The sequence below is a fragment of the Streptomyces sp. NBC_01244 genome (genome assembly GCF_035987325.1).
Lineage (GTDB): Bacteria > Actinomycetota > Actinomycetes > Streptomycetales > Streptomycetaceae > Streptomyces.
In genome coordinates this window covers 6,619,126-6,732,433 of sequence record NZ_CP108488.1, presented here as the reverse complement: position 1 = coordinate 6,732,433, position 113,308 = coordinate 6,619,126, and the positions used below count along the sequence as shown (strand labels likewise).

The window sequence follows — 113,308 nt, the reverse complement described above, 5'->3', positions numbered from 1 at the left end:
GCCCGGCCGGTCTCGCGGTCGCCGCAGACGACGTTGAAGACGCCCTTGGGCAGGATCGAACCGATGATCTCGGCCATCAGGATGGTGGAGGCCGGGGTGGTGTCCGAGGGCTTGAGGACCACGGTGTTGCCCGCGGCGATGGCCGGGGCGAACTTCCAGACGGCCATCATCATCGGGTAGTTCCACGGCGCGACCTGGGCGCAGACGCCGACCGGCTCGCGGCGGACGATGGAGGTCATGCCCTCCATGTACTCGCCGGCCGAGCGGCCCTCCAGCAGGCGCGCGGCGCCCGCGAAGAAGCGGATCTGGTCCACCATCGGCGGCAGCTCCTCGCTGGCCGTGAGGCCGAGCGGCTTGCCGGTGTTCTCCGATTCGGTGGCGACCAGCTCGTCCGCGCGGGCCTCGAAGGCGTCCGCGATCTTCAGCAGGGCCTTCTGGCGCTCGGAGGGGGTCGCGTCCCGCCACGCCGGGAAGGCGGCCGCGGCCGCGGCCATGGCGGCGTCCACGTCCGCCTGGCCGGAGAGGGGAGCGGTCGCGTACGCCTCGCCCGTGGCGGGGTTGACCACCTCGGTGGTCCGCCCGTCGGCGGCGTCCTTGAACTCCCCGCCGATGTAGTTGCGCAGACGACGCAGTTCGGTGGTCACTACAGCCACACTCCTGTGATCACATGTCCAATGGTTGAGACAGCTACCCAGCCTAGCCTCTCAGACGCCGTTTTCGACAGGCCCACACATCACGAACTACGGAATCAGTGAGATCTGACTCCCGAAACAACGAATTACATCGTTCTCGCCTTGCGGAACAGACGACTCCTCGTGCACAGTGAGGGCGTGGTCAGTCGAAGCGCAGATTCCAGGAACAGACAACCGTCCCCTTCGGTCGATGCTGTGTCCCTGGCGATCATCGAGCAACTGCAAGAGGACGGTCGCCGTCCCTACGCAGCGATCGGCAAGGCCGTCGGCCTGTCCGAAGCGGCGGTGCGCCAGCGAGTACAGAAGCTTCTCGACCAGGGCGTCATGCAGATCGTCGCCGTCACGGACCCGCTCACCGTGGGGCTGCGGCGCCAGGCGATGGTCGGCATCAACGTCGAGGGAGACCTCGACCCCGTGGCCGACGCACTGACCGCCATGGCCGAGTGCGAGTACGTGGTGATGACCGCGGGCTCGTTCGACCTGATGGTCGAAATCGTCTGCGAGGACGACGACCACTTGCTCGAAACGATCAACAAGAAGATCCGCGCGCTCCCCGGCGTGCGATCAACCGAAAGCTTCGTTTACCTGAAGCTGAAGAAGCAGACCTACATGTGGGGAACGCGATAGCCGTGAGCCAGGACCTCTCCAAGACCGCCTACGACCACCTGTGGATGCACTTCACCCGCATGTCGTCGTACGAGAACTCGCCCGTACCCACCATCGTGCGCGGCGAGGGCACCTACATCTTCGACGACAAGGGCAAGCGCTACCTCGACGGCCTCGCCGGCCTGTTCGTCGTCAACGCCGGTCACGGCCGCAAGGAACTGGCCGAGGTCGCCTACAAGCAGGCGCAGGAACTCGCGTTCTTCCCCATCTGGTCGTACGCGCACCCCAAGGCCGTCGAGCTCGCCGAGCGCCTCGCGCACTACGCCCCGGGCGACCTGAACAAGGTCTTCTTCACCACCGGTGGCGGCGAGGCCGTCGAGACCGCCTGGAAGCTCGCCAAGCAGTACTTCAAGCTGCAGGGCAAGCACACCAAGTACAAGGTCATCTCGCGTGCGGTCGCCTACCACGGCACCCCGCAGGGCGCCCTGTCCATCACCGGACTGCCGGCCCTCAAGGCCCCCTTCGAGCCGCTGGTCCCCGGCGCGCACAAGGTGGTCAACACCAACATCTACCGCGCCCCGATCTACGGCGACGACCCCGAGGCCTACGGCCGCTGGTGCGCCGACCAGATCGAGCAGGAGATCCTGTTCGAGGGCGCCGACACCGTCGCCGCCGTCTTCCTGGAGCCGGTGCAGAACGCCGGTGGCTGCTTCCCGCCGCCGCCCGGCTACTTCCAGCGCGTCCGCGAGATCTGCGACGAGTACGACGTCCTGCTCGTCTCCGACGAGACGATCTGCGCGTTCGGCCGTCTGGGCACGATGTTCGCCTGTGACAAGTTCGACTACATCCCGGACATGATCACCTGCGCGAAGGGCATGACCTCGGGCTACTCCCCGATCGGTGCCTGCATCATCTCGGACCGCCTCGCCGAGCCGTTCTACAAGGGTGACAACACCTTCCTGCACGGCTACACCTTCGGCGGACACCCCGTGTCCTCCGCGGTGGCGCTCGCCAACCTCGACATCTTCGACAAGGAAGGCCTCAACCAGCACGTGCTGGACAACGAGGACGCCTTCCGCTCGACGCTCGAGAAGCTGCACGACCTGCCGATCGTCGGCGACGTCCGCGGCAACGGCTACTTCTACGGCATCGAGCTCGTCAAGGACAAGGTCACCAAGGAGTCCTTCACGGACGAGGAGACGGAGCGCGTGCTCTACGGCTTCCTCTCCAAGGCTCTCTTCGAGAACGGCCTGTACTGCCGCGCCGACGACCGTGGCGACCCGGTCATCCAGCTGGCCCCGCCGCTGACCGCCGACCAGGGCACCTTCGACGAGATCGAGGGCATCCTGCGCCGCGTGCTCACCGAGGCCTGGACCAAGCTCTAACCAGCCGGCGTCCTCCGACCGTCCCGCAGGCGGCAAACTGCCGGACCACACGGCCCGGATCCCCCGTTCGAGTGAGAACGCGGGGGTCCGGGCCGTGTGCTGTCACCATCCAAGACGTTCATCTCTTTACATCTCATTGCGGCGCCAGTGACCAAGCGGGCTCCGCTTCGTTCCCCCGGACGGAGGTGTACGCCATGGTGGCTCCACGGGACGACGCTCCGCCGGACAACGACCGGCCGGACAATGCCCCGCCCCAGGACGATCTGCTCTGGGCACGGTCCCTTCACTACTCCCACAGCGGCTCGCCGGGCCTCATCGGGGTCTCGGTCGGCGTCCGCGCGGGAGAGATCCTCGCCGTGACCGGCCCCCGGGGCAGCGGCAAGAGCACACTGCTGCGCTGCCTGTCCGGACAGCTGCGACCCGAGCAGGGCGAGGTCTGGTTCAACAGCGTCCCCGTGCACACGATGGGGACCCTGGCCCGCGAGCGGCTGCGCCGCGACCGCTTCGGCTGGATCGGCCCCGAGCCGCAACTGCTGCCCGAGCTGCGGGTCTGGGAGAACGCCGCCCTGCCGCTGCTGATCGCGGGCGTGCCCCACCGCACGGCCAAGCGGACCGCCTGCGAATGGCTCGACCGCCTCGACATCGGCGCCTTCGCCCGCAAGCACCCCGGCGCCCTCAACCGGGCCGAGTCCCAGCGCGTCGCCCTGGCCCGCGCCCTCGCGCACCTGCCCGCCGTGATCTTCGCCGACGAGCCCACGGCCCCGCTGCACCGCGCCGAGCGCTCCCTGCTGCTGCGCACCCTCACCACGGCCGCCCGCTCCCACGGCATCACCGTGCTGCTGGCCACCCACGAGGAGGAGACCGCGGCCGTCGCCGACCGGCACTTCTCCCTGCTCGACGGCCGCCCCGCCGCAGCGGCGGCCGCGGCCGGGCTCTCCCCCACCTCCTTCCCCCAGCCCCCGGAGGACCAGGCCGCGTGCTCGCTCTCCGCCTAGCCCGCGGCTCCCGGCCGCTGGTCCAGTTGCGCCGGCTGCTCGTCGCAGCCGCCTCGGCCGGCAGCGGCTTCCTGCTGCTGTACGTGCTCGCGCAGGCCACGGCCCGGCCCGCCGGATCGTTCCCTCAGCTGCTGTGGGCCCTGGTCCCCCTCGCCGTCACCGTCCAGTTCGCCGTCGCCGTGGCCCGTACCGACCCCGCGACCCGGCCCCTGGAGGGGCTGGACGCCGCCGGGCTGGGACCCGTACGGCTCACCCTGGTCGCGACGATCTCCACCGCCGTGGCATGCACCCTCGGCAGCGCCGTGGCCCTGGCCGTCTTCCTTCACCTGCGCGGGGAGGTGACCGGGCTGCCCTTCGACGGAGCCGGAGCCGAGCTGCTCCACGCCGACCAGCCCCTGCCCGTGGCCGCCGCCCTCACCCTGCTGGCCCTGCTCCCGCTGGCCGCCTCGATCGCCACCGCCCTCGCCCTGCGCCCGCACCCCCGGCCCGCGCCGCAGACCGCACTGCCCTGGGGCATCGCCCTCACCGCCTGCGGACTCGCCGCGCTGGCCTACTCCGGCCCGGGCGGAGCCGGCCTGCCGACGGGCTGGGCGCTGACCGCGCTCGGACTCGCCCTCGCCGGTCCGGGCCTGGCCTACGCCTGCGGAGCGCTCGTCCAGGCCGTCCGCCCCGGCGCGCTCCGGCTGCTGGCCGGGCGCGCCCTCCAGGAGGAGGCCCCCCGTCTGGGCGCACCCCTCGGCGTCCTGTGCGCCGTCGGGGCCGGCGCCCTCAGCGCCGTGGCCCTGCGCGATCACGGCGGGCTCCAGGTCCCGCTCGGCCCGCTGACCGCGCCCGCCGCCGCCCTGGTGGCGCTGTGCGCGGCCGCCACCCTGCTCACCTCCGCGGTCGAAGTCCGCCAGGCCCGGGCCGCCACCCGCGAGACCCTGACCGGGCTCGGCGCCCCGGGCAAGGTCCTCCGTACGGCCGCGACCGTACGGGTCACCGCGCTGGTGGCGGTGTGCCTGCCGCTCAGCTGGGGTGTGTCACAGCTGACGTCACTGGCATTGACCCGCTGAGGCGGGCAGCCCTTAGGGTGGGCCGAATGGTCAACCCACACACCGAGACCGCGACCGAGATCGAGACCCTCGCCGAATTCGACCGGGTCGTCGCACGCGGCTCGCTCAGCGGGTACCGGATCCAGTCGGTCAACCTGCTGGAGCGGACCTTCGCCCTGCTCTCCGCCGACACCTCGGCCGCCGTCTTCCTGGGCTGCGCGATGGAACCGGACGCCTCGGTCAAGGTGCGCGCGGACGGCGCCCTGGTCTTCCCGCCCATCCCCGACCTCCCGTTCAATCCCTACCGGGGCCTGCTCTACACGGCCGAGGAGCTCTTCAGCGGGCTGTCCGCGGGCTACGAGGCCACCCCGGACGCCGAGGCCTACGCCTGGTTCCAGGAGACCAAGGCGGACGGCGACATCTACGCCTCGATGCTGCGCTCCATCCACGACGACGCCATCTCCGACGCCCTCGACGAACACCTCGAAGGCGCCCGCGTGGTCGGGGTGATGGGCGGCCACGCCATGGCCCGCGGCGGCGACGCGTACCGGGGCGCGGCCGAACTCGGCCGGACGCTGACCCGCTCCGGACTGACCGTGGCCACCGGGGGCGGCCCCGGCGCGATGGAGGCGGCCAACCTCGGCGCGTACCTGGCTCCGGCCCCCGACGAGGCCCTGCCCGAAGCCCTGCGGATGCTGGCCAAGGCCCCCTCCTTCACCCCGTCCGTCTCCGACTGGGCGCGCGCGGCCTTCGCCGTACGGGAACGCTGGCCGGCGGTCACGGGAGGCGACTCGGTGGGCATCCCGACCTGGTTCTACGGACACGAGCCGCCGAACCCCTTCGCCGGGCACATCGCGAAGTACTTCGCCAACGCCACCCGGGAGGACGGGCTGCTCGCCCGCTCCAACGCGGGCGTGGTGTTCCTGCCGGGCGCGGCGGGCACGGTCCAAGAGATATTCGACAACGCGACGCCCAACCACTACGAGTCGCGGGGCGAGCCGACCCCGATGATCCTCGTCGACCGCGCCCACTGGACCGAACGGCTGCCCGCCTGGCCGTTGCTCCAGGCACTGGCCCGCGGCCGCGCCATGGAGTCCCGGATCGCGCTGGTCGACTCGGTGACCGAGGTCCCGGCGGCCCTCGCCGCCATGAGCTGACCCGAACAACCTGCCCCGGGCAATCTGACCCGGGCAGGCAACTTCCCTCCCCTTTTCCACGTCTGGAAGAGGTACGCACTACGTAAAACCTGCCAGACGTGAACGGAGCCCTCGGGTGCTCATAGGCCTGCTGACCGCTATCGCGGCGTCCATCTGCTACGGCACGGGATCCGTCCTGCAAGCCGTGGGCTCACGGCGGGCGGCCCGGATGTCGCCCGCCGCCGCCGGGGTCACCCAGCACGGCGGACCGAACCTCACCTCCACGGCGAAGGCCGCGATGACCTGGGAGTTCATCGTCGGCACGATCCTGGACTTCGTGGGGTTCGGCCTGGGTGCCCTGGCCGCCCGCCTCCTGCCGCTCTTCCTCTCTCAGACCGTCATCAGCGCCAACCTGGTGATCACGGCCGTGCTGAGCGTGAAGATGCTCGGCATCCGGCTGACCCGCAAGGAATGGACCTCCATCGGGGTCGTCTGCGCGGCGCTGGTCCTGCTGGCGACGGCGGCGGGCCACGAGGGCGGCCACTACGCGCCGGCCGCCACGCACTGGTGGCTGCTGGCGGTGACCGTGCTGATCATCGTGGGCGGCACGCTGGCGGTACGTTTCCTCGGCGCCCGGGCCGCGATCCTGGCGGGCCTGCTGTCGGGTCTGGCGTTCGGCGCGCTGGGCGTCGGGGTCCGCATCCTGAACGGCGTGGAGCCGTTCTCGTTCCCCTCCCTCCTCTCCGACCCGGCCCTGTACGCCATCGTCCTGGCGGGGGTCGGCGGCATGTACCTGCACACCGTGGCACTCCAGATCGGCTCGGTGAACGGCGCCACCGCCGCCCTGGTGGTCGGTGAAACCGTGCTCCCCGGCGCGATCGGCGTGCTCTGGCTCGGCGACGCCTCCCGCCCCGGCATGGCCTGGCTGGCGGTCCTCGGCTTCGTCCTCGCGGTAACCGGCGCGGTGGCAGTCGCCTGGTACGGCAACCACGAGGGCGCCGACGGCAACGTCCCCGCCCCGGAACCGACTCCGGTCGGCTGATGGCTTTCCAGCCGTCCGGCGTTTGAGGACCGGGGTCTGGGGCGGAGCCCCAGGGGGTCCGGGCGCAGCCCGGTGGCATGTCCAGCCCCGCCGGCGTTTGAGGCCCGGGTCCGGGCAGCGCCCGGGGAACGGTGGAAGGGCGGGTAGGGGACTTCGCCCGTGCAGCGGCAAAGGTCACAGCGGGGACTTCGCCCGCGCAGCGGCAAAGGTCGCAGCGGGGACTTTGCCCCGCGCAGCGGCCTACTCCCCCGGCAGCACGACCACCTCGGCCGGGGCGAAGCCCACCGCGACCCGGTCCCCGACCCCCGGCGCCCCGGCCAGATCACACTCCGCCTCGAGCCCCGGCCCCACCTCGGGCCGAAGCAACAGCGCGACATGCGTCCCCCGGAAGGTCCGCGACACCACCTCGCAGCCCAGCCCCGCAGGCGACAGCACAACCCCTGCCGGCCGGATCAGCACCTGGCAGTCCCCCTCCGCGGCCCCCGCCGGAACGGCGACCTTCCCCCACGGAGTGGAGGCGACCCCACCCGACACCACCGCCGGGACGACGTTCTCGAACCCCAGGAACCGCGCCACGAACTCCGACGCCGGCCGCTGCCACACCTCCAGCGGGGTCCCCGCCTGCGCGATCCGCCCGTCCCGCATGACGACCACCCGGTCGGCCAGCGCGAACGCCTCGCCCTGGTCGTGCGTGACGGCCAGCACGGTCGTGCCCAGCCGTGCGAACAGCCCCTGCAACTCCACCACGAGCCGCTCCCGCAGCCCGCGGTCCAGCTGCCCGAGCGGCTCGTCCAGCATCAGCAGCCGCGGCGAAGGCGCCAGCGCCCGCGCCAGCGCGACCCGCTGCTGCTCTCCGCCGGACAGCGAGGCCACCGCCCGGCCCTGCGCCCCGGGGAGCCCGACCAGCTCCAGGAGCTCGGTGACGCGGGCCTCGGAGGACTCCTTCGAAGCACCCCGCATCCGCAGCCCGAAGGCGACGTTCCCGCCCACGTCCCGGTGCGGGAACAGCTGGTGGTCCTGGAACATCAGGCCGACCCCCCGCCGGTGTACGGGCACTGCGGCCTGATCGGCGCCGCCCAGGAGCACCCTCCCGTCGGCGACGGGCTGGAGCCCGGCCACCACCCGGAGCAGAGTGGACTTGCCGCTCCCGCTCGGCCCCAGCACGCACACGATCTCGTGCTCGGCCACCGCCAGGTCCACGGCGTCCACGACCGCGCGCTCACCGAAGCGGACCGACACCCCTTCCAGCTGAAGCAGGGTCATCAGAACTCTCCGGAGGTCTTGTCGGGTCGCAGCCGCTCCAGCAGGAGCAGGGACACCGCGCACGTCAGCATCAGGATCGTGCTCAGGGCCATCGCCTGCCCGTAGTTCATCTCCCCGGCCCGCCCCAGCAGCCGCGCCACGGCGACCGGCAGCGTCGGATGGTCGGGGCGCGCGATGAAGACGGTCGCCCCGAACTCCCCGAGGGACACGGCGAAGGCGAAGCCCGCCGCGATCAGCAGGGCCCGCCGCACCATCGGCAGGTCCACCTCCCGCCAGGCCCGCAGCGGCGAGGCGCCGAGCACGGCGGCGGCCTCCCGCAGCCGTGCGTCCACCGCGCGCAGCACCGGCAGCATGGTCCGTACGACGAAGGGAACGCCCACCAGCGCCTGCGCCAGCGGCACCAGGATCCACGAGGTCCGCAGGTCCAGCGGCGGCTCGTCGAGGGTGATGAGGAAGCCGAAGCCGACGGTCACGGCGGACACCCCCAGCGGGAGCATCAGCAGCGCGTCGAAGCCCCGTACGAAACGGCCCGCGCGCCGGGTCAGCGCCGCGGCCGCGAGCCCGCCGACGACGAGCGCGATGGCGGTGGCGGCGAGCGCGTACTGCAGGGAGTTCCAGATGGCCTCCAGCGGCGGCACCAGAAACGTTCCGCCGCCGGCGCCCACGTCCTGAAGCGCCCGGTAGAAGCCGAAGCCGTAGCCGCCGGGCGCGTCCAGCGAGCGCTCGACCAGCACGGCCAGCGGCGCCACGATCAGCAGCGCCACCGTCAGCAGCACCCCGCCGAGCAGGGCGCGCTGGGCCCAGCCGCGCGGCCGGTGCGTGGTCCGCCCCGGGTCGACGAGCCGCAGCGCGGTCTCCCGCTTGCGCACGGTCCAGGCGTGCACGGCGAGGATCGTCCCGATGGCCGCGAACTGCACCATCGTCAGCACGGCGGCCGTCGGCAGGTCCAGGAGCTGCGCGGTCTGCCGGTAGACCTCCACCTCCAGGGTGGAGTACGCGGGGCCGCCCAGGATCTGCACGACACCGAAGGAGGAGAAGGTGAACAGGAACACCATCAGCGAGGCGGCGGCCACCGCCGGGACCAGGGCGGGCAGCGTCACGCGCCGCCATGCGGCGAACCGCCCGGCCCCCAGCACCCGGGCGGCCTCCTCCTGGCGCGGGTCCAGCTGCGCCCACAGTCCGCCGACCGTGCGGATGACGACCGCGTAGTTGAAGAAGACGTGCGCGAGCAGGATCGCCCAGACGGTCGTGTCGAGGCGGATCCCCCACACCTCGTCCAGCAGACCGCCCCGCCCGACGAGCGCCAGGAACGCGGTGCCGACCACGACGGTCGGCAGGACGAACGGCACCGTCACGAGCGCCCGCAGCACTTGCTTGCCGGGGAACTCGAAGCGCGCGAAGACGTACGCGCCGGGGAGCGCGATCAGGAGCGTGAGCGCCGTGGACGCGAGCGCCTGCCAGGTGGTGAACCAGAGCACGTCGCCGATGTCGGGCCGGGCCAGCACCTCGCCGATCCGGCCGAACTGCCAGCCGGCGTCGGTCTTGAGCCCGCGCCCGACGATCGCGGCGACGGGGTACGCGAAGAACAGCCCGAAGAAGACGAGCGGCACGGCCATCAGACCGAGCCTGACGGCCGTGGCCCGCCCGCTCTCCTTCGGAACCTTGCTCACTCGTCCTACTTCACGACGAGCGTGGTCCACGCCTTGACCCACTGGTCGCGGTTCTTGGCGATGGCCTCCGGGGCGACCGCCTCGGGCTTCTCGATGACGACGCCGTGCTTGGTGAACAGCTCGGGCAGCGCCGCGTCCTTGGTCACCGGGTTCACGAACATCTGGAGCGGCATGTCCTCCTGGAACTTCTTGGAGATCAGGAAGTCCAGGAGCGCCTTGCCGCCCTCCTCGTTCTTCGCGCCCTTGAGCAGGCCCGCGAACTCGGTCTGCCGGAAGCAGGTGCCCGTGGCGACGCCCGTGGGGGCCTCGGCCGGCTGCGGCTCGCCGTAGAGCACCTCGACCGGCGGGCTGGAGGCGTAGGAGACGACCAGCGGCCGGTCGCCCTTGGCCTTCTTGCCGCCCGCCGAGCCGGAGAAGCGCTCGTTGTAGGCCTGCTCCCAGCCGTCGACGACCTCGACGCCGTTGGCCTTCAGCTTGCTCCAGTAGTCCTTCCAGCCCTCGTCGCCGTACTTGCCGACGGAGGCGAGGAGGAAGCCGAGGCCGGGCGAGGAGGTCGCGGCGTTCTCGGTGACCAGCAGGTTCTTGTACTCCGGCTTGATCAGGTCGTCCAGCGTCTGCGGCGGGGCGAGCTTCTTGTCCGCGAAGTAGGCCTTGTCGTAGTTGACGCAGATGTCGCCGGAGTCGACGGGGGTGACCCGGTGCTCCTTGTCGAGCACGAACTCGGGCTTCACGCCGGCCAGCCCCTTGGCCTCGTACGGCGTGAAGATGCCGTTGTCGAGGGCCCGGGAGAGGAGCGTGTTGTCCACGCCGAAGAAGACGTCGCCGCGCGGGGAGCCCTTGGTGAGGATCTCCTGGTTCAGGGCCGCGCCCGCGTCGCCCGACTTCAGGACCTTGACGGTGTAGCCGCTCTGCTGCTCGAACTCCTTGAGGACCGTGTCGGTCACGTTGAAGGAGTCGTGCGAGACGAGGGTGATCGTCTTGGGCTTCGGGGCGTCGCTCGCCCCGGCGGACTTGTCCTTGGCGTCGCCGCCGCCGCAGGCGCTGAGCGTGGTGACGCCGAGCGCGGCCACGAGCGCGATGCCCGTCATCTTCTTGGTGGTGCTCATTGGTGCATTCCTCCTGGGATGTCCAGGAGAAGACGCGGCCCCGCCCGGCGCTCTGTGGAGCGGACGCCGGGCAGGGCGCAACAGCTTGAGTGGTGACCGAACTTCCTACCCCGAATGACCGGGGCGAGGTTCAGAGGGTCTGCGGTGACGGTTACCGCACTCTCAGCGCTGTGGCGCTCCCCTGTCGGAATATGAAATTGGTTCGGCCACAGGGTACCCCGCGGCCGAAAGCAAACTTGACTGGCCGAAATCAGCGCTCCGAGGCGGCGAGCTGGCCGCACGCGCCGTCGATCTCCTGGCCACGGGTGTCGCGTACGGTCACGGGCACCCCGTGGCGGGCGATGGCCTCGACGAAGGCCTTCTCGTCCTCGGGCCGCGAGGCGGTCCACTTCGAGCCCGGAGTCGGGTTCAGCGGGATCAGGTTGACGTGCACGCGCTTGCCCTTGAGGAGCCTGCCGAGCAGGTCGCCGCGCCAGGCCTGGTCGTTGATGTCGCGGATCAGGGCGTACTCGATGGAGATCCGGCGGCCGGACTTCTCCGCGTACTCCCAGGCCGCGCCGAGCACCTCGCGGACGTTCCAGCGGGTGTTCACGGGGACCAGGGTGTCGCGCAGCTCGTCGTCCGGGGCGTGCAGGGAGACGGCGAGGCGGCACTTGAAGCCCTCGTCGGCGAAGCGGTGCATCGCCGGGACCAGGCCCACGGTGGAGACGGTGATCCCGCGCTGGGACAGGCCCAGGCCGTCGGGCTCCGGGTCGGTGAGGCGGCGGATGGCGCCGACCACGCGGTTGTAGTTGGCGAGCGGCTCGCCCATGCCCATGAAGACGATGTTCGACAGCCGGGCCGGCCCGCCGGGGACCTCGCCGTCGCGCAGGGCCCGCATGCCGTCGACGATCTGGTGCACGATCTCGGCCGTCGACAGGTTGCGGTCGAGACCGGCCTGTCCGGTGGCGCAGAACGGGCAGTTCATGCCGCAGCCGGCCTGCGAGGAGATGCACATGGTGACCCGGTCCGGGTAGCGCATCAGCACGGACTCGACGAGCGTGCCGTCGTGCAGCTTCCACAGGGTCTTGCGGGTGGTGTCGTCATCGCACGAGATGTGCCGCAGGACGTTCATCAGGTCCGGCAGCAGCTCCTGCTGGAGCTTCTCGCGGGACGCGGCGGGGATGTCGGTCCACTCGGCCGGGTCGTGCGCGTACCGGGCGAAGTAGTGCTGGGAGAGCTGCTTGGCCCGGAAGGGCTTCTCGCCGATCGCGGCGACCGCCTCCCGGCGCTCCTCGGGGGTGAGGTCGGCGAGGTGCCGGGGCGGCTTCTTCGCTCCACGAGGGGCGACGAAAGTGAGCTCTCCCGGGACTGGGCGGGCCATGGCAGGTACTCCTTGTAAGACGAAAGGCGCGCCGCAGAAGCAGCGCGCCTTCCAAGAGTAACCGCCCCGCCTGCACGGGCGCCTTTCCGCAGGTCAGCCCGTGCCCACGAAGGCCGCCAGCAGCAGCCAGACCACCGGGGCCGTGGGAAGCAGGGAGTCCAGCCGGTCCATGATGCCGCCGTGACCCGGCAGCAGGGTGCCCATGTCCTTGATCCCGAGATCCCGCTTGATCATGGATTCACCGAGGTCACCGAGGGTGGCACTGACCGCGACGGCGAAGCCGAGCACCAGTCCCTGCCACCAGACGCCTCCGTCGATCAGGAACTCCATGCACAGCGCGCCGGCCCCCATCGCGAAGGCCACCGCTCCGAAGAGCCCCTCACGGGTCTTTCCGGGGCTGATGCGCGGGGCGAGCTTGGTCTTCCCGAAGCGCCAGCCGACCGCGTAGGCCCCGGTGTCGCTGACCACGGTCAGGACCAGGAAGGTGACGACGCGCTGCGGCCCGTCGTCGGCGGGGAGCAGCATCGCGACGAACGTGGCCAGGAAGGGCACGTAGAACGCCGCGAAGACTCCGGCGGTGACGTCCTTGAGGTAGTCCTCGGGCGGCTCGGTCATCCGCCAGACCAGGACCGCGAGGGCGGTCAGCGCCATCGCCACCCAGGCGCCCTCGGCCCCGCGGAAGTATCCGGCGATGACCATCGCCGCACCGCCGATCGCGAGCGGGACCAGCGGGGCCTTGATGCCCTTCTTCTCCTGGAGACGGGAGGTGAGCTCCCACAGGCCGACGACGACCGCCACGACGACGACGCCGAGGAAGACCGCCTTGACGATGAACAGCGAGGCGAAGATCACCGCGCCGAGTCCCACTCCGACCCCTATGGCGGCACGCAGGTCCCGCCCGGCACGCTTCTTCTGAGGCGGGGGCGAGGCGTCCTGCGGTGCCGGCGAAGGCGGGGTCGGCGGGGGGCTGGGCATGGGCTCCTGCGGCGGCGTATCGGCGCGGAAGAGGGGGCCGCCGTCAGCGGCGGCCCCCCGATCGCGTGCTTCCCGGTCGTCGAAGTCACGGCCGGCGGCATCGGGCACGATGGGCATGGGCCGAGTGTGCGGGCCCACCAGCGCATCGTAGGCGGGACCCGCCGGAACCGGCTCCGGCTGCCAGGAAGTGTCGTTCATCAGACTTCGAGGAGCTCGGCTTCCTTGTGCTTCAGGAGCTCGTCCACCTGCGCGACGTACTTCGCGGTGGTGTCGTCGAGCTCCTTCTCGGCGCGGCGCACCTCGTCCTCGCCGGCTTCCTTGTCCTTGACGAGCTTGTCGAGGGCGTCCTTCGCCTTGCGGCGGATGGCGCGGATCGACACCTTGGAGTCCTCGGCCTTGGTGCGCGCGACCTTGATGTACTCCTTGCGGCGGTCCTGCGTCAGCTCGGGGAAGGTCACCCGGATGATGCTGCCGTCGTTGCTGGGGTTGACGCCCAGGTCGGAGTCGCGGATGGCCGTCTCGATGTTGCGCAGGGCGCTCTTGTCGAACGGGGTCACGATCGCCATGCGCGGCTCGGGGACCGAGAAGGAGGCGAGCTGGTTGATGGGCGTGATGGCGCCGTAGTACTCCGCCACGATCTTGTTGAACATCGCCGGGTGCGCACGACCGGTGCGAATCGCGGCGAAGTCTTCCTTGGCGACGACGACGGCCTTTTCCATCTTCTCCTCGGCCTCGAGGAGGATCTCTTCGGTCACCACGTGCTCCTGCATGTCAGAAATGGATGGTTCAGGCGGACGGGGGGCCTGCTCAGGCCCGGGTGCCCTGGTCGCTCACGAGCGTGCCGATCTTCTCACCCTTGACGGCCCGCGCGATATTGCCCTCGGCGAGCAGCTCGAAGACGAGGATCGGCAGCTTGTTGTCGCGGCACAGCGTGATGGCCGTGGCATCGGCGACCTTGAGGTCGCGCGACAGCACCTCGCTGTACTCCAGCGCGTCGAACTTCACCGCGTCCGGGTTCTTCTTCGGGTCGGAGTCGTAGACCCCGTCGACGCCGTTCTTGCCCATGAGCAGGGCTTCCGCGTCGATCTCCAGGGCGCGCTGGGCGGCCGTGGTGTCGGTGGAGAAGTAGGGCATGCCCATGCCGGCACCGAAGATGACCACGCGGCCCTTCTCCAGGTGGCGCACGGCGCGCAGCGGGATGTACGGCTCGGCGACCTGGCCCATGGTGATGGCCGTCTGGACGCGGGAGTCGATGCCTTCCTTCTCCAGGAAGTCCTGGAGGGCGAGGCAGTTCATGACCGTGCCGAGCATGCCCATGTAGTCGGACCGGGCCCGGTCCATGCCGCGCTGCTGGAGTTCGGCGCCGCGGAAGAAGTTGCCACCGCCGATCACGATCGCGATCTCCGCGCCGTCGCGGACCACCGCGGCGATCTCACGGGCGATGGCGTGGACTACGTCGGGGTCGACGCCGAGTCCTCCGCCACCGGAGAAGGCCTCGCCCGACAGCTTCAGCATGAAGCGGCGGCCCTTCTTGTCCTGGTCGCTCTTGTCGTCGGAAGCGGTGTGGGTGTCCACGCCCTGATTCATGGAGATCTCCTCGTGCACATACGAAGAAGGCCATTGCCGGTGGGTCCTCGCGGTTCCCTCTACGGCAATGGCCTCCTCGTCAGATCTGCGGTCGCCCTGCGCGAACGCGGGCGACTGCTTCAGACCCTACCGGGGTCCGGTGTCCGTCGCGTACGGACGGACTCAGATGCCGACCTTGATGCGCGAGAAGCGCACCAGGGTGACACCGGCCTCGTCCAGAACCTTCTGGACGGACTTCTTGGCGTCCAGGGCGTACGCCTGGCCGAGCAGCGTGTTGTCGCGGAAGAAGCCGTTGACACGACCCTCGACGATCTTCGGCAGCGCGGCTTCCGGCTTGCCCTCGGCGCGGGTGACCTCTTCGGCCACGCGACGCTCGGACTCGACGACGTCGGCGGGGACGTCTTCCTTGGAGAGCCACTTCGGCGCGAACGCGGCGATGTGCTGCGCGACGCCGCGGGCGACCTCGGCGTTGGGCTTGTCGAGCTCGACCAGGACGCCGATCTGGAACGGCAGGTCGGGCATCGTGCGGTGCATGTACGCCGAGACGTAACCGCCGGTGAACTGCGCGAAGCGGTCCAGGACGATCTTCTCGCCGAGGTTGGCGTTGGCCTCGTCCACGAACGCCTGGACGGTCTTGCCGGGCTCGATCTCGGACGCGAGGAGCGCCTCGATGTCGGCCGGGGAGGTCGCGGCGACGTGCTCGGCCAGCTGGTTGGTGACGGCCAGGAACTTGTCGCCCTTGGCGACGAAGTCCGTCTCGCACTTCAGCTCGACGATGACACCGGAGGTGTTGTCGTCGGCGATCACGGAGACGACTGCACCGTTCTCGGCAGAACGGCCTTCGCGCTTGGCGACGCCCTTCTGACCCTTGATACGGAGCGCCTCGACGGCCTTGTCGACGTCGCCGTCGGACTCGACCAGCGCGTTCTTGCAGTCCAGCATGCCGACGCCGGTGAGCTCGCGGAGCTTCTTGACGTCAGCGGCGGTGTAGTTCGCCATGAGTCTGTGATTCTCTCTCGAAGTCGTAGATCTACGGGTGAACGGCGGAGGAGGCGCGCTTTTGGCGCGGCTCCCCCGCCGTCATCGTCCGTGCTGTGAGTGCCCGGCGCATGAACGCCGGGCGCTCTCAGTGGGTCAGGCCTGCTCGGCGTCGGCGGCCGGAGCCTCGACGACGGCCTCGGCGACAACCTCGGCCTCGGCGGCCGGAGCAGCCTCCGCCTCGACGGCGGGGGCGTCGACAACGGCCTCGGCGGCCGGAGCGGCCTCGACCGTCTCGTCGGAGTCGGCCTTCTTCTCACCCTCGAGCAGGTCGCGCTCCCACTCGGCGAGCGGCTCGGCGGCGGCCTTCTCGCCCGGCTTCGAGTCGCCAGTGGCGGCACCGGAACGGGCGATGAGGCCCTCGGCGACGGCGTCGGCGATCACGCGGGTGAGCAGGGTGACGGAGCGGATCGCGTCGTCGTTGCCCGGGATCTTGTAGTCGACCTCGTCGGGGTCGCAGTTGGTGTCGAGGATCGCGACGACCGGGATGTGGAGCTTGCGCGCCTCACCGACGGCGATGTGCTCCTTCTTGGTGTCGACGATCCAGACGGCGCTGGGAACCTTCGACATCTCGCGGATACCACCGAGGGTCTTCTCCAGCTTGATCTTCTCGCGAGAGAGGACCAGGAGCTCCTTCTTGGTGAGACCCGAGGCGGCGACGTCCTCGAAGTCGATCGCCTCAAGCTCCTTCAGACGCTGAAGGCGCTTGTAGACGGTGGAGAAGTTGGTGAGCATGCCACCCAGCCACCGCTGGTTGACGTAGGGCATACCAACGCGCGTCGCCTGCTCGGCGATGGCCTCCTGGGCCTGCTTCTTGGTACCGACGAACATGATGGAACCGCCGTGGGCGACGGTCTCCTTCACGAACTCGTAGGCGCGGTCGATGTACGACAGCGACTGCAGCAGGTCGATGATGTAGATGCCGTTGCGCTCCGTGAAGATGAAGCGCTTCATCTTCGGGTTCCAACGGCGGGTCTGGTGACCGAAGTGGACGCCGCTTTCCAGCAGCTCCCGCATCGTTACGACGGCCATGGCCATCTCCTTGTTTTCTCGGTTTGGTTCCTGACGCCCCTGTCGCGCCCTGCCCCCGTGGAGGGGACCGAGAGACGCTGTCACCTGGCCCTGAGGGGCCGGTGCTGGGGCGTGCGAAGTCGACCCGGTGACCCGGATCGCCACAAGAAGTGTACGGGACCCGGTGGTATGCCGGGTGACGCGGTTGTCCACAGCGCCCCGCCCGTCCACAGGCCCGAACCGGACCGGCTCCGGAAACGGAACCATCCCCCCATGACGAAGCTGCTGCTCACCCTGCTCCTGGCCCTGGGCCTCACCCTGGCCCCACCTCCGACGGCACCGGGACCGCCCGGACCGCGAGGGCTGCCGGAACCACTGGTGCCACCGGGCCCGACCGGACGCCCGCTGCCCTCTCCCCTCACGGTGGTCCGCTGGTGGGACCCGCCCCCGACCCCGTACGCGGCGGGCCACCGCGGGGTGGACCTGGCGGCCCCGGTGGGCGCGGAGCTCCGCGCGATCGGTCCGGGCCATGTCCACTACGCCGGCCCGGTGGCCGGCCGCGGAGTCCTCTCGCTGACCCTCCCGAACGGCCTGCGCACGACCTACGAACCGGTCCGCCCCCTGGTGGCACAGGGCGCCGAGGTCGCGGCGGGCCAGGTGGTCGCCCTCCTCACGGACGGCCCCCACTGCCCCCGCCCCTGCCTCCACTGGGGCCTCCTCCACGCGAAGACCTACCTCAACCCCCTGACCCTCCTCCCCCGCCCAACCCCCCGCCTCCTACCCCTGACCCCTCAGCCGTCCGGCGTTTGAGGACCGGGGTCTGGGGCGGAGCCCCAGGGGGGTCCGGGCGCAGCCCGGTACCCCTTCCCAGCCCGTCCGGCGCTTGAGGACCGGGTCAGGGCAGAGCCATGGGAACGGAGGAAGGGCGGGTAGGGGACGGCCCCGCAGGGCACCCGACCCCGACACCGGCACGCCGCGACGGGACGGGGAACCGGGGCCCGGGCGGGCCAGACCCAGGGCTGGGCCACACACCGGGAACCAGGACGGGTCAGCCCCCGACGCCCCGCAGGGCCATGGCCACCGCCGCGTCCGTGACCACGACGGGATCTTCCCCGGCACCGGCCTCGATCCGCCGGACGGCGGCGTCCACCACACCCTGGAGCAGCATCGCGGCCAGCCTCGGCTCCGCCTGCCCCAGCGCGCCCAGCGCCTCCACGATCATCGCGATCAGGCTCCCGTGCGCCGCGCGGATCTTCTCGCGCGCCCCGGCGTCCAGCTCGCTCGCCGAGATCGCCACCACCGCCCGGTGCCGCTTGTCCCCCACCAGCCCCAGCTGGCAGCGCACATACGCCTCGATCTTCGCCTCCGGCGTCTCCGCCTCGGACATCGCCGCCTCGATCTCGGCCGCCCACACGGGAAAGTCCACCGCGCACAGCTCTTCGACGACGGCCGCGCGGGACCGGAAGTACTCGTACACGGAGGACCGGGCGAGGCCGGTCCGCTCGGCTAGGGCGGGGAAGGTCAGCGCTTCCGTCCCCCCTTCGGACAGCAGGGAACGCGCGGCGTCCAACAGGGCGCCGCGCTGCATCGACCGGTGCTCGGCCACGGAGGCCGCTCGAATCCTGGGCACGCGTCCACTCTACGGATGTACCGCAAGGCCGTCGCACGCTCTCGGCCTCCGGCCTCGCACTGCCGGGACCCGGTTCAGCGCCCGACGTCCGCCAGCTTCGCCCGCAGCTGCAGGACCGACTTGGTGTGGATCTGGCTGACGCGGCTCTCGGTGACCCCGAGGACGTTGCCGATCTCGGCGAGCGTGAGGCCCTCGTAGTAGTAGAGGGTCACCACCGTCTTCTCCCGCTCGGGCAGCGTGTTGATGGCCCGCGCCAGCAGCCGGCGCAACTCCCGGTCCTCCGCGACCTCCACCGGGTTGTCCGCGGCGGTGTCCTCCAGCGTGTCCATCAGGGAGAGGCGGTCGCCCTCCCCGCCCACGTGCAGCAGTTCTTCGAGGGCGACCACGTTGGCGAGCGACAACTGGCTGAAAACGGCGTGCAGATCCTCCACGCCGATGCCCATTTCCCCGGCGACCTCGTGCTCGGTCGGGGTGCGCCGCAGCTGGGCCTCCAGCGTGGCGTAGGCCCGTTCGACGGCGCGCGCCTTCTGCCGCACCGAGCGGGGGATCCAGTCCAGCGCCCGCAGCTCGTCGATCATCGCGCCGCGGATGCGGGTGATCGCGTACGTCTCGAACTTGATGGACCGTTCGATGTCGAACTTCTCGATGGCGTCGATCAGTCCGAAGACTCCGGAGGAGACGAAGTCGGCCTGTTCCACATTGGGCGGCAGGCCGACGCTGACGCGGCCCGCCACGTACTTCACGAGGGGCGAGTAGTGCAGGATCAGCTGCTCCCGCAGCCGCTCGTCACCCGAGTCCTTGTACGAGCGCCACAGCACCTCCAGGGACGAGGGCGCGGTGGACCGCTCGCTGCCGCGCGCAGCGGGGGGCACCGCAGCGCGGTCGGACCCTGAGGTGTGCTGGGGCATGCTTCGCCTTTGCCGGAGCCGGATTCCTTGGGAGCGTAGCGTGACGGAAGTGTCGCGGTGCGCGAAGAGTACGGGATCGCGCGGGCCCGCAAAGGCGCCCCGACTCGCGCGGGAGACCCGGGACCGGCGCCTGGCGCACGGTCCCGGCGGGTGCCGCCGGGAAGACCGCGTCTCTCATCGCCTTCACTCTTTCACCGGAACGCCCCAGGTCAACGACCGCCTCGCCGGGTGACTGCGCTTTATGCACCTCCTCTCGGCCGCTTCGGGGTCAACTGCCAGCCGTCGCCCTGCCGTTCGACGAACCCCAGAGAGTGAAGTTCGTACAGTCTGCCGATGACTTCATCGGTGCCGGTGCCCGCGGCGAGGGTCAGCTCCTCCAGGTCTGCGAGGCGCCCCGCCGGCAGGGCTTCGAGGACCCGGACCGCTTCGGGGCCCAGCAGGTCCCGGGCGATGACGGGGCCCCGCCGCTCGGGTGCCAGCTCTCCCATCCCTCCGACCAGCTCGATGACCTCCGCCGCGTCCGTGACCAGCGAGGCCTCTCCGCGCAGCAGTTCGTGCACGCCGGCCGAGAGACCGCTGGTGGCCGGGCCCGGGATGCCCATGGTGATCCTCCCCAGCGCCTGGGCCCGCCGGGCGGTGACCAGGGACCCGCTGCGGTGGGCCGCCTCCACGACGACCGTGCCCCGGGTCAGGGCGGCGATGACGCGGTTGCGCAGGACGAAACGGCTCGGCGTGGGATGGCTGCCGGGCGGCAGCTCGCCGAGGAGCAGTCCCTGGGCGGCGATCCGGCCGAGCAGGCCGGCGTGCCCGCGCGGGTAGGACACGTCCACCCCGCAGGCAAGCACGGCGGCCGTGGCTCCGCCGGCGGCCAGGGCGCCGCGGTGGGCGGCGCCGTCGATCCCGTAGGCGGCGCCCGAGACCAGCACCCACCCGCGCTCGGCGAGTTCACCGGCCAGGCTCTGGGCCATGTGCGCCCCGTACGGGGTGCACGCGCGGGCTCCGACCACCGCCACGGAGCGCAGGGCCCAGGCCCGCAGGCTGGGCCTGCCCCGCACCCACAGTCCGACGGGCCGGGCGTCCCCGAGGTCGTCCAGCTGACTCGGCCACTCCGGCGACCCGGGGCAGACGAACCGGCCCCCGGTCTCGGCGGCGGCCTCCAGGTCCCGCCGGGGGTCGGCCGACGCGGCCCGGCGGCGGTATCCGGCGAGCCGCTCGCCGCCGACCCCGGTCAGTACCCCGGGCTCCGGCGCGGGCCCGGTCAGCAGCCGTATCAGCCCGACGGCCCCGTACGCCCGCAGCCAGCGCCCGCCGTGCTCCTCCCCGGGCTCCAGGACCCGGGTGAGCGCGGCCCGCGCGAGTACCTCGGCCTCGGGCTCCGCCTCCTCCTGCGGGCCGGGTTCCGGGGCCGGCGCCGCGGCGGTCACGAGGCGGCGTCCAGGTGTGCGGTGGCTCCGCGGGCGATTCCTGTGCGCAGCTCGAGGGCGACCGCCACGTCCAGGGCGTCGGGGCGGTCCCGGCTCCTCAGGTCGGCCACCGTCCAGGCGACCCGGAGCACCCGGTCGAGCCCCCGCGCGGTCAGCAGGCCGCGCTCCAGGTCCCGCTCGGCCTGGGCCAGTGCTCCGGGGGCGGCCGGCCAGCGGGTCCGCAGCTCGTGGCCCGGGACCTCGGCGTTGAGCCGCCAGGGCGTGCCCTCGAGCCGGGCCGCCGCCCGGTCGCGGGCCTCCCGGACCCGCGCGGCCACCACCGCCGTGGCTTCGCCGCGGCCCCCTCGCCCCAGCAGATCGGAGCGGGTGACCGGCTCGACCTCCACGCGCAGGTCCACCCGGTCCAGCAGCGGCCCCGACAGCCGGGCCTGGTAGCGGCGGATCACCGAGGCCGGGCAGTCGCAGCCGGTCCCGTGCAGGGTGTGGCGCCCGCAGGGACAGGGGTTGGCGGCCAGCACCATCAGGAACCGGGCCGGCAGGCGTACCACCCCGGCGGCCCGGGCGATGACCACGTGTCCCGCTTCGAGGGGCTGCCTCAGGGCGTCCAGGGCCTTGGTGCTGAACTCCGCGGCTTCGTCCAGGAACAGCACCCCCCGGTGGGCCAGTGACACCGCTCCGGGCCTGGCCACACTGGCTCCGCCCCCGACGAGGGACTGCATGGTCGCCGAGTGGTGCGGGGCGCAGTACGGGGGCCGCGCGACGAGCGGTTCGCCCGGGGGCAGGATTCCCGCGACCGAGTGGACGGCCGTGACCTCCAGGGAGTCCCGTCGGGTGAGCGGGGGCATGATCCAGGGGATCCGCTCGGCCATCATCGTCTTGCCGGCGCCCGGCGGTCCGCTGAGGAAGAGGTGGTGGCCCCCGGCGGCCGCCACTTCCAGGGCCCGGCGTGCCGCGTGCTGTCCGGCGACGTCGGCGAGGTCGGGGAAGTCCCGCCCGTCGCCGTCGCGGGCCACGCCGGTGCCGATTCCTGCGCCGGGGACGACCAGCCCGGCGAGCATCGGGTCGGGGCGCCCGGACGGATCCGGTGGATCCTCCTCGGGGACCTCTCCCTCGGTGAGCACCGCGATCAGCTGCCGCAGGCTGCGTACCCCGAGCACCGAGACGTCCGGGACCAGCATGGCCTCGGCCGCGCACTGCTGGGGCACCACGACCTGCCGGTATCCGGCCTCGGCGGCGGCGAGCACCGCCGGGAGGATCCCGCGGACGGGACGCACCCGGCCGTCCAGCCCCAGCTCCCCGATGAGGACGAGATCGGCGATCACCTTCGGGTCGACCACCTCGGCGGCGCCCAGCACGGCGGCCGCCACGGCGAGGTCGAAGCCCGCGCCGCCCTTCGGGACGGACGCCGGGCTGAGGCCGACGGTGAGTTTCTTCTGCGGCCAGGCGGCGCCCGAGTTCACCACGGCCGCCCTGACCCGGTCCCGGCTCTCGACCAGGGTCTTGTCGGGCAGCCCCACCAGGGAGAAGGTGGCGACTCCGGGCTCCAGGTCGGCCTGGACCTCCACCACCACGCCGTCGACGCCCACGAGGGCGACCGAGCAGGCCCGTGCGAACCCCATCAGGCCGCCCCCCTGACGTGCTCCACGACGGGCCCGCCGCGCCGCGGCAGGAGGACACCGACGAGGTCGATGCGGACCCCGCCCGGGGGTGGTCCCCCGTGGTCGGCCAGCCAGCGCCCGGCGAGCCTGCGCAAGCGCTCGGCCTTGGCGGGCCGCAGCGCGGCCATGGGATGTTCGAACTCCCCCGCCCGCCGGGTCTTGACCTCGCACACGACGAGGGCGTCCCCGTCCCGGGCGACGATGTCGATCTCCCCGCCGCGACACCGCCAGTTCCGCGCGATCACGGTCATCCCGGCCTCGGTGAGCCGTCGCGTCGCGAGGTCCTCGCCGTACCGCCCCAATGCCTGCTGTGCCACGCCCTTCGCGTTCATCCGGCACCACCTCCGGCACCGACGATCCCGCGTCCCCGCCCACTGAGTGGATCTTGGTGGACAGCCGGGGCGATGTGGACAACCGCGTCACCCCGGCGAGGGAACCGGGCCGGAGATCAGCTGCCCGGAAGCTCGAGGTCGCTCTTGTTGAGCTCCTCGATGTTCACGTCCTTGAAGGTCAGCACCCGCACCTGCTTCACGAACCGAGCCGGTCTGTACATGTCCCAGACCCACGCGTCGGCCATCGAGACCTCGAAAAAGACCTCCCCCTGTACCGAGTGCACCTGCATCTCGTAGTCGTTGGTGAGGTAGAAACGGCGTTCGGTCTCGATCACATACTTGAACAGCCCGACGACGTCGCGGTACTCGCGATAGAGCTTCAGCTCCATCTCGGTCTCGTACTTCTCGAGGTCCTCGGCACTCATGGCATGTTCCCCTTCAGCCGTGCGTCCCCCTATTGTGCGCCAGGCCCGTGCGCCCCTAAACGATTTCCGGAGCCAGGTTCACGGGCGCACCCGGGGGACCGTCGTCGAGCAGCGTGCGGAGCAGCTCTGCGAGTCTGGTCGGGTACACCGTCTCATGGGCCGCAAGGAGTTCCTCGGAGGTCCACCACCTGGTGCCCGAGACGCTGCGGCGCTCCAGCTCGGTGAGGCCTCCCAGCACGGTCGCCGTCTGGCTGGTCCGGGCCAGGAAGTACCACTCGTCCTGCTCCCAGCGGCGCCCGTCGAAGGGGAACGAGCAGTAGCGGTGCCACAGCACCGGCCCCAGTTCCACGTCGGTGATCCCGGTCTCCTCCGCGAGCTCGCGGAGCGCGGCCTGCTCCCGGGTCTCGGCGCCTTCCAGGCCGCCGCCCGGGGTGAACCACCAGTCGTCCGCCGGATCTCCCGGCTCGAAGCCGTGCATCAGCAGGATCCGGTCCTCGGGGTCCAGCAGGATCACCCGCGCCACCTTGCGCGGCGCTCCCGGGCCTCCCGCACCACCCGGCCCGGAGCCTGCCCCCGGCCCCGCCGGCGCGTCAGCGGACATCGGCCCGCTCCTGCCTCCGCCCGCGCCCGAGAACCCGTACGACCGGCCCGTACGCGGCTCCGAGCAGCACCAGGGCCGCTCCGCCCACCACCGCGGCCACCTGGAGCAGCAGCGGCCCCGGCGTCGAGGTCCCGCCGGGCAGGGCGGCGTAAGCCTTGGGCCGCTCCAGCATCGCCATGTCGGGCCACGCGAGGGCGTCGACGCGGCCCGTCACCGCCGAGCGGGCCACCGTCCCCTGCCCGGCCTCCTCCAGGTGCGCCCGGGAGTCCAGCGAGGCTCCGCGCCGGTCGCCGAGCAGGAAGAGGTTGCCCTCCGGCACCGTCACCTCGAACGGCGTCCGGGAGGCGGACCCGCCCGGGGCGCCCGTCACGTCGAGCTTCTCCGCCTCGATGTACGGCTCGTCGAGCTCCTTGCCGTTGACGGTGAGCCGGCCGCCGTCACCGCAGCACTTGACCGTGTCCCCGCCAATGCCGACGACCCGCTTGACCATGGGCGAATCGCTCCACTGCCCGTCCTTGAAGATCACCACGTCCCCGCGGCGCACGTCCTCCCCGGCGATGCGCTGCGCCAGAACCCGGTCTCCGGGCTTCACGGTGGGCACCATCGAATCGGTGGGCACCGTGTACGGCTGGTACACGACGGCTGCCCACACGAAGCCACCCAGGAAGAGCACAAAGCCGATGGCCACGGCGACTCCCGACAGCATGCTGCCGAGAGCACCGCGGCCATCGCCGTCACCTGCTCGTATTGCTCGTGTTCCGCCCATTGCAAGCGCCCCCACACTCGGAGATCGTCGACCTGGGCGGCACCCTACCTGTCGGTACGCCCCGCGGTCAGCCTCCGCCTGCGCCACAGCACGACCGGCACCGCGCCGGCGAACCCGAGCGCGGCCGGGCCGAGCCCGACGGGCGCCAGCCCGGCGGCGTCCAGACCGAGCGCGGTGGCCTTGGTCTGCGTGCCGATGCCCGGCTGGTCGTAGGTGTCCGGAACCGGCAGGGTGGACCAGCGGGTGATCGGCCAGGCGACCACCACGGCGCGTCCGACGACATCGCTGACGGGCACGAAGCCCTGGGTGGGGTCCTGCTGGTGGTAGCGGGAGTCCTGCGAGTTCTGCCGGTGGTCGCCCATCACCCAGATCTTGCCCTTGGGCACGGTGAGCGGACCGAAGGGGAAGTCGTCGCACGGGGTGTTGCCCGGGAAGATGTACGGCTCGTCGAGCTCCTTGCCGTTGACGATGACCGGTCCCCCCTTCTTGCACTCGACCGTGTCGCCGCCGATGGCGATCGTCCTCTTGATCAGGTCCTTCTCCTCGGCGGACGGCATGAGGCCGATCCAGCTGAGGGCCTTCTGCGCGATGTTGGGGTCCGGGGTGGGCTCCCCGCTCAGCCAGTTCGACGGGTCGTGGAAGACCACGACCTCACCGCGCTCGGGCTCCGATCCGAACCACGGCGTCAGCTTGTCCACGAGCACCCGGTCACCGCGCTGCAGGGTGTTCTGCATCGAGTCCGAGGGGATCGAGAACGCCTGGACCAGGAAGGTCTTGATCAGCAGGGCGAGCAGCAGGGCGATGCCGACCAGGAGCGGCAGCTCCTTCCAGAACGAACGGTGCGGGCGTACCGCGGCGCCGTCCTTCGCGTCGTCGCCGTCGTTCTCGACGGCATCGGGCCCGGAGGAGTCGTTCGGCTCCTCGCCACCCTCGTCGCGTCCGGATCGTGCACCAACCGCCACGTCCCCCACATCCACTCCTCGTTCGGAAATCGACGCCCGGCCCTGATGAGGCACGGGCCCTCCCCTCCCCTAACGAGCGGGAGTTCCCGAAGGCGCGGGAGACCAAGGACACACTATGCGAACGAGGAGCCGCCCCGGCGCCTACGGGGCGCGCGGCGAGCACCGCGCGCCTGGTCGGGAACCATGCGGAAGGTGGCGGGCTGTTCCAGCCGGTGCCAGTGCCCGAAGGGCCAGGCGATCACCACGGCCTCGCCGACCACGTCCTTCTCGTCGATCGTGCCGTGGAAGGCCTCGTCGAGGTGGTAGCGGGAGTCGGCGGAGTTCGCCCGGTGGTCACCCATGACGAAGATCCGCCCGGCGGGCACCTGCACCTCGAAGCGGATCTCCGAGGGCACGTTCCCCGGGTTCACGTACGGCTCGTCGAGCGGCGATCCGTTGACGCTGACACGGCCCCGGGCGTCGCAGCACTTCACGCTGTCCCCGCCGACGCCGATGACCCGCTTGATCAGGTCCTGTTCGTTCGCCGAGGGCAGCAGGCCGATGAAGGTGAGGGTCTGCTTGATCTGCTTGATCCCCACCGGGTCCTCGGCGGGCTGGACGCTCTCGCCGCCCAGCCAGCCTCCCGGGTCCTTGAACACGACCACGTCCCCGCGCTCGACCTCGGAGCCGAACCACGGGGTGAGCTTGTCGACCAGGACCCGGTCGCCGATCCGGATCGTCTGCTCCATGGAGCCCGACGGGATGAAGAAGGCCTGGACGAGGAAGGTCTTGAGGATCAGCGCGATGCACAGCGCGACCACCACGAGCAGGGGCAGCTCCCCCGCCCGGCGGGTACGCCGTCTGCGCCGGACCCGGCGGGCGAGGCGGCGCCGCTCGGCCCGGCCGCCGGGCTCGTGGGGCTCGGCCGGCACGGCCTGCTCCGGCTCCGGGTCTTGGGCTGCGGCGGCGTCCTCGTCGCCGTATTCGTATGCGTACCCGTCCCGGTCGCCCCGCGGGCGACCGCGGCTACCCACGGCGACCGCCCACGGAACCGGCGTCACCCCAGCGCGTCACCGGCCAGCCGATCCAGTCGGCCCGCCCGATCACCTTCTCCACCGGCACCATCCCCCCGCCCGGCTCCCCCAGGTGGTCCCGGGAGTCCCGGGACTGGGAACGATGATCACCCATGACCCACAGGGTCCCCAGGGGCACGACGATGCGGAACGGCACCTTCGATCCCGAGTCGCCGGGGTAGAGGTACGGCTCGTCCAGCGGCACCCCGTTGACCTTGATCCGGCCGTTCTCGTCGCACACCACGTCGTCGCCGCCGACGCCCACGACCCGCTTCACGAAGTCGGAGTCCGCCGGCTCGGCCAGCCCGAGCGCCGAGGCCGCCCCGTGCAGGGCGTCGCCGATCGGATTTCCGTCCGGTGCCTCCCGTACGAAGGAGCCCGTGCCGTCGAAGACCACGACGTCCCCGCGCTCCGGCGCGCCGCCGAAACGGTACGCCAGCTTGTTGACCAGCACCCGGTCCCCGACGGCGAGCGTGGGCTCCATCGAGCGGCTCGGGATCAGGAAGGGTTGGAGCACGAAATTGCTGAACAGCAGCAGGAAGACGGTGCAGGCCACGCCGAGCAGCCCGGCGCGCCGCCAGGACAGCCAGCCGGCCGCGCCGGGGTCGGCGCCCGGGGCCACGCCGGGGTCGGAACCCGGGGCGGGCCCCGCTCCGGAAAGCACGAAACGCGACCTCCCCTCCCCCTCGTCGGGGGAAGAGTGGCCGCGCTGCGTGTGAGGTGCTTCGGTGTCCATCGGGGGCGAGCCTATCCGGCCTTCCCCTGAACTCCGGGAGCAGATCAGCGGTCGCGCTTCTCCTTGATCTTCGCGGCCTTGCCGCGGAGCTCACGGAGGAAGTACAGCTTGGCGCGACGCACGTCACCGCGGGTGACGAGCTCGATCTTCTCGAAGATCGGGGAGTGGACCGGGAAGGTACGCTCCACGCCGACGCTGAACGAGACCTTGCGGACCGTGAAGGTCTCGGAGACGCCCGAGCCCTGACGGCGGATGACGACACCCTTGAACTGCTGGATACGGGAGCGGTTGCCCTCGATCACGCGGACGTGAACGTTGACGGTGTCACCCGGGCGGAAGGCCGGGAGGTCCGAGCGCAGGGTGGCGGCGTTGACGCCATCGAGCAGGTGAGACATGTGATTCTTCTGCTTTCTTCGCATGACGCCACAGGTCGCCGATGCGGGGTTTCCGGAGAGAATTCGGGAGCTGCGGGACTCGGCGGACGACGGTCCCCCTGTGGCAGGGGCGTACGCGAGCACACAGCAGCCGCCTATTCTTCCACGGTCTGGGGCCTGCGCCAAAACCGGCCGTCCGGAGACGGCTTCCAGCCGAGGATGCTCAGCAGCTCGCGGTCCTTCTTGTCGAAGGCGGAGGCCTCGCAGCGCTCGATCAGATCCGGGCGGTTGGCCGCCGTACGGCGGAAGGCCTCGTCGCGGCGCCACCGGGCGATCTTGCCGTGGTGGCCGCTGACCAGCACGTCCGGGATCCCGTGGCCGCGCCACTCCGGGGGCTTGGTGTAGACGGGCCCCTCCAGCAGGTTGGCCATGTCCCCGGGTGCGAAGGAGTCGTCGCGGTGCGATTCGGCGTTGCCGAGCACTCCGGGCAGCAGCCGGGCCACGGCTTCCGTGACGACCAGGACGGCCGCCTCGCCGCCGGCCAGGACGTAGTCGCCGATGGACACCTCGTAGACCGGGAGCCGCGTGGCGTACTCGTCCATGACCCGGCGGTCGATGCCCTCGTACCGGGCCGGGGTGAAGATCAGCCAGGGGCGCTCGGAGAGTTCGACGGCGAGTTCCTGGGTGAACGGCCGGCCGCTGGGGGTGGGGACGACGATGACGGGCCCGTGCGCGCCCGCCTCGTAGCCGTCGGCCAGCGCCGCGTCCAGGGCCTCGCCCCAGGGCTCGGTCTTCATGACCATGCCGGGACCGCCGCCGTACGGGGTGTCGTCCACCGTGTTGTGCCGGTCGTACGTCCAGTCCCGCAGGTCGTGGACGTGTACGTCGAGCTGGCCGCGCGCCCGCGCCTTGCCGACCAGGGAGACGTTGAGCGGTTCCAGGTACTCGGGGAAGATCGTGACGACGTCGAGACGCATCAGGCGTCTTCCCCGTCTCCGGCCTTGACCTCGCCCTTGCCCTCGCCCTTGGCCGAGCCCTCGGCCTCGTCCTCGTCCTCGTCCCTGGTGGAGACGACGATCGCCTCGCGCTCGTCGATGAGACCGGGCGGCGGGGTGATGACGCAGCGCTGCTCGTCGAGGTCGATCTCGGCGACGATCTCCTCGACGAAGGGGATCATCACCTCGGTGCCGTCCGGCCGCTCGACGATGAACAGGTCCTGCGAGGGCAGGTGCGAGATCTCGGTGATCCGGCCGATCACGGTGCCGTCCTCGAGGACCACGTCGAGGTCCATCAGCTGGTGGTCGTAGTACTCGTCGTCCTCGGCCGGCAGCTCCGCCGGATCCACGTCGGCGATGAGCAGGATGTTGCGCAGCGCCTCGGCGCCGGTGCGGTCCTTGACCCCGGCGAAGCGCAGCATCAGCCTGCCGCTGTGCACCCGGCCCGTCTCGACCGTCAGCGGTCCCGCCGACGCCGGGTCGGTCCGGAGCACGGCGCCGGGTCCGAGCCGCAGCTCGGGCTCGTCGGTCCGCACCTCGACGGTGACCTCACCCTTGATCCCGTGGGCGCGGCCGATCCGCGCGACTACCAGCTCCACTGCATTTTCTCCTGTTCAGACGACGACGGGCCGGGGCGGGCACGTATGCCCTCCCCGGCCCGTGCCGGTGATTCAACTGCTCAGCGGACCTGGTCCACGTCGACGAGGTCGACGCGGATCCCCCGGCCGCCGATGGCGCCCACGACGGTACGCAGAGCACGTGCGGTGCGGCCGTTGCGGCCGATCACCTTGCCGAGGTCGTCGGGGTGGACCCGAACCTCCAGCACCTGCCCGCGGCGCAGGTTGCGCGAGGCGACCTGCACTTCGTCGGGGTTGTCCACGATGCCCTTCACGAGGTGCTCAAGAGCCTCCTCGAGCATGCTCAGGCCTCGGTCGACTCGGCGGTCTCGGCCTCAGCCTCGTCCGCCTTCTTGTCGGCCTTCTTCGCCTTCTGGGTAATGGCTTCGCCCTTGCCCTCGCCGATGCCCTCGAGGGCCTTGGCGAACTCGTCGAAGGAGCGACGCTTGTTCTCCTTCGTCGCCGGCTGCAGCAGCGGCGCGGGGGCCGGGAGGCCCTTGTGCGCCTGCCAGTCACCGGTGAGCTTCAGGATGGCGAGCACAGCCTCGGTGGGCTGGGCGCCAACGGACAGCCAGTACTGCGCACGCTCGGCGTTGACCTCGATGCGCGACGGGTTGTACGTCGGGTGGTAGATACCGATCTCTTCGATCGCGCGACCGTCCCGACGGGTACGGGCGTCGGCGACGACGATGCGGTAGTGCGGCTGGCGAATCTTGCCGAGGCGCTTGAGCTTGATCTTGACTGCCACTGGAGTGGTGTCTCCTGAACTTGACGTGGTTGGGCACATGAGATGCCACGTGGGGTTGCGGTACTCGGGTGCCCGATGGACGCGTCAGCCGGAGGAGAGAGGGGTCCTATGCGACTGTCGAGTACAGCTGTCCATTGTGCCACACGCCCGCGGCGCGCTCGGCCGGGAGGTCGCGGAGCTCACCCGTCGGGTCAGGAGGCCACCGCGATGGCCACTTCGGGGATGCGGAAGGGCTTCATACAGCCTCCGCACACGATCGGGGCCTGCGCCAGCACGGACGGGACCACGCGCACGTTGCGCCCGCAGTCGCAGACCGCCTTGACGCGGACGCCACCGCCGGAGGACCCGTGCCGGGCGGCCGGACCGCGGAAGCTGCGCTTGGTGTCGGCGGCCGTGGCGACCGTGTGGGCCTTCAGCGCGCGCTGGAGACGCTCCATGGTGGGGCGGTAGCGCTTCTTCGCCTCGGGATTGAGCGAGACCAGGGAGAAACCGCTGCTCGCGTGCGGCTCCTCGGTGTGGTCCAGCCCCATCTCCTCGGCGATCGCCAGGAACCTGCGGTTGTGGTAGCGGCCGGCCCGCGAAGTGTCACGCACTCCGCGTGCTGCGGCGATGCCGTGGACTGCCTCGTGCAGCAGTCGCTCGAAGGAGAGCTCGGCGCCGCAGGCGGACGAGGACTCTCCGATCAGGGACTCGGGCGCGGCAAGGTCAGGCAGCTCGGGGTGGTACCGCTGAATATCGGCCCACGCCTGCGCCAGCTCTGCGGCGAGAACAGGTGGTGTCGTGCTCACGTCGTGACAACGAGCCGGGGTGCCCCGGTGTTCCGATTCCGGGCCATTCCAAATTTTTTGCACGTACCAGTCAGTTCAGTCTCATGCGTCCCGACGAGGACGGGTGCGCATATCTCGGGATGAGTCGGTACGTAGTGACGACTACTCCCCGGCGCGCGGCAAGTGCCGCGCACCGGGGAGTGAGAGCCGTCAGCCGGACCGGCTAGTACGAGCGCGCGACGATCGCGATGTTGCCGGGGGCGTCGTCCGCCTGCGGAACCGACCCGTCCTCGGCGATCAGGCAGCGTACGGACACGGCCTGCTCGGCGAGCTTCGCCTCGCCCTCGGGGCCGAGGTCGGCCCACGGGATCCGCGCCCAGCCACCGGCGATGGCGGCCTCGGCGGCCTCCTCGATGGTCGAGACGTCGGACGTACGGGAGATGCGGCGCTCGCGGGACTCGCGCAGCAGCTGCTCCTGGTCCTCCTCGAGCACCTTGGGCAGCAGGGCGGCGAGGTCGGAGATCTGCACGGCCTCCTTGCCGCCCGGGATCCGGCGGGCCAGCATCGCGGTGCCGGCCTCCAGGTCGCGGGGGCCGATCTCGACGCGGACCGGTACGCCCTTGAGCTCCCAGTCCACGGCGCGGCGACCGAAGGGGGTGTCGACGCGGTCGTCGACGAACACCCGCAGGCCCGCGGCCTTGAGCTGGGCGCCCAGCTCACGGACCTTCGCCACGGCCTCGTCGCCCTTGATCGCCATGACGACGACCTGGACGTGCGCGAGGCGCGGCGGGACCCGCAGGCCGTTGTCGTCGCCGTGCGACATGATCAGGCCGCCGACCATGCGGGTGGAGACGCCCCACGAGGTCTGCCAGACGAGCTCCTGCTTGCCTTCCTTCGACAGGTACTGCGTGTTGAAGGCCTTGGCGAAGTTGGTGCCGAGCTCGTGGCTGGTGCCGAGCTGCAGGGCCTTGCCGTCGCCCATCATGCCCTCGAGGGTGAGGGTGTTGATGGCACCGGCGAAGCGCTCCTTGGCGGTCTTGCGGCCGAGCACGACGTCGATGCCGAGCACGTTGGTCATGAAGTCGCCGTACACGTCCGTGTGGATGCGGGCGGCGTAGTCGCGGGCGTCCTCGTACGTGACGTGGGCCGTGTGGCCCTCCTGCCAGAGGAACTCGCTCGTACGGAGGAACACGCGCGGGCGCATCTCCCAGCGGACCACGTTCGCCCACTGGTTGATCAGCAGCGGCAGGTCGCGGTAGCTCTGGACCCACTTGGAGAAGTACTCGTTGATGATCGTCTCGGAGGTGGGCCGGACCACGACCGGCTCGTCGAGCTCCTTGCCGCCGCCGTGCGTGACGATCGCCAGCTCGGGGGCGAAGCCCTCGACGTGCTCCGCTTCCCGCGTCAGGTACGACTGCGGGATGAACAGCGGGAAGTACGCGTTCTGGGCGCCCGCGTCCTTGATGCGCGCGTCCATCTCCTGCTGCATCCGCTCCCACAGGCCGTAGCCGTACGGCCGGATGACCATCGTGCCGCGGACCGGACCGTTGTCGGCCAGCTCGGCCTTGTTGATCAGATCCTGGTACCAGCGGGGAAAATCCTCCGCCTGGGGGGTGAGAACGGGTGCCTTTGCCATGGCGCGAATGGTACGGCGCCCGGAGTGCCGAACGTGAATCGGGTGTGAATCGGGTGGCGCGCTCCTCTGGACGCGGGGGCGAATCGGGAGTTCTCTGGCAACGGGGGCATGGGGGCGACACGGAATCAGGAGCGCTCTTTCGATGACACCGACGCCGACGGCGACGCTTGTCGCGCGGGACTGGGCGGAGATCCAGGAACGGATGCTGGTACCGCTGTACGAGGCGGTCTACGACCGGCTGGAGGTCGGGCCGGGCGACCGGCTGCTGGGCCTCGACTGCGGGGCCGGGCTGGCCCTTCTGCTTGCCTCGGGCCGGGGAGCCCTGGCCACGGGTGTGGAGACGGATCCGGCACGCCGGACGCTGGCCCGGGAGCGCCTCCTGGAGGTCCTCGCGGCCCCGCCGGCGCCCGCTGTGCCCTACGACGTGCTGCTGGCCTTCTCGCCCGCCCCGGGCGCCCTGGCCGCGGCCCTGCCGGCGCTGCGCCGCCCCGGCGGCGCGGTGGTGCTGGCCGACTGGGGTCCGGCGGAGCGGTGCACGGTGCCCTCCGTCCTGGGCGGCGGGCCGGCGGCGCGGGACCTGGACGCCATGGCGGCCGCGGCCGGCCTGGTGCCGGACGGGTCGGGGCGGGTGTTCTGCCCGTTCGGGTACGCCGACGTGGACAGCGCGGTGCGCGGGCTGCTGTCGACCGGGCTGTACGAGTGCTCCGACCCGGTCCAGGTGGAGAAGGAACTGGCGGAGGCACTTCACCCGTACGAACGGGGTGACGGGGCCGTCTGGCTGCCGAACATCTTCCGTTACGTCATCGCCCGTACGGCCTAACCCGCGCGATCGTCGCCGTGCGGGGCCGCGGACCGGCCCCGCACGGCGCTCACTTGTGCGGCGCCGACTTGTGGAGGCGGGGAATCCCCGCGGCGGCGTAGGCGGCCGCCTCGTCCAGGGTTTCGTTCGCCATCAGGGCGTCCGCGAGGGCGTCCAGCTTGTCGCGGTTCTCGCGCAGCAGGAGGCAGGCCTTCTCGTAGCACTCGTCGACGATCCGGCGCATCTCGTGGTCCACCGCGTCGAGGGTGGCGGGGGCCGCGGAGAGGCCGTAGGGGCTCTGTCCGTCCGAGGGGATGGCGGTGAGGCGGCCGATGCGCTCGCTCATGCCCCAGCGGCCGACCATGCCCCGGGCGATGTTGGTGACCTGTTCGAGGTCGTTCTCCGCGCCGGTGGTGATGATGTCGTAGACGGTGTGCTCGGCCGCCATGCCGCCCAGCGCTCCGATGATGCGGCCGCGCAAATACTCCTCCGTGTAGGCGTACCGGTCCGCCTCCGGCGTAGAGAGGGTGACGCCGAGCGCACGGCCGCGCGGGACGATGGTGATCTTGCGGACCGGGTCGGCGCCCGGCTGGAGCATGCCCAGCAAGGCGTGACCGCTCTCGTGGTACGCGGTGCGGCGGCGATCCTCCTCCGACATGACCAGCGGCCGTTCCGCGCCCAGCTGGACCTTTTCCAGTGCGTCGGAGAGGTCCGACTGAGTGACTTCCTTCTGCTGGCGCTTCACGGCGAGCAGGGCCGCCTCGTTGGCGAGGTTGGCCAGCTCTGCTCCGGTCATGCCCGGCGTCGTACGGGCCACTTGCGCGAGGTCGACGCCGTCGGCGAGCGGGATGTCCCTCGTGTGGATCCGGAGGATGGCTTCCCGGCCGCTCTTGTCGGGCGGGGAGACGACGACGGTGCGGTCGAAGCGGCCCGGCCGGGTGAGCGCCGGGTCCAGGACGTCTGCCCGGTTGGTCGCGGCGAGGACGACCACTCCTTCGGACCCGGAGAAGCCGTCCATCTCGGTGAGGATCTGGTTCAGGGTCTGCTCGCGCTCGTCGTGGCCGCCCATGGCCGCGCCGCCGCCGCGCACTCGCCCGATGGTGTCGATCTCGTCGATGAAGACGATGGCGGGGGCCACTTTGCGGGCCTCGGAGAAGAGTTCCCGCACCCGGGACGCGCCGACGCCGACGATCATCTCGATGAACTCGGAGGCGGAGGCGGAGAAGAACGGCACCCCGGCCTCACCCGCGAGGGCGCGGGCGAGCAGGGTCTTGCCGGTGCCGGGCGGGCCGGCGAGCAGGACGCCGCCGGGCATGCGGGCGCCCATCTTGCGGTACTCGTCCGGGTTCTTGAGGAAGTCCACGACGTCGTTGAGCTCGCCCTCGACCTCGTCGATGCCGGCCACGTCCTCGAAGGTCGTGCGCTTGGCGCCCTCCAGCTCGACCGGCTTGGGCGGCGTCTTGCGCCCGAGCCCGCCCATGCCGCCGCCCATCGCCGATCCCATCCGGCGGGCGATGACCACCCACAGGAGGACCAGCAGCAGCATCGGGGCCAGGGAGATCAGCAGGTTGGCCAGGAAGCTGCGCTGCACGACGACCGGGGAGGCGGTGACGACGACGTTCTGCTTGGTGAGGTTGGCCCACAGGTCGTCGTCGGCGAAGGCGGGCCGCTGGGAGACGAACTTCTTGTAGTTGCCCTTGTCCCCGTCCGGCTCGGGCTGTTCGGTTTTCAGCTCGCCCTGGATGGCGTCGCCCTTGGCGTAGATCTTCGAGACGTTGCCGTTCGCGACCTGCTTGCTGAACTCGGTGTACGAGATCGTCGGCTCGTCGCCCTCGTTGAAGAAGGAGAGCACCAGGTTGGTGATCAGGTAGACGATCAGGGCGGTGAGGATCAGGCCGCGCCAGCCGCCGGGCATCCGCTTCTTCGGCGGCGGGGCGGGGGGTGCGCCTTCGGAGCGCCAGGGCGTATCGGCCCGGTCGCGGGGCGGTACGGGGGTGGGGCTGGGCACGTGGCCTCCTTCTGCCGTCCTCCCGGCCGACCATAAGCGACAAACCGGACCGTCGCCCCCGGCGGCGGGCCACACGGCGAAGCCCCGGCCGGAGTGATCCGGCCGGGGCTCGCGTGGCTCCGTACGACTACGTCGCCGCTGCCTCGCTGCTACTTCATGAACTTCTTGAACTCGTCCGGAAGGTCGAAATCCTGTTCGGGCTGGGCCCCACCGGTGGGCAGGCCGAACGGGTTCCCGCCGGCGGCGGGCTCGATCGCCTCCGGACCCGCCTCGCGGCGCGCGGCGGCCGCGGCCTCTTCTTCCTTGCGCTTCATCGGGTTGCCGCTCTTGCGCTTGCCCTTGGCCTGCTTGACCTGCTTCTTCTGCCGGCCGGGGCCGCCGCCCATCCCGGGCATGCCGGGCATGCCCGGCATGCCGCCGCCCTGGGCCATGCGGGACATCATCTTGCGGGCCTCGAAGAACCGCTCGACGAGCGACTTGACGGCGCTGACCTCGGTGCCGGAGCCCTTGGCGATACGGGCGCGGCGCGAGCCGTTGATGAGGTGCGGGTCCTGGCGCTCGGCCGGGGTCATCGACTTGATGATCGCGGCGGTGCGGTCCACGTCGCGCTCGTCGATGTTGTTGATCTGGTCCTTGATCTGCCCCATGCCCGGGAGCATGCCGAGCAGCTTGGAGATGGAGCCCATCTTGCGGACCTGCTCCATCTGGGACAGGAAGTCGTCGAGCGTGAACTCCTTCGGGCCCTTCTGCAGCTTGGCCGCCATCTTCTCGGCTTCGGCCTGGCTGAAGGTCTTCTCGGCCTGCTCGATCAGGGTGAGCATGTCACCCATGTCGAGGATCCGGCCCGCCATGCGGTCCGGGTGGAAGGCGTCGAACTCGTCGAGCTTCTCGCCGTTCGAGGCGAAGATGATCTGCTTGCCGGTGACGTGCGCGATGGAGAGCGCGGCACCACCGCGGGCGTCGCCGTCGAGCTTCGAGAGCACGACGCCGTCGAAGCCGACGCCGTCGCGGAAGGCCTCGGCGGTGTTGACCGCGTCCTGGCCGATCATGGCGTCGACAACGAAGAGGATCTCGTCCGGGCTGACGGCGTCGCGGATGTCCGCGGCCTGCTGCATCAGTTCCTGGTCGATGCCGAGGCGGCCCGCGGTGTCGACGATGACCACGTCGTACTGCTTGGTGCGCGCGTACTCGATGGAGTCCTTGGCGACCTGGACCGGGTCACCGACGCCGTTGCCCGGCGCGGGGGCGTAGACGGCCACACCGGCCCGCTCGGCCACGACCGAGAGCTGGTTGACGGCGTTGGGGCGCTGGAGGTCGCAGGCGACGAGGAGCGGGGTGTGGCCCTGCCCCTTCAGCCACAGGCCGAGCTTTCCGGCGAGGGTGGTCTTACCGGCACCCTGGAGGCCGGCGAGCATGATCACCGTGGGCGCGGTCTTGGCGAAGCGCAGCCGCCGGGTCTCGCCGCCGAGGATGGAGACCAGCTCGTCGTTGACGATCTTGAGGACCTGCTGGCCCGGGTTCAGGGCCTTGGAGACCTCTTCGCCGCGGGCGCGCTCCTTGACGTTCGCGATGAAGGAGCGGACGACGGGGAGGGCGACGTCGGCCTCGAGGAGGGCGATACGGATTTCCCGCGCCGCAGCGTCGATGTCCTGCTCGGAGAGGCGGCCTTTGCCCCGGAGGGACTTGAAGGTCGCGCTGAGGCGGTCGGAAAGCGTATCGAACACGGTGGTCGCGATTCCTCGGGTCGGGGGCGTGTGGTCGTCCCCCAGGGTATCGGTCCCCGCCACCGGCCCGGCCCTGCGGGCGGCAATCCCCTACCCGCCCTTCCACCGTTCCCCGGGGCTCCGCCCCGGACCCCGCGCCTCAAACGCCGGCGAGGCTGGAAGATCCAGCCCGTCCGGCCTTTGAGGACACGTGCGCGGAGCGCGCGTCCGCCCGCTACGCCAGGGCCGCCTGGACCGAGCCCGCCAGGGCTGTCGCCGCCGACGCCGTCAGGGGTTTGCCGTCGGCGTCGACCACGTACACCGTGTCCACGGCATTCGCGCCGAGCGTGGACACGTGCGCACTGCGCACCCGCACCCCGGAGGACTCCAGCGCGCGCCCGATCCGGTGTAACAGACCGACCGCGTCGGGCGCCCGAACCTCCAGGACCGTGGCGAGGGAGGAGACCTCGGGCACCACCGTGACCCGGGGCGGCGGCGGTACCACCCCGCGCCGGCGCGGGTACGCCGCCTCGCGGTCCGCCAGCTTCGACGGGACGTCCAGCGAGCCGTCCAGGGCCCGCACCAGATCGGTGCGCAGCCGTGCGGCCTGCGGCAGGGAGCCGTACTCCGCGGCCACCCGCCAGCGCAGGACCAGTACCTCGCCCAGCCGGTCCGGGAGCTCCATCGAGCGCAGGTCGGCCGCCCGCACGGTGAGCCGGTGCAGTGCCAGGACGCCGGCCACCGAGGGCAGTACGCCCGGCTGGTCGGGGACGGCCACCACCAGTTCCACGCCGACCGCGTCCTCCTCCTGCCGGGCGTGCAGGGCCAGTACGGGCTCTCCGGTGCGCAGCGCCTCCACCGCCAGCCGCTCCTGCTCGGTGGTCGGGATCTCCAGTTCCGTCACGGCCGGGGCGGCGCCGCGCAGCACGGCGGCGACCCGGGCGACCAGGTCGGCCACGAGAGAGCCGCGCCACGCGCTCCACGCGGCCGGGCCGGTGGCCAGCGCGTCGGCCTCCGTCAGCGCGTGCAGGATCTCCAGCGTGCCGGGGGAACCGACCGCCTCGGCCACCGCCTTGACCGTCGCCGGGTCGTCCAGGTCCCGCCGCGTGGCGGTGTCGATCAGCAGCAGGTGGTGGCGTACGAGCACGCCCAGCACGGCGACGTCCTCCGCGTCGAAGCCCACCCGCACGGCCATGTCGCGCGCGATCGTCTCGCCGGCCACCGAGTGGTCGCCGGGCCAGCCCTTGCCGATGTCGTGCAGCAGGGCGGCCATCAGGAGGAGGTCGGGGCGGCCCACCCGGCGGGTCAGCTCGGAGGCCCGGACGGCCGTCTCGACGAGGTGCCGGTCCACGGTCCAGGTGTGCACCGGGTTGCGCTGCGGCCGGCACCGCACCCGCTCCCAGTCGGGCAGCAGCTTCGTGATGATCCCCTCGGCCTCCAGCGCCTCCCACACGGCCACCGTCGGCTCCCCCGCGCCCAGCAGGGTCAGCAGCTGCTCCCGGGCCTCGGCCGGCCACGGCACCGGCAGCGGCTTCGCCTGCGCCGCGAGCCTGCGTACGGCGTGCAGCGAGACGGGCAGTCCGGCCTGGGCGGCGGCCGCGCCGAAGCGCAGGGGCAGCACCGGGTCCCGGTCGGGCCGCGCGGCCAGGGCCAGTACGGCCTCGCCGTCGGACTCGACGACGCCTTCGGCGAGCGGCGCCCGCTCCGGTACGGAGCCGCGGGTGCCGAGCAGACCGCGGAGCCGGGGGCGGGCGGACCGCGCCCGGAGCACGCGCCCGACCTCGCGCCAGGTCACGTCACCGGCGTACGAGACCACCCGCGCGGCCTCGTACACCTCCCTGAGCAGGGCATCGGCGTCGAGCAGACCGAGCTGCGCCGCGACCGGGGTCTGTTCCTGGAGGGAGAGCCGGTCGGTGGCGCGGCCGGTCACCAGGTGCAGCGCGTCCCGGGCGTCGAGCAGCCGGCGCCGGGCTTCGGCGAGGCCCTCGCGCGGGGCGTCGGCCAGCCAGGAGGCGGCGACGGCCCGCAGCGCGGTGACGTCGCGCAGGCCGCCGCGGGCCTCCTTGAGGTCGGGTTCCAGCAGGAAGCGGAGCTCCCCGGCACGCTCGGCCCGCTCGCGGCACAGGGAGTGCAGCTGGGGCAGCCGTTTGGCGGCGTGGTTGCGCCAGTCCGCCAGGACGGAGGTGCGCAGTCCCGCGAGGAGCCCGGCGTCGCCCGCGACGGGCCGGGCGTCGAGCAGTCCGAGGTGCACCTTGAGGTCTTCGGCGGCGGTCTTGCGGGCTTCGCCGGGGGTGCGCACCGAGTGGTCGAGGGCGACCCCGAGGTCCCAGACGGGGTACCAGAGCCGGTCGGCCAGGGCGGCCAGTGCCCGCGGTTCGGCCTTGCCGTCGTGGAGCAGGACCAGGTCGAGGTCGCTGCGGGGGGAGAGTTCGGCGCGGCCGTAGCCACCGACGGCGACGAGGGCGGCGCCCCGCACGCCCGTCTCCTTCACCGCGGTGGCGAACAGCGCCTTCAGCCAGTCGTCGGTCAGGGACGCCAGGGCGGAACGCCGGGAAGGCCCGGACCGCGACTCCTCCTGGAGGAGTCGCAGCCGGGCCGCGGCGTACCCGCTGGGTCCCTGGTCGGCGGTGCTACCGCCGTCCGTGGTCTCTTCGACACTCGTCACCCAGGGGTTCCAATCGCCTAGAGCGCGTCAGCGCCGCGTTCACCGGTGCGGACCCGGATGACCGAGTCCACGGGGATGCTCCACACCTTGCCGTCGCCGATCTTGCCCGTCTGGGCGGCGTCGACGACGATCCGCATCACGTCTTCCGCGTCGCCGTCCTCGACGAGCACCTCTATGCGGATCTTCGGTACGAGGTCCACGGTGTACTCGGCACCCCGGTAGACCTCGGTGTGTCCGCGCTGGCGGCCGTAGCCGCTGGCCTCGGAGACGGTGAGTCCCTGGACTCCGAAGCGGTGCAGGGCTTCCTTGATCTCGTCGAGCCGGTGCGGCTTCACGATCGCGGTGATGAGCTTCATGCGTCAACCTTCTTGCTCGCGGCGGCAACAGGGGCGGGGGCGGCGGTGCTCCGGGAGGAGGAGCCGCCGCCGGCTCCGCTGAAGTCGTAGGCGGTCTCGGCGTGTTCGACCTGGTCGATGCCGGAGACCTCGTCGTCCTCGGGGACCCGCATCCCGATCGTCTTGTCGAGCAGGAAGGCGAGTACCGCGGACGCCACGAGAGAGTAGGCCAGGACGGAGAAGACTCCGATCGCCTGCTTGCCGAGCTGCTCCAGGCCGCCGCCGTAGAAGAGGCCGGCCGCGTCGGACTGGACCCCGCCGGTGGCGAAGAAACCGACGAGCAGGGAGCCGATGACACCGCCGACGAGGTGGACGCCGACCACGTCGAGGGAGTCGTCGTAGCCGAACTTGTACTTCAGGCCGACGGCCATGGCGCACACGACACCGGCGATGGCGCCGATGGCGATCGCGCCGAGCGGGGAGCAGGAGCCGCCGGAGGGGGTGATGGCGACGAGGCCCGCGACCGCGCCGGAGGCGGCGCCGAGGGTGGTGAAGGAGCCGTGGCGCAGCTTCTCGTAGCCGAGCCAGGCGAGCATGGCGGCGGCGGTGGCGACCTGGGTGTTGACGAACATGACCGCGCCGACGCCGTCGTCGTTGCCGAGCCAGGAGCCCGCGTTGAAGCCGAACCAGCCGAACCACAGCAGGCCGGCGCCGAGCATCACGAGCGGGAGGCTGTGCGGGCGCATCGGGTCCTTCTTGAACCCGACGCGCTTGCCGATGACCAGGATCACGCCGAGGGCCGCGGCGCCCGCGTTGATGTGGACGGCGGTGCCGCCGGCGAAGTCGATCACGCCGAGCTCGAAGAGCCAGCCGCCGGCGCCCCACACCCAGTGGGCGACGGGGAAGTAGACGATCGTGACCCAGAGGGTGATGAACAGGGCCCACGCGCCGAACTTGACGCGGTCGGCCAGCGCGCCGCTTATCAGCGCCGGGGTGATGATCGCGAACATCAGCTGGAAGACGGCGAAGACGTACACCGGGATGGTGTAGCCGTCCCACAGCTCGGTGATGCCGATGCCGCTGAGTCCCACGTAGTCGGAGGTCCAGCCGATGAGCGAGCCGGAGTCGGCGCCGAAGGCGAGGCTGAATCCGTAGAGGACCCAGAGGATCGTGACGATCCCGAGGCTGATGAAGCTCATCATCAGCATGTTGAGGCTGCTCTTGACGCGGACCATGCCTCCGTAGAAGAAGGCGAGTCCCGGGGTCATCAGCATGACCAGGGCGGAGCAGATGAGCATGAACCCGGTGTTCGCGGAAGACAGCGTGGGGGCGTCTGCCGCGAGGGTCGTGATGGCTGATGCCATCGGCGTCTCCTCGTCGTCGGTACGTTCGCGTGCGGGCGATCGTGAAAACCTGAGCGGCGCTGGTTCGTGAATCAGGCCTGAGGGTGTTCCGGCCCGGGGGCTGGCCGGTTATTGGCCCTGAGATTCGCGCAGGCCGGTTTCCGGCGGCGCCGCCAGGTGTTTCGCCCCGATGACGAAGGCGTCCGGCCTGTTACAGCCCGATGAACAGCCGCAACCATCAATTGAGCAACCACGACGGCGAGCAACCACGTCCGCGAGAGCGGCCGCGGTTTAGCGGCAAAGAACAGCCCGGCCGCGGCGATGACCCGGGGAACCTGGCTGGGGGAGCCTGATCGGGCTTCACGGGGTGACTGCCGCGGCCGGGGGCCTTGGGGCGGCCGGGTGGCCGTCAGACGGCCTCCGCGGCCTCGGGGAGGCGGGAGGCGAGGTGGTCGGTCAGCCGCACCACGTCCGCGACGTCGCCGTACTCACGCGCGGCGGTGTCGACGGTCTTGCGCAGCCGGGTGTTGACCCGTTCGGACCGCACCTTTCCCGCCACGTCGAGGGCGCGGCCGACGAGGACGGTGGCCTGCTCGGGCTCGCGCTGGAGCAGGTGCACGGTGGCCATGCCGATGAGGTTGAGGGCGTAGGAGCGCTGGTGTTCCTCGTCCTTCTCGAAGAGCTCGACGGCGCGCTCCATGACCGGTTCGGCGAGGGAGGCGTACATGGGGCTGCGGCCCGCGACGTAGGCCAGGTCCCGGTAGGAATGGGAGTTCTCGCCGTTGAGCTCGGCCTCGGAGAAGAACCGGATCCAGTCGGGCTCGGGCTCGGAGTCGAAGCCGACGTCGGAGAAGGTGTCCTCGGCCATCCGCACGGCCCGCTTGCAGCGGCTGGGCTGGCCCATGTTGGCGTAGGCGCGGGCCTCCATCGCATACAGCATGGCCTGGGTACGGGGACCCGCGCAGTCGCGGCTGCCGTACTGGGCCAGGTGGATGAGCTCCAGGGCGTCCTCGGGGCGGCCCAGGTGGATCATCTGGCGGCTCATGCTGGAGAGGATGTACGAGCCCAGGGGCTTGTCCCCGCCCTCCTTGGCCGCGTGCAGCGCGAGGACGAAGTACTTCTGCGCGGTGGGGTGCAGGCCGATGTCGTAGCTCATCCAGCCGGCGAGCTCGGCGAGTTCGGCGGCGACCTTGAAGAGCCGCTTCGTGACCGGGGCCGGGTGGTTCTCCTGGAGCAGGTCGGTGACCTCGTGGAGCTGGCCCACGACGGCCTTGCGGCGCAGTCCGCCGCCGCACTGGGCGTCCCACTGGCGGAACATCACGGTGGTGGCTTCGAGGAGGTCCACCTCGGGCTCGGAGAGCCGGGGCGGCCGGTGGCCGCTCAGGGCGCCCGCCGGCCCCGCCTCCCGGGGTCCCGGGTCGGCGGCCGGAACCGGTACGAGCCAGCGCTGCATGGGCTCGATGAGGGCGGGGCCGGCGGACAGGGCGAGCGAGGTCCCGAGGAAGCCGCGGCGGGCCAGCATCAGGTCGCTGCGGGAGAACTCGCCGAGCAGCTCGATGGTCTGCGGGCCGGCCCAGGGCAGGTCGACGCCGGACACGGAGGGGGTCTGGTGGGCGGTGCGCAGGCCGAGGTGCTCGATGGCGACGACGGAGCCGAAGCGCTCGGAGAACAGCTCGGACAGGATCCGCGGGACGGGCTCGCGGGGCTGTTCGCCGTCGAGCCAGCGGCGGACCCGCGAGGTGTCGGTGCTGATGTGGTGGGCGCCCATCTGGCGGGCGCGGCGGTTGACCTGGCGGGCGAGCTCGCCCTTGGACCAGCCGCTGCGGACGAACCAGGACGTCAGCTGCTCGTTGCGGACGGTGGCGTCCTGCGGGCAGTCCTGTGCGGCATCCCGCGCGGAGTCCCGGTCCGGCGTGCCGGCGGGCGACACGTCGGGCTCCGCACTCGTTCCGCTTGCGCCGTTGCCGCTCACTGGAACGCCCCCATCCGTCAGCCTCTTCAACACGAAACCCAGTCGGGAAACGGTCTTCACAGGTCCTTCACGCCATGCCTCCGGCATACCCGCGAACACGTCTTCTCTTCGCGCTTCGTGCACCGAAAGTAATCCTACGATCACCCCTTCGGCGAGGTCGATCCCGGAAACGCCACCATTCGCCACCCCTTCGAATGAACTCGCCACCCGCCAGGCGCGATTCACTTGACACGAAGGCGGAACCGATCGGTTGGACAGGAGTGCGCCGGGGCGCGCGCGGCGAGAAGTGCGCCGGGCATCCGGTCCGGCCTACGTCGTAACCACCGGCACGTCCGACCCGTTGGAGGGGGCATGGGCATGGGCTTCACGATCGGCGGCAGCCGCGGCACCAAGGAGTTCCGTTCCGGCGCTCGGCGCCGCGGCCGGACGTCGGAGTGCACGACGGTGGCGGAGTACACCGGACTCTGGGGCTGGGACGTGGTCCCCGGCGCCCGTGCCGCGGGGCCCGCCCGCGACTGCTCCTGCGGTCATACGAGTTGTGGTGCGCCGGGGGCGCATCCGCTGGCCCTCGCTCCGACCGTCCCGGCCGGCGCCACCCTCGACGAGGTCACCGAGACCTGGAGCGGGTACCCGGGAGCCGCGGTCCTGCTCCCCGTCGGCCGCTCCTTCGACGTCATCGAGGTCGCCGAGGAGGCCGGGCGGCGCGCGCTGGTCCGGCTGGAGCGGATGGGGCTGCCGCTCGGCCCGGTGACCGCGACCCCGGACGGCCGGGCCCAGTTCTTCGTCGCCCCGGGGGCGGCGGCCGAGCTGCCGCAGCTGCTGTACCGGATGGGCTGGGACGACGCCGGTCTCGATCTGCGCGCACTGGGCCAGGGCTCCTACGTCACCGCCCCGCCCTCGGACTTCGCGGGCCTCGGCCCGGTCGGCTGGATGCGCCCGCCGGCCCTGGACTCGGCCGGGGACCCCCCGCAGGCCCGCCTGCTGCTGGGCACCCTCGCCTACCTCTGCCACCGGCTGCGCCGCTCATAGCTCCTCGCACGGCTCCCCTCCCTGCTCCGCCCATGGCTCCGCACATGGCAGTGCCCCCGGGTCCTGGGGACCCGGGGGCACTGGCCGGCGTAGGAGCGTCGGGGGCGGTCAGTCGCCGATCAGGGCGTCGACGAAGGCCTCCGGCTCGAAGGGCGCCAGGTCGTCCGCACCCTCACCGAGGCCGATGAGCTTGACCGGGACGCCGAGCTCGCGCTGGACGGCGATGACGATGCCGCCCTTGGCGGTGCCGTCGAGCTTGGTCAGCACGATGCCGGTGATGTCCACGACCTCCGCGAAGACGCGGGCCTGGGTCAGGCCGTTCTGCCCGGTGGTGGCGTCCAGGACCAGCAGGATCTCGTCGAGCGGGCCGTGCTTCTCCACGACGCGCTTGACCTTGCCGAGCTCGTCCATCAGACCGGTCTTGGTGTGCAGACGGCCCGCCGTGTCGATGAGCACCACGTCGGCGCCCTCGGCGATGCCCTCCTTGACCGCGTCGTAGGCGATCGAGGCCGGGTCGCCGCCCTCGGGGCCGCGCACGGTGCGCGCCCCGACCCGGTCGCCCCAGGTCTGGAGCTGGTCGGCGGCGGCGGCGCGGAAGGTGTCCGCCGCACCGAGCACGACGCTGCGGCCGTCGGCGACGAGCACGCGGGCGAGCTTGCCGGTGGTGGTGGTCTTGCCGGTGCCGTTCACGCCGACGACCATGATCACGGCGGGGGTGTCCACGCCGCTCTCGGTCTTCACCGCGCGGTCGAAGTCGGTGCCGAGGAGCGTGACCAGCTCCTCCTTCAGCAGGGCGCGCAGATCGGCGGGGGTACGGGTGCCGAGCACCTTGACCCGCTCGCGGAGCCGGTCCACCAGCTCCTGGGTCGGCGCGACACCCACGTCGGCGATGAGGAGGGTCTCCTCGATCTCCTCCCAGGTGTCCTCGTCGAGGTGCTCGCGGGAGAGCAGCGTGAGCAGCCCCTTGCCGAGCGTGTTCTGCGACCGGGCGAGGCGGGCGCGCAGCCGGACCAGGCGGCCGGCGGTGGGCTCGGGCACCTCGATCTCGGGGGCGGGCGGGGCCTCGACGACCGGGTCCTCGACCGCGACCGGCGATTCGAGGGCGGCCTCCGCGTCGGGGAGGGCGACCTCCTCGATCGTGCGGCGCGGTTCTTCCGCCGTCGGTGCGGCGTCCTCCCCCACCTGCGGTTCGGCGGGCGGGGCAGTGATGGTCGGCGTGCTGGGCGGGGCCGTGGGGGGCAGCTGCTTCTTCTTGCGGCTGCTGACCACGAGCCCGCTGATCGCACCGACCGCGACCAGGGCGATGACTACGGCAAGGATGAGGATTTCCATAACGCGTCCAGTATCGGCCACGCGCACGCCGGGGCGGGGACCCTGGAGGTTCATACCAGGCCGTAAGCCTCTGTTTGTGGTTTTTGCGGCAAATCTACGATGATGAGCAGCCCCCCATCACGCCCCGCCTCCCCCACGGAGTACACGTATGCCTGCCGAGACCGCCGTCGAGTCGCGCGGCCTGGAGCCCGTCCCGGACGCCGAGCGCCGCGGCCGGGTCCGCGAGCTCGTCCCGACCTGGGTCGCCGCCAACATCAGCGTGCTGCTGCTGACCATGGGCGCCGGTCTCGTCATCTTCAACAAGCTGAACATCTGGCAGGTGCTCGTCGTCGCGATCGCCGCGCCCGTCGTCTCCTACGGGATCGTCGGACTCATATCCATCGCGGGCAAGCGCGGCGGAGCCCCCGGCATGGCGCTCTCCCGGGCCGTCTTCGGCCAGCGCGGCAACCTCTTCCCCGGCGCGCTGATCTGGGTCGCCCGCTGGGGCTGGGAGACCATCAACGCGGTCAGCGGCGCCTACGCCGTCCTGACCGTCCTCGACCTGGTCTTCGGGATCAAGAAGAACACCGCGCTGATCGTCGTCACCCTGCTCTTCTTCGTCGGCTGCACCTTCCTGGTCTCCGGCCTCGGCATCAACGCGCTGCGCGTCTGCTCCAAGTGGTCCACGTACCTCTTCGGCACCTTCAGCGTGCTGTTGCTGGGCTACCTGATCGCCGAGACCGACTGGTCCGCCGTCTTCGCCAAGCCCGCCGGCTCCACCGCGATGATGATCGCGGGCATCGGCACCATCGCGGCCGGCGGCATCAGCTGGGTCCCGTCCGGCCCGGACTTCACCCGCTACCTGCCCCGCACCGCCTCCGCGAGGGGCATGGTCGGCGCGACCATCGGCGGCGCGGCCGTCGTCGTGATCCCGATGGTGCTCATGGGCGCGGTGATGGCCGTCGCCACTCCCGACCTGGCCACCGCGCAGGACCCGGTGTCCTTCATCGGCGAACTGCTGCCGACCTGGATCGCGGTCCCGTACCTGCTGATCGCGCTCGTCGGCATGCTGCTCATCAACTCGATGTCCATGTACTCGGCGGGCTTCACCGCCCAGACCCTCGGCATCAAGGTCCCGCGCGCGGCGGCGGTCAGCGTCAACGCCGTCATCAGCCTGGTCTTCGGCTTCCTGCTGATGGTGGTCGCGACCAGCTTCTTCGGTTCGTTCATCTCCTTCCTGACCCTGCTGGCCGTGGCCTTCTCCGCGTGGATCGGCGTCTTCGGCGTGGACATGCTGCGCCGCACCACCTACGACGGGGCCGCACTGCTGGACACCACGCGCAGCAGCGCGTACTGGTACCGGGGCGGTTTCGCCTGGCAGGCCATGACCGCCTGGGGCCTGGCCCTGGTGGTGGGCCTGCTGTTCACGAAGGTCGACTGGTTCAGCGGCCCGCTGGCCACCACCTGGATCGGGCAGAACGGCCTGGGCTGGGTGGCGGGCATCGTCACCTCGGCCGTCCTGTACGCGGCCCTGCCGCGCACCCCGGCGGCGCCGCAGGCCGCGGAGGCCGTCCCGGAGGCCGCGGAGGCCGCGGCGCAGGAGCCGGCCCCCGCCGGATCCCTGTCCAACTGACGCCACGTCAGCTAACGTCCCCCTTCGCCCGCCCACCCACCTCCGGCGAAGGGGGACTTCTCCATGCCCATCACCGTGGCCCGGTTCAACCTCATCGACCCGAACGGCACCCCGGAAACCCTCTCCGCCCGCTACAAGGCCGCGCTGGAGATGGCGAAGTACGCGGACGACCGCGGGATCGACACCATCCAGACCGAGGAGCACCACGGCACCGACAACAACTGGCTGCCCTCCCCCTTCGCCTTCGCGGGCGCGGTCTTCGGCGCCACCCGCCGGATCGCGGTCACCGTCTCGGCGATCATCGGCCCGCTGTACGACCCCCTGAAGGTGGCCGAGGACATCGCCGTACTGGACCTGCTCAGCGGCGGCCGCCTCGTCACGGTGGCCGGCATCGGCTACCGGCCCGAGGAGTACGAGCAGCACGGCGTGGAGTGGGGCCGGCGCGGCAAGCTCCAGGACGAGCTGCTGGAGACCCTGCTGAAGGCGTGGACCGGCGAGCCGTTCGAGTTCCGCGGCCGTACCGTACGGGTCACCCCGCGGCCCTTCACCCAGCCGCACCCGCTGCTCCTGGTCGGCGGCAGCTCGGAGGCGGCGGCCCGCCGGGCGGCCCGCCTGGGGCTGCCGTTCTTCCCGAGCGCGCACCTGCCCGAGCTGGAGGCGTACTACAACGCGAAGCTCGCGGAGTACGGCACGGAGGGCTTCTGCATGATGCCGGCGGCCGAGACCCCGCTGCTGCACATCGCGGAGGACCCGGACCGGGCGTGGGACCAGTACGGCGAGCGCTTCCTGCACGAGGCCGGGATGTACGCCTCCTGGCAGTCCAAGGACATCCGCAGCGCGGTGCGGTCGGGCGCGACCACCGTGGCGGAGCTGCGCGCCGAGGGGGTGTACCGCATCCTGACCCCGGACGAGGCGGTCGCGTACGCCCGCGGCGCCGGCGAGGCGGGAAACCTGGTGCTGCACCCGCTGTGCGGCGGGATGCCCGTGGACGAGGGCTGGCGGAGCCTGCAGCTCCTGTGCGAACAGGTACTGCCCCGCCTCAAGGACTGAGACGGGGCAGCGGCGCCCGGAGGAGAGGGGCTGTCGGCGGGATGGTCAGCCCATCTCCTCCAACGCCTTGCCCTTGGTCTCCGGCACCCATTTGAGGATGAACGGGATCGAGAGCACGGCGAAGACCGCGTAGATGACGTACGCACCGGACAGGTTCCAGTCCGAGAGCGTCGGGAACGAGACGGTGATGACCCAGTTGGCGATCCACTGGGCGGCGGCCGCCACGCCGAGGGCCGCGGCGCGGATGCGGCCGGGGAACATCTCGCCGAGCAGGACCCAGACCACCACGCCCCAGGACAGGGCGAAGAAGAGCACGAAGCAGTTGGCCGCGATGAGGGCCACGAGACCCTGGGCGTGCGGCAGGGCGATGTCGCCGCCGCTGGTGTCCTTGTACGAGAAGGCCCAGGCGGCGAGCGCGAGGGAGATCGCCATGCCCACGGACCCGATGAGCGCGAGGGGTTTGCGGCCGATGCGGTCCACGAAGACCATCGCGATCACCGTACCGACGATGTTCACGACCGAGGTCTCGAAGGAGTACAGGAACGAGGAGCTCGGGTCGATGCCGACCGACTGCCACAGCGAGGAGCTGTAGTAGAAGATCACGTTGATGCCGACGAGTTGCTGGAAGACGGAGAGGCCGATGCCGATCCAGACGATCGGCAGGAAGCCGAAACCGCCGCCGAGGAGGTCCTTGAAGGTGGACTTATGCTCCGAGTGGATGGCGCTGTCGATCTCGCGGACGCGGGCGTCGGCGTCGATGCCCTCGCCCTCGACCTCCCGCAGGACCGTCTTGGCCTTCTCCATGCGGCCGACCGATACGAGGAAGCGCGGGGACTCGGGGATGGCGAAGGAGAGCAGGCCGTAGAGCACGGCCGGAACCACCATGACGCCCAGCATCCACTGCCAGGCCTCCAGGCCGCCGATCTTGCCGCGCTGGTCGCCGTCGGCGAGGTTCAGGATGCCCCAGTTGACCAGCTGCGAGATGGCGATGCCGATGACGATGGCGGCCTGCTGGAAGGAGGCGAGCCTGCCCCGGTAGGCGGGCGGGGAGACCTCCGCGATGTAGGCGGGGCCGATCACCGAGGCCATGCCGATGCCGAAGCCGCCGATGACGCGCCAAACGGCCAGGTCCCAGAGGGCGAAGGGCAGGGCCGAGCCGATGGCGCTCGCGGTGAAGAGGACGGCGGCGATCTGCATGCAGCGGATCCGGCCGATCCGGTCGGCGATGCGGCCCGCGGTGGCCGCGCCGAGGGCGCAGCCGATCAGAGCGGCGGCGATCACCTGGGCGAGGGTCGCCGAGCCGACGTCGAAGCGGTCGCGGATGGCCTCGACGGCGCCGTTGATGACGGAGCTGTCGTAACCGAAGAGGAACCCGCCCATCGCGGCGGCCGCGGTGATGAAGATGACGTGCCCGAGGTGGTCGGGCTGCGACACGTGGCCGCCGCCCGGATCCTGGGGCCGCGTCGTGCTGCTGCTCAAGGTGCGCTCCTGCGTGCCGGCTGCGGTGACGGGCTGAGGGTGTGATCCCTCCCAGTGGCGCACAGGTCAAGATCGCGCACCATCCGGAAGGGCCATCGGTGGCGCGCCTGCCCCGGACGGGCCCGGCCACACCCCGCCCGGCCTCATCCGGACCCGCCTGACCTCATCCGACCCCGCCCGGACGCCCCGTCACACCCGGCCCCGCCCGGCCTCTTCCGGCCGTCCCGCCGCACCTGGCCCGCCCGACCTCTTCCGGCCGCCCCGCCGCACCCGCGCCGCCCCGCCGCACCCGGCCGTCCCGTCACCGCAGCCGCTGGCTGATGACCTTCGATACCCCGTCGCCCTGCATCGAGACCCCGTAGAGCGCGTCGGCGACCTCCATGGTCCGCTTCTGGTGCGTGATCACGATCAGCTGCGAGCTCTCCTGCAGCTCCTCCATGATCCGGATCAGCCGCTGGAGGTTGGTGTCGTCGAGCGCGGCCTCGACCTCGTCCATCACGTAGAACGGGCTGGGCCGCGCCTTGAAGATGGAGACCAGCAGCGCCACAGCGGTCAGCGAGCGCTCGCCGCCCGAGAGCAGCGACAGCCGCTTGACCTTCTTGCCCGGCGGCCGGGCCTCGACATCCACGCCCGTGGTGAGCATGTTGTCCGGATCCGTCAGGATCAGCCGGCCCTCGCCGCCGGGGAACAGCCGCGAGAACACCCCCTCGAACTGGCGGGCCGTATCCCGGTAGGCCTCCGTGAAGACCTGCTCGACCCGCTCGTCGACCTCCTTCACGACCTGCAGGAGGTCGGCTCTGGTCTTACGCAGGTCCTCCAGCTGCTCGCTGAGGAACTTGTGCCGCTCCTCCAGCGCCGCGAACTCCTCGAGCGCCAGCGGATTGACCTTGCCGAGCTGCTGGTAGGCCCGCTCGGCCGCCTTCAGCCGCTTCTCCTGCCGCGCGCGTACGAAGGGCTCCGGCCCGGCCTCCCCCTCCCCGGCGTCCCGGTCCTCCCCGTCCGCGGACGGGCTCGGCGGCACCGGCTGGTCGGGCCCGTACTCGGCGACGAGCCCCTGGGCCGCCATCCCGAACTCCTCCAGCGCACGGCTCTCCACCTGCTCGATCCGCATGCGCTTCTCGGCGCCGAGCACCTCGCCCCGGTGCACGGAGTCCGTCAGCTTGTCGAGCTCGCCCTTCAGGCCGCGGCCCAGGCCCCGGGCCTCGTCGAGCTCGCGCTCCCGCACGCCCTTCGCGTACTCGGCCGACGTGCGCTCCCCGACGGCGCGGGTCAGCGACACCTCGATGTGCGCGAGCAGCTGGCGGGCTCCGGCGGCGACGGCCGCGGCCACCTGCGCCTCGTACCGCAGCCGTTCCCGGCGGCGCTCGGCCCTGGCACGGGCCTCCCGCTCGGCCCTGGCCCCGCGGTCGAGGGAATCGGCCCGGCCCGCGAGCCCCTTCACCCGCTCCTCGTGGGTCCTGAGCTGCAGCCGGGCCTCCATCTCGGTCTGCCGCGCGTTCGCCCCGTCGGCCGCGAGCCGGTCCCTGCACGAGGTGTCCGGCTCCTCCTCCGCGGGCATGTCTTCGGCGACAGCGAGCCGTTCCGCGCACTCCTCCACGTCGGCCAGCGCCTGCTCCAGCGCGTCCTGCGCCGTGGCCGCGGCCACGGCGGCACGCTCGGCTTCGCCCAGCGCCCCCTTCGCCTGCCCTGCGAGCCGCCCGAGCTGCTGCGCGACCCCGGCCCGGGCCCGCTCGGCGGCCCGCCGGAGCTCCCCGAGCTCCTCGACCCGGGCCCCGGCCGCCACCCGGCGCGCATCGGCGGCCGCCTTCTCACCCGCCAGCACCAGACACCGGCCGTCCAGCCGGGCCAGCTCCGCGGCCGCCTCGTCGACGGCGGCCCGCACCTCGATCAGGCTCGGCACCCCGGCGGACCCGCCGTGCGCGAGGTGCGCCCCGAGCACGTCCCCCTCGGCGGTCACTGCCAGCAGCTCGGGTCGCGCGGCCACCAGCGCCTCGGCCTCATCGAGCCCCTCGACCACCACGAAGTCCCGCAACACCCAGGCCACGGCCCGCACCACCTCGGCCTCCCCCTGCACGAGCCCCGCAGCGGGCACCATCTCCCCCACCCGCACCGACCCCACGGAACCCGGCCCCGCCGACACCGGCGCCACGGCACCCGGCGCACCCGGGCTCGCCGACACCGGACCCGGCACACTCGGCCTCGCCGGCGTTTGAGGCGCGGGGTCCGGGGCGGAGCCCCGGTTCCGGGAAGGGGCGGGGTGGGGGAAAGCCGCCCCGGCCCCGACCCCACCGGCCGAACCTGCCGAATCGGCCCCGGAAACCTGCTCCCGACCCCCGGAGCCAACACCGCTTCCCGGCCCCGAGCCCCGGGCCGAGTCCAAGGCCTGGGTCTGGGTCTGGGTCTGGGTCTGGGCCTGGGCCTGGCCCGGGACCCCGATGCCCGCCGGACCTCCGGAGGCGACCGCCCCCGGAGCGACGAGGAACGCGGCCCTCCCCGCCTCCCCGTCCCGCAGGTACCGGATCGCCCCGGCCGCCGCCGCCGTCGAGGTGACGGCCACCGCGTCCGCCGCCGCGCCCAGCGCCGCCGCCACAGCGACCTCGTACCCCGGGGTCACGGACAGCCGCTGCGCCGCCGGCCCCAGCAGTCCCTCCAGCCGCGCGGCGAGCAGTTCCGCCGTACCGTCCTTGCGGCGCAGCCCCATCGCCAGGGCATCCCGTCGCGCCGACACCGCCGCCCTCGAACGCTCCGCCGCCGCCAACGCGTCCCGGGTCTCCCCGAGTCCGGCTTCCGCCGCCGCCAGCTCGGCCCGTGCCGCCTCGTACTCCCCCGACGCGGAAGCCGAAGCAGAAGCGGATCCCGGAGCGGGAGCCGCCCCCGGGGACTCCTCCCCGACCTCCTCCGCCAGCGCCTCGTACTCCTCGCGCGCCTCCTCCGCCCGCGCCCGCGCCGCGTCCCGCGCCAGCACCAGCCGGTCGATCTCCGCCTGGGCCGCGCCCGCGCGGGAGCGGGCCGCGCCGAGCCGGCCCGTCAGCCGCGCCAGCGCCTCGCGCCGGTCGGCGATGGCCCGCGCCACGTCCCGCAGCCGCCGTTCCTCGTCGGCCAGCGAGCGCTCCAGGTCGGCCCGGTGGGCGACCGTGTCCTCCAGTGCCCGCGCGGCCGCCTCCAGCGCCGCCGTCAGCTCCGCCTCCTGCTCGCGGATCCGCGCGGCCTCCTTCTCCATCTCCTCCGGGTCCCGGCCCCGCCGCTCCTCCTCTGCCGGAGCCGAGGAGGAGGTGACCCGGGCGTCCGCCAGCGACACCGTCCCGCGGACGCGTTCGGCGAGCTGCGACAGCTCGTACCAGGTCTGCTGTGCCCGCTGGAGCCGCGGCGCGAGTTCGCGTACGGCCTCCTCCAGTTCGGATTCCCGCCGCACCGCCGCCGCGAGCTGTGCCTCGGCCGCCTCCTTGCGCTCCTTCAGGGCCGCCTCGTCCGCGATCTCCGCGTCGAGCGCGCCCTTGAGCGTCACGAGGTCGTCGGCGAGCAGCCGCAGTCGCGCGTCCCGCAGGTCCGCCTGGATCACGGCCGCCCGCCGGGCCACGGCCGCCTGCCGGCCCAGGGGCTTCAGCTGCCGCTGCAGCTCGTTGCCCAGGTCCTGCACGCGCGCGAGGTTGGCCTGCATCGCGTCCAGCTTCCGCAGCGCCTTCTCCTTGCGCTTGCGGTGCTTGAGCACCCCGGCCGCCTCCTCGATGAAGGCGCGGCGGCCCATCGGGTCGGCGTGCAGTACGGAGTCCAGCTGGCCCTGTCCGACGATGACGTGCATCTCGCGGCCGATGCCGGAGTCGGAGAGCAGTTCCTGGATGTCGAGGAGGCGGCAGGTGTCGCCGTTGATCTGGTACTCGCTGCTACCGCCGCGGAACATGATCCGCGTGATGGTGACCTCGGCGTACTCGATGGGCAGCGCGCCGTCGGAGTTGTCGATGGTGAGCGAGACCTCGGCGCGGCCGAGCGGAGGGCGTCCGGTCGTGCCGGCGAAGATGACGTCTTCCATCTTCCCGCCGCGCAGGGACTTGGCCCCTTGTTCGCCCATGACCCAGGAGAGCGCGTCCACCACATTGGACTTGCCGGAGCCGTTGGGGCCCACGACACAGGTGATGCCAGGCTCGAAGCGCAGGGTGGTTGCGGAGGCGAATGATTTGAAGCCACGCAGGGTCAGGGACTTGAGGTGCACGCCGCCGGACTCTACCTTTCACGTTCGGTTTCGCCCATGAAGGTGCAGGGCAGATCAGACGTTAAAGGAATGGGCCCCCCACCTGGCGCAACGCCGCCCGGCGGCCTTGTCCGAGGTGGGAAAGGCGGAAGGAAAGCAGAGAAGGGAAGAGCGGAAAGAAAGAAGGGACGCCGAAGCGTCCCTTGCAGATCATGCGGTTCTGTTGATCGAGCGACGAGGGAGCGCGGATCAGGTGAGCGCAGGCTCCGCCTGGGGTACGTCGAGGTCGATGCTGTCAAGCAACGAGTCTCCGTGCTGTGCGGCGGCCGCGTTCAGAGCGTCGTTTTCGGACTGGATTCGTCCGAGCTCGGACTCGAGGTCCTGGACGCGCTGCTGAAGCCGTCGCATCTCGGCGAGGAGTCGCGGGTCGGAACCGCCGACGTAACCGAGAAGCGCCTTTGCCATGATGGATGGTCCTCCACACTGAGTGACCGACCGAAGCGGTGTGGGTCGTGAGGGAATCGCACCCGCGGATGTCCGGCAGCGACTGTCAGTCACTGCATCGATCTTTCGCTGACACTGTGTACTGCCAGCACTGCCAAACAGCTCAGGATGCGCGGGGCTTCCAGCGTCTCACCAAAAAGTTTGACGGTCAACACGATCACGCCCCGTATCGGCGGGCATCCCGGCCCCCGCAAGGGGCGTGGAGATCATCCTCGTCTCCGAGCCTTCCACGGATCCACCGCGTCGGCAACGCGTCGGCGACGAATGCGCAGTTCCGACCGCATGCGGACCATCCGGCGATCTGTTCAGTGCATGATCAGTCGATCGCTCACCGGATCGCGAACCCGTCGTAGCCGCCGCGCGGCGTGCCCCAGATCTCTGTCACTCCGTCCACGTTCCCGGGCGTGTCGGCGCCGTGCAGCCATGCCAGGAGCCGGTGGCAATTCTCACGTTGACCTTCTGCCACCACCTGTACTCGCCCGTCGTCCAGGTTGAGCGCGAAGCCGGTCAGTCCGCCGATCTCCATGGCGTTGGCCCTGGTGAACCAGCGGAAGCCCACTCCCTGTACACGGCCGCGCACCCAGGCGGTCATCCGCACATCTTCATTCATGCGTGAACGCTAACCGGGCAAACAATTCCGGGTCACCTCACCCCCTGTCGCCATGGCGTACAGTCGCGCAGCAATGAGCTCACCCATTTGGGTGAGTAAAGGTTGATCTTGAACTGCTGAACCCGAACCTCAGGAAGGTGAGCCGCGATGGGACGCCACCGACTCCACGCCGCGCCGCGCCCCGGCGGCAAGCGCCGCGCCGCCCTGCGAGGCGGCCTGCTCGGCGCATCCGTGGCCGTCGCCCTCGGCACGGCGGCCGTCACCACGGGCGTCGTCCCGGTCGGCTCCTCCTTCCCCTACGTAGGGGTCACGGCCGCCGGCTCCGACGCGAAGACCGCGGAGGCCGAGGCCCAGGCCTCGCCGAGCCCCGAGAGCGCGCTGGAGCAGCAGGGCGGCCTCGCCAACCTCTCCGGCCGGGCCTCAGCGGGAGCGAGCACCCGCCCCTCTTCTTCCTCCCCCACCCCTTCCGCCTCTCCGTCCCCGTCGGCCAGCCCTTCCCCTTCCCCTTCCCCGTCCCCCTCCACGGAGCCGGCGAAGACCCCGCAGGCGAGCCCCACCCCGACCCCGGTGAAGCCGAAGCCTTCCGCACCGAAGACTTCCGCCCCCGCGGCCCCGGCGGTCCCGCCCACCTCGGCCGGCCACTCCGCAGAGGAGACGGCCGTACTCACCCTGGTGAACCAGGAGCGCGCACAGGCCGGCTGCGGTCCGGTCCGGGCGAACCCGCCGCTGGCGGGGCTGGCCGGAGCGTTCAGCAAGGACATGGCCGTCCGGGGCTTCTTCGACCACACGGACCCCGACGGCAACACCCCGTGGGACCGCGCCACCAAGGCCGGCATATCGGGGATGGGCGGCGAGAACATCGCCCGCGGCCAGGGCGACGCGGCGGCCGTGATGCGGGGCTGGATGAACAGCCCGGGCCACAAGGCCAACATCCTCAACTGCGAGTTCCGCACCCTGGGCGTCGGCATGTACAACGCCGCCGGCGGCCCCTGGTGGACCCAGGACTTCGGCTTCTGACAGCGGAAACGGGCGGGGGCACGGTCGCGCGCGGCGGATATCGCTGCGCCCGACCGTGCCCCCGCCCGTTTCTCCGTACCGTGCCCCTGCCGGGCGGGCAGCGCCCGGCGCCCGGGCCGTACGTCAGACCCGTCGGGTCCGTCGAGCCCGCCGGACCCGTCAGATGGACGCCAGGGCGGCGCGGCCGGCGAGCAGGACACGGGTCTGCTGGGTGACGCGGCCGCCGAGGTGCTCGGCGGTGGCGATGTCGGCCTTGTGGACGAACTCGGGACCCTGGTCACCGTTGGACTGGGCGGCGGCGCCGTCGAAGAAGCCCAGGCGGTTGATGTCGTTCTCGGAACCGGTGCTGGAGTTCCAGCCCGGCTTCAGGCCCAGGTTCACCCAGCTCATGCCGTGCTGCGAGGCCAGGGTCTGGAAGTAGTCGAGGGTGTTGCCCTTGTCGCCGGACTTGGAGCCGGAATTGGTGAAGCCCGCGGCGACCTTGTCCTGCCAGCCGCCCGCGAACCAGATCTTCGAGGTGGCCTCGGCGAAGACGTGGAAGGCGCCGGAGGCGGTGCCCATGTAGGTCGGAGCGCCGAAGACGATCGCGTCGGACGCGGTCAGGAGCTCCCACTGCGCGTCGTCGATCTCGTCGACCTTGATCAGGTGCACGGTCGCACCGGCGTCGAGGGCGCCGGCCTTGACGGCCTCGGCGATCACGGCGGTGTGGCCGTAGCCGGAGTGGTAGGCGATCGAGACGACAGGGGTGTAAGCGGCTGCAGACAAGGCGGGTCTCCCTCGGAAAACACCGTGGTGGGTACGGCGTTGCGCGGCGTGGCAACTACCCCGAGGAAAGCACTAACTTTTCGAAAGCGCAAGCTGGATGGCTGGCGCTGCGCAGTAGTAGGCTGAAATCATGCAGACTCCAGGGTGTGGCGAGGCCGGGGACGACGGCGCGCCCGAACAGGCCTCCGATGCCTTCGATGTGTTCGCTCGCGCGTGCCCGTCTCGCGAAACGCTGGAGCACGTCACGGGTCGCTGGGGCAGCCTCACGGTCGGTGCCCTGTCCAAGGGGCCGTGCCGTTTCAACGAGCTGCGCCGCCGCGTGGACGGCATAAGCGAGAAGATGCTCTCCCAGACCCTGCACGCGCTGGAGCGCGACGGCATCGTCAACCGGGAGGCCCAGCCGACCAACCCGCCCCGCGTCGACTACGAGCTGACCCCGTTCGGCGCCGAGGTCGCGCAGCGCGTGGACGCGCTCATCGGGCTGCTGGAGGGCAGCATGCCCGCGGTGCTCTCGTCCAGGTCCGCCTACGACGCCACGCGCGAAGGCCGCTGGCAGCGCGGGCAGAAGTAGCTCGACCGGTTCATCCAGGGCCGACGCCGCATCGGAGTGCCGCAGCGCCGGCAGGGCTCGTCCTCCCGCCCGTAGGCGTCGAGGGACCGGTCGAAGTAGCCGGACTCGCCGTTGACGTTGACGTAGAGGCTGTCGAAACTGGTGCCGCCGACGGCGAGGGCCTCGTTCATGACGTCACGGACATGGCCGAGGAGTTCCGTGCTCCGGGGGCGCGTGAGCGTGGCCGTGGGGCGCTCGTAGTGCAGCTTGGCGCGCCAGAGCGACTCGTCCGCGTAGATGTTGCCGACCCCGCTGATCAGCGACTGGTCGAGCAGCGCCCGCTTCACCGTGGTGCGCTTGGCACGCAGCGCCAGATGGTAGGCCGCCTCGTCGAACAGCGGGTCCAGCGGGTCCCGCGCGATGTGCGCGATGACGTCGGGCAGCCCGTCCCGGCTGTCGGGGACGCAGGGGTGCAGCGAGAGTCCGCCGAAGGTCCGCTGGTCGACGAAGCGCAGCTCGGTCCCGGCGTCGTCCCCGAACCGCACCCGGATGCGCAGGTGCTTCTCGTCGGGGGCCCCCTCGGGCTGCACGAGGAGCTGCCCGCTCATCCCGAGGTGCCCGAGGACGGAGTGCTCGCGCTCCTCCAGCGGCAGCCACAGGTACTTGCCGCGCCGCTGCGGCACCCCGAAGGTCTCCCCCGTGAGCCGCGCCGCGAAATCGGCGCCGCCGCCCTCGTGCCGGCGTACGGCGCGCGGATGCAGCACCTCGACGGCCGTGACGGTCCGCCCGGCCACCCAGCGTTCCAGCCCGCGCCGCACCACTTCGACCTCGGGCAGCTCGGGCACGGTGTTCCTCCGGAGGGTTCGGATCGGGCTCTCTCCCGCGAGCGTACCGACTTGCCCGCGGGGCCCGTCCCCCTCCCCGCCCTTCGCCCCGCCCCCAAGCTCTGCCCGGACCCGCGCCTCCAAGGCTCGCGCCCGGAAACGGGTCCGCCCCGCCTCCTGCCGGAGCAGGTGGCGGGGCGGGGAGTTCCCGGAAGAACGGATCAGGCTTCGGGCGCCGGGTCGGCGGGGGTCGTCGCCCCGTCGGCCTCGGCCGGAGCCGGAGCCTCGGTCCCGGCCGGAGCCTGGACCTCGGCCGGAGCGGCGCCGGACTCGGAGCCCGCCGCGGTACTGATACCGCGCCACGCGGACTCGGCCGCCTGCTGTTCCGCTTCCTTCTTGCTGCGTCCGACACCGGAGCCGTAGGAGATGCCACCGACGCGCGCGGCGGCGGTGAAGGTCTTCTCATGGTCCGGGCCGGTCTCGGTGACCAGGTATTCGGGAACGCCCAGTCCCTCGGCCGCCGTGAGCTCCTGGAGACTGGTCTTCCAGTCCAGGCCGGCACCGAGGTTCGAGGACTTCTCGATGAGCGGGTCGAAGAGCCGGTGAACCAGCTCCGAGGCCGCGTCGAGGCCCTGGTCGAGGTAGACCGCGCCGATCACCGCTTCAAGGGTGTCGGCGAGGATGGAGGCCTTGTCCCGGCCACCCGTGCCCTCTTCGCCCCGGCCGAGCCGGATGAAGGAGCCGAGTTGGAGGCCGCGGCTGACCTCCGCCAGTGCACGCGAGTTGACTACCGCGGCCCGCAGTTTGGCCAGTTGGCCTTCCGGCAGGTCGGGGTGGGTCGTGTACAGCGTGTCCGTGACCACCAGGCCCAGCACGGAGTCCCCGAGGAACTCCAGGCGTTCGTTGGTGGGCAGACCGCCGTTCTCGTACGCGTACGAGCGGTGGGTCAGCGCACGCACCAGAAGGGCGGACTCGAGTCGATACCCGAGCCGCCCTTCCAGAAGCACGTGGGACGAGGCCGCGTTGTTACTGACTGCCTGCTTCTCAGCGTTGGACAGCTCAGACATTGCGCCTCTCACCAGCCGCTCAGACCTCGAGGACCTGGCGCTTGTTGTAGGTGCCGCAGCTCGGGCACGCAATGTGCTGGAGCTTCGGCTCCTGGCAACGCTCACACGAAACCAGGGTGGGGACCGCAGCCTTCCACTGCGACCGGCGGTGGCGCGTGTTGCTGCGCGACATCTTCCGCTTCGGAACAGCCACGGCTACTTCTCCTGCTTCTCGGCGGCGCTCTGAACTCCGTCGGAGGCAGTGCCGCTCATATTGTCCTTCTCGACGCCCTGATCGGTGACGAGTCCCTGCAGTGCCGCCCAACGGATGTCGACGGCGTCATGGTGGTGGTCCGGGTCGTCGTTCAGGCTGAGCCCGCAATCGGGGCACAGTCCGAGACAGTCCTCCCGGCACACCGGCTGCAGTGGCAGTGCGAGCACCACCACATCGCGCAGCACGGATTCGAGGTCGAACAAACCGTCCTCGAGAAAGAGCGTGTCCTCGTCGTCCTCGGCGTCGTCGGCCGGCTCCGCCTTGGAGCGGATCCGGTCGTCGGCGTCAGGGTACGAGAACATCTCCTGGAAGTCCGCCTTGAGCTCACACTCGACGGCCTCCAGACACCTTACGCATTCCCCGGTTGCCGAGCCACGGGCGGTGCCTGTGACAAGCACCCCTTCCATGACCGACTCCAGACGGAGCTTGAGGTTCAGCCGGCTGCCTTCCGGCACTCCGATGACACCGGCGAGACCGAGGTCCGCCGGTGCCGCGATCTCGCGGGACAGCCGCAGCATGGCACCAGGACGCCGACCCAGCTCGTGCGTGTCGAACACGAGGGGGTTGCGGTGGTCGAGGTGGGTGTTCAGGGCTGTTCCCGCTTTCACAAAATCACTGGAGACTGCTGAAGATCAAGATTTCCGCCACTCAAGGGCAGCATGGATCGCGGTGCATACGCGCGACCGAAGAGCCAGGATACCCGCCGCTTCGCCCTGAGCCCAATCCAGGTGCGGAAGCGAACTCAGCGGCCCTGTTCGTACTGGCGCAGCTGGTCCAGGTTGATCATGCTCGTGTCGAAGAAGCTGGTCTCGTCGAGCGCCGCCTGCTGGTCCTGGGTCCCCTGCTGCGGCTGCTGGTAGCCGCCGTACGGGTCGGGCTGCTGCTCGTAGGAGACCGCGTACGGGTCCGGCTGCCGGCCCTGCTGCTGGTAGCCCGCGTACGGGTCCTGGTAGGCATAGGCGTCCTGCTGGACGGGCTGCTGGTAGGAGTACGCGTCGTACACCGGCTCCGGCTGGGCCTGCGCGGGGATCAGCGGCGCCTGCGGCTCGGCCAGCCCGGCCAGGAAGTCCGCGTCGCTCGAGGAGCGCGACTGCTGGTGCCCCGCCGCGTCCTGGGCGGCCATGTGCGCGCCGAGGTCGTCGGTGGCCACGCGGCCCAGCAGCTTCTGCCGGCCCCGGCCGACGGCCTCCAGGGTCTTGGAGAGCACCGCTTCGAAGGTCGCCAGCTTGGTGTCCACGTACGCGTCCGCCTGCTGCCGCTGCGTCTCGGGGTCGTGGCTGCGCTCGGGCGCTTCGGCGTCGGGGTATCCCTGCTCGTCGAGCCCGGCACCCCGGCCGAGCAGCTTCTCGCGGCCCCGGTCCACCGAGCCGATGGTCTTGGTGAGCACGACCTCGAAGTTCGCGAGCTTGCTGTCGACGTAGTCGTCGGCCTCGGCCTTGACCTCGTCCGCCTCCCGACGGGCCTCCGCCAGGATCCGGTCCGCCTCGTCCTGGGAGCGCCGCGCGACCTCGGTGTCGGAGATCAGCGAACCGCGCTGGGCGTGCGCCGACTCGATGATCCGGTCGGCCTCGCGGCGGGCCTCCTCGACCATCTGCTCCCGGCCGCCGATGAGCTCCTGGGCCTGTGCGAGCGAACCCGGCAGGGCGCCCCGCACCTCTTCGAGGAGGGCGAGCAGCTCGGCGCGGTTGATCACGCACGAGGCCGACATGGGCATGGACCGGGCGCTGCCGACGGCCGCGACGATCTCGTCGAGCTTCTTCTGCACGTCCATGGGTGCTCGCACTCTCTCGGCCCCGGGCGGTTCCCGAGACGGACGGGACGACTGTAAGGCCACCGGCCCGGGAGCCGACACCGGCTGACTCCGAGTCAGGGCGCCGGCGGCCGCGGTCAGCGCCGGGGCAGGCGCTCCAGCAGCGCCGCGTGCACGTGTGCGGGCAGCAGGTGGGCCACGTCGCCACCCCAGGCCGCCACTTCCTTGACCAGGGAGGAGGACAGGAAGCTGTAGGTGGGGTTGGTCGGGACGAAGAGCGTCTCGACGCCCGACAGGCCCATGTTCATCTGGGCCATCTGCAGCTCGTAGTCGAAGTCGCTGACGGCGCGCAGACCCTTGACGATGGCCGGGATCTCGCGCTGCTTGCAGAAGTCGACGAGGAGCCCGTGGAAGGACTCGACCACGATGTTGCCGTAGCCGGCGGTCGCCTCGCGGATCAGCTCGATCCGCTCTTCGACGGTGAAGAGGCCCTGCTTGGACTGGTTGATCATCACGGCGACGTGGACCACGTCGTAGAGCCGCGAGGCCCTGCCGATGATGTCGAGGTGTCCGTTGGTGATGGGGTCGAACGACCCCGGACAGACGGCGCGGCGCAACTGCATTCCCTCGTTCCCGGGTGCGGGCTTCATGACTCTTCGCTGATGGAGGCGGCGCGACCGTACCAAAGGGTGCCCTCGCCGTACTTCCTGGAGCGCAGCGGCTCGAAGCCGTCCGGCCACGGGAAGGCTCCGCTGCGGGTCCTGCGCTCCACGGTGACGAGCGCGTCGTCGGTGAGCCAGCCATTGGACCGGAGTGTGAGGAGGATCTCGCACAGGTCGGCGTGCTCCACCTCGTACGGCGGGTCCAGGAAGACCATGTCGTACGGGTCCCCGTGCGCGGCGCCGGCCGCGATCTGCTCGGCCTTGCCGGACCGGAATTCGGCGCCGGGCAGGCCCACGGACGCGATGTTGTCCTTGATCGCCTTGGCGGCCTTGGCGTCGGGCTCGACCAGCAGCGCGTGGTCCGCGCCGCGGGAGAGCGCCTCCAGGCCGACGGCGCCGGAACCGGCGTAGAGGTCGAGGACGCGGGCCCCCTCGACTCCGTGCAGCGACTCCCAGGTGGAGAAGAGGCCTTCGCGCATCCGGTCCGAGGTGGGGCGGGTGCCGGTGCCGGGCGGTACGGCGAGGCGTCGCCCGCCGGCGGTTCCGGCGATCACGCGGGTCATCTGGGGTCCTTCGGTGAGCGGGGCGGAGGGTGGTGCAGGCCTTCAACGATAGGTCGTGCCCGTCACCCCTTCTCCAGGTACTGCTCCCGCTCGCTGTCCAGGAGCGCGTCCAGGGCGGTCCGAAGGCCCGGCAGCTGCGTGAGCTCGGGGTCCGCGGCGACCACGCGGGTGGCCTCCTCCCGGGCCTGGGTGATGACCTCCTCGTCCTCGATGACCGCGAGCATCCGCAGCGAGGAGCGCACGCCGGACTGGGCCTGCCCGAGCACGTCGCCCTCGCGGCGCTGCTCCAGGTCGATGCGGGAGAGCTCGAAGCCGTCCAGGGTGGCGGCGACTGCCGCGAGCCGGGCGCGGGCGGGGCTGGCCTCGTGCATCTCGCTGACCAGCAGGCACAGTCCGGGGGCGGAGCCGCGGCCGACGCGGCCGCGGAGCTGGTGGAGCTGGGAGACACCGAAGCGGTCCGCGTCCATGATCACCATGACGGTGGAGTTCGGGACGTTCACGCCGACCTCGATGACGGTGGTGGCGACCAGGACCTTGACCTCGCCCGCGGTGAAACGGCGCATGACGTCGTCCTTGTCGGCGGGGTCCATCCGCCCGTGCAGCACCTCGACGGACAGTCCGGCGAGGGGGCCGCGCGTGAGCTGCTCGGCGATCTCCAGCACCGCGAGCGGGGGCCTCTTGTCGCCGTCCTCCTCGGCCGCCGCCTTCTTCTTGGCCGCGGCCGACTTGGCTCCCTTGGCGCCCTTGCCGTTCTCGTCCTCCCCGTCGCCGATGCGCGGGCAGACCACGTACGCCTGGTGGCCGTTCTCCACTTCCTCGCGGACCCGCTCCCAGGCCCGGGCCAGGAAGTGCGGCTTGTCCTTGGCGGGCACCACGTGGGTGGCGATCGGGGAGCGGCCGGCGGGGAGCTGGTCCAGTACGGAGGTCTCCAGATCGCCGAAGACGGTCATGGCGACCGTGCGCGGGATCGGGGTGGCGGTCATGACGAGCAGGTGCGGGGGCTGCTTGCCCTTGGAGCGCAGGGCGTCGCGCTGTTCCACGCCGAAGCGGTGCTGTTCGTCGACGACGACCAGGCCGAGGTCGTGGAACTGCACCTTGTCCTCGATCAGCGCGTGCGTGCCGATCACGAGCCCGGCCTCGCCGGTGACCAGGTCGAGCAGTGCCCGGCGGCGGGCGGGCACCCCCATCGAACCGGTGAGCAGGACGACCTTGGTCCCCCGGTCGGAGCCGCCGAGCATGCCCCCCTCGGCGAGCTCGCCCATCATCTCGGTGATGGACCGGTGGTGCTGCTGCGCGAGCACCTCGGTGGGGGCGAGCATGGCGGCCTGCCCGCCGGAGTCGACGACGGCGAGCATGGCCCGCAGGGCGACCATCGTGTTGTGCGTGACGGTGAAGTTGTCGGTCACGTAGGCACGGCTCGGATGCTCGACGCTGATGCACTGGACAGGCTTGGCGCCAACGTGCTCCACCGCCCTGATACCGCGCCGGAAGGTGTGGTACTTCGGACTCGGTCGCATGTGTGCTGCCTTGCGCGACAGCCTGAACGGCTCGAACTCCTCAGGCAGGGCGACTGAGACGTTGAAGGCCGCCTCTGTGGGCAGCACCCGGGCACGTCCGCCGAGAGACCGCACGAGCCAGGCCACGTCCTGCGCCAGTCGGCGCGAGGCGGAGCAGAACGAAATGTTCATGCCGTCCGCGCGAAGCGTCCCGTCCGTGTCCAAGAGCCCTTGAAGGACCGCCAGGCGTTCCTTGACCGGTGCATTCTTGTAGACGTCCGGGACGAACGCGTGGTGGGCGGTCAGACCCCACAGCCCGAGGTCTCGAACTGCCTGGATGACGGGATTCCGCCGGGCGCCGCCCTCCGGCCCGCACATCCGGATCGTGTAGTCGCAACGGGAACCGGGAACGACAGCCACCTCGCAGTCCGGCGCCACCTCCGCCTTGACCGCGTCCAGGATCTCCGCGTCCGTGGTGGACAGCCGCAGGTCGTGCCGGAAGGACCCGTCACCGATGAGTACACCCATCAGGTACGGATCAAGTGGTCGGCCGTCGCCGCTCGCGAGGTCCACGGGTGCGGCTACCGGCAGGTACCACTTGGAAGATCCATTGGCCTCGTGCAGGTCCGACCGGATCTCCCTCGTGGTCATGACCTTGGGTTCCTGGCCCCGGTGCCATCCACAGCTGGTGCCGACGATCCACAAGTGTTCGTCGTCGCACTCGACCGCGCTGCCGTCCGAGAGCACCACACGCCACACCTCGCGCTCCCCCTGCGGGAAGACGCCCCCGACGACGGCGATCTCGCCGGTCGGCACCACCACCTCGTCCCCGACTTCGATCATGCCCATCGGCCGGAACCCCATGGGTGTCAGGACTTGGGCGTCGAGCGGCTGAGCCTTGCCCGAGCCCACTTCGCCCTGGAGGAGGCGGTGCATGGGGTGGTCGGTGGCGAGGTCGTCGAAGATCTCCTTCGAGACGGTCCGCTGGCCTTCGGTGAGGGTGAAGGGGAGCTTGGCGTCGAAGGACTCGAGGAGGCCGCCGGGGGTGGGGCGGCGGGGTACGGCCGGGAGCTGGGAGTCGGCGTGCCGGCGGCGGGCCAGCGCGACCTGGAGGACGAAGGCCTCGTCCCACTTGAGGCGGCCGCGGGCGTCCTCGATGTCGGCCTTGGTGACCGGACGGTGGATCTTCAGCAGGGCCTCGGTGAGCGGGACCAGTCCACGGTCCTCGCGCAGGGCGGGTGGCAGCGGGTCCACGACCTCCTGGGCCCTGGGGAGCACCGCGTCCACGCACTTGGCGATCTTCCAGGACTCCAGCTTCGCGCAGGCCGGGTAGATCGGGATGAGCTGGCTCGCGAAGGCGGCGGCCGCGTCCCGGTCGGAGGCGTCCTCGCCGAGCGGCTCGTAGGCGGGGTGGGCGAGCTGGAGCTTGTGGTTGAACATCCCGACCTTGCCCGCGAACATCGCGCGGCTGCCGGGCAGCAGTTCCTTGTGCGGTTTGTGGACGCCCGACCCGAAGAAGACGAGCTGGAGCCGTCCGCTGCCGTCGGTGATGGTGACTTCGAGGCGCTTTCCACCGCCCCGGCTGCCCTGGTACGTCAGCAGGCGGGCGTCGGCGACCTGGGCGACCACCGTGACGTGCTCGTCGATCTGGTCGGCGAGTTCGGCCAGCGAGGTCAGCTCGCCGCGCTCCGCGTACCGCCGGGGGTAGTGGTGGAGCAGGTCCAGGGCCGTGTGCAGGCCGAGCTGCTCGGCCAGCACCTTCGCGGTGGCGGGGCCGAGGGTCTTCTTGAGGTCTTCGTCGAGCGCGGGCACGTGTTCCATTGCACACCATCGCGCTGACAACCCGGCTATTCCACCCCGATGAGCAGCGGCGCGGACCAGCGGCCGCCCTGGTAGGTGACGGTGTCGACGGCGAGGTGGCCGTGCTGGACGTACGCCTCCAGCCGTCCGGCGAGTTCCTCGGGCGCGCCGGGGCCCAGGACCAGGGTGACGAGTTCGCCGCCGGATCCGAGCATGCGGGCCAGGACGGCCTCGGCGGTCTCGGCCAGGCCCGTGCCGATGACGGCCACGTCGCCGTCGATGAGCCCGAGCACGTCGCCGGCCTGGCAGATGCCGGCCGAGGTGAAGGACTGCCGTTCGGCGACGGCGAGTTCGCCGTAGCGGGTGGCTCCGGCGGCCGCCGTCATGGCGACCACGTCCTCGTCGAAGGTGCCGTCCGGGTCGTGCACGGCGAGCGCGGCCAGGCCCTGGACCTCGGAGCGGGTGGGGATCACGGCGACCCGTACGCCTTCGGCGCGCGCCTGCTGGGCGGCGGCTGCCGCGACCGCCCGCAGTTCGGCGCCGTTCGGGAGCAGGACGACCTCGCGGGCGTGCGCCTCGCGGATGGCGTCGGCCAGTTCGGCGGCGGCCGGCGGTTCTCCGGGCCGGGCGAGCACCGTGGTGGCGCCCGCCTCTCCGCACAGCCCGGCCAGCCCCTCGCCCTGGACCACGGCGACGACCGCGCGCTGGGAGCGTTCGCCGCGGGCGCGGCGGCGTTCGTCGCCGAAGTGCGTGATGCGGATCCGGTACGGCCGCCCGGCGACCACCGCGGCCTCCACGGCCGCGCCGGGGTCGTCGACGTGGACGTGGACGTTCCACAGCCCGTCTCCGCCGACCACCACGAGGGAGTCCCCGAGGCCGTCGAGCCGGGTGCGCAGCCGGTCGACCTCGGTCTCGGCGGCCTCCAGCAGGTAGATCACCTCGTAGGCGGGCCCGCCGTGTTCCTCGGCGCAGGGCTCCTGCGGCGTCGGTACGGGCACGGCCCGGCCGCGCACCGGTTCGGGGGCCGGCTCCCGCCCGGACAGCGCCTGCCACAGGGCCCCGAGTACGGCGACCAGTCCGCAGCCCCCGGCGTCGACCACCCCGGCCCGCCCGAGCACGGCCAGTTGCCCCGGGGTTTCGGCGAGGGCCGCGCGGGCTCCGTCGTAGGCGGCCTCTGCCACGTCGGCAGCGGTCTCGGCGGCCCGGGCGGCGGTCTCGGCGGCCCGGGCGGCGGCGGTGGCGACGGTGAGCATGGTGCCCTCCACCGGGTGCGCGACGGCCCGGTACGCCTCCTCGGCGGCCCGGGTCAGCGCCTGCGCGAGGAGCCGCGCGGGATCGCGTCCGGCGGGCTCGTCGCCGAGTACGTCGGCCACTCCGCGCAGCAGTTGCGCGAGGATCGTCCCGGAGTTGCCCCGGGCGCCTATCAGGGCGCCGTGCGCGAAGGCCCGTACGGCCTCGGGGAGGGAGGTCGCGGCTGTGCCGTCCGTCACTCCGGCGAGGAGGTCCCCGAGCTCGCGGTCGGCCGATTCGGCGGTCAGGTAGAGGTTGGTGCCGGTGTCCGCGTCGGCGACGGGATAGACGTTGATCGCGTCGATGTCCTCGCGGGCCCGGCCCAGTGCGGCCAGGGACAGCGAGCTCCAGGTGCGTACCGCTTCGGCGTTCAGGGGGTACGGCTGAGGCTGGTGCGCCACCGGGCGTTCCTCCTTGTGCGGGCCAGGGTTCACCGCAGGGTAACGAAGGACTGCCGGGCGGGCGGGACCCCGGGGCGGGGGCGGCCGTGGACATGGTAGTTTTCTTGGACCGAGGCAGTCGTTGTATGCTGCTCCGGTTGCCCGATGAGAGTCGGGCCATTCCCCCCGGCAAACCACTTCAGATCCCTGATACCGGTGCGCCGGGATTCACTGTAAGTGCATCTGAAGTCTTTGGAGTGACCTGTGGCTGCCAACTGCGACGTTTGCGCCAAGGGGCCGAGCTTCGGCAACAGCATTTCCCACTCGCACCGCCGCACCTCGCGTCGCTGGAACCCGAACATCCAGCGTGTCCGTGCCGTGGTCAATGGGACGCCGAAGCGCCTCAACGCCTGCACCTCGTGCATCAAGGCCGGCAAGGTCTCGCGCTGACGCCTTCCGTCGTAGCGCAGCCCTTTCCGGTTGCTGAGAAGGCCGGTCCACCTGGTGGACCGGCCTCTTGCTTTGCCTGATCGAACATGATCAAACCTGTAGGGCCTGCTCCGCTCCGTGAACCCACGGGGTGGAGCAGGCCCTACAGGCGTTTCGGCACGGCCGTTGCGGCAGAGCGTTCCGGCACGGGCGCTTCAGCGCCACCGCCACGCGTGGTCCACCGGTCCGATGCCCGCGCCCAGGGCGAACCCCGCGGCGATGGCGCCGGTGACGTACTCCTTGGCCTCGGTGACGGCCTCCGGGACGGTCCGGCCCTTGGCCAGGCCCGCCGCGATCGCGCTGGCGAGCGTGCAGCCGGTGCCGTGGGTGTGCCGGTTGTCGTGGCGGGGGGCCCGCAGCCAGCGTTCGTCGGAGCCGTCCGTCAGGAGGTCCACGGCCTCGTTCCCGTGGGCGGCGAGGTGGCCGCCCTTGATCAGCGCCCACGCGGGCCCGTACGCGAGGACCGCGTCGGCGGCACGGCGCATGTCGTCCTCGGTCTCCACGACGACCCCGGTGAGCTGGGTCACCTCGTCCAGGTTCGGCGTGGCCACGGTGGCCCGGGGAAGCAGTTCTCCCCGTACGGCGTCCAGCGCGGTGGCGGCGAGGAGCGCGTCCCCGTGCTTGGAGACGCCGACCGGGTCCACGACGGCCGGGGCGGCGGTGGCGGCGAGCAGCTCGGCCACGGTCTCCACGAGGGCGGCGGAGGACAGCATGCCGGTCTTCACGGCCTGGACGCCGATATCGTCCACCACGGCCCTGTACTGGCCCTTCACGGCCTCCGCGGGCAGCTCCCAGACGCCTTTGACGCCCAGCGAGTTCTGCGCGGTCACAGCGGTCACCACGCTCATGCCGTGGACCCCGAGCGCCAGCATCGTCTTGAGGTCGGCCTGGATGCCCGCGCCGCCGCCGGAGTCGGATCCGGCGACGGTCAGGCACAGCGGCGGATGCCGGCGGGACGGTCGGGTCCCGCTCATCGCGGGGTGTCCTCCGCGGCCGTGTCCCCGCCGAAGTGGTCCCAGCCGCCGGTGGAGGCCCAGGGGGCTCCGTCGACGGTCACCTGGGGCAGCGCGGAGCGGTTCTGGACCTCGCCGATGACCTTCCAGCGGGCCGGGAGCTTCACGTCCGGCGGGAAGGTGGCGACGATCGCGTGGTCCTCTCCCCCGGTGAGGACCCACTGGAGGGGGTCCACGCCGACGGCCTGCCCGATGTCGTGCATCTGCGTCGGGATGTCGACGGCCGCCGAGCGCAGGTCGATCCGTACCTTGCTGGCCTCGGCGATGTGCCCGAGGTCCGCGATCAGTCCGTCGCTGACGTCGGTCATGGCGGTGGCGCCGAGTCCGGCGGCCGCGGGGCCCGCGTGGTACGGCGGCTCGGGGCGCCGGTGGGCCTCGACGAAGGCGCGCGGCGAGCGGAAGCCGCGGGAGAGCACCGCGAAGCCGGCCGCGGACCAGCCGAGCCAGCCGGTCACGGCCACGACGTCGCCGGGCTGGGCGCCGGAGCGCAGCACGGGTTCGTGGTTGCGCAGGTCGCCCAGTGCGGTGATGGCCACGGTGATGATGTCGCCGCGCACCACGTCGCCGCCGACCACGGCCGCGCCGGCGACCTGGCATTCGTCGCGGATGCCGTCCATCAGCTCGGTGGGCCAGGTGGCCGGCAGCTCGGCCGGGACGACGAGGCCGAGGAGCAGTGCCGTCGGCACCGCGCCCATGGCGGCGATGTCGGCGAGGTTCTGCGCGGCGGCCTTGCGGCCGACGTCGTAGGCCGTGGACCAGTCGCGCCGGAAGTGCCTGCCCTCCAGCAGGATGTCCGTGCTCGCCACGACCCGCCGGTCGGGGGCCGACACCACCGCGGCGTCGTCGCCCGGGCCGACCCGGACCGCCGGGGTGGTGGTGAGCCGTGAGGTGAGCTCCCGAATGAGCCCGAACTCCCCCAGCTCGCCCACAGTGCCCTTCATCGCTGTGCCCCTTCTTGCCCAGTCCGCTTGCGGTCGCGAGCCGTCACAGCTCTGGGTACCGTCAACAGATACGTCAACTTCTGCTCTCCGTACGCCCCGCTCCGCACGCCGCCGGACCCGCGGGTCTCCCCGCGGCGCTCGGCGACGCGGTACCGTGGCGTCCCTTCTTCCCCGGGCCCACCCGTCATCCCCGGGCCCACCCGAAGGGTAGGGGAAATGATCCTCGTGGCCGCCCTGGAGGTTCCGTGGTACAGGCGTACATCCTCATCCAGACCGAGGTGGGCAAGGCGTCGTTCGTCGCCGAGTCCATCGCGCAGATCGCGGGGGTGATCCAGGCCGAGGACGTGACGGGCCCGTACGACGTGATCGTGCGCGCCCAGGCCGACACCGTGGACGAGCTCGGCCGCATGGTCGTGGCCAAGGTCCAGCAGGTGGAGGGGATCACCCGCACCTTGACCTGCCCGGTCGTCCATCTGTAGCCCCCGTCTACTCTTGGCCGGTGATGTCACGACACCGCCGGCCCTTCTCTCTGCTCGCCGCACTGACCGCGTGGGCCGCCGCCTCGGCGGCCCTCGCGGGCTGTTCCCCGGGTGACGCGGAGGCCCGGGTGGATCCGCCGCCCGCACCGCCCGCCGATGTCGCGGGCTACTGTGCGGCGCTCCACGAGGAACTCCCCGACACGGTGGCCGGTCTGGCCGCGAATCCGGCGCTGCCCGCTTCCGACCTGACCGCCGCGTGGGGCGGTTCGGCGATCGTACTGCGGTGCGGTATCGCCAAACCCCCGAAGATGGCGGATCCGGAGCAGGACGGCGTCTGGGTCTACGACGTCCCCTGGCTCCTGGAGAAGCTGGACGACGGCGGTTTCCGGTTCACCACCGGGCTGCGGCTGGCGTACACGGAGGTCCTGGTCGACAAGGAGCATGCCACGGATGCGGGGATGCTGGTGGGTCTGTCCGCGGCGATCGCGAAGACGGTCCCCAAGGGCATCTCCTCGTACTGAGCCCCACGGCAAAAGGTCCGCCCGCCGACAGTGCGGCGGGCGGTCCTCGCGAAGGTGCGCCGGCTGGCGGCCCGGGGGCTAGCGCAGTCCGGTGGAGCGGCGCAGGGCGGCCTGGATCAGGCGGTCCACCAGCTCCGGGTACTCGATGCCCGACTCCTGCCACATGCGCGGGTACATGGAGATCGGCGTGAAGCCCGGCATGGTGTTGATCTCGTTGATGACGAAGGTGCCGTCCTCGGTGAGGAAGAAGTCGGCGCGCACCAGGCCCTCGCAGGAGGCGGCGTCGAAGGCCTCGATCGCGAGCTTCTGGACTTCGGCGGTCTGCTCCGGGGTGAGCGGGGCGGGTACGAGTCCGGAGGCGGAGTCGATGTACTTGGCCTCGAAGTCGTAGAAGTCGTGGCTGGAGACCGGCGGGATCTCGGCGGGCACGCTCGCGCGCGGACCGTCCTCGAACTCCAGGACCCCGCACTCGATCTCGCGGCCGCGCAGCAGCGCCTCCACGATGATCTTCGGGTCGTGACGGCGGGCCTCGCGGATCGCGGCGTCCAGCCCGGAGGGCTCGTCGACCTTGGTGATGCCGATCGAGGACCCGGCGCGGGCGGGCTTGATGAACAGCGGCCAGCCGTGCTCGCCGGCGAAGTCCGCGATGCGGGCGAGGGCGCCCTCGCGGTCGTTCTCCCACTCGCGGGGGCGGATGGTCACGTACGGGCCGACGCGCAGCCCGAAGGACGTGAAGACCCGCTTCATGTAGTCCTTGTCCTGGCCGACGGCCGAGGCGAGGACGCCCGAGCCGACGTACGGGATGCCGGAGAGCTCCAGGAGGCCCTGGAGGGTGCCGTCCTCGCCGTACGGGCCGTGCAGGACGGGGAAGACCACGTCGACCTCGCCCAGCGCCTTGGGGACGGCGCCCGGCTCGGTGTAGACGACCTCGCGGCTGGCCGGGTCCACGGAGAGCACGACGGCGCCGTCCTCGGATTCGGCGAGCTGCCCCACGTTGGGGAGCTCGCCGCCGGAGATGGCCATCCGGGCGGGCTCGTCGGCGGTCAGCGCCCACCGACCGTCCGTGGTGATGCCGATGGGCAGCACCTCGTACTTGGAGCGGTCGATGGAGCGCAGGACGGCGCCCGCGGTGACGACCGAGATGGCGTGTTCCGAGCTGCGGCCGCCGAACACGACGGCCACGCGGGGCTTGCGGCCCTGCTGCTCAGGGGTCTGGGGGAGGTTCTCGCTGCTCATATCGCCACGAGGGTACCCGCTCATGCGTCCGGAAAGCAGTCAGCGCCGTTCCGGTTTGGCGCTGCGCCCCATGAGTTCCTTGAGTGCGACCAGGGTGGGCTTGCCGTGGTGGACGATGTCGACGACCGTGTCGGTGATCGGCATGTCCACTCCGTGGCGGCGCGCCAGATCGGCCACGGACTGGCAGGACTTGACGCCCTCGGCGGTCTGCTTGGTGACCGCGATGGTCTCCTCGAGGGTCATCCCGCGGCCGAGGTTGGTGCCGAAGGTGTGGTTCCGGGAGAGCGGCGAGGAGCAGGTGGCGACGAGGTCGCCGAGGCCCGCGAGGCCGGAGAAGGTGAGCGGGTCGGCGCCCATCGCCAGGCCCAGACGGGTGGCTTCGGCGAGGCCGCGGGTGATGAGCGAGCCCTTGGTGTTGTCGCCGAGGCCCATGCCGTCCGCGATGCCCACGGCGAGGCCGATGACGTTCTTGACGGCGCCGCCGAGCTCGCAGCCGATGACGTCGGTGCTCGTGTACGGGCGGAAGTACGGGGTGTGGCAGGCGGCCTGGAGGCGCTGGGCGACGGCTTCGTCGACGCAGGCGACCACGGAGGCGGCGGGCTGCCGGGCGGCGATCTCACGGGCCAGGTTGGGGCCGGTGACGACGGCGACGCGGTGGGCGGGGACCTTGGCCACCTCTTCGATGACCTCGCTCATCCGCTTGGCGGTGCCGAGTTCGACGCCCTTCATCAGGGAGACGAGCACGGTCTCGGGGGCCAGCAGCGGGGCCCAGGAGGCGAGGTTGCCGCGCAGGGTCTGCGAGGGGACCGCGAGGACCGTGAAGTCGGCGCCGGCCGCGGCCTCGGCCGGGTCGTCGGTGGCGCGGATGTTCGCGGGGAGCTCGATGTCGGGGAAATAGTCCGGGTTGGTCCGGCCGCTGTTGATGGCGTCGACGAGCTCGCGCCGGCGGCCCCACAGGACCACCTCGCAGCCGGCGTCGGCGAGGACCATGGCGAAGGCCGTGCCCCAGGAGCCGGTTCCGAATACGGCTGCCTTCACGGGACGTGTCACTTGTTGCCCTCCCCTGCGGCCTTGCGCCGCTGCTGAGCCCTGGCGTTGCGATGGTCGTACGGCTTCGGGGGCGCGCTCTCGCCCCGCAGTTCCTCCAGCAGCCCGGTGATGGCCGCCATGATGACCTCGGTGACCTCCCTGAGCACGTCCGGGGTGGGTTCCCGGTCGTAGTACGCGGAGAGGTCCACGGGGGGCCCGGCGAGGACCTGGAGGGTTTTGCGCGGGAACAAGCTGACCTTGTTCTCCTTGGCGTAGGGCGGCATCGCGAGGTTCGCGCCCCACTGGGCCACCGGAATGACGGGGGCCCTGGTCATCAGCGCCACGCGGGCGGCGCCGGTCTTGCCGGCCATCGGCCACACGTCCGGGTCCCGGGTGAGGGTGCCCTCCGGGTAAAAGGCCACGCATTCGCCGCGCTCGATCGCGTCCACGGCGGCCCGGAATGCGTCCAGGGCGTTGGTGGACTCCCGGTAGACGGGGATCTGGCCGGAGCCGCGCAGGATCGCTCCGACAATCGGGACCTCGAAGAGGGCCGCCTTGCCGAGCAATCGGGGCACCCGGCCGGTGTTGTACTGGAAGTGCGCGTAGGACAGCGGGTCCAGATACGAGTTGTGATTGACGGCGGTGATAAATCCGCCCTCGGTCGGAATGTTGTCCATTCCCCGCCAGTCCCGCTTGAAGAGCACTACCAGCGGCGGTTTCGCGATGGCCGCCGCAAGGCGGTACCAGAAGCCGATTCTGCGGCGGGACACTCGGACACCTTCCTCTAGGACCGGTGCGCGGCTTGGGCACCCCGGGGACGGACAAGTGTGGCCCCGGGTCCGGTCTCTGTCGAGAACACCGTACGCCCCGGACACCCGGACCAGACCCCGGGTCGCCCGGCATGAGGTGACAATGGGGCTCCGCATGACCCGGCCATGACCCGCACATGGTCTGAGCGGCGCGCGAGCGTGCCGGAGGGAAGGGGTCCGTCACGAACGCCGTCTGGAGTCTGGTGGTCCCGCTGAAGCCGCTGGCGGTGGCCAAGAGCCGCCTCGCGGCGGCCGTGGGAGCGTCCCGGCCGGGGCTCGCCCTGGCGTTCGCGCTGGACACCGTCGCGGGGGCGCTGGACTGCTCGGCGGTCGCGGATGTGGTGGTCGTCACGGACGATCCGGCGGCCGGGGCGGAACTGGCGCGGCTGGGGGCCCGGATCGTGCCGGACTCCCCGGCGGCCGGTCTCAACGCGGCACTGGCCCACGGGGCGCGGGAGATAAGGGCGGGCAGACCGGGGGCGGCGGTGGCCGCCATGAACGCGGATCTGCCGGCGCTGCGGCCACCCGAATTGCTACGCGTGCTCGAAACCGCTTCGGCATTTCCCCGGGCATTTCTGGCGGATGCGGCGGGAATCGGGACGACCCTGCTTTCCGCTGCTCCGGACGTGGAATTGGCACCCTCGTTCGGCGGCCCCTCACGGGCCCGGCATTCGGCCTCGGGAGCGGTGGAAATGGCCCTCTCCGGCGTCGAGAGCATCCGCCGAGACGTGGACACGGGGGCGGATCTGCGCAGGGCCCTGACCCTCGGTGTGGGGCGCCATACGGCCCGATACAGTGCCCGTATGCAGGCGACCGCGTACACGTACGACTCCCAGACCCGCAGCGGCAGTGTGCTGCTGGACGACGGCACCCCGGTGCCCTTCGAGGCCCCCGCGTTCGACGCGGGCGGCCTGCGGCTGCTGCGTCCCGGACAGCGGGTCCGGATCGAGACGGACGGCGAGGGCACGGGCCTGCGGATCACCCTGGTCACCTTGCAGACCTTCTGACGCACCGCCCGACGCACCGCGGGCCGGCTTCCCCGCCGTGGGGAAACCGGCCCGGCGTGTGTGACTCGTTGCCCTACTTGGTCTTGCGGGCGGTGGTCTTCTTCGCGGTGGCCTTGCGCGTCGCCGTCTTCTTGGCGGGCGCCTTCGTCGCAGCGGTGGCCTTCTTGGCCGCCGGGGCGGTCTTCTTCGCGGTGGCGGTGGTCTTCTTCGCCGTCGCCGCGGCCTTCTTGACCGTGGCCTTCTTGGCCGCGGGGGCGGCCTTCTTCGCCACGGCGGTCTTGGCGACCGTCTTCTTGGCGGTGGCGGTGACCTTCTTGGCCGTGGCCTTCTTCGCGACCGTGGTCTTGGCTGCGGCAGCGGCCTTCTTGGCGGGTGCGGCCTTCTTCGCGGCGGCCTTCTTGACCGTCGCCGAAGCGCCACCGGTGAGGCTGCCCTTGGGCGCCTTCTTCACCGATACCTCGCCGCCCTTGGGCAGCTTCTTGGTGCCGCTGACCAGGTCCTTGAAGCCCTGGCCCGCACGGAAGCGGGGAACAGAGGTCTTCTTGACCCGGACGCGCTCACCCGTCTGGGGGTTGCGGGCGTAACGGGCCGGGCGGTCGACCTTCTCGAACGAGCCGAAGCCCGTGACCGAGACCCGGTCGCCCGCGACGGTCGCGCGGACGATGGCGTCCAGTACCGCGTCGACGGCGTCCGCGGCCTGCTGACGGCCGCCCAGCTTGTCGGCAATCGCTTCTACGAGCTGCGCCTTGTTCAACGTCTTCCCCTTCGGAGACTTCGCCAGAACGAATGTGTTCAAGCTTATTTCGCACGTTAGGCGGATATATACCGCAAATCAAACACGAAACGGGCTTATCACCCTAGTGCCGCAACGTTGTAGGCCGTTACGGAGTTCCTTCGCATCAGTCGCCTTCAGGGAATCGACCCTCGTCGAGGTCCTTCATCAACCTGTCCAGGCGCCTTGCCGCGTCGGCGAGATCATGCTTCGCCACGGCGGTGACGACCAACAGCTTCCGGGACAGCGCCATCCTTACGCCCTCCGGGACTTGCAGTGTGCGCACCCTTGTGTGTGCTTCTTTCAATCGGTCGGCGACAAGTCCGTAGAGCTCAAGTTGACTGTCGCGTTCCATGCACAGATTGTGCCATCTGGGGCGAGTTGTCGCCTCACGGGGCCTCAACACACGACTGTGCCCCCTGCCGGATGGCAGGGGGCACAGTGTTGCCTATGTGATCACCCTAAGGCGAATAAGCGCTGATCAGGCTGGAATCACGCCTGAATCGTGCGGGGCTTGAAGCTCGGCCGAACGCTTTCGTAGGTGGCGATGTCCGCTTCGTTCTGAAGGGTGAGCGAGATGTCGTCCAGCCCCTCCAGGAGCCGCCAGCGAGCGTTGTCGTCGAGTTCGAACTCCGCGACGACGCCCTCGGCTCGGACCTGGCGGTCGACCAGGTCGACCGTGATCTCGGCGGTGGGGTCGGCCTCGGTCAGCTTCCACAGCCGCTCGACGGTCTCCTGCGGCAGGACCACGGTCAGCAGACCGTTCTTCAGCGAGTTGCCGCGGAAGATGTCGGCGAAGCGGGAGGAGATGACCGTCTTGAAGCCGAAGTTCTGCAGGGCCCAGACGGCGTGCTCGCGCGAGGAACCGGTGCCGAAGTCGGGACCGGCGACCAGGACGGTCGCACCGGCGCGCTCGGGGCGGTTGGTGATGAACTCCGGGTCCTTGCGCCAGGCCTCGAAGAGCCCGTCCTCGAAACCGTCGCGGGTGATCTTCTTCAGCCAGTGGGCCGGGATGATCTGGTCGGTGTCGACGTTGCTGCGGCGCAGCGGGACGGCCCGGCCGGTGTGGGTGGTGAAGGCTTCCATCGTTCTCAGACTCCTGCGGGCGCGGTAGCGGCGGACGACCCGGCCAGGTCGGCGGGCGAGGCCAAGTGGCCCAGTACCGCGGTGGCGGCGGCCACCTGCGGGGACACCAGGTGGGTGCGCCCGCCCTTGCCCTGACGGCCCTCGAAGTTGCGGTTGGAGGTGGACGCGGAGCGCTCACCGGGGGCCAGTTGGTCGGGGTTCATGCCCAGACACATCGAGCAGCCCGCGTGCCGCCATTCGGCGCCGGCCTCCTTGAAGACCTTGTCCAGGCCCTCCGACACTGCCTGCAGGGCGACGCGGACCGAGCCCGGGACGACCAGCATCCGTACGCCCTCGGCGACTTTGCGGCCCTCGATGATCCCGGCGACGGCACGCAGGTCCTCGATGCGGCCGTTGGTGCAGGAACCTACGAAGACGGTGTCGACCTTGATGTCGCGCAGCGCCTGTCCGGCGGTCAACCCCATGTACTCCAGGGCCTTTTCGGCGGCGTTGCGCTCCGAAGCGTCCTCGTACGAAGCAGGGTCGGGGACGTTGGCCGACAGGGGTGCGCCCTGGCCGGGGTTGGTGCCCCAGGTGACGAACGGCGACAGCGTGGTGCCGTCGATGACGACCTCGGCGTCGAAGACGGCGTCGTCGTCGGTGCGCAGGGTCTTCCAGTACGCGACCGCCGCGTCCCAGTCCTCGCCCGCGGGGGCGTGGTCGCGGCCCTGGAGGTAGTCGAAGGTGGTCTGGTCGGGGGCGATCATGCCCGCGCGGGCGCCGGCCTCGATCGACATGTTGCAGATGGTCATGCGGGCTTCCATCGACAGGTTCTCGACGGCCTCGCCGCGGTACTCCAGGATGTAGCCCTGGCCGCCGCCGGTGCCGATCTTGGCGATGATCGCCAGGATCAGGTCCTTGGCGGTGACGCCCTCGGCCAGCGCGCCGGTGACGGTGATCGCCATCGTCTTGGGGCGGGCCAGCGGCAGCGTCTGGGTCGCCAGCACGTGCTCGACCTGGCTGGTGCCGATGCCGAACGCCAGCGCGCCGAAGGCGCCGTGCGTGGAGGTGTGCGAGTCACCACAGACCACGGTGGTGCCCGGCTGGGTCAGACCCAGCTGCGGTCCCACGACGTGGACGACACCCTGCTCGACGTCGCCCAGCGAGTGCAGGCGCACGCCGAACTCGGCGCAGTTCGACCGCAGCGTCTCGAGCTGGGCCCGGGAGACCGGGTCCGCGATCGGCTTGTCGATGTCGATGGTGGGGGTGTTGTGGTCCTCGGTCGCGATGGTGAGGTCCAGGCGCCGGACCTTGCGGCCGGCCTGCCGCAGACCCTCGAAGGCCTGGGGGCTGGTCACCTCGTGCAGCAGGTGCAGATCGATGAAGAGGAGATCGGGCTCGCCCTCGGCGCGCCGGACGACATGGTCGTCCCAGACCTTCTCCGCGAGTGTCCTACCCATCGCTTTCCCTCCGGCCGGCCGGTTGTGCCGGCGCTTGATAGAGATCTCGTGCGCCTGATCGTCCGTACCCCACGTCCCGGACGACGGCTCGGACCCAGTGGTTCGTGGACCCGCACATACAGACTCGCTGGTTCTTGGAAAAATTGAACTTGCGTTTCACAGTGTGAGACGCGAATATCGTTTCATGGACAACTCTAGCGGCGTCGGCGTTCTCGACAAGGCAGCTCTGGTATTGAGCGCACTGGAGTCCGGTCCGGCCACCCTCGCCGGGCTGGTCGCGGCGACAGGGCTCGCACGACCCACGGCACATCGCCTTGCCGTGGCTTTGGAACACCACCGGATGGTGGCGAGGGACATGCAGGGCCGGTTCATCCTCGGACCGCGGCTGGCGGAGCTCGCCGCCGCGGCCGGCGAGGACCGCCTGCTGGCCACGGCCGGACCGGTGCTCACCCACCTCCGGGACGTTACGGGCGAGAGCGCGCAGCTCTACCGGCGTCAGGGCGACATGCGCATCTGCGTGGCGGCCGCCGAGCGGCTGTCGGGCCTGCGGGACACCGTCCCGGTGGGCTCCACGCTCCCGATGAAGGCCGGCTCGGCCGCGCAGATCCTGATGGCCTGGGAGGAGCCCGAGCGGCTCCACCGCGGCCTGCAGGGCGCGCGCTTCACGGCGACGGCGCTCTCGGGCGTACGGCGTCGCGGCTGGGCGCAGTCGATCGGCGAGCGGGAGCCCGGCGTGGCCTCCGTCTCGGCGCCGGTGCGCGGCCCCTCGAACCGCGTGGTGGCCTCCGTATCGGTCTCCGGGCCTATCGAGCGCCTGACCCGCCACCCGGGGCGCATGCACGCCCAGGCCGTCATCGACGCGGCCGCCCGGCTGACCGAGGCCCTGCGCCGCTCCAGCTGAGCACCAGCACCTCCCGCTCGCAGACCTCCACCACCAACCACCCCCGGGCCCGGGGGCGCGTGAGACGCCGCACACGTCCACACACGCGCCGCCGGGCCCGTACTTCTTCCTTCTCGACCCTGCCCGGAAACGACGAAGAGGCCCTCCGCGATGAACGCGGAGGGCCTCTTCTGTGCGTACCCCCGACCGGATTCGAACCGGCGCTACCGCCTTGAGAGGGCGGCGTGCTAGGCCGCTACACAACGGGGGCTAGCTGTTACTGCTGTACTGCGCTGGGCTACCAGGACTCGAACCTAGAATAAGAGAACCAGAAACTCTCGTGTTGCCAATTACACTATAGCCCACAGGTCTAGACCAGCTAGACACCGTACCCCCGACCGGATTCGAACCGGCGCTACCGCCTTGAGAGGGCGGCGTGCTAGGCCGCTACACAACGGGGGCCCTAGCGATCCTGCATCAAAAAATCCGGGTGCGACCCTGGAAATCTCACGGGAAGGATCTGTACCCCCGACCGGATTCGAACCGGCGCTACCGCCTTGAGAGGGCGGCGTGCTAGGCCGCTACACAACGGGGGCAAGCACTGCGTTACTACTGAACTGCGCTGGGCTACCAGGACTCGAACCTAGAATAAGAGAACCAGAAACTCTCGTGTTGCCAATTACACTATAGCCCACCAAAACGCAAGACCCTGAGGGACTTTCGTTCGGTTAGCGTCTCCGGCCCGGCCTTTCGGCCCGAGCGGGCGGCGCAGAAAGAACATTACCGGATGGCTGACCGTGCTCCAAAACGGGTATCCCCGGCCAGCACCTGCGGGAGCCGGTCGAGTCCGGCGATCCGGTGCACACCCTCGGGCCCGGGGCCCCGCGATCCGTCGCGGTCGAGCCACACGGCGGTCAGCCCGGCGTCACGGGCGCCGCGCGCGTCGATCTCCGGCTGGTCCCCCACGTAGACCACTTCCCCCGGCTCCAGCCCCATCTCGGCGCACGCGGCGAGGAAGGCGCCGGCCTCGGGCTTGCTGACGCCGAGCTCCACGGCGCACACCAGGACCTCGAAACGGTCGCGCAGGCCGAGGTGGCGCAGCTTGGGGTCCTGGTTGACCACGGAGGAGTTGGAGAGCACCCCGTGCCGGTAGCCGCCGGCCAGGACGTCCAGTACGGGCACCACGTCGGGGAAGAGCTCCCAGGCGGCCGTGTAGTGCGCCACGTACCGCCCGAACCAGTCGTCGGCCTGCGCGTCGCTCATCGCGGGCTCCCCGAGGAACTCCCGCACCCGGTCACGGCGCTGGCCCTGGAAGGTGCCCTCCCCCGCCGCGAACCGCTCCCAGTGCCGGTCGGTGATCCGCCGCCACAGCGCGAGCGCCTCGCGCGGAGCCCCGTACCGCTCCGCGAGCCCCTCGGCGACCAGGTGCGCCGCGAGCCCGGCCCGGTCGGCCCCGGTGTAGTCGAAAAGGGTGTCGTCGATGTCCCACAGCACCGCACGGATCGCCATACGGCCGACCCTACGCGGAACGCCTCAGGGGCGGCAGCCGTTCGCTGATGTAGCGGTCGGCCGCCGCCCCTGAGGGAGGTGCGGGGTGGTGCTTACGCGGCGTTGAGCTTCGCCAGGGTCGCGTCGATGCGGGACAGGGAGCGGTCCTTGCCCAGGATCTCCAGGGACTCGAAGAGCGGGAGACCGATCGTGCGGCCGGTGACGGCGACGCGGACCGGGGCCTGGGCCTTGCCGAGCTTGAGGCCGTGGGCCTCGCCGGCGGTGAGGACCGCCTGCTTGAGCGACTCGGGGTCCGACCAGTCGGCGGCTGCGAGGTTCTCGCGGGCCGTGGTGAGCAGGGCCGCCGGGTCGCCCTTCATGGCCTTGTCCCACGAGGCCTGGTCCTCTACCGGCTCCTTGAGGAACAGGAAGTCGACGTTGGCCGTGATGTCGGACAGGACCGTGACGCGCGTCTGGGCGTGGGGCGCGATGCGCTCCCAGGCGGCGGCGTCGAAGTCCTCGGGCGCCCAGTTGGCGTGCGGGGCCTGCAGCCACGGGGCGCAGGCGTCCGCGAAGGCCTTCGGGTCCAGCAGGCGGATGTGGTCCGCGTTGATGGACTCGGCCTTCTTGAGGTCGAAGCGCGCCGGGTTGGCGTTGACGTCCGGGATGTCGAACTTCTCCACCATCTCCTCGATCGAGAAGATGTCCTGGTCCTTGGAGAAGGACCAGCCGAGCAGCGAGAGGTAGTTCAGCAGGCCCTCGGGGAGGAAGCCGCGCTCGCGGTACAGGTTGAGCGAGGCCTCGGGGTCCCGCTTGGAGAGCTTCTTGTTGCCCTCGCCCATCACGTACGGCAGGTGGCCGAAGGCCGGGACGGCCTTGGCGATGCCGAGCTCGATCAGGGCCCCGTAGAGCGCGATCTGGCGCGGGGTGGAGGACAGCAGGTCCTCGCCGCGCAGGACGTGGGTGATCTCCATCAGCGCGTCGTCGACCGGGTTGACGAGCGTGTAGAGGGGGGCGCCGTTGGCCCGGACGATGCCGAAGTCCGGCACGTTGTCGGGGGTGAAGGTCAGCTCGCCGCGGACCAGGTCCGTGAAGGTGATCGGCCCGTCGGGCATCCGGAAGCGGACGATCGAGGTGCGGCCCTCGGCCTCGTACGCGGCCTTCCGCTCCGCGGAGAGGTCGCGGCACTGACCGTCGTAGCCGGAGGGCTTGCCGGCGGCGCGGGCCGCGTCGCGGCGGGCGTCCAGCTCCTCGGTGGTGCAGTAGCAGTGGTAGGCGTAGCCGCCGTCCTGGAGCTTCTGCGCGACGTCCTTGTAGATGTCCATGCGCTCGGACTGGCGGTACGGGGCGTGCGGGCCGCCGACCTCGGGGCCCTCGTCCCAGGTGAAGCCGAGCCAGCGCAGCGAGTCGAGCAGCTGGCCGTAGGACTCCTCGGAGTCGCGGGCCGCGTCGGTGTCCTCGATGCGGAAGACGAACGTACCGCCGTGGTGGCGGGCGAACGCCCAGTTGAAGAGGGCCGTGCGGACCAGACCCACGTGGGGGTTGCCGGTCGGGGACGGACAGAAACGTACGCGGGGGGTCGCGTTAGCCACGCTTGATCACCTTGTTGGTGAGAGTGCCGATGCCTTCGATGGTGACGGCGACCTCGTCGCCGACGTTCAGGGGGCCGACTCCGGCCGGGGTCCCCGTGAGGATGACGTCGCCCGGGAGCAGCGTCATGGCCTCGGTGATGTGCACGATCAGGTCCTCGATGGAGCGGACCATCTGGCTGGTGCGGCCGAGCTGGCGCTGTTCGCCGTTGACGGTGCACTGGATGGTCAGGTCGCTCGGGTCCAGATCGGTCTCGATCCACGGGCCGAGGGGGCAGGAGCTGTCGAAGCCCTTGGCGCGGGCCCACTGCTTCTCGCGCTGCTGGACGTCGCGCGCGGTGACGTCGTTGGCGCAGGTGTAGCCGAGGATGACGTCCTTGACGCGCTCGCGCGGGACCTCGCGGCACATGCGGCCGATGACCACGGCGAGCTCCGCCTCGTGGTGGAGGTCCTGGGAGAAGGACGGGTACGCGATCGGGTCGCCCGGGCCGACCACCGAGGTGGAGGGCTTGAAGAAGGTGATGGGGGCTTCCGGACGGCCTTCGCTGTCAAAGATGGCATTGCCCAGCTCCGCCGCGTGCTCCGCGTAGTTGCGGCCGATGGCCACGACCTTGTTCGGGAGCACGGGCGGCAGCAGCCGGACCTTGCTCAGCGGGACCTTCGTGCCCGAGAGCTCGAAGTCCGCGAACGGGATGCCCTTGATGATGTCGAGGACGAGCTCACCTTCGGCGCCGGGGGCAGTGCTGCCCTCGACCGCGCCGAACGCGACATTGCCGTCGATCGAGAACCTGGCGATGCGCACGTGTTGCGTCTGCCCCTCTGTATTTCCGCTGGCTGGAGTCTGCGGACTCCAGGCTAACGCGGTGGGGGCCGACGCTTCGCGCGGCTTTCTGCCGGGGCGGGGCTGATCCGGCCCTGACCCGCCGGGCACCCCTTACTGCGCGGCGGCGACCGGCGCTTCCATGAGGATGGTGCGGCGCGGGTTCGCGGTCTGGCCCGGCAGCTCGACGGTGTGCTCCGGGACCGGCACGGCCTGCAGCTCCTCGGCGTCCTTGAGGTGCGCGAGGGTGGTGCGGCGCGGGTTGGCTATGTTGCGGAACATCATCGTCGTCTTCATCGGAGTGCGAAGCCCTCGGCTCACTAGGTCGGATGGTGGCGGCAGGTGCCGCCGGGATGCCTTCGGAGTGCCACTTGTCGCTCGCGGCAGCCCTGTAAAGCTCAAGGCTAAACATCTGAATCCCCCGTCGAACCGGGAAGTAATGGCCACGGCTATGTGAGTTTGCTCACCAGCGGCCAGGCATTACGGTCATAACGGGCAGCCAACCCTGCCCCATAAAACGGGACATTGCGCCACTGAATGCGTCATTCCGCTCCTGATCATCGCGACTGGGACAGCTTGCCAGGCGCGAGGTTTGGGCGGCGTAAGTCCGATTGCGTATGAATTGGCACGCACGACGGGTAGTGCACGCGTCACCAGGCGTGACCGACCGTCCAGGCCGGGACTCGCACCTTGTTGGAGATCCGCCTCTGTGCTGGAATTCGCGGGACCGCCGCGGGAATCAGCCGGCGCGCAGGTGGCGCGAGACAGCGCCGAGCGCGGCGGCAACGGAGAGGGAGACGCGCCGGTCACCGACGACCACCATGGGGCGCATTGCCCCACGACTCGACACCGTCCCACCGGTCGCCCGGCGGGACGCCTGGTCCAGAGGTTGCGACGCTAGTGCAGGGACGATTCAAGAGGGATGACAAGGGGTCTCCCCAGGCCCGTCAGGGCCGTGGGGAAGCCGCGCCGGAGCAGGACCCGCGCGGCGGGACCGACCGTGGCTCCTCGCCCCAGCACGCCCAGAACCGCGGGCCGGCTGTCGAGAGCGCAGGCCCCGACGGCTCCGCCACGGTGAAGCCCAAGGGCCGCGCCAAGTCCAAGGGCGGTGCCAAGGCCGACGACGAGTCGGGCAGCCGCGACGTCGCGATACCCCAGACCCCTCGTGGGTCCGGTTCCCGCCTCGCCATGCAGAACTGGCGCATCAGTACGCGACTGGTGTCGCTGCTGACCCTGCCGGTCGTCGCCGCCACCACCCTCGGTGGCTTCCGCATCAACGACTCGCTCAACGACATCGCGCAGCTGGAACACATGCAGCTGCTGACGACGATGACCCGGCAGGCCACCAACCTGGCCGCCATGCTCCAGGCCGAGCGTGACAACTCCGCCGGTCCGCTGTCGGTCGACAAGTCGGGCAAGCCCAGCACCCTCGTCAAGGGTGTCCGCGACTCCACGGACTCCGCCGTCAGGGCCTTCGCCGCCGCGACCGACAAGGTCGACGTCGCCGAAGGCAACGACGAGACGCTCAGGTCGATCCGCAACAACATCCTGCAGATCGCACACGGGCTCAACAACCTCGAAGAGATCCGCAAGAGCGCGTACCAGAACGGCGCCCAGCAGACCGTCACCGAGTACAACGCGCTGGTCGTCTCGCTGCTCTCGCTCTCGCAGGAGATGGCGCAGGCCACCTCGAACCCCGAGATGATCAAGCGCACCCGCGCCCTGGCCGCGTTCTCCTCCGCCAAGGAGTACGCCTCCATCCAGCGCGCGATCATCGCCGCCGCGCTCCCCGCCGACCCCACGCAGCCCGGCAGCCTCAGCGAGAACGACCGGCTCTACGCCCGCTCCGCGCAGAACAGCGAAGAGCAGGCGCAGAAGACCTTCGAACTCGCCTACCAGGGCAAGCCCGAGGAACTCCTCGCCTCGCTCGGCGACGGCAACCAGGAAATCGGCAATGCCGACGGCTACGCGCGCCGCGTCCTCGGGAACAAGGACCAGTTCGCCAAGGAGAAGAACCGGTCCTGGATGGACTGGTACGACGCGGACGACGTGAAGCTCCAGGCCATGAAGGTCATCGAGCTCACCCTGCTCGAGGACATGGAGCAGAAGGCCCGCGAGCTCAAGAACGAGTCGCAGCGCGACGCGCTCATCAACGGTGCGCTGATCCTCCTCGTCCTCGGCGTCTCCCTCGTCGGCGCCTTCGTCATGGCCCGCTCGATGATCCGCTCCCTGCGCCGCCTCCAGGACACCGCGACCCGCGTCGCCCAGGACCGGCTGCCCGAGCTCGTCAAGCAGCTGTCCGAGTCCGACCCGCAGGACGTGGACACGACGGTGGAGTCCGTCGGTCTGCACACCCGCGACGAGATCGGCCAGGTGGCCGCGGCCTTCGACGACGTGCACCGCGAGGCCGTCCGCCTCGCCGCCGAGCAGGCCCTCCTGCGAGGCAACGTCAACGCGATGTTCACCAACCTCTCGCGCCGTTCGCAGGGCCTCATCCAGCGCCAGCTCTCGCTCATCTCCGAGCTGGAGTCGCGCGAGGCCGACCCGGACCAGCTCTCCTCGCTCTTCAAGCTCGACCACCTCGCGACCCGCATGCGCCGTAACGGCGAAAACCTCCTCGTCCTCGCGGGCGAGGAGCCGGGCCGCCGATGGACCCGCCCCGTCCCGCTCGTCGACGTGCTCCGCGCCGCGGCGTCCGAGGTGGAGCAGTACGAGCGCATCGAACTCTCGTCGGTGCCCGGCACCGACGTCGCCGGCCGCGTCGTCAACGACCTCGTGCACCTGCTCGCCGAGCTGCTGGAGAACGCCACCTCGTTCTCCTCCCCGCAGACCAAGGTCAAGGTCACCGGGCACGCGCTGCCCGACGGCCGCGTGCTCGTCGAGATCCACGACACCGGCATCGGCCTCTCCCCCGAGGACCTCGCCGCGATCAACGAGCGGCTCGCGTCGCCGCCGACCGTGGACGTCTCCGTCTCCCGCCGCATGGGCCTGTTCGTGGTCGGCCGCCTGTCCCTGCGACACGGCATCCGCATCCAGCTCCGCCCCTCCGACTCGGGCGGTACGACGGCCCTCGTCATGCTGCCGGTGGACGTCGCCCAGGGCGGCAAGAAGCCTGCCCCGATGCCCGGCCAGGGCGGTCAGGGTTCCCCCGGCGCCCCCGGTCAGGGCGGTCCCGGCGGCCAGGCGCAGGGCTCGATCCCCGCTCCCGGCGCGCGTCCCCCCGTGGGCGCCGCCCCGCAGCGCGGCCAGGTTTCCGCCGGCAGCCAGCGCGCGGCCCTGCCGGGCCGCGACGGCGGCCCCGGCGGTCAGCCCCAGGGCCCCGGCCCGCAGGGCGGACGGCCCCCGCAGCAGCAGGGCCCCGGCGGCCAGACCCAGAGCGCCTTCGGCTCGGGTGCTCCGCTGCCCGGCCGCGGTCCGGTCTCCGGTCCCGGCGGCCCGGGCGGCTTCGGCGGTCCGCAGGCCCGTCCGGTCGGCGCCCCCACGGCGTCCGGTCCCGGCGGCTTCCCGCAGGGCAACGGCTTCGAGCGCCCGCAGCAGCCCCAGCAGGGTCAGCAGGGTCAGCAGGGTCAGCAGCAGTACCAGCCGCAGGCTCCGCAGCAGCAGGGTCAGCAGGGTCAGCAGCCGACCGGTGGCCCGGCCGGCCGCGGCCCCCGGCCGCAGCTTCCGCCGCGCGGTGGCGCACCCCGTCCGGAGCTCCCGGGCGCCGGCGGCGGACCCGCCGCGATGCCCCAGACCACCAGTTGGGGCGCCGGCCAGCGCGGGCACGACGTACCGCGCGGCCACGACGAGCTGTCGGGCCCCGGTTCCACGTCCGAGTTCCCCCGCCCCGACTTCAACGCCCCGGCCCCACAGGCCGGCGGCAACGGCGGCCAGGCCGGCCATGAGAACGGCGCCACGGGCCAGTTCGCCCGTCCCGACCTCGGCGACCCGGCCTCCACCGGCCAGTTCGCCCGCCAGGACTTCGGCGACCCGGCCTCCACGGGGCAGTTCGCCCGCCAGGACTTCCAGGCCCAGCGGCCCGGCGGACCCGGTGTCGGCGGCTACGCCCAGCCCGGCCAGGCCCCGCAGCCCCAGGGCAACTACGCCCCCGTACCGACTCCGCGCGCCGAGGCTCCCCGGCTGCCGCAGGCCCCCCGTCCGGAGGCGCTGCCCCCGGCCGGTCCCGGCACCGGCGAAGGCCGCAGCCCGATCTTCGACACGCTGGAGTCGAACTGGTTCCGCCAGGAGGGCGCTCAGGCCCCGGCGGCGGTACCCCAGCAGCCGGCGCAGCAGTCCGCTCCGGCGGCTCCGGTGGCTCCGGCTCCGGCCGCCCCGCAGCGCCCGCAGCCGCCCCAGCTGCCGCAGCGCGCCCAGGAGCAGGCTCCGGCCGAGTCCGCACAGACGGCCACCGGCGCCGTGCCGACCGTGAGCTGGCGCTCCTCGCCGAACGACGAGCTGATGCGGCAGGCCGAGCGCGTGCGCCAGCCCGCCGCCGGCGGTATCACCACGTCGGGTCTGCCCCGCCGGGTCCCGCGGGCGAACCTCGTGGCCGGCACCGCGCAGCAGCAGGCCGAAGCACAGGCCGGCCCCCAGGTTTCGCGATCCCCGGACGACGTCCGCGGGCGTCTCACCAACCTCCGACGCGGTATCCAGCAGGGTCGGCAGGCCGGCACAACCGGCCCGGCCACCGGCAGCTACCACATCGACCCCACTTACCAGCAGGAGCGATAGTTGAGTTCGATGAGCCAGGCGGCACAGAACCTGAACTGGTTGATCACGAACTTCGTGGACAACACCCCCGGGGTGTCCCACACCGTGGTGGTCTCCGCCGACGGCCTCCTTCTGGCTATGTCCGAAGGCTTCCCCCGCGACCGGGCCGACCAGCTCGCCGCGGTGGCCTCCGGGCTGACCTCCCTCACCGCGGGCGCGTCCCGCATCTTCGAGGGCGGCGCCGTCAACCAGACGGTGGTGGAAATGGACCGCGGATTCCTCTTCCTGATGTCCGTCTCCGACGGATCCTCGCTGGCCGTACTGGCGCACCCCGAGTGCGACATCGGCCTGGTGGGTTACGAGATGGCCCTCCTCGTGGACCGCGCCGGCAGTGTCCTCACCCCGGACCTGCGCGCGGAACTGCAGGGAAGCCTGCTCATCTGACTGCCGCTCTCCCGGCCGGACGGTACTGCCGGCCGGGGGACCGGGGCCGCGGCCCCGGAACCAAGTACCACCGCCAGGCCGTCATACCGTCCCCCCACCGGCCGCCCCGTCAGACGGCACGCTGACCTTTGCTGTCCAGCCCGGAGGATCAATGACCCCGCCCCCCGCCTATTCCGATCAGTACGGAGACTCGTACTCGGAAGGCGACCAGCCGCTGGTTCGTCCGTACGCGATGACCGGTGGCCGGACCCGACCGCGCTACCAGCTCGCCATCGAGGCCCTGGTCAGCACCACGGCCGATCCGATGCACCTGTCCGGGCTGCTCCCGGAGCACCAGCGCATCTGCACCCTGTGCCGTGAGGTCAAGTCGGTCGCGGAGGTCTCCGCGCTGCTGAACATGCCGCTCGGCGTCGCCCGGATCCTCGTCGCCGACCTGGCGGAGGCCGGCATGGTGGCCATCCACCAGCCGGGCAATGGAGAGGCCGGCGGAACGCCGGATGTAACGCTGCTCGAGAGGGTTCTCAGTGGACTTCGCAAGCTCTAACGGCGGAGCGGCTCCTCGCTCCACCACCTCCGCGAAGATCGTGGTGGCGGGTGGCTTCGGCGTGGGCAAGACCACGTTCGTGGGCGCCGTCTCCGAGATCAACCCGCTGCGCACCGAGGCCGTGATGACGTCCGCGAGCGCGGGCATCGACGACCTGACCCACACCGGGGACAAGACGACCACCACGGTCGCCATGGACTTCGGCCGCATCACCCTGGACCAGGACCTGATCCTGTACCTCTTCGGTACCCCCGGTCAGGACCGCTTCTGGTTCATGTGGGACGACCTCGTGCGCGGCGCGATCGGGGCGATCGTCCTGGTCGACACGCGGCGCCTGGCAGACTGTTTCCCGGCCGTCGACTACTTCGAGAACAGCGGCCTGCCGTTCGTCGTGGCGCTCAACGGCTTCGAGGGGCACCAGCCCTACACCCCGGAGGAAGTCCGCGAGGCCCTGCAGATCGGCCCGGACGCCCCCATCATCACCACCGACGCCCGCCACCGCGCGGACGCCAAGAGCGCGCTCATCACGCTCGTCGAGCACGCTCTGATGGCGCGGCTCAAGTAGGAGCTCCACGCAACGAGGTCTTCACCGGCTGGTTTTGGGGGGCGGGCTGTGTCATGCGACACGGCCCGCCCCCTTCGTTCATAACGTTTCGACAGAGAATTGCCGGTAGTTGGCGACACGGTGCGTTCGGCCGGTGTCACTGCGCTCACAACCGGCCCCGTTTTTGCCGCAGGACGCTCTTTATGTCCGATTTATGTGGGGCATAAGGCTCTAGGAATGGCCGATTTCAACTGTTTGGAACACGGCCGTTAACCGTGCTGGAATTCAACGAACTAGCTAGTAGCACCGCCGAGAGGTTGTTGGTCGAGTGAGGCGAAGCAACTCGAGCCCCGCGGATGAACCCGCGCGCGGCAACTTCACCCCGCCGCCGCGCGCGGCCGCGTCATCCTTTGACGTACCCGTGGAACCAGCCGTGAGCAGCGGCAGCACCAGCAGGTTCTCGCCCCGCAACTGGCGTGTGCCGACCCGTCTGAACGCCATCCTGCTCGTCCCGGTCCTCGTCGGACTGGTCATGGGCGGCTTCCAGGTGAAGGGGTCCATCGACACCTGGGACGAGGCCAAGGACGCCGAGAAGACCGCCGTCATCGTCCAGGCCGCCGCCGAGTACGGCCAGGCGCTCCTGAACGAGCGCGACCTGACGGCCGAGGCCCTGCTCAAGGGCCAGCGCGATTCCGAGCCCGTCCTGAAGGCGTACTCCGCCACCGACGCGGCCAAGGCCAAGTTCGCCCAGGTCGCGAAGGACCTGCCCGAGGGCCAGGGTCTGGAACGCCGCCTGGAGCTCTTCCGGCAGGAGGAGCCGAAGCTGGAGCAGGTCCGCAAGACGGCCTACCTGTCGCAGCTGGAGACGCCGAAGAAGGCCCTGCCCAGGGCGATGGGCCCGATCCCGACCGAAGAGGGGTACGTGCTGGTCCAGCACTACCTCATGCAGTTCTCCAACGAGCTGGGCCTCGGCACCGGCAACGTGACCTCGTACGGCCGCATGGTCTACGCGCTGGAACTGTCCAAGGCCGCGAACTCGCTGCAGCGCTCCGTGGGCACGCACCTGCTGGTACGGCCGAGCGAGAACGAGGACATCCGCAAGGCCCAGCTCGTCGCCTTCTCCTCGTACGCGTACCTCGAAGAGATCGCCATCGGCGAGTACGTCGCCGCCGGTACCGACGAGGACGTCGCGCGCCTCAAGGACATCATGGGCGCGAAGTCCGCGGAGGGCGCCAAGAAGCTCGTCGACGCCAAGCAGGCGGCCGAGCAGGCGGGCACCGTCTTCCGCGCCCCGCCGGTGGTCAACAACTCGGCGCTCACCGGCATGACCGAGGCGATAGCCAGCGGCGCGAAGCCGTCCGCCCTCGCCCTCGGCGGCACCACCCCGGCGGCCTGGCAGGCCGCCGCGACCGCCAAGTTCGACGGCTACAACCAGCTCGAGAAGGAACTCCTCGACAAGGCCCTCAAGGACGCCGGAACCGTCTCCGACGAGGCCCGCAACGACGCCATCCTGACCGGCGCCATCGTGGTCGTGGCCCTGCTCGCCGCCTTCATCCTGGCCGGCATGATGGCCCGCCAGATGGGCCGCGCGATGCGCCAGCTGCGCAACGGCGCCTTCGACGTCGCCGAGCAGCGCCTGCCGATGCTCGTCGACCAGCTGTCGCGGACCGACCCGGGCAAGGTCGACACCCGGGTGGTGCCGATCCCGATCGACTCCCAGGACGAGATCGGCGAGGTCGCCCGCGCCTTCGACCAGATCCACCGCGAGGCCGTCCGGCTCGCCGCCGAGCAGGCCCTCCTGCGGGGCAACGTCAACGCGATCTTCACGAACCTCTCCATGCGCAACCAGTCGCTGATCGAGGGCCAGCTGACGCTGATCACCGAGCTGGAGAACAACGAGGCCGACCCGGACCAGCTGGAGAACCTCTTCCGCCTGGACCACCTGGCCACCCGCATGCGCCGCAACGGCGAGAACCTCCTCATCCTCGCGGGCGAGGAGCCGGGCCGCCGCTGGGACCAGCCGGTCCCCCTCGTCGACGTCCTGCGCGCCGCCTCCTCCGAGGTCGAGCAGTACGAGCGCGTCGAGCTGTCGGGCGTCTCGGAGGCCGAGATCCACGGCCAGGCCGTGACCGACCTCGTGCACCTGCTCGCCGAGCTGCTGGAGAACGCCACCACCTTCTCCTCCCCGCAGACCAAGGTCCGGGTCAACGCGACGCGTCTGCCCGACGGCCGGGTGATGGTCGAGATCCACGACAAGGGAATCGGCCTGACGGCCGAGGACTTCGCGGACATCAACCACAAGCTGGCCAACCCGCCGACCGTGGACGCCGCGATCTCGCAGCGCATGGGTCTGTTCGTGGTCGGCCGGCTGGCCGACCGGCACGGCATCCGCGTCCAGCTGCGCCCCTCGGGCGAAGCGGCCGGCACCACCTCGCTGGTCATGCTCCCCGACGCCATCACCCACGGTGGCGGTGGCGAGGAGATCCCGGCGGACGACTTCACGGTCTCCCAGATGATCCCGCGCCAGCAGTCCCAGCAGCCCGCCGCGCTGCGCACGGCCGCCGAGCTCGGCTTCGACGACTCCCGCTACGAGGTCCACCGGGCCGACCAGCCGGGGTACGAAGAGCCCGCCGCCGACCCGGTCGGCCGGTCCCTGGGTCGTGAGGAGCGCCGGGCCGCGCTGGAGGCGCAGGTCGGCTACCCGCAGGCGCAGCCCCAGTCGCAGTACGACGAGCCCGCGGCGGACTATCCGGAACCTCAGCCGGAGCATGCGTACCAGCCGTACCAGGGCTACGAGCAGCAGCCGGCGCAGGGCTACGACCTCGGTTACGAATCCGCTCAGGCCGGGCAGGGATACGACGCGTACACCCAGCAGGAGTACGCGTATCCGGAACCGGAGTACACGGATCAGCGACAGGAAGTCCCGGCCTACGACGGCGGGTACGATTCCCCTTCCACCGCGGCGGAGTGGCCCCAGCAGAACACCTACGCGGGCTCCTACCAGCAGGATTACGGGACCGAATCGGAATCACCGGCCGCTCCCGAACCGGCCCAGGAGCGCGTAGGCTTCGACCGTCCGGGCACCACTGCCGACGCCGGCCACCAGGTGACCGGGGCGGGCCTGCCGCGACGCGGCAGCCAGCCGCAGCAGCGGCCGGGACAGCAGGAAACGGAGTCCTCCGGATCCCTCTTCGAGCAGCGGCCGCAGCGTCAGCAGCAGCCCGCGGCACCGGAGCGGGCCACCGGGGAAACGGAAGGCCCCGCCGACTGGCGCTCGAACAACGACGAGCGCTGGCAGCAGGCCTCCAAGCTCCGTGAGCCGAAGGCGGGCGGGGTCACCCCGTCCGGTCTCCCTCGGCGGGTGCCCAAGGCCAACCTGGTCGAGGGCGCCGCGGAGACGACTCCGCAGGGCGGCCCCCAGGTCTCCCGGGCCCCGGAGGACGTCCGTGGCAGGTTGAGCAACCTGCGACGCGGTGTCGAGCAGGGCCGCAACGCGGGATCCGAGCAGTCAAGTAACAGCTATGACCAGGAGCGTTAGTGTGAGCGCGATGAGCCAGGCGGCGCAAAACCTGAACTGGTTGATCACCAACTTCGTGGACAACACCCCAGGGGTGTCTCACACGGTGGTGGTATCCGCCGACGGCCTCCTTCTGGCTATGTCCGAAGGCTTCCCCCGCGACCGGGCCGACCAGCTCGCCGCGGTGGCCTCCGGGCTGACCTCCCTCACCGCGGGTGCCTCGCGCATCTTCGAGGGCGGCGCCGTCAACCAGACCGTTGTGGAGATGGACCGGGGATTCCTCTTCCTCATGTCCGTCTCCGACGGATCGTCGCTCGCGGTGCTCGCACACCCCGAGTGCGACATCGGCCTCGTGGGTTACGAGATGGCCCTTCTCGTGGACCGCGCCGGCAGTGTCCTCACCCCGGACCTGCGCGCGGAACTGCAGGGCGGGCTTCTCAACTAGCAGACAGGCAGTGCGTTTCGCGCCACTGCACCATAGGGTGCGGTGGCGCGGTTCCACAGGGAGTACTGCGTACTTGGAGTCGGAGGAGGAAACGTGACAACACCCGGAGGACATCCCTATGGCGGCGCGCAGCAGCCGCAGGGTGGGCACGACCAGAACCGCTTCAACTTTCCCTCCGCTCCCAGCAACCGGCCCGGCCCGGAGCACGACCCGGCGTCCGGGCAGCCGTATCAGCGGCAGCCCTACCAGCAGCAGCCGCCGCAGTACGGCCGGCCGCAGCAGCCCGGCCAGCCCTACCGGTCCCCGCAGCAGCCTCCGCGCGGCGGGCGCCCGCAGGCTCCGCAGGCGCACAACCCGCTGGTGCGCCCGTACGCGATGACCGGTGGCCGGACCCGGCCGCGCTACCAGCTCGCCATCGAGGCACTGGTCAGCACCACGGCCGATCCCGCGCGTCTGCAAGGGCAGTTGCCCGAGCACCAGCGCATCTGCATCCTGTGCCAGGAGATCAAATCCGTCGCGGAGATCTCGGCACTTCTCTCCATTCCTCTTGGCGTAGCCCGGATCCTCGTCGCCGACCTGGCAGAGGCCGGCCTCGTAGCCATCCACCAGCCCGGCGGCGACGAGTCCGCCGGCGGCCAGCCAGATGTGACACTGCTCGAAAGGGTGCTCAGTGGACTTCGCAAGCTCTAACGGCGGAGCGGCTCCTCGCTCCACCACCTCCGCGAAGATCGTGGTGGCGGGTGGCTTCGGCGTGGGCAAGACCACGTTCGTGGGCGCCGTCTCCGAGATCAACCCCCTGCGCACCGAGGCCGTCATGACGAGCGCCTCCGCCGGCATCGACGACCTGACCCACACCGGGGACAAGACGACCACCACGGTCGCCATGGACTTCGGCCGCATCACCCTGGACCAGGACCTGATCCTGTACCTCTTCGGTACCCCCGGTCAGGACCGCTTCTGGTTCATGTGGGACGACCTCGTGCGCGGCGCCATCGGCGCCGTGGTGCTCGTCGACACCCGCCGTCTCGCCGACTGCTTCCCCGCCGTCGACTACTTCGAGAACAGCGGCCTGCCCTTCGTCATCGCCCTCAACGGCTTCGACGGGCACCAGCCCTACACCCCGGAGGAAGTCCGCGAGGCCCTGCAGATCGGCCCGGACGCCCCCATCATCACCACCGACGCCCGCCACCGCGCGGACGCCAAGAGCGCGCTCATCACCCTGGTCGAGCACGCCCTCATGGCCCGCCTGCGGTAGCCGTCCCCGGCCTCACACGCCCGGTCGTACGTGAAAGCCCCCCGCACTCCGAGGAGTGCGGGGGGCTTTCACGTGGTGCCTGCGGGTCTTCGCGTACTAGCCCTGCCAGCTGCGGGGGCCGCGGAAGCCGGGGGTGCGTTCCAGGCGGCGCCAGCCGGCCTGGGAGCGGGCGGTCGCGGTGGTGGTGTCTTCGGGGGTGGCCGCGGCGCGGGCGAGGAGGATCGCGGTGATCGCGGCCAGCTCCTCGGGCTCGGCGTTGCCCTTCTCGACCTTCAGCAGGGTTGCGGTGACGTTGCTCATCGGTGGCGGTTCTCCTTCGGGGTCTACTGGGGCGGGTTGCCGTGCTTGCGCGAGGGCAGGTCCGCGTGCTTGTTGCGGAGCATCGCGAGGGCCGCGACGAGGACCTCGCGGGTTTCCGCGGGGTCGATGACGTCGTCGACGAGGCCGCGCTCGGCCGCGTAATAGGGGTGCATCAGCTCGGCCTTGTACTCCTTGACCATGCGCGCACGCATCGCCTCGGGGTCCTCGGCGTCGGCGATCTGCTTGCGGAAGATGACGTTGGCCGCGCCCTCGGCGCCCATCACCGCGATCTCGTTGGTGGGCCAGGCGTAGGTGAGGTCGGCGCCGATGGACTGGGAGTCCATGACGATGTACGCGCCGCCGTAGGCCTTGCGCAGGATCAGCGAGATCCGCGGAACGGTCGCGTTGCAGTACGCGTACAGCAGCTTCGCGCCGTGGCGGATGATCCCGCCGTGCTCCTGGTCGACACCCGGCAAGAAGCCCGGCACGTCCAGCAGGGTGATGATGGGGATGTTGAAGGCGTCGCAGAGCTGGACGAAACGCGCCGCCTTCTCCGAGGCGTGGATGTCCAGGACACCGGCGAGGTGGCCGGGCTGGTTGGCGACGATGCCCACGACCTGGCCGTCCATCCGCGCGAGCGCGCAGATGATGTTGCGGGCCCAGCGCTCGTGGATCTCCAGGACGTCGCCCTCGTCGACGAGTTCCTCGATGACCTTGAGCATGTCGTACGGGCGGTTCCCGTCGGCGGGGACCAGGTCCAGCAGGACCTCCGAGCGGCGGTCGGCCGGGTCCGCGGTCTCGTGGACCGGGGGGTTCTCGCGGTTGTTGGAGGGCAGCATCGTGATGAGGTAGCGGACCTCGGAGATGCAGGTCTCCTCGTCGTCGTACGCGAAGTGCGCCACGCCCGAGGTCTCGGCGTGCACGTCCGCGCCACCGAGGCCGTTCTGGGTGATCTCCTCACCGGTCACCGCACGGACCACGTCCGGACCGGTGATGAACATCTGCGAGGTCTCCCGGACCATGAACACGAAGTCCGTCAACGCCGGGGAGTAGGCGGCGCCGCCCGCGCACGGCCCCAGCATCACCGAGATCTGCGGGATGACACCCGAAGCCTTCGTATTGCGCTGGAAGATCCCGCCGTACCCGGCGAGCGCCGAGACACCCTCCTGGATACGGGCGCCGGCACCGTCGTTGAGGGACACCAGCGGGGCACCGGCCGCGATGGCCATGTCCATGATCTTGTGGATCTTCGTCGCGTGGGCCTCGCCCAGCGCCCCGCCGAAGATCCGGAAATCGTGCGCGTACACGAAGACCGTACGGCCCTCGACCGTGCCCCAACCGGTGATGACACCATCGGTGTAAGGCTTCTTCGCCTCCAGACCGAACCCGGTCGCCCGGTGCCGGCGCAGCTGCTCGACCTCCTTGAAGGAACCCTCATCGAGCAGCAACGCGATCCGCTCACGCGCGGTCAGCTTGCCCTTGGCATGCTGCGCCTCGGTCGCCCGGTCACTCGGGCCACGCCGCGCCTGCTCACGCAAGTCATGCAGCTCGGCCACGCGGCCGCGAGCGTCCGTCGGCTCGCTCGGAATCTGGTCCACAACGGTCATGTAATGACCTTACGAAGCCGGACCGGAAAAACCCTCCGTCGAATCCACACAGTGTCGGGTGTCTTCCGCTGTCCGTCCCGGACAGAACCACCGGGGGTGCAGCCGAGCCCACCAGGCAGGACCTTGGTCCTTTGTTGGTTTCTCACAAAACTCCCGCCAAGCCGCCCCGAGGCGCCGCTGAGCCACACACAGGAGTCAAGAGGTTGAAATTTGAACGGAATGGGTCTAGCGTCGTTGTTGTTGAAAGTTCAACGAGCGCCGCCATCGAGCGGCACCCCCCACCAAGGAGTAGTCATGGGTCTCTTCAACCGCCGCACGCAGGACACCGCCACCACGACCGCCGTCGCCACCCTCGACGTGGACCCGGCCCTCGCCGCGCTCACCGGTGACTACGTCATCGACGCCTCCCACAGCAGCATCGGCTTCACCGTCCGCCACGCGATGGTCACCAACGTGCGCGGCACCTTCGCCGACCACGAGGGCGCCCTGCACCTGGACGGCGCCGACCCGTCCCGCTCCACCGCCTCCATCGACGTGAAGATCGCCTCCGTCGACACCGGCATCGGCGACCGCGACGGCCACCTGCGTTCCGGCGACTTCTTCGACGCCGAGACCTTCCCGCTGATGACCTTCCGCTCCACCGAGGCGCAGCAGCTCGGCGGCGACAAGTACCGCGTCACCGGCGAGCTGACCATCAAGGACGTCACGCGCCCGCTCGCCATCGACCTGGAGTTCGGCGGCGCGGCCACCGACGTCTACGGCAACGAGCGGGTCGGGTTCGAGGGCTCGGCCGAGATCCTGCGCTCCGACTGGGGCCTGACCTGGAACGCGGCGCTGGAGACCGGCGGCGTGATGGTCAGCGACAAGGTGAAGCTGACCTTCGACATCTCGGCGATCAAGCAGGCGTGAGCCCCGTCGCGAGCCGCGGGGCCGGGGGCGGCTAGAAGTCGCCCCCGCCGAACCCGCCTCCGCCGTCGAAGCCCCCTCCGCCGCCGAAGTCCCCGCCGCCGAAGTCGGACGGGTTGAAGTCGGCCCCGGACACGTCACCCCCGTCGAAGCCCCCGCCGCCTCCGTCGAATCCGTTTCCGCCGCCGAAGTCGGAGGCGTAGGCCGGACTGGACATCATCGATCCGAGCATCGTGCCCATGAGCAGGCCGGGCAGGATGCCGCCGCCGAAGTAGCCGCCGGCCCAGGGACCGTACGCCGGGCCGGCGTCGTAGTAGGGGCGCGGACCGTGCTCGGTGTCGACGGTGCGGACCGCCGGGTCCTGGCCGTCGCGCAGCCGGACGGCGTCCGCCGCGCAGACCGGGACCGTACGGGCGGCCCCGCCCGCCGGGGCCCAGGCCGCGTCCTCGGCGCTCGGCCCGTGGCGCGGGTCGAAGAAGCAGGGTGCGCGGCGCTCGGGCAGCGGACGGCCCTGCCGGCGCGCGTCGAGGCGGGCCAGTGCGAACCGGCCGTCCTCCAGGGCCTGGGTGACCCCCTTGACCTCCTCCGGGTGCTGCACGGAGGCCATGATCTGCTTGGCCTTCTCGTACGAGTCGAGGCCCTGCTCGTAATCCGTGCGCATGGCGTCGTCGGCGCCGGCCTCACCGGGGTGGAAGTCGAGGCGCTCCAGCTCCTCGCCGAAGGCCGTGATGTCCTCGTCTACGACCACGCTCAGCCGGGCGATGGACTCGCGCCGGAGCTCTTCCTTCTTCTTGCGGTTGCGCTTGACCAGCGCGTACGCCCCGCCACCACCGACCGCGGCCACCACACCGAGCCCGATCAGGGCGCCCACCGGGGCCCCGCTGTCGGTGCTCGCGGTGCCCCAGGAGGCCGGGGCCTTGCCCTTGGCCTGGGCGAGGGCCTGGTCCACGAAGTTGTTGAGCTCGGTGCTCGCGGTCGCGTCGGCGGGTCCGCCCGCCTTGACGGCGTCGACCAGGTTGCGGACCGCGTTGCTCGGCATGACGGCCCGGTCGGCGCCGGCGTTGAAGCCGTCCCCGAGCCGGATCGCGTAGAGCCCGGTGATGCCGGTCTCGGTACGGACCGTCTTGAGCACGCTGGCGGCGGGGAACTCGGGGGTGGCCGGCAGCACGGCCACGAACACCGGCTTCCCGGCATCCTTGATCTTCTTCGCGAGCGCGTCCGCCTGCGCGGGCGGCAGCTGGGCCTCGGCGCGGGGGTCCACGTAGACCGGGCCCTTCTTGAGGGCCTCCGCCACGGTGGTGGTCCCGTCGGCCGCCGACGCCTGCGGGGCGACCAGCAGTGCGGTCGCGGACAGCGCCAGCAGCAGAGCGGCCAGCAGCGATCCAAAAGGTACGGATATAAGCCTGGTCCTCATATCCATGACGCTACCCGAACGGGTGCAATCTTGTGTGAGTAGGACATAAGGCCCACCAGGCCACCTGTCGCAGCCCTCCGTCGCACCCCTCCGTGGCACCCCTTCGTCGCACTCGCCGTCTCACCCTGCCGGAGCACGGCGAGACGGCGGCCGCGGACTGCGCGGACTACTCCGCCGGCTCCACGCCCGCGTGCAGGAGGCCGTAGGTGAAGGCGTCTTCCAGGGCCTGCCAGGAGGCCGCGATGACGTTCGGGGCGACGCCGACCGTGTTCCACTCGCGGGCGCCGTCCGTCGTGGTGACCAGGACCCGGGTCGTGGAGGACGTGCCGTGTGCGCCCTCCAGGATGCGGACCTTGTAGTCGGTCAGCTCGAACTTCGCGAGCTGGGGGTAGAAGCGCTCCAGGGCGACGCGCAGTGCGCGGTCGAGTGCGTTGACCGGGCCGTTGCCCTCCGCCGTCGCGACGATCCGCTCGCCCTTGGCCCACAGCTTCACCGTGGCCTCGTTGGCGTGCGTGCCGTCGGGGCGGTCCTCGACGATGGCCCGCCAGGACTCGATGCGGAAGTACTTGCGCGCCCGGCCCTCGGCCTCGGCGCGCAGCAGCAGCTCGAAGGAGGCGTCGGCGGCCTCGTAGGTGTAGCCCTGGAGCTCGCGCTCCTTGACCCGCTCCACCACCCGGGAGACCAGCGCACGGTCCCCGCCGAGGTCGACGCCGAGCTCCTTGCCCTTGAGCTCGATGGAGGCCCGGCCGGCCATGTCGGAGACGAGCATCCGCATGGTGTTGCCGACGCGCGCGGGGTCGATGTGCTGGTACAGGTCCGGGTCGACCTTGATGGCCGAGGCGTGCAGGCCCGCCTTGTGCGCGAAGGCGGAGACGCCGACGTAGGGCTGGTGCGTGGAGGGGGTGAGGTTGACGACCTCGGCGATGGCGTGCGAGATCCGGGTCATCTCGGCCAGGGCGCCCGCCGGGAGGACCGTACGGCCGTACTTGATCTCCAGCGCGGCGACGACCGGGAAGAGGTTGGCGTTGCCGACCCGCTCGCCGTAGCCGTTCGCGGTGCACTGCACGTGCGTGGCGCCCGCGTCCACGGCGGCCAGCGTGTTGGCGACGGCGCAGCCGGTGTCGTCCTGGGCGTGGATGCCCAGGCGTGCGCCGGTGTCGGCCAGTACGGTCGCCACGGTCGCGGTGATCTGCGCGGGCAGCATGCCGCCGTTGGTGTCGCAGAGGACCACGACGTCGGCGCCCGCCTCGTGCGCGGCCCGTACGACGGACTTCGCGTACTCGGCGTTGGCCCGGTAGCCGTCGAAGAAGTGCTCGCAGTCGACGAAGACCCGGCGGCCCTGGGAGACCAGGTGGGCGACGGTGTCGCGGACCATCTCCAGGTTCTCGTCGAGGGTGGTGCGCAGGGCGAGCTCGACGTGCCGGTCGTGGGACTTGGCGACCAGGGTGATCACCGGGGCGCCGGATTCCAGCAGGGCGCGGACCTGCGGGTCGGTGGCGGCCGAGCCGCCCGCCCGGCGGGTCGCGCCGAAGGCGACGAGCTGGGCGTGCTTGAAGTCGATCTCCGCGCGGGCACGGGAGAAGAACTCCGTGTCGCGGGGGTTGGCGCCGGGCCAGCCGCCCTCGATGAACCCCACCCCGAAGTCGTCCAGGTGCCGGGCGATCGTCAGCTTGTCCGCGACCGTGAGGTTGATGCCCTCACGCTGGGCACCGTCGCGCAGGGTCGTGTCGAAGACGTGGAACCCGTCATCGGGGCCGGGGCCCGAAGCCGGCGCAGTCGGCTCGGTGGCCTCTGTCGTCGTCATGCTGATCTGACTCCTGTCGGATGGGTGGTTCCGGATGCCCGCCCTCGGGCAGGCCGACGCCACTGCCCCCATCATCGCGCGCTGCCCGATTCCGGTCTGTTCGGGCCGGAAAACGAAAAAACCTCTCGCGGGTGCGAGAGGTCTGCGCGCGGGTCTGGGGCACGGTGGCCGCCTCCGCGAAGTTCTTCCGCGGCTCAGCGGCCACTGGGGACCGGCGCGCTGCTGTCCATAATCATGAGCTGAGCAGGCACGTCGGCAGTCTGCCATACCGCATGCCGCGCATGGACGGACATCTCAGCATGCGGGCACTCCCGTCCGATGGGCGGAGGGACGCGGCGGGGCGGCCCGCTCAGGCGCCGGCCCCCGGGGTCAGCGCCTCGCTGAGGAACTCGCCGACGTGGTCGAGGATGTCGCCCCGGTCTATCCCGGGCAGGCCGACGGCGACCTGGATGCTGAACCCGTCGAGCAGGGCTCGCAGCCGGGCCGCGAAGCGGTCCGGGTCGACCGGGCGGAACTCTCCGCGCGAGATGCCCTCGGCGAGCAGGGCGACCAGATCGCGGTGCCAGGCGCCCTCGATGGCCCCCTGGCGCTCCCGCTCCCCCGGTCCCGCGTTCTGCGAGCGGTTCCAGACCTCCAGCCACAGCGTCCAGTGCGGATCCCGGGCGCCCTCGGGCACGTACAGGTCCACGTAGGCCTGCAGGCGTTCGCGCGCCGGGCCGCGGCGGGACAGCAGGGCGCGGCGCCGGGTGCCGAGCGCCGCCTCGCTCCACTCCAGGGTCTGCAGCAGGAGCTCGTCCTTGGTGCGGAAGTAGTAGAGGAGGTGGCCGCTGCTCATGCCGACCTGGCGGCCCAGGCCGGCCATGGTCAGACCGTCCAGGCCGCGTTCGGCGATGGTGGCCATGGCGGCGACCAGTACGTCCTCGCGCGGCGGCGCGTTCTTGCGCGCGGCACGTACCTCACCCGCCACCATGGCCCACTCCTCGTCCCGGCCGCCCTCTCGGGTCAGACCTTCGGCTGCTGCTGGGTGATGCAGTGGATACCGCCACCCCCGGCGAAAATCGTACGTGCGTCGACGAGCGTCACGGTCCGCTCGGGGAACAGACCGCGGAAGATCTCCGCCGCCTCCTCGTCGCGCGGGTCGTCGAAGGCGCACAGGACCACGCCGCCGTTGCACAGGTAGTGGTTGATGTAGGAGTAGTCGACCCACTCCCCGTCCTCTTCCAGTACGGTCGGCGCCGGGATCTCCACGACCTGGAGCTGCCGCCCCCGGGCGTCGGTGGACGCGCGCAGGATGGCGGCGATGGTCTTGCCGCGCTCGTGGTCCGGGTGGGCCGGGTCGGGCTGGCTGTGGACCATGACCACGCCGGGGCGGGCGAAGGCGGCGACGATGTCCACGTGGCCCTGGGTGCCGTAGGTGCCGTAGTCGCCCGCCAGGCCGTACGGGAGCCAGATCGCCTTGGTGGTGCCCAGGTGGGCGTGGATCTCGGCCTCGACCTGCTCGCGGGTCCAGTCGGGGTTGCGGCCCTTGCCGAGCTGCACGGTGTCGGTGAGGAGCACGGTGCCCTCGCCGTCCACGTGGATGGCGCCGCCCTCGTTGACCAGTGCGGTGCTGTAGGTGCGGGTCCCGACGAGGCCGGAGATCTCGCGGGCGATCTTCGAGTCGTGGTCCCAGCGGGCCCACTCCTGGGCGCCCCAGCCGTTGAAGGTCCAGTCGACGGCCGCCAGCTCGCCGGCCTCGTTGGTGACGAAGGTCGGGCCGATGTCGCGCATCCAGGCGTCGTCGAGCTCGCGCTCGACCAGCTCGATGTCATCGCCCACGACGGCGCGGGCGCTCTCCCCGTCACCGGGCGAAACGACCAGGGTCACCGGCTCGTACGAGCGCACCGCGCGGGCCACGGCGCCCCAGGCCTCGCGGGCTTCGGCGAGCTCCTGCTCGTTGGTGAAGGTGGGGTTGGGGCTGGGCCAGGCCATCCAGGTGCGCTCGTGGGGCGTCCACTCGGCGGGCATCCGGAATCCGGCGTTCACGGGCGTGGTGTCGGTCATGGCAGGGAGGTCCTTAGGGGCTGTGCTGACGTGCAGACTGTGCTGATCTAAAGGAAGTACAGGCGGTTGAGGGAGACCGATTCGGCGGCTTCGGAGCGCAGCGGTTCCCCGTCGAGGGAGACGAGTCCGCTGCGCGCGTCCACATCGACCGCGCCCACCCGGGAGTTGAGGAGCAGGTTCCCGGGGCCGATGCCCCGGGTGCCGCGGACGGCGACCCGGCGCCTGCGGGTCAGCATCTCGTCGCTGCCCAGCGCCGCCGCGGCGGCCGAGACGAAGGCGACGGAGATATCGGCCGCGGTGGCCCCGTACGAGCCGAACTGCGGGCCGAGGACCAGCGGTTCGCAGGTGTCGGTGGCGGCGTTGGGGTCGCCGGTGACCCCGTAGGCCGGGAAGCCGGACTTGAGGACCAGCTGCGGCTTGGCTCCGAAGAACTGGGGGCGCCACAGCACGATGTCGGCGAGCTTGCCGACCTCGATGGAGCCGATCTCGTGGGCCAGGCCGTGGGCGATGGCCGGGTTGATGGTCAGCTTGGCCATGTAGCGCAGTACGCGGGCGTTGTCGTCGCCCTCGCCGTCGCCGTCCAGCGGTCCCAGCTCGCCCTTCATCTTCGCGGCCATGGCGAAGGTGCGGCGGATGGTCTCGCCCGCGCGGCCCATTCCCTGGGCGTCGGAGGAGGTGATCCCGATCGCGCCGAGGTCGTGCAGGACGTCCTCGGCCCCCATCGTGCCCGCGCGGATCCGGTCGCGGGCCATGGCGGCGTCGCCGGGGAGGTCCGGCTTGAGGTCGTGGACGGAGACGATCATCCCGTAGTGCTCGGCGACCGCGTCCCGGCCGAAGGGCAGGGTCGGGTTGGTGGAGGAGCCGATGACGTTCGGGACGCCGGCCATCTTCAGGACGTTGGGGACGTGACCGCCGCCGCAGCCCTCGATGTGGAAGGCGTGGATGGTCCGGCCGTCCAGCACCCGCAGGGTGTCCTCGACGGAGAGGCACTCGTTGAGGCCGTCGCTGTGCAGGGCGACCTGGACGTCGTGCTCCTCCGCCACGCGCAGGGCGGTGTCCAGGGCGCGGGTGTGCGCGCCCATGTCCTCGTGGACCTTGAACCCGGAGGCCCCGCCTTCGGCCAGGGCCTCGATCAGCGGGGCCGGGTCCGAGGAGGAACCGCGGGCCAGGAAGCCGATGTTGACGGGCCAGGCGTCGAAGGCGTTGAAGGCGTGCTTCAGCGCCCAGGGCGAGTTGACCCCGACGCCCCAGACCGGGCCGAACTCCTGGCCGATGATCGTGGTGACGCCCGCGGCGAGCGAGGCCTCCATGATGCGCGGGGAGAGCAGGTGCACGTGGGTGTCGACGGCTCCGGCGGTGGCGATCATGCCCTCGCCGGAGACGATGCTCGTCCCCGTGCCGACCACGACCTCGACCCCGTCAAGGGTGTCGGGGTTGCCGGCCCTGCCGATCGCGTGGATGCGGCCCTCGCGGATGCCGATGGAGACCTTGCGGATGCCGAGGACGGCGTCGATGACCAGCACGTTGCTGATCACCACGTCGCAGGTGTCGCGGACGGCGGCGGCCTTCAGGTGCAGCCCGTCGCGGGCCGTCTTGCCGAAGCCGGCCAGGAACTCGTCCCCGGGCTTCTGCGAGTCGGACTCCACGCGGACGGTCAGCCCGGAGTCGCCGAGCCGGACCCGGTCCCCGGCCCGCGGGCCGAAGACGGAGGCGTACTCGTGCGGGTCGATGTGCCGGCTGCCGGGCGCGCAGTGCGCGCTGTGGTCCGTGTGGGGTGTCTGCCGGCTCATGCGGTCGTCCCTTCCGGGCGGTCGTTGGCGTCGGGGGTGGCGGTCGCGCCGAGATAGCCGCAGGCTTCGGCGCGGGTCAGCGCCAGCTCCTTGGCTCCGGGAGCGTCCAGCGGGCCGTCGACCAGTCCGGCGAAGCCGATGGCGATGCGTGCGCCACCGATCGGGACCAGGGCGACCTCGGCCTCGCCGCCGGGGTCGAAGCGGACGGAGGAGCCCGCGGGCACGCACAGCCGCATGCCGTACGCCGCCGCGCGGTCGAAGTCGAGGCGCGGGTTGGCCTCGAAGAAGTGGAAGTGGGAGGTGACGCTCACGGGCACCGTGGCGGTGTTGCGCACGTGCAGGTGGACCGTGGGTTCCGGCTGGGGGGCTCCGGGGCCGGGCACGACCGCGCCCGGGGCGTCCTCGCCCAGGCCGACGGCGCCGCGGATCGGGGACGAGACCACGGCGAGGCGGGATCCGTCGTCGAAGACGGCCTCCACGTGCACCTCGGTGACCACGTCGCTGACGCCGGGCAGCACGTCGGCGGGGCCCAGCACGGAGCGGGCCTCCTCGATGGCTTCCGCCAGCCGCTTGCCGTCACGCGCGGCCTCGCAGACCGTGTCCGCGATGAGCGCGGTGGCCTCCGGGACGTTGAGTTTGAGTCCGCGGGCCCGTCGGGCCCTGGCCAGTTCCGCAGCGCTGCGGAGAAGCAGCCGGTCGCGCTCCGTAGGGGTCAGCCGCACGCCGATCCACCACCCTTTGAGTCGATGGGTTAGAGCATCACTCTAACTCTTCATTTTCACGCAATGAAGCATTGACCTGAGACCAAGGCTTAGGTCACATTGAGTGTCGCTCAAACATTGCATGCACCGCATTGCCACCCCCCGCCCTGCCAAGGGAGTCCCCCCATGCCCATCGAACAGCGCGGAGTCGACACCATCCCGGAGGAGGAACGGACCAGCGGTCCCCGTGACCTGATGTCGATCCTCCTCGGCTCCAATCTCTGCCTCGGTGTGATCGTCTTCGGCTGGCTGCCCCCGTCCTTCGGACTGGGTCTGTGGCCGTCGGTCACCGCCATCGTGACCGGCACCCTCGTCGGCATCGCCTTCACCGCGCCGCTGGCGCTCGTCTCCCTGCGCACGGGGACCAACCTGTCCACCTCCAGCGGCGCCCAGTTCGGTGTCCGCGGCCGGCTCGTCGGCTCGGTGGTCGGCCTGCTGCTCTCCCTCGGCTACACCGCGCTGACCCTGTGGATAGGCGGCGACGTGATGGTCGGCGCCCTGTCCCGGCTCACCGGGCTGCCTGACACCGGCCTCTCCCGTGCCGTGATGTACGGCGTGCTCGCCGCGTGCACCGTGGTGGCGGCCGTCTTCGGCTACCGGCTGCTGCTGCGCATGAGCAAGGTGCTCTCCATCGGCATGGTGCTGCTGCTGGCCGTCGGCGTGTTCGCCTACGCCCCCGACTTCACCAGCGCCGCCCCGCCCGACACCGCGTACCTGCTCGGCTCCTTCTGGCCGACCTGGCTGCTCGCCGCCGTCGCGGCCGGGCTCAGCGGGCCCGTCGCCTTCATCACCCTGCTCGGCGACTACACCCGCTACATCTCCCCGCGCAGGCACAGCTCCCGCAAGGTGCTCTGGTCCACCGGGCTCGGCCTGCTCATCGGGCTGCTGATCCCGCAGCTCTTCGGCACCTACACCGCGCTCGCCGCCCGGGCGGGCGCCGAGTACGCCGGTCCGCTGGTCGACGCCGCGCCGTTCTGGTATTTGGTTCCGCTGCTGGTCGCGGCCGGAGCCGGATCGGTCGGCAACGCCGGGCTGATGCTCTACTCCATGGGCCTCGACCTCGACGCCATCGTCCCCAAGGCCACCCGTACCACGGCCACCGTGATCGCCGCCGTCGTGGCCACCGCGTTCGTGTTCGTCGGCTCCTTCGAGTGGGACGTCCAGGCCGCGATGACCTCGTTCGTGCTGCTGCTGACCGCGATCGGCACCCCGTGGGCCGTGATCACCCTCATCGGCTACGTCCGCTGCCGCGGGCACTACGACGCCGAGGCCCTCCAGGTGTTCAACCGGCGCGCCAAGGGCGGCGTCTACTGGTTCCGCGGCGGCTGGAACATCCCCGCCACCCTCTCCTGGGCCGTCGGCGCGGGCGTCGGCCTGCTCGCCGTGACCACCCCGTTCTACGAGGGCCCGCTGCTGGCCCTGACCGGCGGCGTGGACTGCTCCTTCGTCCTCTCCGGCCTGACCGGCGGCCTGGTCTACGCGGCCCTGACCGCCCGCACGGCCCCCGCCCCGGCAGCGGAGGCCGTCGAGGAGCCCGTGGCCGCCTGAGCCGGCGATCAACCGTTCGGCCCGCGGTGGCGTCTACCGGTACAGCGGTGGCCGCACAGGACACGGTCGCCACCAACGACACGGGGAGGCGTCGTGGAAGAACTCGCATACGTGGCGGGAAAAATCGTCAAGGGAGTCGCGGGCCTGGCCTACGCCTTCGGTGACGCCCTGGTGGGCCTCGGCCCGGAGGGGACGAACCAGGAGCGCAAGAAGAAGCGCGAGGGCGAGGAAGACGAGAAGGGCTGACCACCCGCCTCCCGCCGCCCCTCACATCCGAAAACCCGAAGGCCCCCCGCGTATCGCACGGGGGGCCTTCGGGCCGTTCGGGGCAGGACGGACTAGCCGAGCGGGTGCATCCAGCCGTGGGTGTCGGCCTTGTGGCCGGTCTGGAGGTCCAGGAGGGCCTTGCGGAGCTTCATGGTGACCTCGCCGGGCTCGCCGTCGCCCTGGGTCCAGTTGGCGCGCTCCGACTTGACGGAGCCGACCGGGGTGATCACGGCGGCCGTGCCGCAGGCGAAGACCTCGGTCAGGGTGCCGTTCTCGTTGTCGCGCTTCCAGTCCTCGGTGGTGATGCGGCCCTCCTCGGCCGTGTAGCCGAGGTCGCGGGCGATGGTGAGGAGGGAGTCGCGGGTGATGCCGGGGAGGAGCGAGCCGGTGAGCTCGGGGGTGACGATCCGGTCGCCGTACACGAAGTACAGGTTCATCCCGCCCATCTCCTCGATCCAGCGGTGCTCGACGGCGTCGAGCCAGACCACCTGGTCGCAGCCGTGCTCGGCGGCCTGGGCCTGCGCGACGAGCGACGCCGCGTAGTTGCCGCCGGTCTTGGCCGCGCCGGTGCCGCCCTTGGCGGCGCGGACGTACTCCTCGGAGAGCCAGACGGAGACGGGCTTGACGCCCCCGGGGAAGTAGGCGCCGGCGGGCGAGGCGATCACGATGAAGAGGAACTCGTTCGCCGGGCGGACACCGAGACCGACCTCGGTGGCGAACATGAAGGGCCGCAGGTAGAGCGAGGCCTCGCCGGAGTCCGGCACCCAGGCGCGGTCCTGCTTGATGAGCGCGTCACAGGCGGCGATGAACAGCTCGGCCGGCAGCTCCGGCATCGCCATCCGGCGGGCGGAGGACTGGAAGCGCTCTGCGTTGGCCTGCGGACGGAAGGTGGCGACGGTGCCGTCGGGCTGCTTGTACGCCTTGAGCCCCTCGAAGATCGTCTGCGCGTAGTGCAGGGTCATGTTCGCCGGGTCCATCGACAGCGGCGCGTACGGGACCAGCTCGGCGTCGTGCCAGCCGCGGCCCTCGGTCCACTTGACCGTCACCATGTGGTCGGTGAAGTGGCGGCCGAAGCCGGGGCTCGTCAGGATCGCGTCGCGCTCCGCGGCGGACAGGGGGTTCGAGGAGGGCTTCAGCTCGATCGTGGGCGTCGTCGTCATGAGTGCTTGTCCTTCACCGGTTTTGTAGGGCGGACCGCGCTCACGACGTACTAGGACGTCCGAGCTTCCCCGTATTCCGCGGCCTCGCGTTCGATTATCGCGCGGGAGGAGGCTTCGGTGAAACGGGGTGAATGCGGCCCAGGGGAGATGGTGGCACCCGGGGCCGCACAGGAAAAGCCGCCGGGTGCGGTGGTCGCGACCCGGCGGCTTCCTGAAGGTGGGGCTACCGGGTCAGCCGGCTACTCGCGCGGCGAGGGCGTCGCCGATGGCGTCGGTGGAGCGGAAGGTGCCGTCGCGCTCGGCCAGGTCGGCGGAGACCGCGTCCTCGATGCGGACGGCCTGGGCCTCGTAGCCGAGGTGGCGCAGCAGGAGGGCGACCGAGAGGATCGTCGCGGTCGGGTCGGCCTTGCCGGTGCCCGCGATGTCCGGGGCGGAGCCGTGGACGGGCTCGAACATGGACGGGAAGGCGCCGGTCGGGTTGATGTTGCCCGAGGCGGCCAGGCCGATTCCGCCGGTCACGGCGGCGGCCAGGTCGGTGAGGATGTCACCGAAGAGGTTGTCCGTGACGATGACGTCGAAGCGCTCCGGCTGGGTGACGAAGAAGATCGTCGCGGCGTCGACGTGCAGGTAGTCGGTGGTGACCTCGGGGTACTCCTGGCCGACCTTGTCGAAGATGTTCTTCCACAGGTGACCGGCGTAGACGAGGACGTTGTTCTTGTGGACCAGCGTCAGCTTCTTGCGCGGGCGGCCGTTGGCACGCTCGTACGCGTCACGGACCACGCGCTCGACGCCGTAGGCCGTGTTGAGGCTGACCTCGGTGGCCACCTCGGCCGGGGTGCCGGTGCGCAGGCTGCCGCCGTTGCCGGTGTACGGGCCTTCGGTGCCCTCGCGGACCACGACGAAGTCGATCTCCGGACGGCCGGCGAGCGGGGTGGCCGTGTTGGGGAAGAGCTTCGACGGGCGCAGGTTGATGAAGTGGTCGAAGGCGAAGCGGAGCTTCAGCAGCAGACCGCGCTCCAGGACGCCCGACGGGACCGAGGGGTCGCCGATGGCGCCCAGCAGGATCGCGTCGTGGTGCTTGAGGGCCTCGAGCTCCGCGTCCGGGAGGGTTTCACCGGTGCGGTGCCAGCGCTGGGCGCCGAGGTCGTATTCCTTGGTCTCCAGCTTCACATCCTGGGGCAGGACCGCGGTAAGGACCTTGAGGCCCTGCGCCACGACTTCCTGGCCGATGCCATCACCGGGGATCACTGCGAGATTGATGCTGGTCGACATGGTGGAACCGTACTCCTTGTCCCACCCCTCAGACATATTGCGTCCACGATGCGGACGCAATATGTCTCGGGCCGGGGAACGCTCAGCGGCAGGTCAGGGGCCGGGCCCGCAGGGGGCCGGCGGGCTGGTCCCCGGCGGTCAGTGACCGGTCGAGCCGCCGTTGTCGCGGCGGTCCAGCGCGCGCTGGAGGGCGGCGGCGGCGTTCTTGCGGTCGGCGTCGGCGGCGGCGGAGCGGCGGACGCGGCGGGCGGTGGTGGAGGGGGTGTGCGTCATGGTGATCGACTCCTTGAGATCACGGCGTGGCGGGGCCACGGATGAGGGGTTCCTTCAAGGCGCCGGAAGAGGCGGGGAGCGGTGCGCGGCAGGGGTTGCCTGCCATGGGGCGCGCGCTCTCGACCGCCATTCGCCGGATCGGCGAGACGTTCGGCTTCTACAACGTAGGCCAGCTCCCGCTGTATGTCTCCGCAATTACTCGGACTTCCTACTATCTGAGACGCGAAACCTCCCGGAAGTCTCCTTTCCAGGCTCCGGTTTCAGCCGCTTGCGGTGCGAAGTTCCCTGATCAGAGCCCGTACGGCGAGAGTGGCGGCGGATTCCGGTGTGGTGACGTACCCCACGCGCCTCACCGGCCCCTGCGGACCCAAACCGGTGACCTCGACGGCTCCGGTCACCTCCCGGAGGGACAGCTCGGGCATGATCGCCATACCGAGCCCCCGGCCGACCATGGTCAGCACCATCGCGTCGTCCTCCGCCTTGACGGTCGCTCGCGGGATCCAGTCCTGCGCCAGCCACCACGTGCGGGTGTGGGAGCCGCAGTTCTCGTCCCAGTCCATCAGGGGCAGCGCCCTCGGATCGGGATGTCCCGCCGGGTGCACCAGGGCGTACGCCTCCTCCACGAGCATCCCGCTCAGCAGACCGGGCGGCAGGCCCCGCGCAACGCCCAGCGTCGCGATGCCGAGGTCCGCACGGCCCGCGGCCACCTCCCCGGCCGCACCGGCGCCGAGCTCGCGCACCACCCGGACCTCGGGGCGCAGCCCCGGGTGGCGGGCGGTGAGTCGCTCCAGGACGGGGGGCAGCAGGTGCAGGGCCGCGCTGCGGAACGCGGCGATCCGCAGCACGCCGTCCAGTGCCGCCGGGTCCGCGGCCCGGCCCGCGCCGCGCGCCTCCGAGCCCATGACCTCGTAGAGCCGCAGGATCCGGCGGGCGTGCCCGACGGCCCGCTCCCCCGCCGGGGTGGGCGAGGCGCCGGTCCGGCCGCGCTCGAAGAGCACCGCGCCGAGCTTGGCCTCGCTGCCGCGCACCGAGTGCGAGACGGCCGACTGGGTGAGGCCGAGCGAGACGGCCGCGGAGGAGAAGCCGCCGCTCTCGGCGACGGCCACCAGCACCCGCAGTTCCTGCGGGAGGAGCTCGGCCACGGGGGCCTCACCTCGTTCTATGAGCGTCATTCATGGACGTGTGGCTTCCATGAGCCAAACCCCCTGCCCGGCTCGGCGATTCCCTCCTAGCGTCCTCGCCATGACCACGAACAGCACCGGCACCGCTTACGCCGTCCACCAGATCGCCCGGCCGGCCGGCTTCCCCGCCGCCTCCGACTTCGCCTACGTCCAAAGCCCCGTCCCCGAGCCGGGGCCCGGCACCACCCTGGTGGAGAACCTGCTGCTGTCGGTGGACCCGTACCACCGCGGACTGATGGACGGCGGCGAGGACGGCTTCGCACTCGGCACCCCGCTGGAAGGGCGCTCGGTGGGCCGGGTCCTCGCCTCGCGCGACCCGGGCCTCGCGGAGGGCGACCTGGTCTTCCACCGCGAGGGCTGGCGCACCCACGCCCTCGTCACCCTGGGCGCCGGCGGCACCCGCAAGCTGCGCGGCCACGAGGGCGTCCCGCTGGAGGCGTACCTCTCCATCCTCGGCGGCACCGGCCTGACCGCGTACGCCGCCCTGACCCGCACCGCGGCCCTGCGCGAGGGCGAGGACCTCTTCGTCTCGGCCGCGGCGGGCGGGGTCGGCACGGCCACCGGGCACATCGCCCGGCTGCTCGGCGCCCGCCGGATCATCGGCAGCGCCGGTTCGGCGGCGAAGGTCCGCCACCTCACCGGGGTCCTCGGCTTCGACGCGGCCTTCGACTACCACGACGGGCCGGTCGGCGAGCAGCTCGCGCAGGCCGCGGCCGCCACCGGGGGCGGCATCGACGTCTACGTGGACAACGTCGGCGGGGACCACCTGGAGGGGGCCATCGACGTGCTGCGCGAGTACGGACGGATCGCCTGGGTCGGCGGGATCTCGATGTACAACGGCGACCGCTCCCCCGCCGCGCCCCGCAATCTCTTCGAGGTCGTACACAAGTCTCTGCGCCTGGAAGGGGTATTGGTTCGCAATCACACCAATCTGCAGGACGAGCTGGAGGACTTCCTCGTCCCTCATCTGCGCAGCGGCCGGATCGGCACCGACACCACCGTTGTCCAGGGGTTTGATCACACGGTGGACGCTTTCCGGGGCATGCTCCGGGGCGACAATCTGGGAAAAATGCTCGTACGCGTCGATGTCTGAATCCAGCTATCCCGATGTTCACCGACTTCTTACCGCACGGATGTAGACCTTTGGCGCGGCTACCGCCACTCTTGCCGTCAATGTGCCAGCGGGGCACTTGAGTTGGAGGCGAGCAGCCAGTGACACCTATCAGCCGCAGAGGATTCGTGGGAATCGGCGCCGGGCTGATGGCAGGGGCGACCCTGCCCGCGATCGCGCCGACCTCGGCGGCCGCGGCCACCGCGTCCGGCACGATCACCGACGTGAAGCACGTGGTGATCCTGATGCAGGAGAACCGCAGCTTCGACCACTACTTCGGCAAGCTGAAGGGTGTCCGCGGTTTCGGCGACCGCGCGGCCGGCAACATCCCGGGCGGCTGGGGCATGTTCAACCAGCCCAACTGGGGCGGCCGGCAGTACCCGTGGAAGCTCAGCTCCACCCCGCCGGTGGGCGGCGTCGACGGTGAGACCCTCGCCCAGTGCAACGGCGACCTCCCGCACAGCTGGACCTCGCAGCACGCGGCCTGGAACAAGGGCCGCATGGACAACTTCGTCACCGGCGTCGGCAACACCCGCACCCTCGGGTACCTCGACCGCGGCGACATCCCGTTCCACTACGGCCTCGCCGACAACTACACGATCTGCGACGCCTACTTCTGCTCCACCCTGAGCGCGACCGGCCCCAACCGCACCTTCCTGTGGAGCGGCAAGATCGACGCGGGCAGCAAGGACGGCGGCGACGAGTCCGGGCTGACCTGGGAGACGTACGCGGAGGCCCTCCAGCGGGCCGGCATGAGCTGGAAGGTGTACCAGAACGCCCAGGACAACTACGGGGACAACGGCCTCGCCTACTTCAAGAAGTTCACGGACGCCGCCCCCGGCAACCCCCTGTGGGACCGCGGCATGGGCTCCGTCCCCAAGGTCACCGGCTCCACCCCCGACGACATCGCCGCCGCCATCCGCGCGGACGTCGTCGCCGGCACCCTCCCCCAGGTCTCCTGGGTGGTGGCGAACGAGGCCTTCTCCGAACACCCGTACGCCCCGCCCGGCGACGGCGCGCACTTCGTGGACCTGGTCTACCGCGCGCTCTCGGCGAACCCGGAGGTCTTCGACTCCACCGCCCTCTTCCTCAACTACGACGAGAACGACGGCTTCTTCGACCACGTCCCGCCGCCCGTCGCCCCGCCCGGCACCGCCGGCGAGTACATCGACGGCGTCCCGATCGGGCTCGGCTTCCGCGTCCCGATGATCGTGATGTCCCCGTGGACCCGCGGCGGCTGGGTGAGCTCCGAGGTCT

104 protein-coding genes, 5 tRNA genes and 1 pseudogene (2 of these 110 running past the window's edge) are annotated in these 113,308 nt (G+C 71.1%); 31 read left to right on the top strand and 79 right to left on the bottom strand.

The genetic code is table 11. From position 1 onward, the window contains the following. Positions 1–644, bottom strand: partial view of a gamma-aminobutyraldehyde dehydrogenase gene (locus OG247_RS30415; protein WP_327255172.1) — the 5' portion only. Its footprint begins 796 nt before the window's first position; 644 of the gene's 1,440 nt are visible here — the first part of the coding sequence; its start codon is at positions 642–644; its stop codon lies off the left edge, out of view. A 171-nt stretch (positions 645–815) separates the two neighbouring features. Here OG247_RS30415 and OG247_RS30410 point away from each other — a divergent pair, with 171 nt between their 5' ends. The 6 genes from OG247_RS30410 to OG247_RS30385 all read left to right on the top strand — a co-directional run bounded on the left by OG247_RS30410 (position 816) and on the right by OG247_RS30385 (position 6,890). Further along, positions 816–1,319, top strand: a complete 504-nt coding sequence (locus OG247_RS30410) for an Lrp/AsnC family transcriptional regulator (RefSeq protein ID WP_214937061.1) — start codon at positions 816–818, stop codon at positions 1,317–1,319. After that, a complete protein-coding gene (locus tag OG247_RS30405) occupies positions 1,304–2,683 on the top strand; it encodes an aspartate aminotransferase family protein (RefSeq protein WP_250743863.1) in 1,380 nt (459 codons plus the stop codon). The genes OG247_RS30410 and OG247_RS30405 overlap by 16 nt, the downstream gene beginning before the upstream one ends. A 194-nt stretch (positions 2,684–2,877) precedes the next feature. Beyond that, complete coding sequence (locus OG247_RS30400; RefSeq protein ID WP_327255171.1) at positions 2,878–3,678, top strand: ABC transporter ATP-binding protein; 801 nt, start codon at positions 2,878–2,880, stop codon at positions 3,676–3,678. Continuing rightward, positions 3,660–4,733 (top strand): hypothetical protein, encoded by a 1,074-nt coding sequence (locus OG247_RS30395; protein WP_327255170.1) that lies wholly within the window; start codon positions 3,660–3,662, stop codon positions 4,731–4,733. The genes OG247_RS30400 and OG247_RS30395 overlap by 19 nt, the downstream gene beginning before the upstream one ends. 26 nt (positions 4,734–4,759) lie before the next feature. Further along, positions 4,760–5,869 carry an LOG family protein gene (locus tag OG247_RS30390; RefSeq protein WP_327255169.1) on the top strand — a complete coding sequence of 370 codons (1,110 nt, stop codon included), beginning with the start codon at positions 4,760–4,762 and terminating at the stop codon, positions 5,867–5,869. Positions 5,870–5,984: 115 nt separating this feature from the next. Next, on the top strand, positions 5,985–6,890 hold the full coding sequence (locus OG247_RS30385) for a hypothetical protein (RefSeq protein WP_327255168.1): 906 nt from the start codon (positions 5,985–5,987) through the stop codon (positions 6,888–6,890). Positions 6,891–7,130: 240 nt separating this feature from the next. Here the strand turns inward: OG247_RS30385 and OG247_RS30380 are convergent, their stop codons facing one another. From OG247_RS30380 to rpsB, 9 genes are all read right to left on the bottom strand, one after another. Then, complete coding sequence (locus OG247_RS30380; protein ID WP_327255167.1) at positions 7,131–8,153, bottom strand: ABC transporter ATP-binding protein; 1,023 nt, start codon at positions 8,151–8,153, stop codon at positions 7,131–7,133. Further along, positions 8,153–9,769, bottom strand: coding sequence for an ABC transporter permease (locus OG247_RS30375; RefSeq protein ID WP_327257694.1), 1,617 nt, complete (start codon positions 9,767–9,769; stop codon positions 8,153–8,155). The genes OG247_RS30380 and OG247_RS30375 overlap by 1 nt, the downstream gene beginning before the upstream one ends. 59 nt (positions 9,770–9,828) lie before the next feature. After that, positions 9,829–10,929: a thiamine ABC transporter substrate-binding protein gene (locus tag OG247_RS30370; protein ID WP_327255166.1), complete on the bottom strand. Its 1,101-nt coding sequence runs from the start codon at positions 10,927–10,929 to the stop codon at positions 9,829–9,831. 250 nt (positions 10,930–11,179) lie between these two features. Beyond that, entirely contained in the window at positions 11,180–12,292 is a 1,113-nt protein-coding gene (rlmN, locus tag OG247_RS30365) for a 23S rRNA (adenine(2503)-C(2))-methyltransferase RlmN (protein WP_327255165.1), read from the bottom strand. A gap of 93 nt (positions 12,293–12,385) precedes the next feature. Continuing rightward, positions 12,386–13,465: a phosphatidate cytidylyltransferase gene (locus OG247_RS30360; protein WP_327255164.1), complete on the bottom strand. Its 1,080-nt coding sequence runs from the start codon at positions 13,463–13,465 to the stop codon at positions 12,386–12,388. Next, positions 13,465–14,022 (bottom strand): ribosome recycling factor, encoded by a 558-nt coding sequence (gene frr, locus OG247_RS30355; RefSeq protein WP_112453867.1) that lies wholly within the window; start codon positions 14,020–14,022, stop codon positions 13,465–13,467. Before frr ends, OG247_RS30360 begins: the two co-directional genes overlap by 1 nt. 52 nt (positions 14,023–14,074) lie before the next feature. Continuing rightward, positions 14,075–14,854, bottom strand: a complete 780-nt coding sequence (pyrH, locus tag OG247_RS30350) for a UMP kinase (RefSeq protein ID WP_243337648.1) — start codon at positions 14,852–14,854, stop codon at positions 14,075–14,077. 162 nt (positions 14,855–15,016) lie between these two features. Beyond that, entirely contained in the window at positions 15,017–15,853 is an 837-nt protein-coding gene (tsf, locus tag OG247_RS30345; RefSeq protein ID WP_327255163.1) for a translation elongation factor Ts, read from the bottom strand. 135 nt (positions 15,854–15,988) lie between these two features. Continuing rightward, positions 15,989–16,924, bottom strand: coding sequence for a 30S ribosomal protein S2 (gene rpsB, locus OG247_RS30340; protein ID WP_327255162.1), 936 nt, complete (start codon positions 16,922–16,924; stop codon positions 15,989–15,991). A 252-nt stretch (positions 16,925–17,176) separates the two neighbouring features. Between rpsB and OG247_RS30335 the strand changes: the two genes are divergently transcribed. Next, positions 17,177–17,713 carry a M23 family metallopeptidase gene (locus OG247_RS30335; RefSeq protein ID WP_327255161.1) on the top strand — a complete coding sequence of 179 codons (537 nt, stop codon included), beginning with the start codon at positions 17,177–17,179 and terminating at the stop codon, positions 17,711–17,713. Positions 17,714–17,951: 238 nt separating this feature from the next. Here OG247_RS30335 and OG247_RS30330 read toward each other — a convergent pair whose 3' ends face one another. From OG247_RS30330 to proS, 18 genes are all read right to left on the bottom strand, one after another. Continuing rightward, positions 17,952–18,509, bottom strand: coding sequence for a TetR/AcrR family transcriptional regulator (locus OG247_RS30330; RefSeq protein ID WP_327257693.1), 558 nt, complete (start codon positions 18,507–18,509; stop codon positions 17,952–17,954). Positions 18,510–18,607: 98 nt separating this feature from the next. Beyond that, complete coding sequence (gene whiG / locus OG247_RS30325; protein WP_250743879.1) at positions 18,608–19,441, bottom strand: RNA polymerase sigma factor WhiG; 834 nt, start codon at positions 19,439–19,441, stop codon at positions 18,608–18,610. 239 nt (positions 19,442–19,680) lie between these two features. Next, positions 19,681–20,865, bottom strand: a complete 1,185-nt coding sequence (gene dprA / locus OG247_RS30320; RefSeq protein ID WP_327255160.1) for a DNA-processing protein DprA — start codon at positions 20,863–20,865, stop codon at positions 19,681–19,683. Beyond that, positions 20,862–22,484, bottom strand: coding sequence for a YifB family Mg chelatase-like AAA ATPase (locus OG247_RS30315; RefSeq protein ID WP_327255159.1), 1,623 nt, complete (start codon positions 22,482–22,484; stop codon positions 20,862–20,864). The genes dprA and OG247_RS30315 overlap by 4 nt, the downstream gene beginning before the upstream one ends. Then, the gene (locus tag OG247_RS30310) at positions 22,484–22,855 is read right to left on the bottom strand and encodes a YraN family protein (protein WP_243337661.1); all 372 of its coding nucleotides are present in this window, start codon (positions 22,853–22,855) and stop codon (positions 22,484–22,486) included. Before OG247_RS30310 ends, OG247_RS30315 begins: the two co-directional genes overlap by 1 nt. 116 nt (positions 22,856–22,971) lie before the next feature. After that, a complete protein-coding gene (locus OG247_RS30305) occupies positions 22,972–23,280 on the bottom strand; it encodes a DUF2469 domain-containing protein (RefSeq protein WP_005311352.1) in 309 nt (102 codons plus the stop codon). A gap of 55 nt (positions 23,281–23,335) precedes the next feature. After that, complete coding sequence (locus OG247_RS30300; protein ID WP_327255158.1) at positions 23,336–23,881, bottom strand: NUDIX hydrolase; 546 nt, start codon at positions 23,879–23,881, stop codon at positions 23,336–23,338. Continuing rightward, positions 23,871–24,587 (bottom strand): signal peptidase I, encoded by a 717-nt coding sequence (gene lepB, locus OG247_RS30295; RefSeq protein ID WP_442813457.1) that lies wholly within the window; start codon positions 24,585–24,587, stop codon positions 23,871–23,873. The genes OG247_RS30300 and lepB (OG247_RS30295) overlap by 11 nt, the downstream gene beginning before the upstream one ends. A 104-nt stretch (positions 24,588–24,691) precedes the next feature. Beyond that, positions 24,692–25,609 (bottom strand): signal peptidase I, encoded by a 918-nt coding sequence (lepB, locus tag OG247_RS30290; protein WP_442813456.1) that lies wholly within the window; start codon positions 25,607–25,609, stop codon positions 24,692–24,694. 113 nt (positions 25,610–25,722) lie between these two features. Further along, a complete protein-coding gene (gene lepB, locus OG247_RS30285; RefSeq protein WP_442813455.1) occupies positions 25,723–26,622 on the bottom strand; it encodes a signal peptidase I in 900 nt (299 codons plus the stop codon). Then, positions 26,615–27,397, bottom strand: a complete 783-nt coding sequence (gene lepB, locus OG247_RS30280; protein WP_327255155.1) for a signal peptidase I — start codon at positions 27,395–27,397, stop codon at positions 26,615–26,617. The genes lepB (OG247_RS30285) and lepB (OG247_RS30280) overlap by 8 nt, the downstream gene beginning before the upstream one ends. Before the next feature lie 44 nt (positions 27,398–27,441). Continuing rightward, positions 27,442–27,792 carry a 50S ribosomal protein L19 gene (gene rplS, locus OG247_RS30275; protein WP_243337670.1) on the bottom strand — a complete coding sequence of 117 codons (351 nt, stop codon included), beginning with the start codon at positions 27,790–27,792 and terminating at the stop codon, positions 27,442–27,444. A 134-nt stretch (positions 27,793–27,926) separates the two neighbouring features. After that, a complete protein-coding gene (gene trmD, locus OG247_RS30270; protein WP_250743888.1) occupies positions 27,927–28,748 on the bottom strand; it encodes a tRNA (guanosine(37)-N1)-methyltransferase TrmD in 822 nt (273 codons plus the stop codon). Then, positions 28,748–29,365: a ribosome maturation factor RimM gene (rimM, locus tag OG247_RS30265; RefSeq protein WP_327255154.1), complete on the bottom strand. Its 618-nt coding sequence runs from the start codon at positions 29,363–29,365 to the stop codon at positions 28,748–28,750. The genes trmD and rimM overlap by 1 nt, the downstream gene beginning before the upstream one ends. Before the next feature lie 80 nt (positions 29,366–29,445). Then, positions 29,446–29,685, bottom strand: a complete 240-nt coding sequence (locus OG247_RS30260) for an RNA-binding protein (protein WP_030011889.1) — start codon at positions 29,683–29,685, stop codon at positions 29,446–29,448. A 2-nt stretch (positions 29,686–29,687) separates the two neighbouring features. Beyond that, complete coding sequence (gene rpsP / locus OG247_RS30255; RefSeq protein ID WP_243337676.1) at positions 29,688–30,131, bottom strand: 30S ribosomal protein S16; 444 nt, start codon at positions 30,129–30,131, stop codon at positions 29,688–29,690. A gap of 191 nt (positions 30,132–30,322) precedes the next feature. After that, on the bottom strand, positions 30,323–30,919 hold the full coding sequence (locus tag OG247_RS30250) for a hypothetical protein (protein ID WP_327255153.1): 597 nt from the start codon (positions 30,917–30,919) through the stop codon (positions 30,323–30,325). A gap of 202 nt (positions 30,920–31,121) precedes the next feature. Further along, a complete protein-coding gene (gene proS / locus OG247_RS30245; protein WP_327255152.1) occupies positions 31,122–32,534 on the bottom strand; it encodes a proline--tRNA ligase in 1,413 nt (470 codons plus the stop codon). Between the two features lie 142 nt (positions 32,535–32,676). Here proS and OG247_RS30240 point away from each other — a divergent pair, with 142 nt between their 5' ends. After that, positions 32,677–33,354 (top strand): methyltransferase type 11, encoded by a 678-nt coding sequence (locus OG247_RS30240; protein ID WP_327255151.1) that lies wholly within the window; start codon positions 32,677–32,679, stop codon positions 33,352–33,354. A gap of 49 nt (positions 33,355–33,403) precedes the next feature. On the opposite strand, the gene ftsH is transcribed toward OG247_RS30240, so the two are convergent. From ftsH to nsdA, 6 genes are all read right to left on the bottom strand, one after another. Then, the gene (gene ftsH, locus OG247_RS30235; protein WP_327257692.1) at positions 33,404–35,248 is read right to left on the bottom strand and encodes an ATP-dependent zinc metalloprotease FtsH; all 1,845 of its coding nucleotides are present in this window, start codon (positions 35,246–35,248) and stop codon (positions 33,404–33,406) included. A 242-nt stretch (positions 35,249–35,490) separates the two neighbouring features. Then, positions 35,491–37,065 carry a signal recognition particle protein gene (gene ffh / locus OG247_RS30230; RefSeq protein ID WP_327255150.1) on the bottom strand — a complete coding sequence of 525 codons (1,575 nt, stop codon included), beginning with the start codon at positions 37,063–37,065 and terminating at the stop codon, positions 35,491–35,493. Positions 37,066–37,279: 214 nt separating this feature from the next. Further along, the gene (locus OG247_RS30225) at positions 37,280–39,709 is read right to left on the bottom strand and encodes a [protein-PII] uridylyltransferase (RefSeq protein WP_327255149.1); all 2,430 of its coding nucleotides are present in this window, start codon (positions 39,707–39,709) and stop codon (positions 37,280–37,282) included. A 17-nt stretch (positions 39,710–39,726) separates the two neighbouring features. Continuing rightward, on the bottom strand, positions 39,727–40,065 hold the full coding sequence (locus OG247_RS30220; RefSeq protein WP_112451060.1) for a P-II family nitrogen regulator: 339 nt from the start codon (positions 40,063–40,065) through the stop codon (positions 39,727–39,729). Beyond that, a complete protein-coding gene (locus OG247_RS30215) occupies positions 40,062–41,408 on the bottom strand; it encodes an ammonium transporter (protein ID WP_327255148.1) in 1,347 nt (448 codons plus the stop codon). Before OG247_RS30215 ends, OG247_RS30220 begins: the two co-directional genes overlap by 4 nt. 388 nt (positions 41,409–41,796) lie before the next feature. Next, entirely contained in the window at positions 41,797–43,230 is a 1,434-nt protein-coding gene (gene nsdA, locus OG247_RS30210; RefSeq protein WP_327257691.1) for a transcriptional repressor NsdA, read from the bottom strand. Positions 43,231–43,716: 486 nt separating this feature from the next. Between nsdA and OG247_RS30205 the strand changes: the two genes are divergently transcribed. Continuing rightward, positions 43,717–44,388 carry a bifunctional DNA primase/polymerase gene (locus tag OG247_RS30205; protein WP_327255147.1) on the top strand — a complete coding sequence of 224 codons (672 nt, stop codon included), beginning with the start codon at positions 43,717–43,719 and terminating at the stop codon, positions 44,386–44,388. A 108-nt stretch (positions 44,389–44,496) separates the two neighbouring features. Here the strand turns inward: OG247_RS30205 and ftsY are convergent, their stop codons facing one another. Beyond that, positions 44,497–45,720, bottom strand: coding sequence for a signal recognition particle-docking protein FtsY (gene ftsY / locus OG247_RS30200; RefSeq protein WP_327255146.1), 1,224 nt, complete (start codon positions 45,718–45,720; stop codon positions 44,497–44,499). 148 nt (positions 45,721–45,868) lie between these two features. Here ftsY and OG247_RS30195 point away from each other — a divergent pair, with 148 nt between their 5' ends. Together OG247_RS30195 and OG247_RS30190 are read left to right on the top strand one after the other, a co-directional pair. After that, positions 45,869–47,332, top strand: coding sequence for a cytosine permease (locus tag OG247_RS30195; RefSeq protein WP_327255145.1), 1,464 nt, complete (start codon positions 45,869–45,871; stop codon positions 47,330–47,332). Positions 47,333–47,395: 63 nt separating this feature from the next. Continuing rightward, entirely contained in the window at positions 47,396–48,382 is a 987-nt protein-coding gene (locus OG247_RS30190) for an LLM class flavin-dependent oxidoreductase (RefSeq protein ID WP_327255144.1), read from the top strand. Between the two features lie 45 nt (positions 48,383–48,427). Here the strand turns inward: OG247_RS30190 and OG247_RS30185 are convergent, their stop codons facing one another. From OG247_RS30185 to OG247_RS30170, 4 genes are all read right to left on the bottom strand, one after another. Continuing rightward, on the bottom strand, positions 48,428–49,861 hold the full coding sequence (locus OG247_RS30185; RefSeq protein WP_327255143.1) for a sugar porter family MFS transporter: 1,434 nt from the start codon (positions 49,859–49,861) through the stop codon (positions 48,428–48,430). A gap of 301 nt (positions 49,862–50,162) precedes the next feature. After that, the gene (locus tag OG247_RS30180) at positions 50,163–54,068 is read right to left on the bottom strand and encodes an AAA family ATPase (RefSeq protein WP_327255142.1); all 3,906 of its coding nucleotides are present in this window, start codon (positions 54,066–54,068) and stop codon (positions 50,163–50,165) included. 228 nt (positions 54,069–54,296) lie between these two features. Beyond that, positions 54,297–54,512 (bottom strand): hypothetical protein, encoded by a 216-nt coding sequence (locus tag OG247_RS30175; protein ID WP_030227372.1) that lies wholly within the window; start codon positions 54,510–54,512, stop codon positions 54,297–54,299. A 367-nt stretch (positions 54,513–54,879) separates the two neighbouring features. Next, positions 54,880–55,161, bottom strand: a complete 282-nt coding sequence (locus OG247_RS30170) for an acylphosphatase (RefSeq protein ID WP_254385759.1) — start codon at positions 55,159–55,161, stop codon at positions 54,880–54,882. Positions 55,162–55,308: 147 nt separating this feature from the next. Here OG247_RS30170 and OG247_RS30165 point away from each other — a divergent pair, with 147 nt between their 5' ends. Then, complete coding sequence (locus OG247_RS30165; protein WP_327255141.1) at positions 55,309–56,178, top strand: CAP domain-containing protein; 870 nt, start codon at positions 55,309–55,311, stop codon at positions 56,176–56,178. A gap of 159 nt (positions 56,179–56,337) precedes the next feature. On the opposite strand, the gene OG247_RS30160 is transcribed toward OG247_RS30165, so the two are convergent. Further along, positions 56,338–56,943, bottom strand: coding sequence for a flavodoxin family protein (locus tag OG247_RS30160; protein WP_327255140.1), 606 nt, complete (start codon positions 56,941–56,943; stop codon positions 56,338–56,340). A 130-nt stretch (positions 56,944–57,073) separates the two neighbouring features. On the opposite strand from OG247_RS30160, the gene OG247_RS30155 reads away from it, so the two are divergent. Further along, positions 57,074–57,514: a winged helix-turn-helix transcriptional regulator gene (locus OG247_RS30155; RefSeq protein WP_327255139.1), complete on the top strand. Its 441-nt coding sequence runs from the start codon at positions 57,074–57,076 to the stop codon at positions 57,512–57,514. Here the strand turns inward: OG247_RS30155 and mutM are convergent. The 9 genes from mutM to OG247_RS30110 form a co-directional block, all read right to left on the bottom strand. Next, positions 57,469–58,338 carry a bifunctional DNA-formamidopyrimidine glycosylase/DNA-(apurinic or apyrimidinic site) lyase gene (mutM, locus tag OG247_RS30150; RefSeq protein ID WP_327255138.1) on the bottom strand — a complete coding sequence of 290 codons (870 nt, stop codon included), beginning with the start codon at positions 58,336–58,338 and terminating at the stop codon, positions 57,469–57,471. The two genes, OG247_RS30155 and mutM, sit on opposite strands and share 46 nt — an antisense overlap. A 200-nt stretch (positions 58,339–58,538) precedes the next feature. Then, positions 58,539–59,384 carry a ribonuclease III gene (gene rnc, locus OG247_RS30145; RefSeq protein WP_327255137.1) on the bottom strand — a complete coding sequence of 282 codons (846 nt, stop codon included), beginning with the start codon at positions 59,382–59,384 and terminating at the stop codon, positions 58,539–58,541. A gap of 19 nt (positions 59,385–59,403) precedes the next feature. Next, entirely contained in the window at positions 59,404–59,577 is a 174-nt protein-coding gene (rpmF, locus tag OG247_RS30140; RefSeq protein WP_003965982.1) for a 50S ribosomal protein L32, read from the bottom strand. Between the two features lie 2 nt (positions 59,578–59,579). Next, on the bottom strand, positions 59,580–60,245 hold the full coding sequence (locus OG247_RS30135; RefSeq protein WP_266904102.1) for a YceD family protein: 666 nt from the start codon (positions 60,243–60,245) through the stop codon (positions 59,580–59,582). A 134-nt stretch (positions 60,246–60,379) separates the two neighbouring features. Beyond that, the gene (locus tag OG247_RS30130) at positions 60,380–61,408 is read right to left on the bottom strand and encodes a cell division initiation protein (RefSeq protein WP_327255136.1); all 1,029 of its coding nucleotides are present in this window, start codon (positions 61,406–61,408) and stop codon (positions 60,380–60,382) included. Positions 61,409–61,524: 116 nt separating this feature from the next. Then, positions 61,525–62,004 carry a pantetheine-phosphate adenylyltransferase gene (gene coaD / locus OG247_RS30125; RefSeq protein WP_243337845.1) on the bottom strand — a complete coding sequence of 160 codons (480 nt, stop codon included), beginning with the start codon at positions 62,002–62,004 and terminating at the stop codon, positions 61,525–61,527. A gap of 29 nt (positions 62,005–62,033) precedes the next feature. After that, on the bottom strand, positions 62,034–62,612 hold the full coding sequence (gene rsmD / locus OG247_RS30120; protein ID WP_327255135.1) for a 16S rRNA (guanine(966)-N(2))-methyltransferase RsmD: 579 nt from the start codon (positions 62,610–62,612) through the stop codon (positions 62,034–62,036). 62 nt (positions 62,613–62,674) lie between these two features. Further along, positions 62,675–65,929, bottom strand: coding sequence for a helicase-related protein (locus OG247_RS30115; protein ID WP_327255134.1), 3,255 nt, complete (start codon positions 65,927–65,929; stop codon positions 62,675–62,677). 26 nt (positions 65,930–65,955) lie between these two features. Then, positions 65,956–67,599 carry a DAK2 domain-containing protein gene (locus tag OG247_RS30110; protein WP_327255133.1) on the bottom strand — a complete coding sequence of 548 codons (1,644 nt, stop codon included), beginning with the start codon at positions 67,597–67,599 and terminating at the stop codon, positions 65,956–65,958. A 243-nt stretch (positions 67,600–67,842) separates the two neighbouring features. Here OG247_RS30110 and rpmB point away from each other — a divergent pair, with 243 nt between their 5' ends. After that, positions 67,843–68,028, top strand: a complete 186-nt coding sequence (gene rpmB, locus OG247_RS30105; protein ID WP_073911113.1) for a 50S ribosomal protein L28 — start codon at positions 67,843–67,845, stop codon at positions 68,026–68,028. Positions 68,029–68,222: 194 nt separating this feature from the next. Here rpmB and thiD read toward each other — a convergent pair whose 3' ends face one another. Then, on the bottom strand, positions 68,223–69,041 hold the full coding sequence (gene thiD / locus OG247_RS30100; RefSeq protein ID WP_327255132.1) for a bifunctional hydroxymethylpyrimidine kinase/phosphomethylpyrimidine kinase: 819 nt from the start codon (positions 69,039–69,041) through the stop codon (positions 68,223–68,225). Next, a complete protein-coding gene (locus OG247_RS30095; protein WP_274549736.1) occupies positions 69,038–70,021 on the bottom strand; it encodes a thiamine-phosphate kinase in 984 nt (327 codons plus the stop codon). The genes thiD and OG247_RS30095 overlap by 4 nt, the downstream gene beginning before the upstream one ends. A 245-nt stretch (positions 70,022–70,266) precedes the next feature. Here OG247_RS30095 and OG247_RS30090 point away from each other — a divergent pair, with 245 nt between their 5' ends. Beyond that, positions 70,267–70,500, top strand: a complete 234-nt coding sequence (locus OG247_RS30090) for an Lrp/AsnC ligand binding domain-containing protein (RefSeq protein WP_214947835.1) — start codon at positions 70,267–70,269, stop codon at positions 70,498–70,500. Between the two features lie 23 nt (positions 70,501–70,523). Then, the gene (locus tag OG247_RS30085; protein WP_327257690.1) at positions 70,524–71,021 is read left to right on the top strand and encodes a DUF3515 family protein; all 498 of its coding nucleotides are present in this window, start codon (positions 70,524–70,526) and stop codon (positions 71,019–71,021) included. 78 nt (positions 71,022–71,099) lie between these two features. Here OG247_RS30085 and OG247_RS30080 read toward each other — a convergent pair whose 3' ends face one another. From OG247_RS30080 to OG247_RS30070, 3 genes are read right to left on the bottom strand one after another with little or no spacing between them, the layout of a single operon-like run. After that, positions 71,100–72,257 carry a D-alanine--D-alanine ligase family protein gene (locus OG247_RS30080; RefSeq protein ID WP_327255131.1) on the bottom strand — a complete coding sequence of 386 codons (1,158 nt, stop codon included), beginning with the start codon at positions 72,255–72,257 and terminating at the stop codon, positions 71,100–71,102. Between the two features lie 39 nt (positions 72,258–72,296). Further along, a complete protein-coding gene (locus OG247_RS30075) occupies positions 72,297–73,307 on the bottom strand; it encodes an NAD(P)H-dependent glycerol-3-phosphate dehydrogenase (protein WP_327255130.1) in 1,011 nt (336 codons plus the stop codon). After that, complete coding sequence (locus OG247_RS30070; protein WP_327255129.1) at positions 73,304–74,056, bottom strand: lysophospholipid acyltransferase family protein; 753 nt, start codon at positions 74,054–74,056, stop codon at positions 73,304–73,306. The genes OG247_RS30075 and OG247_RS30070 overlap by 4 nt, the downstream gene beginning before the upstream one ends. 239 nt (positions 74,057–74,295) lie before the next feature. On the opposite strand from OG247_RS30070, the pseudogene cofC reads away from it, so the two are divergent. Beyond that, positions 74,296–74,901, top strand: a pseudogene (gene cofC, locus OG247_RS30065) (2-phospho-L-lactate guanylyltransferase); the annotation flags it as partial. Positions 74,902–75,175: 274 nt separating this feature from the next. On the opposite strand, the gene OG247_RS30060 reads toward cofC, so the two are convergent. From OG247_RS30060 to leuC, 4 genes are all read right to left on the bottom strand, one after another. Beyond that, positions 75,176–75,856 (bottom strand): HU family DNA-binding protein, encoded by a 681-nt coding sequence (locus OG247_RS30060; RefSeq protein ID WP_266904112.1) that lies wholly within the window; start codon positions 75,854–75,856, stop codon positions 75,176–75,178. Positions 75,857–76,001: 145 nt separating this feature from the next. Continuing rightward, positions 76,002–76,229: a hypothetical protein gene (locus OG247_RS30055; RefSeq protein WP_243337737.1), complete on the bottom strand. Its 228-nt coding sequence runs from the start codon at positions 76,227–76,229 to the stop codon at positions 76,002–76,004. 137 nt (positions 76,230–76,366) lie between these two features. Continuing rightward, positions 76,367–76,960 carry a 3-isopropylmalate dehydratase small subunit gene (leuD, locus tag OG247_RS30050; RefSeq protein WP_327255128.1) on the bottom strand — a complete coding sequence of 198 codons (594 nt, stop codon included), beginning with the start codon at positions 76,958–76,960 and terminating at the stop codon, positions 76,367–76,369. A gap of 5 nt (positions 76,961–76,965) precedes the next feature. Then, positions 76,966–78,399 carry a 3-isopropylmalate dehydratase large subunit gene (leuC, locus tag OG247_RS30045; RefSeq protein ID WP_327255127.1) on the bottom strand — a complete coding sequence of 478 codons (1,434 nt, stop codon included), beginning with the start codon at positions 78,397–78,399 and terminating at the stop codon, positions 76,966–76,968. 184 nt (positions 78,400–78,583) lie between these two features. On the opposite strand from leuC, the gene ndgR reads away from it, so the two are divergent. Then, positions 78,584–79,300 carry an IclR family transcriptional regulator NdgR gene (gene ndgR / locus OG247_RS30040; protein WP_112450208.1) on the top strand — a complete coding sequence of 239 codons (717 nt, stop codon included), beginning with the start codon at positions 78,584–78,586 and terminating at the stop codon, positions 79,298–79,300. Between the two features lie 177 nt (positions 79,301–79,477). Here the strand turns inward: ndgR and OG247_RS30035 are convergent. From OG247_RS30035 to OG247_RS29995, 9 genes are all read right to left on the bottom strand, one after another. Beyond that, positions 79,478–79,550, bottom strand: a tRNA-Glu gene (locus OG247_RS30035). A 22-nt stretch (positions 79,551–79,572) separates the two neighbouring features. Then, a tRNA-Gln gene (locus OG247_RS30030) sits at positions 79,573–79,644 on the bottom strand. A 24-nt stretch (positions 79,645–79,668) separates the two neighbouring features. After that, positions 79,669–79,741: transfer RNA gene (locus tag OG247_RS30025), tRNA-Glu, on the bottom strand. 61 nt (positions 79,742–79,802) lie between these two features. Next, positions 79,803–79,875 (bottom strand) — tRNA-Glu (locus OG247_RS30020). 26 nt (positions 79,876–79,901) lie between these two features. Beyond that, positions 79,902–79,973: transfer RNA gene (locus OG247_RS30015), tRNA-Gln, on the bottom strand. A gap of 86 nt (positions 79,974–80,059) precedes the next feature. Next, entirely contained in the window at positions 80,060–80,788 is a 729-nt protein-coding gene (locus OG247_RS30010; RefSeq protein WP_327255126.1) for an HAD family hydrolase, read from the bottom strand. Positions 80,789–80,880: 92 nt separating this feature from the next. Continuing rightward, positions 80,881–82,359, bottom strand: a complete 1,479-nt coding sequence (gene gltX / locus OG247_RS30005) for a glutamate--tRNA ligase (RefSeq protein ID WP_327255125.1) — start codon at positions 82,357–82,359, stop codon at positions 80,881–80,883. Beyond that, the gene (locus OG247_RS30000; protein WP_327255124.1) at positions 82,352–83,158 is read right to left on the bottom strand and encodes a fumarylacetoacetate hydrolase family protein; all 807 of its coding nucleotides are present in this window, start codon (positions 83,156–83,158) and stop codon (positions 82,352–82,354) included. The genes gltX and OG247_RS30000 overlap by 8 nt, the downstream gene beginning before the upstream one ends. Positions 83,159–83,290: 132 nt before the next feature. Further along, positions 83,291–83,473, bottom strand: a complete 183-nt coding sequence (locus tag OG247_RS29995; RefSeq protein ID WP_327255123.1) for a hypothetical protein — start codon at positions 83,471–83,473, stop codon at positions 83,291–83,293. 603 nt (positions 83,474–84,076) lie between these two features. On the opposite strand from OG247_RS29995, the gene OG247_RS29990 reads away from it, so the two are divergent. From OG247_RS29990 to OG247_RS29955, 8 genes are all read left to right on the top strand, one after another. Further along, entirely contained in the window at positions 84,077–87,886 is a 3,810-nt protein-coding gene (locus OG247_RS29990) for a sensor histidine kinase (RefSeq protein ID WP_327255122.1), read from the top strand. 9 nt (positions 87,887–87,895) lie between these two features. Continuing rightward, positions 87,896–88,309: a roadblock/LC7 domain-containing protein gene (locus tag OG247_RS29985; RefSeq protein WP_008739864.1), complete on the top strand. Its 414-nt coding sequence runs from the start codon at positions 87,896–87,898 to the stop codon at positions 88,307–88,309. A 151-nt stretch (positions 88,310–88,460) separates the two neighbouring features. After that, positions 88,461–88,853 (top strand): DUF742 domain-containing protein, encoded by a 393-nt coding sequence (locus OG247_RS29980; RefSeq protein ID WP_243337752.1) that lies wholly within the window; start codon positions 88,461–88,463, stop codon positions 88,851–88,853. After that, on the top strand, positions 88,834–89,418 hold the full coding sequence (locus OG247_RS29975) for a GTP-binding protein (protein ID WP_243337754.1): 585 nt from the start codon (positions 88,834–88,836) through the stop codon (positions 89,416–89,418). The genes OG247_RS29980 and OG247_RS29975 overlap by 20 nt, the downstream gene beginning before the upstream one ends. 307 nt (positions 89,419–89,725) lie before the next feature. Next, positions 89,726–92,935, top strand: a complete 3,210-nt coding sequence (locus OG247_RS29970; protein ID WP_327255121.1) for a sensor histidine kinase — start codon at positions 89,726–89,728, stop codon at positions 92,933–92,935. A gap of 10 nt (positions 92,936–92,945) precedes the next feature. Continuing rightward, positions 92,946–93,359 (top strand): roadblock/LC7 domain-containing protein, encoded by a 414-nt coding sequence (locus tag OG247_RS29965; RefSeq protein WP_243337850.1) that lies wholly within the window; start codon positions 92,946–92,948, stop codon positions 93,357–93,359. A 93-nt stretch (positions 93,360–93,452) separates the two neighbouring features. Further along, positions 93,453–94,049, top strand: a complete 597-nt coding sequence (locus OG247_RS29960; RefSeq protein ID WP_327255120.1) for a DUF742 domain-containing protein — start codon at positions 93,453–93,455, stop codon at positions 94,047–94,049. After that, complete coding sequence (locus OG247_RS29955) at positions 94,030–94,614, top strand: GTP-binding protein (RefSeq protein ID WP_007266770.1); 585 nt, start codon at positions 94,030–94,032, stop codon at positions 94,612–94,614. Before OG247_RS29960 ends, OG247_RS29955 begins: the two co-directional genes overlap by 20 nt. 96 nt (positions 94,615–94,710) lie before the next feature. On the opposite strand, the gene OG247_RS29950 is transcribed toward OG247_RS29955, so the two are convergent. Continuing rightward, positions 94,711–94,914, bottom strand: a complete 204-nt coding sequence (locus OG247_RS29950; protein ID WP_327255119.1) for an acyl-CoA carboxylase subunit epsilon — start codon at positions 94,912–94,914, stop codon at positions 94,711–94,713. Positions 94,915–94,937: 23 nt separating this feature from the next. After that, entirely contained in the window at positions 94,938–96,521 is a 1,584-nt protein-coding gene (locus tag OG247_RS29945) for an acyl-CoA carboxylase subunit beta (protein WP_327255118.1), read from the bottom strand. A 294-nt stretch (positions 96,522–96,815) separates the two neighbouring features. On the opposite strand from OG247_RS29945, the gene OG247_RS29940 reads away from it, so the two are divergent. Next, positions 96,816–97,430: a YceI family protein gene (locus OG247_RS29940; protein ID WP_327255117.1), complete on the top strand. Its 615-nt coding sequence runs from the start codon at positions 96,816–96,818 to the stop codon at positions 97,428–97,430. A gap of 31 nt (positions 97,431–97,461) precedes the next feature. On the opposite strand, the gene OG247_RS29935 is transcribed toward OG247_RS29940, so the two are convergent. The 6 genes from OG247_RS29935 to ureA all read right to left on the bottom strand — a co-directional run bounded on the left by OG247_RS29935 (position 97,462) and on the right by ureA (position 105,200). Then, positions 97,462–98,841, bottom strand: a complete 1,380-nt coding sequence (locus OG247_RS29935; protein WP_327255116.1) for a hypothetical protein — start codon at positions 98,839–98,841, stop codon at positions 97,462–97,464. A 166-nt stretch (positions 98,842–99,007) separates the two neighbouring features. Further along, a complete protein-coding gene (cimA, locus tag OG247_RS29930) occupies positions 99,008–100,645 on the bottom strand; it encodes a citramalate synthase (RefSeq protein WP_327255115.1) in 1,638 nt (545 codons plus the stop codon). A gap of 349 nt (positions 100,646–100,994) precedes the next feature. Next, on the bottom strand, positions 100,995–101,615 hold the full coding sequence (locus OG247_RS29925) for a TetR/AcrR family transcriptional regulator (protein WP_327255114.1): 621 nt from the start codon (positions 101,613–101,615) through the stop codon (positions 100,995–100,997). Positions 101,616–101,647: 32 nt separating this feature from the next. After that, positions 101,648–102,688 (bottom strand): agmatine deiminase family protein, encoded by a 1,041-nt coding sequence (locus OG247_RS29920; protein ID WP_327255113.1) that lies wholly within the window; start codon positions 102,686–102,688, stop codon positions 101,648–101,650. A 47-nt stretch (positions 102,689–102,735) separates the two neighbouring features. Next, positions 102,736–104,478 (bottom strand): urease subunit alpha, encoded by a 1,743-nt coding sequence (locus OG247_RS29915; RefSeq protein WP_327255112.1) that lies wholly within the window; start codon positions 104,476–104,478, stop codon positions 102,736–102,738. After that, a complete protein-coding gene (gene ureA, locus OG247_RS29910) occupies positions 104,475–105,200 on the bottom strand; it encodes an urease subunit gamma (RefSeq protein ID WP_327255111.1) in 726 nt (241 codons plus the stop codon). The genes OG247_RS29915 and ureA overlap by 4 nt, the downstream gene beginning before the upstream one ends. A gap of 165 nt (positions 105,201–105,365) precedes the next feature. Between ureA and OG247_RS29905 the strand changes: the two genes are divergently transcribed. Together OG247_RS29905 and OG247_RS29900 are read left to right on the top strand one after the other, a co-directional pair. After that, entirely contained in the window at positions 105,366–106,787 is a 1,422-nt protein-coding gene (locus tag OG247_RS29905) for a cytosine permease (protein WP_327255110.1), read from the top strand. 93 nt (positions 106,788–106,880) lie between these two features. After that, positions 106,881–107,033, top strand: coding sequence for a hypothetical protein (locus tag OG247_RS29900; RefSeq protein ID WP_327255109.1), 153 nt, complete (start codon positions 106,881–106,883; stop codon positions 107,031–107,033). Between the two features lie 92 nt (positions 107,034–107,125). On the opposite strand, the gene OG247_RS29895 is transcribed toward OG247_RS29900, so the two are convergent. From OG247_RS29895 to OG247_RS29880, 4 genes are all read right to left on the bottom strand, one after another. Then, positions 107,126–108,214, bottom strand: coding sequence for a branched-chain amino acid aminotransferase (locus OG247_RS29895; RefSeq protein WP_327255108.1), 1,089 nt, complete (start codon positions 108,212–108,214; stop codon positions 107,126–107,128). Between the two features lie 231 nt (positions 108,215–108,445). Continuing rightward, complete coding sequence (locus OG247_RS29890) at positions 108,446–109,486, bottom strand: 3-isopropylmalate dehydrogenase (protein WP_327255107.1); 1,041 nt, start codon at positions 109,484–109,486, stop codon at positions 108,446–108,448. A gap of 138 nt (positions 109,487–109,624) precedes the next feature. After that, on the bottom strand, positions 109,625–109,759 hold the full coding sequence (locus OG247_RS29885) for a hypothetical protein (RefSeq protein ID WP_266904135.1): 135 nt from the start codon (positions 109,757–109,759) through the stop codon (positions 109,625–109,627). A gap of 260 nt (positions 109,760–110,019) precedes the next feature. Further along, positions 110,020–110,931 (bottom strand): LysR family transcriptional regulator, encoded by a 912-nt coding sequence (locus OG247_RS29880; protein WP_327255106.1) that lies wholly within the window; start codon positions 110,929–110,931, stop codon positions 110,020–110,022. Positions 110,932–111,001: 70 nt separating this feature from the next. Between OG247_RS29880 and OG247_RS29875 the strand changes: the two genes are divergently transcribed. Both OG247_RS29875 and OG247_RS29870 read left to right on the top strand, forming a co-directional pair. Further along, positions 111,002–112,033 (top strand): NADP-dependent oxidoreductase, encoded by a 1,032-nt coding sequence (locus OG247_RS29875; protein WP_327255105.1) that lies wholly within the window; start codon positions 111,002–111,004, stop codon positions 112,031–112,033. A gap of 119 nt (positions 112,034–112,152) precedes the next feature. Continuing rightward, on the top strand, positions 112,153–113,308 hold the 5' portion of the coding sequence (locus OG247_RS29870) for a phosphocholine-specific phospholipase C (protein ID WP_327255104.1). The gene runs 875 nt beyond the window's last position; the window shows 1,156 of its 2,031 coding nt (coding positions 1–1,156); the start codon lies at positions 112,153–112,155; its stop codon lies beyond the right edge, outside the window.

Excerpts from the sequence above, each read along its gene's own strand:
- OG247_RS30260 (WP_030011889.1), bottom strand. The coding sequence starts at position 29,685 with ATGCTCGAGGAGGCTCTTGAGCACCTCGTGAAGGGCATCGTGGACAAC.
- lepB (WP_327255155.1), bottom strand. The coding sequence starts at position 27,397 with ATGGACACCGAAGCACCTCACACGCAGCGCGGCCACTCTTCCCCCGAC.
- OG247_RS29940 (WP_327255117.1), top strand. The coding sequence starts at position 96,816 with ATGGGTCTCTTCAACCGCCGCACGCAGGACACCGCCACCACGACCGCC.
- rsmD (WP_327255135.1), bottom strand. The coding sequence starts at position 62,612 with ATGACCCGCGTGATCGCCGGAACCGCCGGCGGGCGACGCCTCGCCGTA.
- OG247_RS30175 (WP_030227372.1), bottom strand. The coding sequence starts at position 54,512 with ATGGCAAAGGCGCTTCTCGGTTACGTCGGCGGTTCCGACCCGCGACTC.
- OG247_RS30085 (WP_327257690.1), top strand. The coding sequence starts at position 70,524 with ATGTCACGACACCGCCGGCCCTTCTCTCTGCTCGCCGCACTGACCGCG.
- OG247_RS30380 (WP_327255167.1), bottom strand. The coding sequence starts at position 8,153 with ATGACCCTGCTTCAGCTGGAAGGGGTGTCGGTCCGCTTCGGTGAGCGC.
- rnc (WP_327255137.1), bottom strand. The coding sequence starts at position 59,384 with ATGTCTGAGCTGTCCAACGCTGAGAAGCAGGCAGTCAGTAACAACGCG.
- OG247_RS30165 (WP_327255141.1), top strand. The coding sequence starts at position 55,309 with ATGGGACGCCACCGACTCCACGCCGCGCCGCGCCCCGGCGGCAAGCGC.
- OG247_RS29920 (WP_327255113.1), bottom strand. The coding sequence starts at position 102,688 with ATGACCGACACCACGCCCGTGAACGCCGGATTCCGGATGCCCGCCGAG.
- OG247_RS30240 (WP_327255151.1), top strand. The coding sequence starts at position 32,677 with ATGACACCGACGCCGACGGCGACGCTTGTCGCGCGGGACTGGGCGGAG.
- ftsY (WP_327255146.1), bottom strand. The coding sequence starts at position 45,720 with ATGGAAATCCTCATCCTTGCCGTAGTCATCGCCCTGGTCGCGGTCGGT.
- OG247_RS30400 (WP_327255171.1), top strand. The coding sequence starts at position 2,878 with ATGGTGGCTCCACGGGACGACGCTCCGCCGGACAACGACCGGCCGGAC.
- OG247_RS29985 (WP_008739864.1), top strand. The coding sequence starts at position 87,896 with ATGAGCCAGGCGGCACAGAACCTGAACTGGTTGATCACGAACTTCGTG.
- OG247_RS29935 (WP_327255116.1), bottom strand. The coding sequence starts at position 98,841 with ATGAGGACCAGGCTTATATCCGTACCTTTTGGATCGCTGCTGGCCGCT.
- OG247_RS30315 (WP_327255159.1), bottom strand. The coding sequence starts at position 22,484 with ATGGGGTTCGCACGGGCCTGCTCGGTCGCCCTCGTGGGCGTCGACGGC.
- OG247_RS29905 (WP_327255110.1), top strand. The coding sequence starts at position 105,366 with ATGCCCATCGAACAGCGCGGAGTCGACACCATCCCGGAGGAGGAACGG.
- OG247_RS30305 (WP_005311352.1), bottom strand. The coding sequence starts at position 23,280 with ATGAGTGCCGAGGACCTCGAGAAGTACGAGACCGAGATGGAGCTGAAG.
- lepB (WP_442813457.1), bottom strand. The coding sequence starts at position 24,587 with ATGCTGTCGGGAGTCGCCGTGGCCATCGGCTTTGTGCTCTTCCTGGGT.
- proS (WP_327255152.1), bottom strand. The coding sequence starts at position 32,534 with ATGGCAAAGGCACCCGTTCTCACCCCCCAGGCGGAGGATTTTCCCCGC.
- cimA (WP_327255115.1), bottom strand. The coding sequence starts at position 100,645 with ATGACGACGACAGAGGCCACCGAGCCGACTGCGCCGGCTTCGGGCCCC.
- leuC (WP_327255127.1), bottom strand. The coding sequence starts at position 78,399 with ATGGGTAGGACACTCGCGGAGAAGGTCTGGGACGACCATGTCGTCCGG.
- whiG (WP_250743879.1), bottom strand. The coding sequence starts at position 19,441 with ATGCCCCAGCACACCTCAGGGTCCGACCGCGCTGCGGTGCCCCCCGCT.
- OG247_RS30370 (WP_327255166.1), bottom strand. The coding sequence starts at position 10,929 with ATGAGCACCACCAAGAAGATGACGGGCATCGCGCTCGTGGCCGCGCTC.
- OG247_RS30215 (WP_327255148.1), bottom strand. The coding sequence starts at position 41,408 with ATGGCATCAGCCATCACGACCCTCGCGGCAGACGCCCCCACGCTGTCT.
- OG247_RS30190 (WP_327255144.1), top strand. The coding sequence starts at position 47,396 with ATGCCCATCACCGTGGCCCGGTTCAACCTCATCGACCCGAACGGCACC.
- OG247_RS30080 (WP_327255131.1), bottom strand. The coding sequence starts at position 72,257 with ATGAGCAGCGAGAACCTCCCCCAGACCCCTGAGCAGCAGGGCCGCAAG.
- OG247_RS29945 (WP_327255118.1), bottom strand. The coding sequence starts at position 96,521 with ATGACCGTTGTGGACCAGATTCCGAGCGAGCCGACGGACGCTCGCGGC.
- thiD (WP_327255132.1), bottom strand. The coding sequence starts at position 69,041 with ATGAGCGGGACCCGACCGTCCCGCCGGCATCCGCCGCTGTGCCTGACC.
- rlmN (WP_327255165.1), bottom strand. The coding sequence starts at position 12,292 with ATGGCCCGCCCAGTCCCGGGAGAGCTCACTTTCGTCGCCCCTCGTGGA.
- OG247_RS30010 (WP_327255126.1), bottom strand. The coding sequence starts at position 80,788 with ATGGCGATCCGTGCGGTGCTGTGGGACATCGACGACACCCTTTTCGAC.
- OG247_RS30205 (WP_327255147.1), top strand. The coding sequence starts at position 43,717 with ATGGGCTTCACGATCGGCGGCAGCCGCGGCACCAAGGAGTTCCGTTCC.
- OG247_RS29885 (WP_266904135.1), bottom strand. The coding sequence starts at position 109,759 with ATGACGCACACCCCCTCCACCACCGCCCGCCGCGTCCGCCGCTCCGCC.
- OG247_RS30095 (WP_274549736.1), bottom strand. The coding sequence starts at position 70,021 with ATGAAGGGCACTGTGGGCGAGCTGGGGGAGTTCGGGCTCATTCGGGAG.
- ndgR (WP_112450208.1), top strand. The coding sequence starts at position 78,584 with ATGGACAACTCTAGCGGCGTCGGCGTTCTCGACAAGGCAGCTCTGGTA.
- leuD (WP_327255128.1), bottom strand. The coding sequence starts at position 76,960 with ATGGAAGCCTTCACCACCCACACCGGCCGGGCCGTCCCGCTGCGCCGC.
- OG247_RS30300 (WP_327255158.1), bottom strand. The coding sequence starts at position 23,881 with ATGTCCGCTGACGCGCCGGCGGGGCCGGGGGCAGGCTCCGGGCCGGGT.
- OG247_RS29995 (WP_327255123.1), bottom strand. The coding sequence starts at position 83,473 with ATGAAGACGACGATGATGTTCCGCAACATAGCCAACCCGCGCCGCACC.
- OG247_RS29980 (WP_243337752.1), top strand. The coding sequence starts at position 88,461 with ATGACCCCGCCCCCCGCCTATTCCGATCAGTACGGAGACTCGTACTCG.
- OG247_RS30360 (WP_327255164.1), bottom strand. The coding sequence starts at position 13,465 with ATGAACGACACTTCCTGGCAGCCGGAGCCGGTTCCGGCGGGTCCCGCC.
- tsf (WP_327255163.1), bottom strand. The coding sequence starts at position 15,853 with ATGGCGAACTACACCGCCGCTGACGTCAAGAAGCTCCGCGAGCTCACC.
- OG247_RS30335 (WP_327255161.1), top strand. The coding sequence starts at position 17,177 with ATGACGAAGCTGCTGCTCACCCTGCTCCTGGCCCTGGGCCTCACCCTG.
- OG247_RS30055 (WP_243337737.1), bottom strand. The coding sequence starts at position 76,229 with ATGGAACGCGACAGTCAACTTGAGCTCTACGGACTTGTCGCCGACCGA.
- OG247_RS29890 (WP_327255107.1), bottom strand. The coding sequence starts at position 109,486 with ATGTCGACCAGCATCAATCTCGCAGTGATCCCCGGTGATGGCATCGGC.
- OG247_RS29880 (WP_327255106.1), bottom strand. The coding sequence starts at position 110,931 with ATGACGCTCATAGAACGAGGTGAGGCCCCCGTGGCCGAGCTCCTCCCG.
- OG247_RS30170 (WP_254385759.1), bottom strand. The coding sequence starts at position 55,161 with ATGAATGAAGATGTGCGGATGACCGCCTGGGTGCGCGGCCGTGTACAG.
- OG247_RS29925 (WP_327255114.1), bottom strand. The coding sequence starts at position 101,615 with ATGGTGGCGGGTGAGGTACGTGCCGCGCGCAAGAACGCGCCGCCGCGC.
- rplS (WP_243337670.1), bottom strand. The coding sequence starts at position 27,792 with ATGTCTCACCTGCTCGATGGCGTCAACGCCGCCACCCTGCGCTCGGAC.
- trmD (WP_250743888.1), bottom strand. The coding sequence starts at position 28,748 with ATGCGTCTCGACGTCGTCACGATCTTCCCCGAGTACCTGGAACCGCTC.
- ftsH (WP_327257692.1), bottom strand. The coding sequence starts at position 35,248 with ATGCCCGGCGGCTGGCGCGGCCTGATCCTCACCGCCCTGATCGTCTAC.
- rpsB (WP_327255162.1), bottom strand. The coding sequence starts at position 16,924 with ATGGCCGTCGTAACGATGCGGGAGCTGCTGGAAAGCGGCGTCCACTTC.
- OG247_RS30310 (WP_243337661.1), bottom strand. The coding sequence starts at position 22,855 with ATGAACGCGAAGGGCGTGGCACAGCAGGCATTGGGGCGGTACGGCGAG.
- pyrH (WP_243337648.1), bottom strand. The coding sequence starts at position 14,854 with ATGAATCAGGGCGTGGACACCCACACCGCTTCCGACGACAAGAGCGAC.
- OG247_RS29895 (WP_327255108.1), bottom strand. The coding sequence starts at position 108,214 with ATGACGACGACGCCCACGATCGAGCTGAAGCCCTCCTCGAACCCCCTG.
- OG247_RS30220 (WP_112451060.1), bottom strand. The coding sequence starts at position 40,065 with ATGAAGCTCATCACCGCGATCGTGAAGCCGCACCGGCTCGACGAGATC.
- OG247_RS30115 (WP_327255134.1), bottom strand. The coding sequence starts at position 65,929 with ATGGAACACGTGCCCGCGCTCGACGAAGACCTCAAGAAGACCCTCGGC.
- OG247_RS29950 (WP_327255119.1), bottom strand. The coding sequence starts at position 94,914 with ATGAGCAACGTCACCGCAACCCTGCTGAAGGTCGAGAAGGGCAACGCC.
- OG247_RS30195 (WP_327255145.1), top strand. The coding sequence starts at position 45,869 with ATGCCTGCCGAGACCGCCGTCGAGTCGCGCGGCCTGGAGCCCGTCCCG.
- OG247_RS29875 (WP_327255105.1), top strand. The coding sequence starts at position 111,002 with ATGACCACGAACAGCACCGGCACCGCTTACGCCGTCCACCAGATCGCC.
- OG247_RS30130 (WP_327255136.1), bottom strand. The coding sequence starts at position 61,408 with ATGGACGTGCAGAAGAAGCTCGACGAGATCGTCGCGGCCGTCGGCAGC.
- OG247_RS30155 (WP_327255139.1), top strand. The coding sequence starts at position 57,074 with ATGCAGACTCCAGGGTGTGGCGAGGCCGGGGACGACGGCGCGCCCGAA.
- OG247_RS29915 (WP_327255112.1), bottom strand. The coding sequence starts at position 104,478 with ATGAGCCGGCAGACACCCCACACGGACCACAGCGCGCACTGCGCGCCC.
- OG247_RS30375 (WP_327257694.1), bottom strand. The coding sequence starts at position 9,769 with ATGGCCGTGCCGCTCGTCTTCTTCGGGCTGTTCTTCGCGTACCCCGTC.
- OG247_RS29965 (WP_243337850.1), top strand. The coding sequence starts at position 92,946 with ATGAGCCAGGCGGCGCAAAACCTGAACTGGTTGATCACCAACTTCGTG.
- OG247_RS30390 (WP_327255169.1), top strand. The coding sequence starts at position 4,760 with ATGGTCAACCCACACACCGAGACCGCGACCGAGATCGAGACCCTCGCC.